The 111,097-nt window shown below is 62.4% G+C and carries 116 protein-coding genes and 2 tRNA genes (2 of these 118 running past the window's edge); 58 read left to right on the top strand and 60 right to left on the bottom strand.

The window, feature by feature from the left end; translation table 11 throughout:
* The 6 genes from argS to H147_RS21140 all read left to right on the top strand — a co-directional run.
* A protein-coding gene (gene argS / locus H147_RS0102630; RefSeq protein ID WP_019953786.1) for an arginine--tRNA ligase crosses the window boundary here: on the top strand, positions 1-170 show its end. 1,573 nt of this gene lie to the left of the window's left edge; 170 of the gene's 1,743 nt are visible here — the last part of the coding sequence; the start codon falls outside the window, past its left edge; its stop codon occupies positions 168-170.
* 69 nt (positions 171-239) lie between these two features.
* Positions 240-1,169, top strand: a complete 930-nt coding sequence (locus H147_RS0102625; RefSeq protein WP_026352188.1) for an SPOR domain-containing protein — start codon at positions 240-242, stop codon at positions 1,167-1,169.
* Complete coding sequence (locus H147_RS0102620; RefSeq protein ID WP_019953784.1) at positions 1,170-2,159, top strand: glycoside hydrolase family 3 N-terminal domain-containing protein; 990 nt, start codon at positions 1,170-1,172, stop codon at positions 2,157-2,159.
* 6 nt (positions 2,160-2,165) lie between these two features.
* Positions 2,166-2,960, top strand: coding sequence for a segregation and condensation protein A (locus H147_RS0102615; RefSeq protein WP_019953783.1), 795 nt, complete (start codon positions 2,166-2,168; stop codon positions 2,958-2,960).
* The gene (gene scpB / locus H147_RS0102610) at positions 2,953-3,594 is read left to right on the top strand and encodes an SMC-Scp complex subunit ScpB (protein WP_019953782.1); all 642 of its coding nucleotides are present in this window, start codon (positions 2,953-2,955) and stop codon (positions 3,592-3,594) included. Before H147_RS0102615 ends, scpB begins: the two co-directional genes overlap by 8 nt.
* A 46-nt stretch (positions 3,595-3,640) precedes the next feature.
* Complete coding sequence (locus tag H147_RS21140) at positions 3,641-3,817, top strand: hypothetical protein (protein WP_019953781.1); 177 nt, start codon at positions 3,641-3,643, stop codon at positions 3,815-3,817.
* Here H147_RS21140 and H147_RS0102600 read toward each other — a convergent pair.
* The 8 genes from H147_RS0102600 to H147_RS0102565 form a co-directional block, all read right to left on the bottom strand.
* Positions 3,807-4,889, bottom strand: a complete 1,083-nt coding sequence (locus H147_RS0102600; protein WP_026352187.1) for a 2'-deoxycytidine 5'-triphosphate deaminase — start codon at positions 4,887-4,889, stop codon at positions 3,807-3,809. The genes H147_RS21140 and H147_RS0102600 overlap by 11 nt on opposite strands.
* Positions 4,890-4,962: 73 nt before the next feature.
* Positions 4,963-5,039, bottom strand: a tRNA-Pro gene (locus tag H147_RS0102595).
* Between the two features lie 111 nt (positions 5,040-5,150).
* The gene (locus H147_RS0102590) at positions 5,151-5,732 is read right to left on the bottom strand and encodes a MerR family transcriptional regulator (RefSeq protein ID WP_019953779.1); all 582 of its coding nucleotides are present in this window, start codon (positions 5,730-5,732) and stop codon (positions 5,151-5,153) included.
* 3 nt (positions 5,733-5,735) lie between these two features.
* Complete coding sequence (ihfA, locus tag H147_RS0102585) at positions 5,736-6,038, bottom strand: integration host factor subunit alpha (RefSeq protein ID WP_019953778.1); 303 nt, start codon at positions 6,036-6,038, stop codon at positions 5,736-5,738.
* Between the two features lie 98 nt (positions 6,039-6,136).
* Positions 6,137-7,108: a beta-ketoacyl-ACP synthase III gene (locus tag H147_RS0102580; RefSeq protein WP_019953777.1), complete on the bottom strand. Its 972-nt coding sequence runs from the start codon at positions 7,106-7,108 to the stop codon at positions 6,137-6,139.
* Between the two features lie 2 nt (positions 7,109-7,110).
* Positions 7,111-8,223, bottom strand: a complete 1,113-nt coding sequence (gene plsX / locus H147_RS19250) for a phosphate acyltransferase PlsX (RefSeq protein ID WP_043699284.1) — start codon at positions 8,221-8,223, stop codon at positions 7,111-7,113.
* Between the two features lie 22 nt (positions 8,224-8,245).
* Complete coding sequence (gene rpmF, locus H147_RS19245; protein ID WP_019953775.1) at positions 8,246-8,452, bottom strand: 50S ribosomal protein L32; 207 nt, start codon at positions 8,450-8,452, stop codon at positions 8,246-8,248.
* A gap of 161 nt (positions 8,453-8,613) precedes the next feature.
* Positions 8,614-9,150, bottom strand: coding sequence for a YceD family protein (locus H147_RS0102565; protein ID WP_043699306.1), 537 nt, complete (start codon positions 9,148-9,150; stop codon positions 8,614-8,616).
* A 90-nt stretch (positions 9,151-9,240) separates the two neighbouring features.
* Here H147_RS0102565 and H147_RS0102560 point away from each other — a divergent pair, with 90 nt between their 5' ends.
* Positions 9,241-9,726: an outer membrane protein assembly factor BamE gene (locus H147_RS0102560; protein WP_019953773.1), complete on the top strand. Its 486-nt coding sequence runs from the start codon at positions 9,241-9,243 to the stop codon at positions 9,724-9,726.
* Here H147_RS0102560 and msrB read toward each other — a convergent pair.
* Entirely contained in the window at positions 9,723-10,115 is a 393-nt protein-coding gene (gene msrB / locus H147_RS0102555; protein WP_019953772.1) for a peptide-methionine (R)-S-oxide reductase MsrB, read from the bottom strand. The two genes, H147_RS0102560 and msrB, sit on opposite strands and share 4 nt — an antisense overlap.
* A gap of 66 nt (positions 10,116-10,181) precedes the next feature.
* On the opposite strand from msrB, the gene H147_RS0102550 reads away from it, so the two are divergent.
* Both H147_RS0102550 and H147_RS0102545 read left to right on the top strand, forming a co-directional pair.
* On the top strand, positions 10,182-10,898 hold the full coding sequence (locus tag H147_RS0102550) for a GNAT family N-acetyltransferase (RefSeq protein WP_019953771.1): 717 nt from the start codon (positions 10,182-10,184) through the stop codon (positions 10,896-10,898).
* A 41-nt stretch (positions 10,899-10,939) separates the two neighbouring features.
* Complete coding sequence (locus H147_RS0102545; RefSeq protein WP_019953770.1) at positions 10,940-12,748, top strand: ABC-F family ATP-binding cassette domain-containing protein; 1,809 nt, start codon at positions 10,940-10,942, stop codon at positions 12,746-12,748.
* Here H147_RS0102545 and H147_RS0102540 read toward each other — a convergent pair whose 3' ends face one another.
* The 3 genes from H147_RS0102540 to mazG form a co-directional block, all read right to left on the bottom strand.
* Positions 12,749-13,465: an SDR family NAD(P)-dependent oxidoreductase gene (locus H147_RS0102540; protein ID WP_019953769.1), complete on the bottom strand. Its 717-nt coding sequence runs from the start codon at positions 13,463-13,465 to the stop codon at positions 12,749-12,751. It lies immediately after the preceding gene.
* Positions 13,466-13,583: 118 nt separating this feature from the next.
* On the bottom strand, positions 13,584-14,588 hold the full coding sequence (locus H147_RS0102535; protein WP_051108176.1) for a Fe(3+) ABC transporter substrate-binding protein: 1,005 nt from the start codon (positions 14,586-14,588) through the stop codon (positions 13,584-13,586).
* A gap of 78 nt (positions 14,589-14,666) precedes the next feature.
* Entirely contained in the window at positions 14,667-15,488 is an 822-nt protein-coding gene (mazG, locus tag H147_RS0102530) for a nucleoside triphosphate pyrophosphohydrolase (protein ID WP_019953767.1), read from the bottom strand.
* A 62-nt stretch (positions 15,489-15,550) separates the two neighbouring features.
* On the opposite strand from mazG, the gene H147_RS0102525 reads away from it, so the two are divergent.
* The 7 genes from H147_RS0102525 to H147_RS19235 all read left to right on the top strand — a co-directional run bounded on the left by H147_RS0102525 (position 15,551) and on the right by H147_RS19235 (position 21,771).
* Positions 15,551-16,711, top strand: a complete 1,161-nt coding sequence (locus H147_RS0102525; RefSeq protein WP_019953766.1) for a M20 aminoacylase family protein — start codon at positions 15,551-15,553, stop codon at positions 16,709-16,711.
* Between the two features lie 49 nt (positions 16,712-16,760).
* Positions 16,761-17,729, top strand: a complete 969-nt coding sequence (gene speB / locus H147_RS0102520; RefSeq protein WP_019953765.1) for an agmatinase — start codon at positions 16,761-16,763, stop codon at positions 17,727-17,729.
* Positions 17,729-18,670, top strand: a complete 942-nt coding sequence (speB, locus tag H147_RS0102515; protein ID WP_026352186.1) for an agmatinase — start codon at positions 17,729-17,731, stop codon at positions 18,668-18,670. Before speB (H147_RS0102520) ends, speB (H147_RS0102515) begins: the two co-directional genes overlap by 1 nt.
* Positions 18,667-19,113 carry a DUF1499 domain-containing protein gene (locus H147_RS0102510; RefSeq protein ID WP_019953763.1) on the top strand — a complete coding sequence of 149 codons (447 nt, stop codon included), beginning with the start codon at positions 18,667-18,669 and terminating at the stop codon, positions 19,111-19,113. The genes speB (H147_RS0102515) and H147_RS0102510 overlap by 4 nt, the downstream gene beginning before the upstream one ends.
* Before the next feature lie 18 nt (positions 19,114-19,131).
* Positions 19,132-20,187, top strand: coding sequence for a peptide chain release factor 1 (gene prfA / locus H147_RS0102505; RefSeq protein WP_019953762.1), 1,056 nt, complete (start codon positions 19,132-19,134; stop codon positions 20,185-20,187).
* Complete coding sequence (prmC, locus tag H147_RS0102500; protein WP_019953761.1) at positions 20,184-21,017, top strand: peptide chain release factor N(5)-glutamine methyltransferase; 834 nt, start codon at positions 20,184-20,186, stop codon at positions 21,015-21,017. The genes prfA and prmC overlap by 4 nt, the downstream gene beginning before the upstream one ends.
* A gap of 211 nt (positions 21,018-21,228) precedes the next feature.
* Complete coding sequence (locus H147_RS19235) at positions 21,229-21,771, top strand: DUF4167 domain-containing protein (protein WP_081625812.1); 543 nt, start codon at positions 21,229-21,231, stop codon at positions 21,769-21,771.
* A gap of 3 nt (positions 21,772-21,774) precedes the next feature.
* Here H147_RS19235 and rsmA read toward each other — a convergent pair whose 3' ends face one another.
* The 6 genes from rsmA to lptF are packed head-to-tail and all read right to left on the bottom strand — an operon-like array spanning position 21,775 to position 29,143.
* Positions 21,775-22,620 (bottom strand): 16S rRNA (adenine(1518)-N(6)/adenine(1519)-N(6))-dimethyltransferase RsmA, encoded by an 846-nt coding sequence (rsmA, locus tag H147_RS0102490; protein WP_019953758.1) that lies wholly within the window; start codon positions 22,618-22,620, stop codon positions 21,775-21,777.
* The gene (gene pdxA / locus H147_RS19230) at positions 22,617-23,609 is read right to left on the bottom strand and encodes a 4-hydroxythreonine-4-phosphate dehydrogenase PdxA (RefSeq protein ID WP_019953757.1); all 993 of its coding nucleotides are present in this window, start codon (positions 23,607-23,609) and stop codon (positions 22,617-22,619) included. Before pdxA ends, rsmA begins: the two co-directional genes overlap by 4 nt.
* A complete protein-coding gene (locus H147_RS0102480; RefSeq protein ID WP_019953756.1) occupies positions 23,606-24,829 on the bottom strand; it encodes a peptidylprolyl isomerase in 1,224 nt (407 codons plus the stop codon). The genes pdxA and H147_RS0102480 overlap by 4 nt, the downstream gene beginning before the upstream one ends.
* A 17-nt stretch (positions 24,830-24,846) precedes the next feature.
* Positions 24,847-26,943, bottom strand: coding sequence for an LPS-assembly protein LptD (locus tag H147_RS0102475; protein WP_019953755.1), 2,097 nt, complete (start codon positions 26,941-26,943; stop codon positions 24,847-24,849).
* Positions 26,943-28,037: an LPS export ABC transporter permease LptG gene (gene lptG / locus H147_RS0102470; RefSeq protein ID WP_019953754.1), complete on the bottom strand. Its 1,095-nt coding sequence runs from the start codon at positions 28,035-28,037 to the stop codon at positions 26,943-26,945. Before lptG ends, H147_RS0102475 begins: the two co-directional genes overlap by 1 nt.
* Positions 28,034-29,143, bottom strand: a complete 1,110-nt coding sequence (gene lptF, locus H147_RS0102465; protein ID WP_019953753.1) for an LPS export ABC transporter permease LptF — start codon at positions 29,141-29,143, stop codon at positions 28,034-28,036. The genes lptG and lptF overlap by 4 nt, the downstream gene beginning before the upstream one ends.
* Positions 29,144-29,293: 150 nt before the next feature.
* On the opposite strand from lptF, the gene H147_RS0102460 reads away from it, so the two are divergent.
* Both H147_RS0102460 and H147_RS0102455 read left to right on the top strand, forming a co-directional pair.
* A complete protein-coding gene (locus H147_RS0102460; protein ID WP_019953752.1) occupies positions 29,294-30,763 on the top strand; it encodes a leucyl aminopeptidase in 1,470 nt (489 codons plus the stop codon).
* Positions 30,764-31,231 (top strand): DNA polymerase III subunit chi, encoded by a 468-nt coding sequence (locus H147_RS0102455; protein WP_019953751.1) that lies wholly within the window; start codon positions 30,764-30,766, stop codon positions 31,229-31,231.
* A gap of 120 nt (positions 31,232-31,351) precedes the next feature.
* Here H147_RS0102455 and H147_RS0102450 read toward each other — a convergent pair whose 3' ends face one another.
* From H147_RS0102450 to H147_RS0102435, 4 genes are read right to left on the bottom strand one after another with little or no spacing between them, the layout of a single operon-like run.
* Entirely contained in the window at positions 31,352-31,444 is a 93-nt protein-coding gene (locus tag H147_RS0102450; RefSeq protein WP_019953750.1) for a hypothetical protein, read from the bottom strand.
* Entirely contained in the window at positions 31,441-32,019 is a 579-nt protein-coding gene (locus tag H147_RS0102445; protein ID WP_019953749.1) for a retropepsin-like aspartic protease family protein, read from the bottom strand. Before H147_RS0102445 ends, H147_RS0102450 begins: the two co-directional genes overlap by 4 nt.
* Positions 32,020-32,036: 17 nt before the next feature.
* The gene (locus H147_RS0102440) at positions 32,037-32,666 is read right to left on the bottom strand and encodes a MarC family protein (RefSeq protein WP_019953748.1); all 630 of its coding nucleotides are present in this window, start codon (positions 32,664-32,666) and stop codon (positions 32,037-32,039) included.
* Entirely contained in the window at positions 32,663-34,516 is a 1,854-nt protein-coding gene (locus H147_RS0102435; protein WP_019953747.1) for an ABC-F family ATP-binding cassette domain-containing protein, read from the bottom strand. The genes H147_RS0102440 and H147_RS0102435 overlap by 4 nt, the downstream gene beginning before the upstream one ends.
* Positions 34,517-34,653: 137 nt before the next feature.
* Between H147_RS0102435 and ndk the strand changes: the two genes are divergently transcribed.
* Positions 34,654-35,076: a nucleoside-diphosphate kinase gene (gene ndk / locus H147_RS0102430; RefSeq protein WP_019953746.1), complete on the top strand. Its 423-nt coding sequence runs from the start codon at positions 34,654-34,656 to the stop codon at positions 35,074-35,076.
* Between the two features lie 40 nt (positions 35,077-35,116).
* Here ndk and H147_RS0102425 read toward each other — a convergent pair whose 3' ends face one another.
* The 5 genes from H147_RS0102425 to H147_RS0102405 all read right to left on the bottom strand — a co-directional run bounded on the left by H147_RS0102425 (position 35,117) and on the right by H147_RS0102405 (position 39,752).
* Positions 35,117-35,455 carry a TfoX/Sxy family protein gene (locus H147_RS0102425; protein WP_019953745.1) on the bottom strand — a complete coding sequence of 113 codons (339 nt, stop codon included), beginning with the start codon at positions 35,453-35,455 and terminating at the stop codon, positions 35,117-35,119.
* 304 nt (positions 35,456-35,759) lie between these two features.
* Entirely contained in the window at positions 35,760-38,018 is a 2,259-nt protein-coding gene (locus H147_RS0102420) for a DEAD/DEAH box helicase (protein WP_026352182.1), read from the bottom strand.
* A gap of 134 nt (positions 38,019-38,152) precedes the next feature.
* Positions 38,153-38,746, bottom strand: coding sequence for an HD domain-containing protein (locus tag H147_RS0102415; RefSeq protein WP_019953743.1), 594 nt, complete (start codon positions 38,744-38,746; stop codon positions 38,153-38,155).
* A gap of 1 nt (position 38,747) precedes the next feature.
* The gene (locus tag H147_RS21525) at positions 38,748-39,095 is read right to left on the bottom strand and encodes a hypothetical protein (protein WP_019953742.1); all 348 of its coding nucleotides are present in this window, start codon (positions 39,093-39,095) and stop codon (positions 38,748-38,750) included.
* A gap of 3 nt (positions 39,096-39,098) precedes the next feature.
* Complete coding sequence (locus tag H147_RS0102405; protein WP_019953741.1) at positions 39,099-39,752, bottom strand: alpha/beta hydrolase; 654 nt, start codon at positions 39,750-39,752, stop codon at positions 39,099-39,101.
* A 168-nt stretch (positions 39,753-39,920) separates the two neighbouring features.
* Here H147_RS0102405 and iscR point away from each other — a divergent pair, with 168 nt between their 5' ends.
* From iscR to H147_RS0102355, 10 genes are all read left to right on the top strand, one after another.
* A complete protein-coding gene (gene iscR, locus H147_RS0102400) occupies positions 39,921-40,382 on the top strand; it encodes a Fe-S cluster assembly transcriptional regulator IscR (RefSeq protein WP_026352181.1) in 462 nt (153 codons plus the stop codon).
* Between the two features lie 75 nt (positions 40,383-40,457).
* A complete protein-coding gene (locus H147_RS0102395; RefSeq protein WP_019953739.1) occupies positions 40,458-41,489 on the top strand; it encodes a cysteine desulfurase family protein in 1,032 nt (343 codons plus the stop codon).
* Positions 41,490-41,499: 10 nt separating this feature from the next.
* Entirely contained in the window at positions 41,500-43,023 is a 1,524-nt protein-coding gene (gene sufB, locus H147_RS0102390; protein WP_019953738.1) for a Fe-S cluster assembly protein SufB, read from the top strand.
* A gap of 156 nt (positions 43,024-43,179) precedes the next feature.
* A complete protein-coding gene (locus tag H147_RS0102385) occupies positions 43,180-43,698 on the top strand; it encodes a hypothetical protein (protein WP_019953737.1) in 519 nt (172 codons plus the stop codon).
* A 111-nt stretch (positions 43,699-43,809) separates the two neighbouring features.
* Entirely contained in the window at positions 43,810-44,565 is a 756-nt protein-coding gene (sufC, locus tag H147_RS0102380; RefSeq protein WP_019953736.1) for a Fe-S cluster assembly ATPase SufC, read from the top strand.
* On the top strand, positions 44,565-45,851 hold the full coding sequence (locus tag H147_RS0102375; protein ID WP_019953735.1) for a SufB/SufD family protein: 1,287 nt from the start codon (positions 44,565-44,567) through the stop codon (positions 45,849-45,851). Before sufC ends, H147_RS0102375 begins: the two co-directional genes overlap by 1 nt.
* Complete coding sequence (locus tag H147_RS0102370; RefSeq protein ID WP_019953734.1) at positions 45,851-46,354, top strand: YIP1 family protein; 504 nt, start codon at positions 45,851-45,853, stop codon at positions 46,352-46,354. The genes H147_RS0102375 and H147_RS0102370 overlap by 1 nt, the downstream gene beginning before the upstream one ends.
* A complete protein-coding gene (locus H147_RS0102365; RefSeq protein WP_019953733.1) occupies positions 46,351-46,944 on the top strand; it encodes a YIP1 family protein in 594 nt (197 codons plus the stop codon). Before H147_RS0102370 ends, H147_RS0102365 begins: the two co-directional genes overlap by 4 nt.
* Positions 46,941-48,164 (top strand): cysteine desulfurase, encoded by a 1,224-nt coding sequence (locus tag H147_RS0102360; protein WP_019953732.1) that lies wholly within the window; start codon positions 46,941-46,943, stop codon positions 48,162-48,164. The genes H147_RS0102365 and H147_RS0102360 overlap by 4 nt, the downstream gene beginning before the upstream one ends.
* A 48-nt stretch (positions 48,165-48,212) precedes the next feature.
* Positions 48,213-48,289: transfer RNA gene (locus H147_RS0102355), tRNA-Arg, on the top strand.
* 24 nt (positions 48,290-48,313) lie between these two features.
* On the opposite strand, the gene H147_RS0102350 is transcribed toward H147_RS0102355, so the two are convergent.
* The 4 genes from H147_RS0102350 to guaA form a co-directional block, all read right to left on the bottom strand.
* Positions 48,314-49,831, bottom strand: coding sequence for an inorganic phosphate transporter (locus tag H147_RS0102350; protein WP_019953731.1), 1,518 nt, complete (start codon positions 49,829-49,831; stop codon positions 48,314-48,316).
* A gap of 55 nt (positions 49,832-49,886) precedes the next feature.
* On the bottom strand, positions 49,887-50,345 hold the full coding sequence (locus H147_RS0102345; RefSeq protein ID WP_026352179.1) for an NUDIX hydrolase: 459 nt from the start codon (positions 50,343-50,345) through the stop codon (positions 49,887-49,889).
* An 83-nt stretch (positions 50,346-50,428) separates the two neighbouring features.
* Positions 50,429-50,638, bottom strand: a complete 210-nt coding sequence (locus H147_RS0102340) for a hypothetical protein (RefSeq protein ID WP_019953729.1) — start codon at positions 50,636-50,638, stop codon at positions 50,429-50,431.
* Between the two features lie 260 nt (positions 50,639-50,898).
* The gene (gene guaA, locus H147_RS0102330) at positions 50,899-52,458 is read right to left on the bottom strand and encodes a glutamine-hydrolyzing GMP synthase (protein ID WP_019953727.1); all 1,560 of its coding nucleotides are present in this window, start codon (positions 52,456-52,458) and stop codon (positions 50,899-50,901) included.
* Between the two features lie 150 nt (positions 52,459-52,608).
* Here guaA and H147_RS0102325 point away from each other — a divergent pair, with 150 nt between their 5' ends.
* Entirely contained in the window at positions 52,609-54,159 is a 1,551-nt protein-coding gene (locus tag H147_RS0102325) for a trimethylamine methyltransferase family protein (protein WP_019953726.1), read from the top strand.
* Here H147_RS0102325 and H147_RS0102320 read toward each other — a convergent pair.
* Entirely contained in the window at positions 54,156-54,452 is a 297-nt protein-coding gene (locus H147_RS0102320; protein WP_019953725.1) for a DUF6477 family protein, read from the bottom strand. The two genes, H147_RS0102325 and H147_RS0102320, sit on opposite strands and share 4 nt — an antisense overlap.
* A gap of 247 nt (positions 54,453-54,699) precedes the next feature.
* On the opposite strand from H147_RS0102320, the gene H147_RS0102315 reads away from it, so the two are divergent.
* Complete coding sequence (locus tag H147_RS0102315; RefSeq protein ID WP_026352178.1) at positions 54,700-55,821, top strand: DUF6456 domain-containing protein; 1,122 nt, start codon at positions 54,700-54,702, stop codon at positions 55,819-55,821.
* A 102-nt stretch (positions 55,822-55,923) separates the two neighbouring features.
* A complete protein-coding gene (gene lipA, locus H147_RS0102310) occupies positions 55,924-56,883 on the top strand; it encodes a lipoyl synthase (protein ID WP_019953723.1) in 960 nt (319 codons plus the stop codon).
* A 58-nt stretch (positions 56,884-56,941) separates the two neighbouring features.
* Here lipA and H147_RS0102305 read toward each other — a convergent pair whose 3' ends face one another.
* From H147_RS0102305 to hpt, 4 genes are all read right to left on the bottom strand, one after another.
* Positions 56,942-57,808 (bottom strand): cytochrome c, encoded by an 867-nt coding sequence (locus H147_RS0102305; protein ID WP_019953722.1) that lies wholly within the window; start codon positions 57,806-57,808, stop codon positions 56,942-56,944.
* A complete protein-coding gene (locus H147_RS0102300) occupies positions 57,808-58,278 on the bottom strand; it encodes a c-type cytochrome (RefSeq protein ID WP_019953721.1) in 471 nt (156 codons plus the stop codon). The genes H147_RS0102305 and H147_RS0102300 overlap by 1 nt, the downstream gene beginning before the upstream one ends.
* A gap of 75 nt (positions 58,279-58,353) precedes the next feature.
* Positions 58,354-58,527: a hypothetical protein gene (locus H147_RS21135; RefSeq protein WP_019953720.1), complete on the bottom strand. Its 174-nt coding sequence runs from the start codon at positions 58,525-58,527 to the stop codon at positions 58,354-58,356.
* Positions 58,524-59,069: a hypoxanthine phosphoribosyltransferase gene (gene hpt / locus H147_RS0102290; protein ID WP_026352177.1), complete on the bottom strand. Its 546-nt coding sequence runs from the start codon at positions 59,067-59,069 to the stop codon at positions 58,524-58,526. The genes H147_RS21135 and hpt overlap by 4 nt, the downstream gene beginning before the upstream one ends.
* A gap of 135 nt (positions 59,070-59,204) precedes the next feature.
* On the opposite strand from hpt, the gene H147_RS0102285 reads away from it, so the two are divergent.
* Entirely contained in the window at positions 59,205-59,678 is a 474-nt protein-coding gene (locus H147_RS0102285; protein WP_026352176.1) for a type II toxin-antitoxin system RatA family toxin, read from the top strand.
* Here H147_RS0102285 and H147_RS0102280 read toward each other — a convergent pair.
* From H147_RS0102280 to H147_RS0102270, 3 genes are read right to left on the bottom strand one after another with little or no spacing between them, the layout of a single operon-like run.
* Positions 59,639-60,106 (bottom strand): CinA family protein, encoded by a 468-nt coding sequence (locus tag H147_RS0102280; protein WP_019953717.1) that lies wholly within the window; start codon positions 60,104-60,106, stop codon positions 59,639-59,641. The two genes, H147_RS0102285 and H147_RS0102280, sit on opposite strands and share 40 nt — an antisense overlap.
* Positions 60,103-60,591: a phosphatidylglycerophosphatase A family protein gene (locus tag H147_RS0102275; protein WP_019953716.1), complete on the bottom strand. Its 489-nt coding sequence runs from the start codon at positions 60,589-60,591 to the stop codon at positions 60,103-60,105. The genes H147_RS0102280 and H147_RS0102275 overlap by 4 nt, the downstream gene beginning before the upstream one ends.
* Complete coding sequence (locus H147_RS0102270; protein WP_019953715.1) at positions 60,588-61,721, bottom strand: bifunctional 2-C-methyl-D-erythritol 4-phosphate cytidylyltransferase/2-C-methyl-D-erythritol 2,4-cyclodiphosphate synthase; 1,134 nt, start codon at positions 61,719-61,721, stop codon at positions 60,588-60,590. Before H147_RS0102270 ends, H147_RS0102275 begins: the two co-directional genes overlap by 4 nt.
* 196 nt (positions 61,722-61,917) lie before the next feature.
* On the opposite strand from H147_RS0102270, the gene dusB reads away from it, so the two are divergent.
* From dusB to hflX, 9 genes are all read left to right on the top strand, one after another.
* On the top strand, positions 61,918-62,907 hold the full coding sequence (gene dusB / locus H147_RS0102265) for a tRNA dihydrouridine synthase DusB (RefSeq protein ID WP_019953714.1): 990 nt from the start codon (positions 61,918-61,920) through the stop codon (positions 62,905-62,907).
* Positions 62,904-63,980, top strand: a complete 1,077-nt coding sequence (locus H147_RS0102260) for a two-component system sensor histidine kinase NtrB (protein ID WP_019953713.1) — start codon at positions 62,904-62,906, stop codon at positions 63,978-63,980. The genes dusB and H147_RS0102260 overlap by 4 nt, the downstream gene beginning before the upstream one ends.
* Positions 63,980-65,353, top strand: a complete 1,374-nt coding sequence (locus tag H147_RS0102255; protein ID WP_019953712.1) for a response regulator — start codon at positions 63,980-63,982, stop codon at positions 65,351-65,353. Before H147_RS0102260 ends, H147_RS0102255 begins: the two co-directional genes overlap by 1 nt.
* 123 nt (positions 65,354-65,476) lie before the next feature.
* Positions 65,477-67,705: a sensor histidine kinase NtrY-like gene (locus H147_RS0102250; RefSeq protein WP_019953711.1), complete on the top strand. Its 2,229-nt coding sequence runs from the start codon at positions 65,477-65,479 to the stop codon at positions 67,703-67,705.
* A 7-nt stretch (positions 67,706-67,712) separates the two neighbouring features.
* On the top strand, positions 67,713-69,116 hold the full coding sequence (gene ntrX, locus H147_RS0102245) for a nitrogen assimilation response regulator NtrX (RefSeq protein WP_019953710.1): 1,404 nt from the start codon (positions 67,713-67,715) through the stop codon (positions 69,114-69,116).
* Positions 69,113-70,489 (top strand): Trk system potassium transporter TrkA, encoded by a 1,377-nt coding sequence (gene trkA, locus H147_RS0102240; RefSeq protein ID WP_019953709.1) that lies wholly within the window; start codon positions 69,113-69,115, stop codon positions 70,487-70,489. Before ntrX ends, trkA begins: the two co-directional genes overlap by 4 nt.
* Positions 70,489-72,009, top strand: coding sequence for a TrkH family potassium uptake protein (locus tag H147_RS0102235; RefSeq protein ID WP_019953708.1), 1,521 nt, complete (start codon positions 70,489-70,491; stop codon positions 72,007-72,009). Before trkA ends, H147_RS0102235 begins: the two co-directional genes overlap by 1 nt.
* A 109-nt stretch (positions 72,010-72,118) precedes the next feature.
* Positions 72,119-72,352, top strand: coding sequence for an RNA chaperone Hfq (gene hfq / locus H147_RS0102230; RefSeq protein WP_007204924.1), 234 nt, complete (start codon positions 72,119-72,121; stop codon positions 72,350-72,352).
* A gap of 2 nt (positions 72,353-72,354) precedes the next feature.
* Positions 72,355-73,629 (top strand): GTPase HflX, encoded by a 1,275-nt coding sequence (gene hflX, locus H147_RS0102225; protein WP_026352174.1) that lies wholly within the window; start codon positions 72,355-72,357, stop codon positions 73,627-73,629.
* A gap of 65 nt (positions 73,630-73,694) precedes the next feature.
* Here hflX and H147_RS0102220 read toward each other — a convergent pair whose 3' ends face one another.
* From H147_RS0102220 to H147_RS0102175, 10 genes are all read right to left on the bottom strand, one after another.
* Positions 73,695-76,166, bottom strand: coding sequence for a penicillin acylase family protein (locus H147_RS0102220; RefSeq protein WP_019953705.1), 2,472 nt, complete (start codon positions 76,164-76,166; stop codon positions 73,695-73,697).
* A 55-nt stretch (positions 76,167-76,221) separates the two neighbouring features.
* Positions 76,222-77,526 (bottom strand): branched-chain amino acid ABC transporter permease, encoded by a 1,305-nt coding sequence (locus H147_RS0102215; RefSeq protein ID WP_019953704.1) that lies wholly within the window; start codon positions 77,524-77,526, stop codon positions 76,222-76,224.
* Positions 77,523-78,533 (bottom strand): branched-chain amino acid ABC transporter permease, encoded by a 1,011-nt coding sequence (locus H147_RS0102210; RefSeq protein WP_019953703.1) that lies wholly within the window; start codon positions 78,531-78,533, stop codon positions 77,523-77,525. The genes H147_RS0102215 and H147_RS0102210 overlap by 4 nt, the downstream gene beginning before the upstream one ends.
* Positions 78,533-78,769 carry a hypothetical protein gene (locus H147_RS20900; protein WP_162561616.1) on the bottom strand — a complete coding sequence of 79 codons (237 nt, stop codon included), beginning with the start codon at positions 78,767-78,769 and terminating at the stop codon, positions 78,533-78,535. Before H147_RS20900 ends, H147_RS0102210 begins: the two co-directional genes overlap by 1 nt.
* Before the next feature lie 203 nt (positions 78,770-78,972).
* Complete coding sequence (locus H147_RS0102200; protein WP_019953701.1) at positions 78,973-79,686, bottom strand: ABC transporter ATP-binding protein; 714 nt, start codon at positions 79,684-79,686, stop codon at positions 78,973-78,975.
* A complete protein-coding gene (locus tag H147_RS21130) occupies positions 79,683-79,841 on the bottom strand; it encodes a hypothetical protein (protein WP_019953700.1) in 159 nt (52 codons plus the stop codon). Before H147_RS21130 ends, H147_RS0102200 begins: the two co-directional genes overlap by 4 nt.
* The gene (locus H147_RS0102190; protein ID WP_019953699.1) at positions 79,838-80,623 is read right to left on the bottom strand and encodes an ABC transporter ATP-binding protein; all 786 of its coding nucleotides are present in this window, start codon (positions 80,621-80,623) and stop codon (positions 79,838-79,840) included. Before H147_RS0102190 ends, H147_RS21130 begins: the two co-directional genes overlap by 4 nt.
* Before the next feature lie 94 nt (positions 80,624-80,717).
* The gene (locus H147_RS0102185; protein WP_019953698.1) at positions 80,718-81,902 is read right to left on the bottom strand and encodes an ABC transporter substrate-binding protein; all 1,185 of its coding nucleotides are present in this window, start codon (positions 81,900-81,902) and stop codon (positions 80,718-80,720) included.
* 151 nt (positions 81,903-82,053) lie between these two features.
* Entirely contained in the window at positions 82,054-83,631 is a 1,578-nt protein-coding gene (locus H147_RS0102180) for a DUF1963 domain-containing protein (RefSeq protein ID WP_019953697.1), read from the bottom strand.
* Between the two features lie 14 nt (positions 83,632-83,645).
* Positions 83,646-84,647, bottom strand: coding sequence for a GlxA family transcriptional regulator (locus H147_RS0102175; RefSeq protein WP_019953696.1), 1,002 nt, complete (start codon positions 84,645-84,647; stop codon positions 83,646-83,648).
* A gap of 161 nt (positions 84,648-84,808) precedes the next feature.
* Here H147_RS0102175 and H147_RS0102170 point away from each other — a divergent pair, with 161 nt between their 5' ends.
* The gene (locus tag H147_RS0102170; RefSeq protein ID WP_019953695.1) at positions 84,809-86,179 is read left to right on the top strand and encodes a class II 3-deoxy-7-phosphoheptulonate synthase; all 1,371 of its coding nucleotides are present in this window, start codon (positions 84,809-84,811) and stop codon (positions 86,177-86,179) included.
* Here H147_RS0102170 and H147_RS0102165 read toward each other — a convergent pair whose 3' ends face one another.
* The gene (locus H147_RS0102165) at positions 86,180-86,815 is read right to left on the bottom strand and encodes a PAS domain-containing protein (protein ID WP_043699297.1); all 636 of its coding nucleotides are present in this window, start codon (positions 86,813-86,815) and stop codon (positions 86,180-86,182) included.
* A gap of 198 nt (positions 86,816-87,013) precedes the next feature.
* Here H147_RS0102165 and H147_RS0102160 point away from each other — a divergent pair, with 198 nt between their 5' ends.
* Genes H147_RS0102160 through H147_RS0102150 form a run of 3 tightly spaced genes read left to right on the top strand, consistent with a single transcriptional unit; the run spans position 87,014 to position 89,052 of the window.
* On the top strand, positions 87,014-87,892 hold the full coding sequence (locus H147_RS0102160; protein WP_245541091.1) for a YicC/YloC family endoribonuclease: 879 nt from the start codon (positions 87,014-87,016) through the stop codon (positions 87,890-87,892).
* Between the two features lie 3 nt (positions 87,893-87,895).
* On the top strand, positions 87,896-88,534 hold the full coding sequence (gene gmk / locus H147_RS0102155) for a guanylate kinase (RefSeq protein ID WP_019953692.1): 639 nt from the start codon (positions 87,896-87,898) through the stop codon (positions 88,532-88,534).
* Positions 88,531-89,052, top strand: a complete 522-nt coding sequence (locus H147_RS0102150; RefSeq protein WP_019953691.1) for a gamma carbonic anhydrase family protein — start codon at positions 88,531-88,533, stop codon at positions 89,050-89,052. The genes gmk and H147_RS0102150 overlap by 4 nt, the downstream gene beginning before the upstream one ends.
* Here the strand turns inward: H147_RS0102150 and H147_RS0102145 are convergent.
* On the bottom strand, positions 89,049-89,438 hold the full coding sequence (locus tag H147_RS0102145) for a hypothetical protein (RefSeq protein WP_019953690.1): 390 nt from the start codon (positions 89,436-89,438) through the stop codon (positions 89,049-89,051). The genes H147_RS0102150 and H147_RS0102145 overlap by 4 nt on opposite strands.
* A gap of 133 nt (positions 89,439-89,571) precedes the next feature.
* Here H147_RS0102145 and H147_RS0102140 point away from each other — a divergent pair, with 133 nt between their 5' ends.
* Together H147_RS0102140 and phoU are read left to right on the top strand one after the other, a co-directional pair.
* Positions 89,572-90,621: a sensor histidine kinase gene (locus H147_RS0102140; protein WP_019953689.1), complete on the top strand. Its 1,050-nt coding sequence runs from the start codon at positions 89,572-89,574 to the stop codon at positions 90,619-90,621.
* A 74-nt stretch (positions 90,622-90,695) separates the two neighbouring features.
* Complete coding sequence (gene phoU, locus H147_RS0102135; RefSeq protein ID WP_019953688.1) at positions 90,696-91,403, top strand: phosphate signaling complex protein PhoU; 708 nt, start codon at positions 90,696-90,698, stop codon at positions 91,401-91,403.
* A gap of 93 nt (positions 91,404-91,496) precedes the next feature.
* Here phoU and H147_RS20230 read toward each other — a convergent pair whose 3' ends face one another.
* A complete protein-coding gene (locus H147_RS20230; RefSeq protein ID WP_019953687.1) occupies positions 91,497-93,356 on the bottom strand; it encodes a glycosyltransferase family 2 protein in 1,860 nt (619 codons plus the stop codon).
* Between the two features lie 57 nt (positions 93,357-93,413).
* Entirely contained in the window at positions 93,414-94,061 is a 648-nt protein-coding gene (locus tag H147_RS0102125; RefSeq protein WP_019953686.1) for a class I SAM-dependent methyltransferase, read from the bottom strand.
* Between the two features lie 160 nt (positions 94,062-94,221).
* Here H147_RS0102125 and H147_RS0102120 point away from each other — a divergent pair, with 160 nt between their 5' ends.
* Positions 94,222-95,109 (top strand): hypothetical protein, encoded by an 888-nt coding sequence (locus H147_RS0102120; RefSeq protein ID WP_019953685.1) that lies wholly within the window; start codon positions 94,222-94,224, stop codon positions 95,107-95,109.
* On the opposite strand, the gene H147_RS0102115 is transcribed toward H147_RS0102120, so the two are convergent.
* Positions 95,094-96,149 carry a glycosyltransferase family 2 protein gene (locus H147_RS0102115; RefSeq protein WP_110570894.1) on the bottom strand — a complete coding sequence of 352 codons (1,056 nt, stop codon included), beginning with the start codon at positions 96,147-96,149 and terminating at the stop codon, positions 95,094-95,096. The genes H147_RS0102120 and H147_RS0102115 overlap by 16 nt on opposite strands.
* A gap of 157 nt (positions 96,150-96,306) precedes the next feature.
* Between H147_RS0102115 and aroQ the strand changes: the two genes are divergently transcribed.
* Both aroQ and H147_RS0102105 read left to right on the top strand, forming a co-directional pair.
* The gene (gene aroQ / locus H147_RS0102110) at positions 96,307-96,753 is read left to right on the top strand and encodes a type II 3-dehydroquinate dehydratase (RefSeq protein ID WP_019953683.1); all 447 of its coding nucleotides are present in this window, start codon (positions 96,307-96,309) and stop codon (positions 96,751-96,753) included.
* The gene (locus H147_RS0102105) at positions 96,750-97,505 is read left to right on the top strand and encodes an autoinducer binding domain-containing protein (protein WP_019953682.1); all 756 of its coding nucleotides are present in this window, start codon (positions 96,750-96,752) and stop codon (positions 97,503-97,505) included. Before aroQ ends, H147_RS0102105 begins: the two co-directional genes overlap by 4 nt.
* A gap of 350 nt (positions 97,506-97,855) precedes the next feature.
* On the opposite strand, the gene tsf is transcribed toward H147_RS0102105, so the two are convergent.
* Both tsf and rpsB read right to left on the bottom strand, forming a co-directional pair.
* Complete coding sequence (gene tsf / locus H147_RS0102100; RefSeq protein ID WP_019953681.1) at positions 97,856-98,728, bottom strand: translation elongation factor Ts; 873 nt, start codon at positions 98,726-98,728, stop codon at positions 97,856-97,858.
* A gap of 70 nt (positions 98,729-98,798) precedes the next feature.
* Positions 98,799-99,584: a 30S ribosomal protein S2 gene (gene rpsB / locus H147_RS0102095; RefSeq protein WP_019953680.1), complete on the bottom strand. Its 786-nt coding sequence runs from the start codon at positions 99,582-99,584 to the stop codon at positions 98,799-98,801.
* Between the two features lie 195 nt (positions 99,585-99,779).
* On the opposite strand from rpsB, the gene H147_RS0102090 reads away from it, so the two are divergent.
* From H147_RS0102090 to H147_RS0102075, 4 genes are all read left to right on the top strand, one after another.
* The gene (locus H147_RS0102090) at positions 99,780-100,670 is read left to right on the top strand and encodes a PfkB family carbohydrate kinase (protein WP_026352172.1); all 891 of its coding nucleotides are present in this window, start codon (positions 99,780-99,782) and stop codon (positions 100,668-100,670) included.
* Positions 100,667-101,575, top strand: coding sequence for a pseudouridine-5'-phosphate glycosidase (locus H147_RS0102085; RefSeq protein WP_019953678.1), 909 nt, complete (start codon positions 100,667-100,669; stop codon positions 101,573-101,575). The genes H147_RS0102090 and H147_RS0102085 overlap by 4 nt, the downstream gene beginning before the upstream one ends.
* A gap of 81 nt (positions 101,576-101,656) precedes the next feature.
* Entirely contained in the window at positions 101,657-102,385 is a 729-nt protein-coding gene (locus H147_RS0102080) for a DUF502 domain-containing protein (protein ID WP_019953677.1), read from the top strand.
* Between the two features lie 4 nt (positions 102,386-102,389).
* Entirely contained in the window at positions 102,390-102,992 is a 603-nt protein-coding gene (locus H147_RS0102075) for a LysE/ArgO family amino acid transporter (protein WP_019953676.1), read from the top strand.
* Here H147_RS0102075 and H147_RS0102070 read toward each other — a convergent pair.
* Together H147_RS0102070 and H147_RS0102065 are read right to left on the bottom strand one after the other, a co-directional pair.
* Positions 102,985-104,016 carry a patatin-like phospholipase family protein gene (locus tag H147_RS0102070; protein ID WP_019953675.1) on the bottom strand — a complete coding sequence of 344 codons (1,032 nt, stop codon included), beginning with the start codon at positions 104,014-104,016 and terminating at the stop codon, positions 102,985-102,987. The two genes, H147_RS0102075 and H147_RS0102070, sit on opposite strands and share 8 nt — an antisense overlap.
* Positions 104,013-104,786: a 3-hydroxybutyrate dehydrogenase gene (locus tag H147_RS0102065; protein ID WP_019953674.1), complete on the bottom strand. Its 774-nt coding sequence runs from the start codon at positions 104,784-104,786 to the stop codon at positions 104,013-104,015. Before H147_RS0102065 ends, H147_RS0102070 begins: the two co-directional genes overlap by 4 nt.
* A 271-nt stretch (positions 104,787-105,057) precedes the next feature.
* Between H147_RS0102065 and H147_RS0102060 the strand changes: the two genes are divergently transcribed.
* Positions 105,058-106,872 carry an extracellular solute-binding protein gene (locus H147_RS0102060; RefSeq protein ID WP_019953673.1) on the top strand — a complete coding sequence of 605 codons (1,815 nt, stop codon included), beginning with the start codon at positions 105,058-105,060 and terminating at the stop codon, positions 106,870-106,872.
* 79 nt (positions 106,873-106,951) lie between these two features.
* Here H147_RS0102060 and H147_RS0102055 read toward each other — a convergent pair whose 3' ends face one another.
* A complete protein-coding gene (locus H147_RS0102055) occupies positions 106,952-107,575 on the bottom strand; it encodes a helix-turn-helix domain-containing protein (RefSeq protein ID WP_019953672.1) in 624 nt (207 codons plus the stop codon).
* A gap of 99 nt (positions 107,576-107,674) precedes the next feature.
* Here H147_RS0102055 and H147_RS0102050 point away from each other — a divergent pair, with 99 nt between their 5' ends.
* Both H147_RS0102050 and H147_RS0102045 read left to right on the top strand, forming a co-directional pair.
* Positions 107,675-108,319, top strand: coding sequence for a DsbA family oxidoreductase (locus H147_RS0102050; protein WP_019953671.1), 645 nt, complete (start codon positions 107,675-107,677; stop codon positions 108,317-108,319).
* Complete coding sequence (locus H147_RS0102045) at positions 108,316-109,524, top strand: multidrug effflux MFS transporter (protein ID WP_019953670.1); 1,209 nt, start codon at positions 108,316-108,318, stop codon at positions 109,522-109,524. The genes H147_RS0102050 and H147_RS0102045 overlap by 4 nt, the downstream gene beginning before the upstream one ends.
* A gap of 78 nt (positions 109,525-109,602) precedes the next feature.
* Here H147_RS0102045 and mfd read toward each other — a convergent pair whose 3' ends face one another.
* Positions 109,603-111,097 carry the end of a transcription-repair coupling factor gene (gene mfd, locus H147_RS0102040; protein WP_019953669.1) on the bottom strand. The gene runs 1,952 nt beyond the window's last position, so the window shows 1,495 of its 3,447 coding nt (coding positions 1,953-3,447); its start codon lies beyond the right edge, outside the window — the gene reads right to left on this strand; the stop codon is at positions 109,603-109,605.

Genomic DNA, 111,097 nt, shown 5'->3' with positions numbered 1-111,097 from the left:
ATTTCCACTCTTTGTGGAACCGTGGCAATGACGATCCCTCGCTGCGTTTCCTGCAGGAAGGTGATTCTGATACAACACAAGCGAAAATTGCGCTGATCCGGGCCGTTGCGATTGTCATTTCGCACGGTTTGGGTATTCTTGGCGTCACCCCGGCAGAAGAAATGCGATAACGCAGACCGCTGGACAAGGCAGAGCAGACGACCCGACAAGCCGCAAACGGCGCGGGCAGTGAGGCATTGATGGCGATATACGAGCAGGGGCAAGCCCCGAGATCGGGCAATGGGCGCGTGCAATCATGGATGAATGTCCTTGGTGCGCTGGTATCCTTGTCGCTGATGATCGGCATTGGCTATTGGGGCTATAAGCTGATCATGCGTGACGTGACGGGTATTCCCGTGGTGCGCGCCATGGAAGGCGACATGCGCGTGCTGCCTGACGATCCGGGTGGCGATATCGCCCGTCACGCAGGGCTGTCCGTCAACGAACTTGTCGCGATGGGCGAAGCTGCCGCCCCCGAAGACCGCTTGGTCCTGGCGCCGCGCGGGCCGGGTCTGGCGCGCGAAGACCTCGAAGCCTTCCCGATGACGGCTCTTGATGATGTGGGCGACGAAACGATGCTGCCCGTGGCCGTGCTGCCTGATGCCACCCAGATCTCGACCCCCGCGCAGAACATGGGTGCCACGGTCGAGGATGTGCTGGCCATGGTCGCCGAAATCACCGAAGCTGACGACGCCACAGAAGTTGCTGCGATGGACCGCGTGTCGGCGTCTGTGCCCGGCGTGTCCGTATCGCTGCGTCCGGTCCTGCGCCCGGCCTCGCTGCGCGCGGCAGCCGCGCCCGCCGCCACTGCAAATACATCCGCGCCGGCCGCCCCCGCGAATACCTCCGAAGTCGCGGTCACCACCGCCAGCTTTGCGACCGGCACCGACCTTGTGCAGTTGGGCGCGTTCTCGACCCCCGCCTTGGCGGCGGAAGAATGGGCACGGCTTGAATCCCGCTTTGGCGCGCTGATGAACGGGCGCGAACGTGTGGTACAGGTCAGCACCCAAAGCAGCGGCACATGGTACCGTCTCCGCGCCAGCGGCTTTTCCGATCGCGACGATGCCCGCCGGTTCTGCGCCGCCTTGCAGGCCGAAGGCGCGGAATGCATCGCGGTCGTGGTCAATTAAGTGACCCAGACAGCGGCGATCTTTGGCCCAGCCGCACTGGAGGTGACAGCATGGGAGCGCGGGTTTTTCCGTGATGCGGACCCTTGGGGTTTCATCCTGTTCGCCCGCAACATCGACACCCCCGACCAATTGCGCCGCCTGACCGGCGATTTGCGCGATGTCCTGGGCCGCGCCGCACCGATCCTGATCGACCAAGAGGGCGGGCGCGTGCAGCGGATGCGCAGCCCCCTTTGGCGCGACTATCTGCCCGCGCTCGACCAGATGGCCCGCGCGTCTGACCCCCTTCGCGCGCAATGGCTGCGCTACCGGCTGATCGCACGGGACCTGCTGTCCGTCGGCATCGACGTCAACTGCGCCCCCCTGGCCGATGTGGCCGAGGATGCGACCCATCCATTCCTGCAAAACCGGCTTTACGGGTGGGACGTGCCCACGGTCGTCGCCGCCGCGCGCGCCTGTGCTGATGGCCTGTTGGCAGGCGGCGTCCTGCCCGTGCTGAAACACATCCCCGGTCACGGGCGCGCGCAGGCCGACAGCCATCTGGCCCTGCCGCGTGTGAGCGCGAGCGTGGACGACCTGACCGCCCATGATTTCGCACCCTTCGCGGCCTTGCGTGACCTGCCCTTGGGCATGACCGCGCATATCGTCTTCGACGCGCTTGATCCTGACCGGCCCGCGACGACCTCGCCCGTGATGATGCAGGTGATCCGCGACCAGATCGGGTTCGACGGGCTGCTGATGACCGATGATCTGTCGATGCAGGCGCTGGCGGGCACCGTGACCGACCGCAGCCTTGCCGCCGTCGGCGCAGGCTGCGACCTGATCCTGCATTGCAACGGTGACGCGCAGGAAATGGCCGACGTGGCCAAGGCCGCCGGCGCCTTGTCGCCTCAGGCGATAATCCGCGCCGACCGCGCCTTGGCCCTGCGCAAGCCGCCTGAAAAGATTGACATCGCAGCGCTAGAGGCCGAATTTGAAGCGCTTATGGCGTGAGGTCCAATGCAGCCCGATGAATTTGAGGAAGATACCGACCGTATCAGCGCCCGCGTTGCCGCCGAGGCGCTGATCGTCGATGTCGGTGCCTTTGAAGGGCCGCTCGATCTGCTGCTGACACTGTCGCGCACCCAAAAGGTCGATCTGCGCCAGATTTCCATTCTGGCATTGGCACAGCAATATCTGGCCTTCGTCGAACAGGCCAAGGCGCTGCGGCTGGAACTGGCCGCCGATTACCTTGTGATGGCGGCCTGGCTCGCCTTCCTCAAATCACGGCTCCTGCTGCCGCCCGACCCGCGCGAGGCCGGACCATCGGGCGAGGAACTGGCCGCACATCTGGCCTTCCAGCTGGAACGGCTGGCCGCCATGCGCGAGGCGGCAGCGAAACTGATGGCGCGCGATCAACTGAGCCGCGATTTTTTCGCGCGCGGCATCACCGAAGACGTGCAGCGTGTCCGCCGGATCAGCTATACCGCGACCTTGCTTGATCTGATGCAGGGCTATGCGCGCATCCGCACGCGCGACGATTTCCGTCCCTTCGTGCTGGACCGGCAGCATGTGATGACGATGGAACAGGCGCTGGAACGGATGCGGCACCTCATTGGCTTTGCCGGTGACTGGACGGATATTTCCAGCTATCTGCCAGATGGCTGGGACGCCGATCCGCAACGCAGGCGGTCGACCACGGCGGCGACATTCGCCGCGTCGCTGGAACTGGCCAAGGAAGGCAAGATCGAAATCCGGCAAGGCGACACCTTTGCGCCGATCCAGATTCGCAAGAAAGAACCGCGCAATGGCTAAACCGCAAAACGACAGCCTGTTCGACGCACCCCCCATGGGCGAACAGGAACGCATGGTCGAGGCGATCCTGTTCGCCACCGCCGACCCCGTCACCGTGCAGGACCTGATCGGGCGGATGCCGCATGGCTGCGACCCTGCCGAGGCGCTGGCCTATTTGCGCAAACGCTACGAAGGGCGCGGCGTCAACGTGGTGCGCATCGGCGATGCCTGGGCGATCCGCACGGCGCCGGACCTTGGGTTCCTGATGCAAAAGGAAATCGTCGAAACCCGCAAATTGTCACGCGCGGCCATCGAAACGCTGGCCATCGTTGCCTATCACCAGCCGGTGACGCGCGCCGAGATCGAGGAAATCCGCGGCGTCAGCGTCAGTCGCGGCACCATCGACCAGCTGATCGAAATGGAATGGATCAGGTTCGGGCGGCGCAAGATGACACCGGGCCGGCCCGTGACCTTTGTAGTGACGCAAGGTTTCCTTGACCATTTCGGTCTGGAAAACGCCCGCGACCTGCCGGGGCTCAAGGAATTGCGCGGGGCAGGTCTGCTCGAAAACCGCCCGCCACCCGGCACCGTCCCCTTGGGCGAGACCGAGGATGACAGTGCCGATGCAGGCCAGTCCGAGCTCTTTGAAGATTGAGCGTGCTGCCCTATGTTGCGCGCATGGTGGGTGAAAGGATGGAACGATGAACATGAACCGCGTGATCAACATGGTCGTCCGGCAGGTGATGAACCGCGGGATCGGCAAAGGCATGCAGATGCTGTCCAAACGCGGCGGGCAGACGGGCAAACAGGCCCCGGGTGCCGGTCAGTCCAAGCAGTTGCAGCAGGGCATGCGCCTGCTGCGCCGCTTCATGCGCTAGGTTTGAAATGCTTGGACAGCTTCAATCCCTGTCCTTGATAGTTCGACTTGATCGCCTGCCCGTACAAAGCCTCGGGCAGGGCGGCCATATGCTCGTAAACCAGCCGCCCCACGACTTGCCCGTGTTCCAGCACAAATGGCGCCTCGTGGCAGCGCACCTCCAGCACCCCGCGTGATCCGGCCCCTCCTGCGGCGGCGTAGCCGAAACCGGGGTCGAAAAAGCCCGCGTAATGCACGCGGAATTCGCCCACCATGGCCAGATAGGGCGCCATTTCGGCAGCCTGCATCGGCGGGATGACAATCGCCTCGCGGCTGACAAGGATATAGAACGCGCCGGGATCAAGGATGATCCAGCCGGTATCGGTATGCACCGGTTCCCAGAATTCGGCGGGGTCGTAATGGTTGAGCTTGCCCAGATCGATCACGCCCGTATGCGGCTTGGCGCGGTAACCGACCAGATTGCCCGCCTCGGGGCGCAGATCGACGGAAAAGCCCAAACCGTCCGAAATCATCGGATCACCCGACACGATGGGTGTGGTGCCATGCAGCGCGCGCAGGTCGTCATCGGACATGATGGTCTTGCCCTGACGAAAGATGATCTGGTTCAGCATCTGCCCCGGCTGGGCCACGACCGAAAAAGACCGCGGGCAAATCTCGACATAAAGCGGGCCGTCATAGCCCGCGGGCACACGGTCGAATTCGACGCCGTGATCGGTGATGATCCGCGTCAGCAGGTCCAACCGCCCGATGGATGACTTCGCCGAAGCCGCCCCCGTCATCCCCTGCGGCAAGGACAGGCTTTCCATCAAGGGCACCACATAGACGCAGCCTTTTTCCAGCACGGCCCCGCCTGTCAGGTCGATGGCATGCATCTGGAAATCCGCGAGCCGTTCGGCCACCCTGCGCTGGCGACCCGCCAGAAACGACGCGCGCACACGGTAGGCGACAGCGCCCAAGCGCAGATCAAGCGAGGCAGGCTGGATCTGGCCTGCATCGATGGGCGCGTCCGCACGGATCGCGCCCGTGGCGATCATCGCGCGGATCTGATGGTCTGCCAGAACGCCGTTTTGCATGAAAATCATCCCCTTGGCACCTGCCAGACATCAAAACGCCCGCTGCGCGCAAACGCAAGCGGGCGGTTATGATTGGTCGGGCTAGCAGGACTCGAACCTGCGACCTTCCGTCCCCCAGACGGACGCGCTACCAGGCTGCGCTATAGCCCGACTAGGCGTGTTCATACTGGAATCTGGGGCGGGAACAAGCCCGAAAAGCATCATCTTCTGAGCCTAAATATCCCCGCCGGAGGCCAGAAAACGTCTTGGAGCAACCGCCGCTCAGGCGTGGCGCATCCGGTCACGCACCGCATCCAGACGGGCCAGCATCGGCGCGATGCGCGCCGCGTGCGCCTTCAAAGCCGCAGGGTGCACAGGCGCGCGGCCGATCAGGCGGGCAGGCACATCGGGCAGTTCGCGCGGCGGTTCGGCAAAGACCGGATCGCGGCGCGGTGGCACCGGCACGTCATCGAATGGCAAGGCCGTCTGCGCGGGACGCGGTACCACGGGCGCGGGCTCTGCCGCCTGCGGCGTGGCGGCGGGCGCGGCCACCGGCGTCGCGTCTTGGATATCCGCCGCGATCTCAGCTGTGACACTCGGCCCGAGTGAGGCCACGTATTTCACGCCCTTCTCGCGCAAGAGCTTCTGGGTGCCCTTGATCGTCACCCCGTCTTCATGCAGCAATTGCTTGATGCCGCCCAGCAGGTCCATGTCGCTGGGGCGGTAATACCGCCGCCCACCCGCGCCCTTGACGGGCCGGATCTGGCTGAACTTGGTTTCCCAGAATCGCAGCACATGGGTCGGGGTGTCGAGCCATTCCGCGACTTCGGAAATCGTGCGAAAGGCTTCGCGGGCTTTGGCCATGGCTCAGGTCTTGTTTCCGGCCGCGACGCGATCCTTCATCAGATGCGATGGCCTGAATGTCAGCACGCGGCGGGGATGGATCGGGACTTCTTCGCCGGTCTTGGGGTTGCGCCCCACGCGGGCGGCCTTTTCGCGGACCGAAAACGTCCCGAAGGACGAAATCTTGACGGTATCCCCCGCCACCAGCGAATCGGAAACATGCGTCAGCACGCTTTCCACCAGATCAGCGCTGTCATTGCGCGACAGCCCCACCTCACTATGGACAGCGTCCGCCAGGTCCATGCGTGTCAAAGTCTTGTCCGCCATACCTCATCCCCTCGCCAATTCGCGCTAACATTGGCGCGGAGCAATTTCAGAGTCAATAACAAGGACTTGGCAAAGCCGGTTCAGCGCGTGCTTTCACCCTACCAGCGCAGCACGACCGACCCCCAGGCCAGACCGCCGCCGATGGCCTCTGTCACGACCAGATCGCCGCGCTTGATCTGGCCGTTGGCCACACCCACCGACAGCGCCAGCGGGATCGAGGCGGCGGATGTATTGCCATGGTCCTGCACGGTGACGACCACGCGGTCCATGCCGACGCCGAGCTTTTTCGCGGTGGCCTGAATGATCCGGATATTGGCCTGATGCGGCACGACCCATGTCACGTCATCGGCGGTCAGCCCGACCTTGTGCAGCGCGGTATCGGCGGTCGCGGCCAGTTTTTCGACGGCGTGGCGGAAGACTTCCTTGCCTTCCATGCGCAACATGCCGGTGTTCTGCGTGGAGACGCCGCCATCGACATACAGCAGGTCACGGTAACGTCCGTCAGAGTTCAGATCCGTCGACAGAATGCCGCGATCCGCAGTGCTGCCGTCGCCATCTTCGGCCGACAGGATCAAAGCACCCGCGCCGTCTCCGAACAAAACGCATGTCGACCGGTCGGTCCAGTCCATGATCTTGCTGAAGGTTTCGGCCCCGATGACCATGACACTCTGCGCCTGACCGGATGTGATCAGCGCGTTGGCGGTGGACAGGGCATAGACGAAACCCGCGCAAACCGCTTGGATATCAAAGGCATAGCCAGTGGTGTTGCCAATCGCATGCTGCACCATCGTGGCCGCCGACGGAAATGTCAGGTCGGCGGTCGATGTGGCCAGAACGATGGCGTCGATCTCGCTTGCGGCCATGCCGGCCGACGCAAGGGCTGCTTTGGCGGCATGGGTGGCCAGATCGGATGTCGTCTCGCCAGAGGCTGCGAAATGGCGGCGTTCGATGCCGGACCGCGCCTTGATCCATTCGTCGGTCGTCTCCAGAGTCTTTTCGAATTCGCTATTGGGAACAATACGTTCGGGAAGATAATGCCCGATTCCCTTGACCACTGCGCGACGTGTCATTTCTACTTGCCTGTCTTGGTGTCGACCGTATCGGCAGCACCTTCTTGGCCCTGATCTTGGGCAAGTGCGGCGGCGGATGCAACCCGTGCCGCCAGTTTGTCCGAAAAGCCGGTCTGCGCCAGCCGATAGGCCAGATGCAGGGCTGCGGCGACACCCGTTTCGTCCGCCGATCCATGGCTTTTGATGACGGTCTGGTTCAGCCCCAGAAACACGCCGCCGTTCACACGGCGCGGGTCGATCCGTTTGCGCAACCGGCGCAGCGATCCCCCCGCCAGCAGCGCACCCATCATCGACAGCGGATTGCCCATCATCGCCCCGCGCAGCAATTCGCTGATCAATGTCGCGGTGCCTTCGCCGGTTTTCAGCGCGACATTGCCGGTGAACCCGTCGGTGACGATCACATCGACCTTGTTGGACGGCAAATCGCCGCCCTCGACGAAGCCTACATAGTCGAATTCGCCCTTTTCGGCCGCGCGCGCGATCAATTCATGCGCGACCTTCAGTTCGGCGCGGCCCTTGTGTTCTTCGGTGCCCACGTTCAGCAGCCCCACGCGCGGGCGGGCGATGTCCAGACCGTTGCGGGCATAGGACGCGCCCATCAACGCATAGGTCAAAAGGTCATCCTGATCGGCCCGGATATCGGCACCGGCATCCAGCATCACGTTGAACCCGGCGGGGTTGCGCGACGGCCACAGACAGGCGATGGCGGGGCGGTTGACACCTTCGGCCTTGCGCAGGCGGAGCATCGACAGGGCCATCAACCCGCCGGTATTGCCGCAACTGACGCAAACCGCGGCCTGCCCGTCGCGCACCGCGTCGATGGCGGACCACATGGACGTGCGCTTGCCATGCCGCAGCACATGGCTGGGCTTGTCCGACATCTTGACCACATCGCTTGCGTCATGGACGGTCACGCGGTCCGCGATCTTGTAAGCGGCGACCAGCGGGTCCAGTTCGGCCTTGGGGCCGTGCAGCAGCGCATGGGCGTTGGGTGTGGCGCTCAGAAACTTAGAAAGGCCCGCAACCACCGTTGCAGGCCCTTTGTCGCCACCCATGGCATCAACAGAAAGCACATTGGCCGATGTCGAGACTGGTCCCGTCTGGCGCTGTATCATGCTGTTGTGCCTGCGTTACAGCTTATGCTGCGTCTTCGTCCAGATCGACCTCGGTCGTGTTGGCGACGACTTCACGTGTCGCGTAATGGCCGCAGGACGGGCACACATGGTGCGGACGCTTCATTTCCCCGCAGTTGTCGCATTCGTTGGGGTTTGCAGCGACAAGAGAGTCGTGCGCGCGCCGGTTGTTGCGGCGGGATTTGGAAACTTTATTCTGCTGGACGGCCATGACGGAACCCTATGATAGACGGGCACGCGGCCCTGATTTGTGCATCTGTCGGGGGTCCTACGCCAATCTGGCAGCCCTGTCGAGACGCTGTATGAAAGAGGCCGCGAACATACTGCGATTCCCGCGCGGCGCAACCCCTTTTCGGGGTGGTGGAAAAGCGGTCAATCGTCCTTGTTTTTCAGGCTGTCGCGCAACGCGCCAAGGCCTGCAAAGGGGCGTGCCGCCTCGTCTGTCAAAGGCGCAACACCCTTGCGGGTATAGACGACCTGGCCCAGTTCGGCCCCGTCGGCGCGCGGATATAGCGGCAAGGCCAGCGCCAGAGCCTCGGTCAGCACGGCATAAAGGTCGATGCTGTCGGGCAGGGGTTCGAGCGTGTCATCCTCTGGCATCTCGACCTCTGTGCCGGTCGTTTCGGGCAGGTCGGCCAGATATTGACGCGTCACCGCCTCGTCGATCCGGGTCGTGACAGGGTCGAGCGTGACGACGCAATCCTGCACCACCGTCGCCCCCAGCTGCGCCGTCAGCACCCAGTCCTTGCGCCCTTGCGGGGTCAGGTTCCCTTCGAAACGCAGCTTCTTGATGCCCACGATCCCCAAAGTGTCCGCGATGGCGGTGCGGTCGTCGGCATCTGGCGTCAGCGCAAAGCTGGTGCCGCGTGACGCGGCAAGGTCTGCCAAACGCAAGAGTGATTGTGGCATCTGGGGCAAGGCTGCTTCCATTCTTGAACAGGGGCGGGCGGTGATGTAGTGGGGATAAAAGGCATCAGATGCCAAAGCAAGGGGCCTCACATGAACATGACCAAACTGCGCGACAGCCTGCGGGTATCGGGTTTTGTGCTGGCGGTCGTGGCGGTTTCGGCCTGCACACCGATGACCCGTTTCCACGGCTTCGCCCCCGATGCGCGCGAACTCGCGCAGGTGCAGGTCGGGCAATCCACCCGCAGCGATGTCGTGACCCTGTTCGGCCCGCCCACATCGGATGGCGGGTTGCGGAACGACACGATCTACTACGTCGCCAGCCAGTTCGACCGCATCGGCCCCTTCGCCCCGCAAGAGGTGGACCGCACCGTCATCGCCGTCAGCTTTGACGCCAGCGACCGCGTGCGCAACGTCATCCGCTACACGCTGGAGGACGGGCGCGTCGTGCAGCTTGACCGCCGCGTCACCGATGACGGGATCGAGGACGTGGGCGTGCTGGAACAGCTTCTTGGCTCGTTCGGCCGGGTCGACGCTGGTACGCTGCTAGGTGCGGACGACGGCGGCGGCGATCTTTAATCCGCAGGTTCAAACGTCAGCGCCACCCCGTTCATGCAATACCGCAGCCCCGTGGGCGCTGGCCCATCTGGGAACACATGCCCCAGATGCGCGTCGCAGCGGGCGCAATGCACCTCTGTCCGCGTCATAAAGAACCCGCGATCCACCGATTCCCCGACCTGCTCGGGCGAGAGCGGTTCATAGAACGACGGCCAGCCGGTGCCGCTTTCGAACTTGGCACCCTGATCGAACAACGGCGCGCCGCAGCAGACGCACATATACGTGCCGGGGTCCTTTGGGAAATTCTCATGGGTGCCTGCGCGTTCGGTGCCATGTTTGCGCGTGACCTTGAAGGCCAGATCGGACAATTGTTCGCGCCATTCGGCATCGGTCTTGATGATTTTATCCATGTCATATTCCTTTTTCCGGTCTTGTGCATAAGGTAGGGTGCAAGACCCCTATCGCCAAGGCAGGCCATGACAATCGCATTCGAAATCGGCCGGTATCGTGCCCGACTGGCGGCAACGCCCGACGATCTGGCGGCCTGCCAGCGCCTGCGGCACGCCTGCTTTTTCGGCCACGCCGGTCTGGACCGCGATGCCTTTGATGCGCGCTGCCGTCATCTGATGATCGAGGATGCGGCAGGCCGACTGGTCGCTGCTGCGCGCATCCTCTTGATCGGGCAGGGCGCGGATCTGGCGCAAAGCTATGCGGCGCAGTTCTACGACCTCTCGGGCCTGACCGCCCAGCCCGGCCCGTTGCTCGAACTGGGGCGGTTCTGCATCGCGGCCGACGTGCTGGATGCCGATGTGGTGCGTGTGGCCTGGGGTGCGCTGGCAGGTATTGTGGACGAGGCGGGCGTGCAGACCCTGTTCGGCTGCACCAGTTTCACGGGCACCGATCCCGCGCGCTATGGCGCGGCCTTTGCGCGGCTGGCGGCCCAGCATCAGGGGCCTGCGCCGCTGCGCCCCGGCATCAAGGCGCGCGAGGTTGTGGCGTTGAACGGGCAGGGAGACGGCACAGCCCCTTTGCCGTCGCTGTTGCGCTCCTACCTCGCGATGGGTGGCTGGGTCGGCGATCATGCGGTCGTGGACCGGCAGATGAACACGCTGCATGTGTTCACCTGCCTTGATATTGCGGCCGTCCCACCTGCACGCGCGCGCGCCTTGCGCGCCGTGATGGGTGCGCGCTGAAACCCCTTGCACTGGCGCAAGCCACGCAATAGCAGGCGGACATGGCACGCGCACCCCTTCTCCAGATTTCCGATATCGCCCTGACCTTTGGCGGCGATCCCGTTTTTGCCGACCTCTCGCTGGTGATCCAGCCGGGCGACCGTGTGGCCCTTGTCGGGCGCAACGGATCGGGCAAATCCACCCTGATGAAGGTGATGGCGGGCCTTGTGCTGCCCGACAGCGGCACGCGCGTGGCCTCGCCCGGCGTGCAGGTCGGTTATATGGAGCAGGACCCCGAGATGAAGGGGTTCGCCACCTTGGGCGATTACGCAGCCAGCGGTCTGCCGCCCGAGGAATCCTACAAGGTCGACATGGTCGCCGAAGGGCTGAAATTCGACCCCGCAGGTGCTGTCGCGACCGCATCTGGCGGGGAACGCCGCCGCGCGGCACTGGCCAAGCTGATGGCCGAAGCCCCCGAATTGATGCTGCTCGACGAGCCGACGAACCATCTGGATATCGAAGCCATCGCCTGGCTGGAAAACGAGCTTAAACAGACCCGCGCCGCTTTTGTGCTGATCAGCCACGACCGCGCTTTTTTGCGTGCGCTGACCCGCGCGACGCTCTGGATCGACCGGGGTGCGGTGCGCCGCGCCGAACAGGGATTCGATGCCTTCGAGGAATGGCGCGGCAAGATCTGGGAAGAAGAAGACCAGCAGCGCCACAAACTCAACCGCAAGATCAAGGCCGAGGCCCGCTGGGCCGTCGAAGGCATCTCTGCTCGCCGCACCCGCAACCAGGGGCGTCTGCGCGCGTTGCAGGACCTGCGCGCCGAAAAGGCAGGCCAGATCCGCCGCCAAGGCACGGCGGCGATGGCGTTTGATGGCGGGTCTACATCAGGCCGCAAGGTCGTGGAATGTTTCGGGCTGACCAAAGCCTTTGACGGCAAAAGCATCGTGCAGGGGCTGGACCTGACCGTGCAGCGCGGCGACAGGATCGCCTTTGTCGGGCCAAACGGTGTTGGAAAAACAACCCTTATCAAGATGTTGCTGGGGCAAGTTGAACCTGATGCGGGGCAGGTGAAACTCGGCACCAAGCTTGACATCGCGGTGTTCGATCAGACCCGCGCGGCGCTGAACCAGGACATGACCCTGTGGGAAAATCTGGCCAACGATCCCGAACTGGGGGTGTCCGGCAAATCCGACCAGATCATGGTGCGCGGCACGCCGAAACATGTCGTCGGATACCTCAAGGAATTCCTGTTCGACGAGGCGCAGGCGCGCGCGCCTGTCCGCTCGCTCTCGGGCGGTGAAAAGGCGCGGCTCTTGCTCGCACGGTTGATGGCGCGGGAAAGCAACCTTCTGGTGCTGGACGAACCGACCAACGATCTCGACATCGAAACGCTCGATCTGTTGCAGGACATTCTGGGCGATTACGACGGCACCGTGCTGCTGGTCAGCCACGACCGCGATTTCCTTGACCGCGTGGCGACAACAACCATCGCGATGGAAGGCAACGGGCAGGCCGTCGTCTATCCCGGCGGCTGGTCGGATTACCGCGACCAGCGCGGCGGCGATTTCACAGAATCAGCTACGGCCACCAAGCCATTGGCCAAAAAGGACAAACCCGCCGAGAAGAAATCCGGCGGCGGGCTGAGTTTCACCGAAAAGCACAGGCTCGACGCATTGCCAGCGCTGATCGCGACCCTGACGGCGGAAATCGGCAAGCTGGAAGAACTGCTCGCTGATCCCGCACTTTTCACCGACAATCCGGTCAAATTCGCCAAAGCCACCGACGCGCTGATCGCCCGCCAGATGCAGCTGTCCGATGCCGAGGATGAATGGCTGGTGCTGGAAGAAAAAGCCGCCGGCTGATCACGGCATCCGCAACGCGCCGTCCAGCCGGATCGTGGTGCCGTTGAGGTAGTCACATTCCACGATGAACCGCGCCAGGGCTGCAAATTCCGCCGGATCGCCAAGGCGCGCCGGGTGGATCACATCCCGGGCCAGCCCCGCCATCACCTCCTCGCCCAGTGATTCGAGCATCGGCGTGCGGAAAATCCCCGGTGCGATGGCCATCACACGGATGCCATTGCGCCCCAGATCACGTGCCATGGGCAAGGACAGGCCTGCAATACCCGCCTTGGACGCGGCATAGGCCGCCTGTCCCTTTTGCCCGTCGAAGGCCGCAACAGAGGCCGTGTTGATGATCACGCCACCTTGCGTCATGCGCGCTGCGGCCAACCGCGCCACGTTGAACGTCCCACACAGATTGATATCGATCGTGCGCGCAAAGCTGTCCTGCCGATGCGGCCCGTCGCGGCCCAGCGTCTTTTCCGCCGTGGCGATCCCTGCGCAATTCACCGCGACATTCAGGCCCGTGACCTGATCCAGACCCGCCGCAACGCTGGCCTCATCGGTCACATCGACCTGCGCGAACCCCGCGCCGATCTGTGCTGCAAAGTCCGCACCCGCCGGATCGCGGTCAAAGATCGTGACCTGCGCCCCGGCCGCCACAAAGGCCTGCGCCGTCGCCGCCCCCAGACCGGATGCGCCCCCCGTCACAATGGCCACTGCTTTTGATATATCCATCCATTCCTCCCGTTGCGGCAAAACCTGCCGAAACAATATCGAAATGGAAACCCCCATCTTCCAAGCCCAAATATCCTCGGGGGGTCTGGGGGGCCGACAGCCCCCCGCCTGTCTTGCCTCAGCCGTCGAAGTTCACTTCTTCCATGATCCGCACCGATGCGGGGCGGTTTGTGGCCAGTTCGTTCAAGTCCACGTCATCAGGTGTGAATTCGCCCCAGCTCACGACCAGATCTGACACGGCTGCACCTTCCAACACGGGATATTCGTGGTTGGTTTCGGCATAGATCGCCTGCGCCGTCGGCGAGACGAGGAATTCCATCAACTGCACCGCTTCGTCACGGTTCGGCGCGGATTGGGTCATGGCGATGCCCGACACGTTCACATGGGTGCCGCCATCCTCGAAGGTCGGAAAGATGATGCGCACGGCATTGGCCCATTCCTGCTGTTCTGGGTCCGCCAGCATCGCGCCCATGTAATAGGTGTTGGTCAGCGAGATGTCGCATTCGCCCGCCCAGATCGCACGGACCTGCGCGCGGTCGTTGCCTTCGGGCTTGCGCGCGAGGTTTTCGCGCAGACCGGCGGCCCATTCGCGCGCACCGTCTTCGCCCTTGTGCGCGATCACGGCGGACAGCAGCGCCAGACTGTAATTGTTCAGACCCGAGCGCGAACAGATCCGGCCTGCCCATTTTTCATCGGTCAGATCTTCGTAGGTTGTGACTTCGCCATCGGCGACGCGGTCGTTCGAGGCATAGATCACGCGCGCACGAGTGGTCAGACCGAACCACAGGTTTTCGTCGCTGCGCAGTTCGGCAGGGATCGCCGTGGTCAGCACGTCGCTTTCCACGGGCTGCACCACACCGGCGTCCACGATCTGTTTGAGGTTCGCGATATCGACGGTCATCACCAGATCGGCAGGCGAACGCGCACCTTCGGCCGTCAGCCGTTCGACCAGACCGTTGTCGATGAAGGACAGATTGACAGGGATGCCGGTTTCGGCGGTGAAAGCATCCACGACCGGCTGGATCAGCGCAGGTTCGCGGGTGGTATAGATGTTGACATCGGCAATGGCCGGTCCGGCAATGGCGGCGCAGGTGCTGGCCATGAGAATGTTACGCAGGTTCATGCGAAGGCTCCTTGGTTGAACTGGCGCCTTTAAGCCTGAGTCTTTTACTCGGGTCAATACCTGAATATTTTAGTCGGACTAATTTTGGCCTTTCTCCAGCGCCTTCTGCACGTCCCAGAGTGCGTCCATTTCCGCGAGATCACTGTCGGCGGGTGTCTTGCCCTGCACCGCGAGCGCCGCTTCGATCCCCTTGAACCGGCGTGTGAATTTGTCGTTGGTGCCGCGCAGCGCGGCTTCCGGATCAACGCCCAGATGCCGTGCCAGATTGGCGAGCACGAACAACAGATCGCCCATTTCATCGGCGATTTCTGCCTCGGATAGGCTGTCACGGGCGGCGACCAGCTCGCCCGCCTCTTCGACGATCTTGTCGAGCACATGGGATGTGTCGGGCCAGTCGAACCCCACCCGCGCTGCGCGTTTTTGCAGTTTGACCGCGCGCATCAGCGCGGGCAGGCCAAGGGCGACGCCATCCAGCACGCCGCCTTGGGCCTTGCCTGCGCGTTCGGCGGCCTTGATCTTTTCCCAATCGGCGACCTGCTGGTCGGCGGTTTTGTCGCGGTTCTCGTCGCCAAACACATGCGGATGCCGTGCGACCATCTTGTCGGCGATATTGCGCGCCACGGACTCGAAGGTGAAATGCCCGGCCTCGGCCCCCATCTGCGCGTGATAGACGGTTTGGAGCAGGAGATCGCCCAGTTCACCCTCCAGCTCGGGCCAGTCGGCGCGGGCGATGGCATCGGCGACCTCATAGGCTTCCTCGATCGTGTAGGGGGCGATCGTGGCGAAATCCTGCGCGATGTCCCAAGGGCAGCCCGTGGCGGGGTCGCGCAACCGGCGCATGATTTCCAAAAGACGCGGCATACCGCCGTCGGGGTCATGGATCAGGGCATCTTCCGCCATTGCAGCCACCTTCAACTTGGGATCAACTGAGCCTATTGCGAAGTTACCGAAAGCGCCATCCCATGCCCGTCATCAACCGTATCGCCGATTTCAGCCCCGAGATGACCGGATGGCGCCGTCATCTGCATGCGCATCCCGAATTGCGGTTCGATTGCCATAAAACAGCGGCTTTTGTGGCCGAAAAACTGCGCGACTTCGGGGTCGATGAAATCCACGAGGGAATCGCCACCAGCGGCATCGTCGCCATCATCAACGGGCAGGGTGCGGGGCGCACCATCGGGCTGCGCGCCGATATGGATGCGCTGCCGATGGAGGAGGTGACGGGGCTGGACTATGACTCGACCGTCAAGGGCGCGATGCATGCCTGCGGGCATGACGGGCATACGACCATGCTGCTGGGGGCGGCGAAATATCTGGCCGAGACGCGCAATTTTAGGGGCCGCGTCGCGCTGATTTTCCAGCCTGCCGAGGAATCGGGCGGCGGGGCCGAGGTGATGGTCAACGAAGGCATTCTGGATACGTTCGACGTGGCCGAGGTCTACGCGCTACACAATGCGCCCGGCACGGCCGTGGGTGCGTTCTACACCACCCCCGGCCCGATCATGGCGGCCGTGGATACGTTCCATATCCATGTCCAGGGGCGCGGCGGGCATGGGGCCATGCCGCATGAAACCGCCGATCCGGTCGTGGCCTGCGTGGGGATCGTCAGCGCAATCCAGACCATCGTCAGCCGCAACCATTTCACCTTTGACCAGCTCGTCGTGTCGGTCACGCAGATCCACACCGGCACGGTCGACAACGTGATCCCCGACACGGGCTATATCAACGGCACGGTGCGCACCTTCGATCCCGCGGTGCAGGCGATGGTGAAAACCCGTCTGGCCGAGATCGTGGCGGGGCAGGCCGCGTCTTACGGCGTGACGGCGACGCTTGATTACGAGATCGGCTATCCCGCGACGGTCAATGATGCGGACAAGGCCGCCTTTGCCGCCGCCGTCGCACGCGAAGTGTCGGCCGATGTGGTGGATGACGCCGCCCCCGAGATGGGGGCCGAGGATTTCGCCTATATGCTGAACCAGCGTCCGGGGGCCTATCTGTTTGTCGGCAATGGTGACACGGCAGGGCTGCACCATCCGGCCTATGATTTCGATGACGCGGTGGCCCCTGTGGGCGCGTCGTTCTTTGCCCGCATCGTCGAACGGGCCTTGCCGGTGGCGTCCTAACTCTCAAGCCTCCGGCGGGAGTATTTTTTGAAATAAGAAGGTGTGAAGAATGGCATTGGAAGACGCAAAAGGGCAGGTTGATCTGGCCTTTACACGGGACGACCGGCGCGGGCTAGCCTATGAGAATGCCTTTGGCGGGGCGGTATCGTTTTTGCGGCGCACCTATTCCAAGGACCTGACCAGCGTCGATCTGGCGGTGACGGGCATTCCGTTCGATCAGGCGGTGACCCACCGCCCTGGTGCGCGGTTCGGGCCGCGCGCGATCCGCGAGGCGTCGTGCCTGCAGCCCTATGATCCGCCTTACGGCTGGGACGGGTTCGACCCTTTGTCGGAATTCGCCATCGTGGATTACGGCGACATGCCGTTCGATTACGCATCGGTGGCGGGCGTGCCCGCGCTGGTCGAGGCGCATATCGCGGGCATTCTGGCGGCGGGGGCGGCGAGCGTCACGCTGGGGGGCGATCATTTCATCACCCTGCCGATCCTGCGCGCCTATGCGGCGAAATACGGTGCCCTGTCGGTGATCCAGTTCGATGCGCATTCCGACCTCTGGGCCGACGATGATATGGCACGGATCGATCACGGCACCTTCATGTACAAGGCGGTCAAGCTGGGGTTGGTGGACCCCGCACGCTCGGTCCAGATCGGCATCCGCACGGAATGTGATGATTATCTGGGGATGCGTTACATCGATGCGCGGTCCTGCTACGAACGCGGTGTCGCCGATGTGGTGGCGGAAGCGCGCGGGATCGTGGGCGATCATCCGACTTACGTGACCTTTGACATCGATGCGCTGGACCCGGCCTTTGCGCCCGGCACCGGCACGCCGGTCTGGGGCGGGCTGGCCAGCTGGCAGGCGGCTGCGATGCTGCGCGATCTCGCGGGGATCAATATGGTCGGCGGCGATATCGTCGAAGTCTCGCCCCCCTATGATACCACAGGGGCCACCGCCATCGCTGGGGCGCATGTGGCGATGGAATTGTGCTGTCTGGCGCTTTGGAACAAAAGGAAAAAATGATGCCAAATCAACCGATCAGCGGCAATGATCTGGCGCGGTTTTCGGGGCCGCAGACATTCATGCGCCTGCCGCAGGTAGAGAGTGCGGCAGGCCTTGATGTGGGGTTCATCGGCATTCCGATGGATATCGGCACAAGCTGGCGGTCGGGCACGCGGATGGGGCCGAAACAGCTGCGCGAACAATCCGCGATGATCCGGCCTTACAATATCCAGACCGGGGCGGCGCCATTCGATGCGCTGCAATGCGCCGATCTGGGGGATGTGCCGATCAACACTTTCAGCCTGTCTGACACGATTCGTATCATTACAGAGACTTACGCTGCACACCTTAAGCATGACTTCATCCCGATGACCTTGGGTGGCGATCACACGCTGACCTTGCCTGTGCTGCGGGCTGTCGCGGCCAAACACGGGCCCTTGGCACTGGTCCATGTCGATGCCCATGCCGATGTGAACGACGAGATGTTCGGCGAGCGTGAGACCCATGGGACGGTGTTCCGCCGCGCCTATGAGGAAGGGATCATCACCGCTGACAAGGTGTTCCAGATCGGGCTGCGCGGCACCGGCTATACGGCGGATGATTTCACCGAAGCGGCGGGCTGGGGGTTCAACCAATATCTCGCCCCGCAATTGTGGCACAAATCGCTGACGCCGCTCGCCGCCGAGATCAAGGCGCAGATCGGGGACCAACCCTGTTACATCACCTATGATATCGATTCTCTGGACCCTGCCTATGCGCCCGGCACCGGCACGCCAGAGATTGGAGGGCTGACCACGCCGCAGGCGATGGAACTGATCCGGGGGCTGCGCGGGCTGAACATCGTGGGCTGTGATCTGGTCGAAGTATCGCCGCCCTATGATCCGTCGGGCAATACCGCGCTTACCGGGGCGAACCTGATGTTCGAAATGCTGTCCATTCTACCGGGAGTACCCTACCGATGATGACTATTCTGCTGCGTCTCTTGATCGTGCTTGTTGTTCTTGTGCTCGGCGCGATGGCCTATGTCCGGCTGGCGCCGACCGATGTCGCGCGCTGGCATCAGCTTGGCCCGGTCGATGGGCCTGGCGATGTTGCGGCGCCGGGCGGGTATCGCGCTGTGCGCATGATCACTGCGGACGCGCCACAGGTTCTGGCCGCGATCGAAGCGATCGCGCGGGCCACGCCGCGCACGTCGCTGATTGCGGGCAGCGTTGCCGAGGGGATGATGACCTTTCAGACGCGGTCGCTGGTTTGGGGCTTTCCCGATCATACGACCGTGGCCGTTCAGGACGATCAGCTGGTGATCGACGGACGTTTGCGGTTCGGCGAATCCGATATGGGCGTCAACCGTACGCGCGTGCAGGACTGGCTTGATCAGCTTGGCCCCTTGATTGTTGCGCCCTGATCGGCCAATCGGGGCGCCATGATAGCCGCTGACAAAATCGAACAGATCATCGACCGTTTCCGGTTTCTGGAAGCAAAGATGTCGGACGCTGCCAATGGCGGCGATATTGCGGCCCTTGGCCGTGAATATGCCGAATTGCGCCCCGTTGTGGAAACCGTCACCGCCTACAAGGACCTTCTGGCCCAGATCAGCGACACGCAGGCGCTGTTGAAAGACCCTGAAATGCGCGCGTTGGCCGAAGAGGAACTGCCGGAGCTGAAAGCGGCGCTGGCGGCAAGCGAGCGCGACGTGCAACTGGCGCTGTTGCCCAAAGATGCCGCCGATGCGCGCCCCGCGCTTCTGGAAATCCGCCCCGGTACGGGGGGCGACGAGGCGTCGCTGTTTGCAGCCGATTTGTTGCGGATGTACCAGCGCTATGCCGAAACCCAAGGCTGGCGGTTCGAGATCCTCGAACAAAGCCAGACGGAACTGGGGGGGATCAAGGAGGTCGTGGCGCGGGTCGCAGGCGAAGGCGTGTTTGCGCGGCTGAAATACGAAAGCGGCGTGCATCGCGTCCAGCGCGTGCCCGAAACCGAAAGCGGCGGGCGCATCCATACATCCGCCGCCACCGTCGCCGTGCTGCCAGAGGCGCAGGATGTCGATATCCAGATCAACCCCAATGATCTGCGCATCGACACGATGCGCGCGAGCGGATCGGGCGGCCAGCACGTCAACACCACCGATTCGGCGGTGCGCATCCTGCATATTCCCACCGGCATGATCGTCGTCAGCGCTGAGAAATCCCAGCACCGCAACCGCGAGATCGCGATGCAGGTGCTGAAAACGCGGCTCTTTGATCTGGAACGCCAGCGGATCGACGGCGAACGATCCGCCGACCGCAAGGCGCAGGTGGGCTCTGGCGACCGGTCGGAACGGATCCGCACGTATAATTTCCCGCAAGGGCGGCTGACCGATCACCGGATCAACCTCACGCTTTATTCGCTGGGGCAGGTGATGGCGGGCGATCTGGATGCGATCATCGACGCGCTGCAATCCGAAGCGCAGGCGGCATTGCTGGCCGAGATGGGCGCGTGAGCGGCTTTTTCGCGGGCGGGCGGTTCTGGGACATGACGGCAGCACAAGAGGCGCTGCTCGCGCAGGCTGTCGTCAGACTGACCGCTGCCGGTATCGCCGATGCGCTGAAAGAGGCGCGGATGCTCTGGGTGCATGTCGCCGCGGACGAAGCGGCCTTTGCAGACCTGATCGCCCGTCGTGCCGCGCGTGCGCCGCTGTCGCATCTGCTGGGTTACCGCGATTTCTATGACCACCGCTTTATCGTGACGCCCGATGTGCTCGACCCGCGCCCCGATACCGAATCCATCGTGGCGGCGGCGCTCGAACAGCCTTTTGTCCGTGTCCTTGACCTTGGCACCGGATCGGGCTGCATCCTGCTGTCGCTGCTGGCGGCAGCTGCGCAGGCAGACGGGCTGGGTGTCGATGTTTCCGAGGCCGCATTGCGGGTTGCCGCGCAGAACCGCAGCGTGCTGGGGCTGGATGCGCGCGCCGAATTGCGCCAGTCCGACTGGTTCGGCGCTGTTTCCGGCAGCTTCGATCTGATCGTGTCCAACCCGCCCTATATCGCCGCTGCCGAGCTGGCGAACCTGCAACCAGAGGTGCGCGGGCACGAACCGCATCTGGCGTTGACCGATCAGGCTGACGGGCTGTCCTGTTACCGGATCATCGCGGCGGGCGCGCCTGCGCATCTGGTGCCGGGCGGGCGGCTGATCGTGGAAATCGGACCGACGCAGGCGGCGCAGGTCAAGGCGCTTTTCACGGCTGCGGGTTTCACCGGCCTGCGCGTGATCCCTGACCTTGACGGGCGCGACCGGGGCGTTGCGGGGCGGTGGCCGGGGCCTGCGGCCTGATCGCGGCGGTTCGTCGCAAATCTGGCGGAACATGGCAAATTTGACTTGTCTTGACCGTCCCGGCGTGTTTATTGCTGTGTATCGGATGGGCAAGAGAACACGATCTCTCTCCGGTCAGTCGCCAAAACATTGCAAGGCCACCACATCAAAGACGCGCCGCTGCGCGATACAGCGCCAGCGCAAGGTCAGCCAAAGGCTCGAAAGCATATCAATGAGATCATCCAAGTCACGGTCGCGGAACAAGAACCGCACGCCTCGTCCTTCGGGCGGAAACATCATCAACCGGGTTTTCGAAAGTTCGGGTCCTGATGGCAAGGTGCGCGGCACGCCGCAGCAGATCATTGAAAAATACAACCAGCTGCACCGCGATGCGCAATTGTCCGGCGACCGGGTGAATGCTGAAAACTTCGCCCAGCACGCCGAACATTACACCCGCCTTCTGGCCGAAGCCCAACGCGAGGTCGATCAGCGCCGCGAGGAACTCGAAGCGCAGAACCGCGAACGGCAGGCCGAACGTGACAAGGAACGGCAGGATCGCGTGCAAGCGCAGGAAACCGCCAGCAACACGCAACCGCCCGTCATGGACCGCCCCGATCCGCGCCCTAGCGATGACGAAGGCGATCAAGGCAACGACTCCGGTCTGGTCGAAACGCCCGAGGAAAAGCCGCAACAGCGCGCGCGCAAACCCCGCGCCCCGCGCAAACCGCGCCCCGACAACCGCGACAGCAATACGACACCCGAAGCGGCCGAGTAAGGCCTAGCGCGCGGCTTTCAGGCTGCGCGCCAAGGCACAGAACGCTTCCAGCCCGACCTGTTCGGCGCGTTCGGTCGGCTTGATGCCGACCTCTTGCAAATGATCCTCGATCGCGGGGCTGACGGATTTCAACGCCGAGCGCAGCATCTTGCGCCGCTGGTTGAACGCTGCGGCGACCACCATGTTCAGAACGGCAGGGTCGGCGGGAAACCGTGGCGCGGGCAGGGCGGTCAGATGCACAACCGCCGAATGTACCTTGGGCGGCGGGCTGAACACCTCGGGCGGCAGGTTCATCACGATCTTTGCATCCGCGCGCCATTGCGCCAGCAGCGCAAGCCGCCCGTAGGCCTTGCCACCCGGTTGCGCCACGATCCGTTCCGCGACCTCGCGCTGAAACATCAAGGTCAGGCTGTCCCAGAACGGTGGCCAGACCTGCGGCGTCAACCAGCGCACCAGCAGTTCGGTCCCGACATTATAGGGCAGGTTCGCTGCCACCTTGATCGGGGCTTGCAGATAATCCAGCGGATCAATCGCCAGCGCATCGCCTTCGATCACCTGCAACCGTCCCGGAAAGCGGGCTGCAATCTCGGCCAGGGCAGGCAGGCAGCGGGGGTCTTTCTCGATTGCCAGCACGCGGCGCGCACCTGATGCCAGCAAGCCGCGGGTCAACCCGCCCGGGCCGGGGCCGATCTCCAGCACATCCGCACCGGTCAGATCACCCGCCAGCCGCGCAATACGGGCCGTCAGGTTCAGATCCAGCAGGAAATTCTGCCCCAAAGACTTTTTCGCCGCCAGATCATGCCGCGCAATCACATCGCGCAGCGGTGGCAGGTCATCAATCCCGCTCATGCCATCTTCCGAGCCCAAATATCCCCGCCGGAGGCATCAAGGTTTTTCGCTATCCTCTCGGCCTGTCGCAAGGCCGCGATCATCGACGCAGGGTCCGCCACGCCAAGGCCCGCGATGTCGAAAGCCGTGCCATGATCGGGCGAGGTGCGGATGAACGGCAGGCCCAGCGTGATGTTCACGCCGCCTGCGAAATCAATCGTCTTGATCGGGATCAGGGCTTGGTCGTGATACATGCAGACCGCCACGTCGTATCGCGCGCGGGCGGCGGCATGAAACAGGGTATCGGCGGCATGCGGCCCCGAAATATCCAGCCCTTCGGCGCGCAGCGCGTCCAGTACAGGGCTGATCGTCGCGATCTCCTCGTCCCCCATCTTGCCATCCTCGCCCGCATGGGGGTTCAGCCCAGCCACGGCGATGCGGGGGGCCGAAATGCCGAACTGGCGGCGTAGAGCGGCATGGGTGATCAGGATCGTATCGGTCAGCAAAGATGCCGTCAGCGTTTCCGGCACATCCGCCACCGGGATATGGATCGTCGTGGGCACAACGCGCAGCCCGTCGCAGGCCAGCATCATCACCACGCGGTCCACCCCCGCCAAGGCTGCCAGAAATTCGGTATGCCCCGGATAGGCGAAACCCGCGCCTGCGATCAGCGCGGCCTTGTGGATGGGGGCGGTACACAGCGCGCTGGCCTGACCGCTCCGCACCAGATCGACCCCTGTGGCGATCGCATCGATCACACCTTGCGCATGGGCCGGATCGGGTTGGCCGGGGTGGGCCGGGCCGCCGAAATCGCGTGCCAGTACCGCCATCGCGTCGGGCGTGATCCCGCTCAGCTCGTCGACGATCCGCACGGGCGTGCCTGCGGGCAGATGCGCCGGATCACCGATCCAGACCATCGGCAGATCGTGGCGCAGTGCTGCCCATGCCTTGGCCGCGACTTCCGGCCCGATGCCCGCCGGTTCACCGCAGCTGATCGCGATGGGTTTCATCGCGCCACGATCACCGCCTGGGCGCGCAGATCCTCGACCAGCGCATCGGCAAGCGTTGCTAGGCGCTGCCCGCGGATCTGGTTGCGCACCGTCTCGGGGTTGGCATCCGCAGCACCTTGCGCATTGCGCTGGCACAGCATCAGGAACACAAGCGTCTGGCCGTTGTCGCGCGTCAGGTTGGTGGACACTTCATTGGGGTCAAGCCGGGCGAGTTCCAGCGCGATATCCTCTGGGATCTGGCCGGGGGGCAGGTCTTGACGGTCCAGCACGTCGGCGGGCTGGTTGCGCGCGATGCCATAAAGGTCGTCGCAGGTATCGACGTTGTTGGCCACGTCGCGGGCCGTCTGCAAGGCGGCGTCGCTGCGGCCGCCGGCGATATAATAAGCGGCATAATCAATGCTTGCGGGCGGTGGCGCAGGGCGGACAGCCTCGCGGCGGCCACGCATCTGGAACAGGGCGATCCCGTTGGGGATCATGATCGGTTCGGTGACTTCACCGTTTTTGAGATCAAGGATCACGCTTTGCAATTGTGGCGGATAATTCGAGATCGGCAACCAATCCAGCCGCCCGCCCTGTTCACGCGAGGGCAGCGCCGACACCTGCCGCGCGGCGGCCTCGAAATCGGCAAATGACCGCATCTGCGAAATCTGGGTCGCGGCCTGGCCCGCGCGCTGCGCCATCTCGGGCGGGGCGGCGATGATGATCTCGTTAAGCAATACTTCGATCTCGCTGCGCGCGCTGCCTTGCTGGCCAAGTGCGCGGGCCACATCGGCATCGGTCACGGTGACTTCACGGTTGAACCGCGCGCGCACATATTCGCGCCACGTGACACCGATGCTGACGAAATCGCGCAAGGTGACGGCATCGACCCCGTTCTGCGCAAGCATCTGGTTGAACTGCGCAAGATTCATGTCCGCCCGCCCGGCAAATTCCTCCAGCGCGGCCTCCAGCGCCTCGGGCGGCACGGTCAGTCCGACGCGGTCGATTTCCTGCTGCTTCAGCCGGTCTTCAATGAGCGCCTCGCGGGAGGCCTGCCGCAGATCACCGGGCGTGCCGAACACCTCGAGCAGACGGATACGCTGGTTCAATTCATATTGCGTGATCACGCGTTCGTTGACCGTGATGGCCGGGGCGAACTGGTTCTGTGCGGCGACGGTGCCTGCATGTCCCAGCGTCAAAGCCAACGTCAACAGGGCGGTTATGGTCGAAAATGCACGCATGCGGTCCTCTTATATTGTCACTGCCGGCATTGCGCGGCGGGGCGACCCGCGGATCTCCCGGCAGAAAACCCCGCCAGAGACCCGGTTAGCCCGAAAGTGGTCGTCGGATCAACACTACTGGAAGACGTATAGCGGCGCGAGGCGGAAACCGCGATCGTCACACATTCGTTTTGCCATTCAAAACCGATCCCCGCCTGTACCGGGCGGTCAGCCGCGATGTCATAGCGTGCATCCAGCGACATCTCCCAGGTCTGCGACAGGACAAAGCCCGCATTCAGCGTCCATTCCGAAATGGTGTCGGGCCGGTTTTCGGCCAGATCGCGCGTCTGCCAGATATAGGCGGCCCCCACGTCGATCCAGTCGTTGCGCCAGCGGATACGCCCGTCTGCGCGGGTGGTCTCGATCGTCTCGTCCAGCAAGCCGCGCAATTCAATCAGAAACCCGTCGGGTGTCGTATACTGGCCAGAGACAAGCCAATCCGAGCGCAGCCCGTCCAGCCCTGACGACGGCGTGAATTCGGGCTGCGCTTCGCTGCGATAGATCCGTCCGAAGGTCAGTGAGGATGCGTTGCCTGCCTGTCCCAGCCGGGTCCAGGTCAGCCCGGCGGCAAGCTGGGTGCCGGTCTCGACCGCGTCCTGGCCGGTGAAACGGGTGCGGTCGAACAGGTTCGCATGATCGAATTCGCTGCGTGTGCTGTCTTCGTTGGGCGGGGTGCCGCCATAGACATCCGCCCAGCTTAGCGTGACTGTCGGTTCCAGCAGATGGTTGGCACGCCCCGCCGCATGCCGGACCCAGGGCCACCGCAGCGTTGCCATGGCGCTGGGGACGATGCGCAGATCGGTCCCCGCAAAGGTGCTGTCGTTGCTGACGCTGTAGATGTCACCGCGCAAGCCGCCTTGGGCCGTGGCCACGATGCCGCCGGCAAGGATCCAGTCGCGCCGCCAATCCGCCCTTGCGCCCGCGCGGGTCACATCGCGCCCGGCGTCGCCATCGGTGCTGTCAGGGCGATACGCGGTATCGACGCTGGCCGCATAGCCAAGCGTGCCACCAAAGCGCGGTTGCAGCCGTACCTCATGGCGCGCCTCGCCGATGATCGGCGGCAAGGATGCGTTTGGTTCATCGTCCCGCAGGGTCTGGAAGTAGGAAAACCGTAGTTCGTTCAGGCTGTTGTCGGTCACGCGCACCAGGCTTAGCGTGCTTTCAAGCCTGTCTTTGTCGGCATAGCTGTAATCCAGCAGATAGGCCTTGTCCGACACGGTTTCGACGTTGAAGTTCAGCTGATAGGCATTCGCCAGCCTGAAATTGCCGTTGGCGAACAGATACGACCGGATATCGTCCTGCAAGCTGTCGTCGCTGACCGCGCCGTTGATCCGCACCGATCCGTTGGCAAATGCGCGCCGGAAAAGGATTTCCAGCGTGCGAGTCTGAGGCGAAACATAAGGTGTCAGCGTGACATCGGCATGATCGCCCAAAGTGATGAAATAGGGCAGCTTGATCCCGCTGCCCAGCTGGCTGGTATTGTTCTGGCGCGGGATCAGAAACCCCGTCGCGCGGGCCAGCGTCGGGTCCGGCAGGCGCATCGCGGGCAGCCAGAACACCGGGACACCGCGCACGCGGAAGGTTGCGTTTTCGAAATACAGCTGTTTTTCCAGCGTATCGTGAACGACCCTTTCGGCGCGGATTTCCCACAGGGGCGGACGGTTGCCGCAGACCTGACAGGATGACGCGGTCGTGCGATATAGCTGGAGATAGCGCCCATCCTCCCGGTTGATCTGGTTGGCCGCCAGTTGCAATTGCTGGTCTAGCACCAGCCGCGCGCCCAGCAGGATGCCGTTTTCAAGCCGCGGGTCCAGATCGGCGCTGTCGGCGATCAGAACGCCACCTTCGGCATCCTGCACGACAAGTGGCCCGGTCATGAGAAGCCGGTCACTGGCCCGGTCATAGACGATCTGGCTTGCGCTCAGGCGTGTGCCTTCGAAAAACACGACGACATTGCCGGTGGCGATCAACTGGTCCTCGGCGTTGAGTGTCACGTTGTCGGCGACCAGTGTCGCGGCGGTCTGCGCGCGCAAGACCTGCGGCAACAGCATCAGGATCACAAGCAGCCAGCGCATCAGCCGTCCTCGTTGTGCAGCAGGATGCCCAAGGACAGCGCGATCGCCGCCAGTGGCGGTGCCCAGGCGGCAAGGGCGGCGGGCAATTGCCCGTTCTCGCCCAGAACCTGCGCGAAGTTCCGGATGAAATAGATCACAAAGGCCAGAATGATGGCGGTCATCACCATCAGGCCTGTGCGCCCGCCGCGCTGATGTCGGATCGTGAAACTGGCACCGATCATCACCATGGCCATCAGGAAAAACGGCTGCGCGATCTCGCTGTGCAGCCAGACCAGATGGCGCTGCGCGGAAAACCCCGCCGCCTGCAGCCGCGCGATGAAAGCGGGCAATTCCCAGATCGGGATGGATGACGGTGTGCCGAAACTGTCGCGAATCTCGTCAGGTGTCAGGGTCGATGGAATCCGCAGGGCAGCAGTTTGGATCGCGCCCGCCTCTGGAATGACAGCCGTGCCGAAGGTCCAGGATTTGGCATCCGTCAGCACCCATGCGCCATCCGTCAACACCGCCGATGCGGCATTGACGCGGCGCGCCGGCTCACCGCCGGGTGCAAATGTCATGAAGGTCACATCCGTCAGGACCGTTCCGTCCAGATTGGCCCCCGCGGCGCGGATCACAGTCTGGCCTTCAAGCGATCCTTGCCGCAGCCACAGCCCCGACGACCCGATCGACAAGACCGACGCATTGCCGCGCAGCGCGCCGCCACGGGCCTCGTATTCCTTGGATGTCGCCGCCACGATCGGGTTCAGAATCGCTACAGCGAGGAGTCCGATCAGCAGGGCCACCGCCAGCGGCGCGGAAAGCGCACGCAGCGCCGACCGCCCCGCGGCGCGGGTGACGACAAGTTCGGAGGACCGCGCCAGCCCCAGAAACAGCGCGATGGCCGCAAGGATCATGATCAGCGGCAAAATCTCGTAGATGGCTTGCGGAATGTTCAGCAGGGTCAGCGCGAAAAGATCGCGGAACCGGGCCTCGGCTGTCGCATAGCGGCGCAATTGCTCGACCAGATCCAGAAATACCATGATCAGCAAAAAGATTGTCAGCACCCCCAGAAAGGTCATCAGGAAACGCCGGGCGAAATAGCGGTGCAGGATCATGCCGGTGCCTCGGCGCTGATGCGGCGTTTGAACAGATAGGGCCGACCGGCCCAGACCAGCAGGAACCACACGATGGCAAGCCCGCCGATCCCCGGCAGATAGGTCAGGAACCAGAGCCGTGCATCGGCCCGTGCCGCGTTGAGCCCTGCGGTCTCCAGCGCCTTGACGACGACGATCAGGGCAATTGCCACCACGATCTGCCGCCAGACGCCAAAGCGGCTGTAGCTGCCCACCATCAGCGTCGCAAAGCCGATCAGCGCGGCGACCGTTCCCAGCAAGGATTGGCTGAACCTGTCATGCCCGTCCGCGATCATGCGGGCGGCGGATGTGCCGGTTTCGGCGACCAGTTCCGGTGTCGGATGCAAGAGCGCCCAGGTTGACAGATGTGATGCGCGCCGCCCGCCGGGTCCGGTCGCAGGGATCAATTCCCCGATATTATACGAAAAATCGGCAAACTGCGTGGTGAACAGCCGCTGGTCGGACAGGCGCAACGTCTGCACCATGCCGTCGATCATCACAAGCTGGGTTTCGTCGCCGTCACGCACCAGAAACGCGCGCGACGCGGTATAGGTGACCTGATCCTCTGGGCTGCGGGTGTCCGACAGGAAGATGTCGTACAGCTCGCCCCCGGGTGTGACGTCGCGGATATAGAAGGTGACGCCGGAAATCGGCTCGATGAAGGTGCCGGGCGTCAACAGGCGGGCCGTGACGTTGCGCGCGATCTCTGACTGGCGCAGGGCCAGTTGCGCCGAGCTCATCGGCACCAGCACATGCATGAGCAAAGACATCAGCACCGCGACGATCAGCCCGAAATACAGCACCGGCCGCGCCAGCCGGAACAGCGAATACCCTGTCGCCTGCATCACGACCAGTTCGCTGTCTGTGGTCATCCGGTTGGTGACATAGACCGCCGCCGCAAAGGCCGCCAGCGGCAGCGCCAGCCGGATCACCGCAGGCAGGGTCAAGGCGGTGAATTCCAGAAACACGCCCGCCGACTGGCCATCCGCAATCAGCTGGTCGAACAGCACGACCGCGCGGTTGATCCAGTAGACCAGCACGAGCACCAGACTGAAAAAGCCGAACAGCGCCATGAGCTGCGACAGCATATATCTGTCAATTCGTGCCAAGTGGTTGGTCCTTTGCGCCGCCGTTGCGGCAAACTAGCCTAAGGCGGAACCGGATTGAACAGCTAACTGGTCATTGTCGGATGCGCGGGCTACGTATCGCCTAACATTCGATGACTGACAGGAGACGCCATGCCGACCCCCGCAGAAATACGCTTTATCGACACCGACCTCGACCAGATCGCCGTGACCACCGGCAAGATCGCCGTCTTCGTCGACATGGATGGGCGGATGGATGCCGCCGGGCGCAAGCTGAACAGCCTCAGCCGCAAGGCGGTGGAACGGCTGGTGGCCACCGATGCATTCGAAAGGATGTCCGTCGGCGATCTGATGACGATCGGCTATCCGGCCGGGCTGGCGGCCGACGCTGTCTGCGTGGTCAAACTGGGACGCCGTCCGTCAGTCGCCGAGGCGCGCAAGGCCGGCGCGCAATTGGCGAAGGCGCAAAATGGGCATGACTTGCTGGTGCTGGCGGGCACGTCGCCGCGCGCGGCGGATATCGCGCTCGGGCTGGCGCTGCGCGGCTATCATTTCGACACGCACAAGACCGGCGAAAAACCCGCCCCCGGCAAAGTCGGCTTCATGGTCGCCGATCCTGAAACCGTGGCCAAGGCTGCCGCCCCGATGGCCGCGGTCGCCGAAGGCGTGTTTTTCACCCGCGATCTGACCAACGAACCCGCCAACGTGTTGACGACCGATGATTTTGCCGCACGGCTGGCAGCGATGCAGGATCTTGGTCTCGATGTCGAGATTCTGGAGGAATCGGAACTCGCCAAACTGGGGATGCGCACGCTTCTTGCGGTGGGGCAGGGGTCGGACAGCCCGTCCAAGGTCGTCGTGATGTCGTGGAACGGGGGCAAGACGGGCGACGCGCCGTTTGCGCTGGTGGGCAAAGGCGTGGTGTTCGATACCGGCGGGATCAGCATCAAACCCGCCGCTGGAATGGAAAAGATGACGATGGACATGGGCGGCGCGGGTGTCGTTGCAGGCGTGATGCGTGCGCTGGCGCTGCGCAAGGCCAAGGCCAATGTCGTCGGCGTCGTGGGATTGGTGGAAAACATGCCGTCCGGCTCCGCCTCGCGCCCGGGTGATGTGCTGCGGTCGATGAAGGGCGACACCGTCGAGATCATCAGCACCGATGCCGAAGGGCGGATGGTGCTGGCCGATGTGCTCTGGTACACGCAGGAACGGTTCAAACCCTGCGGCATGATCGATCTGGCGACGCTGACCGGGGCGATCCTGATCGCCTTGGGCCACGAGAATGCGGGGCTGTTCTCGAACGATGACGCGCTGTGCGGCCAGTTTCTCAAGGCGGCGCAAGCCGAAGGCGAAGGCGCGTGGCGGATGCCGCTTGGCAAACCCTATGACGCGCTGATCAAGTCGAAGATCGCCGACATCAAGAACACGGGGGGCCGGACCGCGGGGTCGATCACGGCTGCGCAATTCCTGCAACGTTTCGTCAAGGACGACGTGCCGTGGTGTCATCTCGACATCGCGGGTGTGGCGCATGTCGACGGCGAAACCGGCCTGGCCCCGGCGGGTGCGACCGGCTGGGGCGTCATGGCTCTGAACCGACTGATCGCCGACAATTACGAGGGGTAGATGGGCGCGGTTTTCTTTTACGAATTGCAGGGCGCCCCGCTCGAGACGACCTTGCCCATGCTCTTGGACAAGGCGCGTGGACAGGGTTGGCGGGTGCTGGTGCGCGGCTCCGATCCGGCCTTGTTGGCGCGGCTGGATGACGCGCTTTGGCACGGACCCGTCGATGCTTTCCTGCCGCACGGGATGGCGGGCGGCCCGCATGATGCCGACCAGCCGATCCTGCTGGGCGATGTGCCTGCGGACGGTTTCGCCTGCGTGATGGCCGTGGGGGGGGCTGCGGTGACTGCCGAGGAGGCATCGCTTCTTGCCCGCGCCTGCATCCTGTTCGACAGCGCCGACAGCGCCAAGGCGCAGGCGCGCGTACAGTGGAAAAGCCTGACGGACGCAGGCATCGCCGCGCAATATTGGGCGCAGGAGGACGGGCGCTGGGTCAAGAAGGCGGAACGTGACGCGCGCGGCGGAGCCTGAACAGGGGCGCTGCCCCTCGCCCCTGACCGGGGCTCACCCCGGAGTGCTTCTGGAAATAAGAAGACGGGGTCTTTTCCCATCTTCCGAGCGCAAATATCCCCGCCGGAGGCCTGAAAGTCTTTAAAACGGAAAGCTCGAATCGAAATCGGTGGGCAGCTGTGGCGCGGGAGTACAGGCGGCCAGCAGCAGGATCAGGATCAGCGCGCGGATCATCGTGTCAGCACCATCGTGTCATTCGCAATCTCGATCCGCGTGTAAAGGCCAAGATAGGACATGCCAAGCAGACTTTCCTCCATCTCGCCGCCGTTGACGACAGCTTGCACGGGGCCGTCGGTGATCCCGCCCAGCGTCATGCGGTCCAGCGTGACGGGGGCCGTGCGCACCATGCCGTTGGCGGTGGCCGCAAGGCCGGAATAGGTCAGGCTTTCAAGGTCGATACCGACACGCTGCGCGTCACGCTCGGACAGGACGACATGGCTGGCACCGGTATCCACCACGAAGCGGACAGGCGTATCGTTTACGGCGATGTCCACAAAGTAATGCCCGCCCTGTCCCCGCGGCATCGCGATGCTGCCATCGGCCATCGCCGTCTGGCGCGGATTGACGGTCTGGCTGATATCCCCCCACAGCCCGTAGGCCCCGATCACACCGACAAAGATCAGTGCCCAGATGGCGGCCTGTTGCGCCATCTTGCCCAGATTGTTGCGCCCCGCGACGATAGCCGATCCGCCGATGGCGGCCCCGAGCAGCACGAGATAGGTCAGTTGCATGATCTGGTCAGTGGTCATACCGCTTTATATAGCGCTTATCCGCCGATTCCAAAGCCCCGGAGGCCATCCAGGACGAATTGCACCGCCAAGGCGGCGAGCAGCATGCCCAGTACGCGTGTCACGATGTTCAGCCCGGTCTTGCCCAGGGCGCGTTCGATCGTGGGGGCCACCAGAAAGGCCAGAAAGGTGATCAGCAGCACCGCCATCAGCACACCCGCAATCGCGCCGAAATCGGCGGCGGATGTGGCGTTGCCTGCCAGCAGGATGATCGTCGTGATCGCCCCCGGCCCCACGATCAGCGGCAGCGCCAGCGGAAAGACAGACGGGTCGTCCTGATGTTCGGCCTGACCTTCGGCGGCATTATCCGCACGCCGGGCCTGTCGCCGCTGGAACAGCATGTCGAGGGCGGTCAGGAACAACAGGATCCCGCCCGCGATGCGGAATGCATCCATCGAAATGCCGATAAAGCCCAGCACCGCCTCGCCCACGAACAAAAACAGGATCATCAGCACGCCCGCGACGATGCAGGCGCGCACCGCGATGGAACGTCGATGTTCCGCTGTCATGCCTTGCGTCAAGGCAATGAACACCGGCACCAGACCGGGCGGGTCCAGAATGATGAACATCGTCGTGAAGGCGGCGATGATGGCGGGCAGTTCGGTCATGCTTTTTCCGCCTTTTCAAGCTTTTCAAGCGAGGCCATCCACATCGCCTCGGCGCGGTTCAGCCCGTCCATGACTTCGGCATATTTCTTGTTCCAGGTCGCAAGCTCTCCGGCCTTGGTATCCTCATAAAGGGCGGGGTCGGCCAGTTTCTTGGCCAGCTTGTCGCGCATATCGTTGATCTTGGTCACGCGCTCTTCGTTTTTGCGCACATCGGCCCGTAGGGCGAGGATTTCGTCGCGCGTGGGTTTGGGTGCGGTTTTGGCCTTGGGCTTGTCTTTCTCGGACGGCTTGTCCGGCGTCAGCAGCAGGCGGCGATAGGCCTCCAGATCGTCGTCATAAGAGGTGACATGGCCGTCCTTGACCAGCCACAGCCGGTCCGCGACCATCGACAAAAGATGCATGTCGTGGCTGACAAGGATCACAGCGCCCGAATAGGCGGTCAGTGCCTCGACCAGCGCTTCACGGCTTTCGATATCAAGGTGGTTGGTCGGCTCATCCAAGATCAGCAGATGCGGGGCGGGCAGGGTGGCCAGCAGCAGCGACAATCGCGCCTTTTGTCCACCCGACAGGCGCCCCACCTCGGTTTCGGCTTGGTCAGCACCCAGCCCGAACCCTGCCAGACGGGCACGCAGGCGGGCCTGCCCTTCGCTGGCGCGTTCGCGCATCAGGTGCTGCAGGGGCGTTTCATCAACGTAGAGCTCGTCGACCTGATGCTGGGCAAAGAACCCGATGCGCAGCTTGTTCGACGTCACCATCTTGCCGCGCGCAACGTCCAAGCGGCCTGACAGCATCTTGGACAGGGTCGATTTGCCTTCGCCGTTGCGGCCAAGCAAGGCGATGCGGTCGTCCTGATCGATGCGCAGGTTCAGGTCGTGCAAAACGATATGGTTGCCATAGCCCACGGCGGCGGCTTCGGTCGCGATGATCGGGGGCGACAGTTCTTCGGGCTCGGGAAAGGTGAAGACGGTGCGCGCGGCGTCTTCGGGCGCGCGGATCGTTTCCATCTTTTCGAGCATCTTGACGCGGGATTGTGCCTGTTTGGCCTTCGATGCCTTGGCCTTGAACCGGTCGACAAAGGCTTGCAGATGCGCGCGCTTGGCGTCCTGTTTCTTGGCGGCCGAGGCCATCAGCGCGCGTTTCTCGGCGCGCTGTTTGGCGAACATGTCATAGGTGCCGGTGTAATAGATCAGCCCCTTGTCTTCCAGATGCAGGATGCCGCCGACGGACCGGTTCAAAAGCTCGCGGTCGTGGCTGACGATCAGCACGGTATGGGGGTATTTGACGAGATAGGCTTCAAGCCAGAGCGCGCCTTCAAGGTCGAGATAGTTGGTCGGTTCGTCCAACAACAGCAGATCGGGTTCGCTGAACAGCACGGCCGCCAAGGCGACCCGCATCCGCCAGCCGCCAGAGAAGGCCGAACAGGGCATCTGCTGTTCTTCGTGCGTGAACCCCAGACCTTTCAGGATCGTCGCGGCGCGGGCTTCGGCGGACCAAGCGTCGATATCGGCGAGCCGCGTCTGCACCTCGGCGATGCGGGCGGGGTCGGTGGCGGTTTCAGCCTCGGCCAAAAGCGCCTCGCGTTCCTGATCGGCCCGCAGCACGGTGTCGATCAGCGACACCTCGTTGCCGGGGACCTCTTGGGACACGCCGCCGATCTTCCAGCCTTTGGGAATGCTGACGCTGCCGGTGTCGAGCACCATTTCGCCGCGGATGATGCGGAACAGGGTCGTCTTGCCAGACCCGTTGCGGCCCACAAGGCCGACCTTGTGGCCGGTGGGAATTGTCACGGTCGCGTTTTCGACCAGCGTGCGGCCTTCGACGGAATAGGTCAGATCGGAGATTTTCAACATGAGGCTGCCTTGCCCGATCCCAAGGGCCGGGTCAATCGGGGGAAATGATCTATCGCTGCGGATGCAGCCCTTTTCATGCCAATGCGTGCATGCTAGGGGGCACGCAGTTCAACCCAAACCATGAAAGACCCTGAAAAATGGCGATCCAGCGCACATTCTCGATTATCAAACCCGATGCGACCAAGCGCAACCTGACCGGCGCGATTGTCGCCAAATTCGAAGAGGCCGGCCTGCGCGTCGTCGCGTCCAAGCGCATTCACCTGACGCTGGCACAGGCGCAGCAATTCTATGGCGTCCACAAGGACCGTCCGTTCTTTGGCGAGCTGTGCGAATTCATGATTTCCGAACCCATTGTCGTGCAGGTGCTGGAAGGCGAAGACGCCATCGCGAAAAACCGCGAAGTGATGGGTGCCACCAACCCCGCAGACGCAGCCCCCGGCACGATCCGCAAGGAATTCGCGCTGTCGATCGGTGAAAACTCGGTCCACGGGTCGGATGCGCCTGAAACGGCTGCCGAAGAAATCGCCTTCTTCTTCTCGGGTCTCGAACTCGTCGGCTAAGACAGCGTCGGGGTGAACCCCGACCGACGGGCCGTCCGCATCACGCGGGCGGCCTTTTCCGTGGAATGACGCCGATCTGGTCGAGGATGCGTTCCATCTCGCTGTGGCCGGTGTCATGATAGCGGGCTTTCAGCGCGTCGAACTGGGCGCGCAGCGCGTCTTTTTCAGCGCCTTTGCAATCGTTCCACGGTCTGCCTTGCAGCGCCATGTGCAGCACGTAATAGCCAATGAAATGCGGGCGTTCGCCGGTGGCGAGCAGGCGTGCATAGGCGGCATCGGCACCCAGCGCATAAAGCGTTTCGGCATCCATGATGCCAGCCGCACGCAAGGACCCCGCCACAGCGGGACCGATATTGCGGATTGTTTCAAGCGCGGTCATGGGGGTGACATTACCGCGCTTTGATCCAAAATCCAGCCGGATAGTCCGGTCTCAGATACTGGCGAAATCCGTGAACACAGGCTTTTGCGGAGAGGCTGGCATTTGAGCCGTCATCTGCGCGGGGGACTGGGTTGCGGGTGTCTGCGACGTTTGCCCCATCTGCGTGGGTTATGGCGTCTGACCGGGTTGGGGTGTGGACATGGGATGGCCCTGATTGCTGCTCGTTTCTGCTTTTACAGGCGGATTGATGATTTGCACCAGCCCGCCTGACCCAGCGTCACCAAGACGTGACAATTTTGTAACGTCAGGGCTTGCCGCGTTTGGGCGCGCCTGCGCCGCCTTTGCCTGCAGGTTTGCGCGGCTTGGCGGCGCCACCGGGGGGCGTGAACCGCTTGGACGTGTCTGTCGCGGATGGGCGGGGTTTGTCACCGGGCTTGGCAAAGGACGGCTTGCCGGGCCGGGCGAAACCGCCTGGCTTTTTGTCGTCCGACTTGCCTTTCCACGCGGGTTTGCCGTCAGGCTTGGAGTCGGATTTGCCTTTCCAAGCAGGTTTGTCGTCCGATTTCCCCTTGTAAGCGGGTTTGCCGTCCGCCTTTCCCTTATAGGCGGGTTTGTCGTCCGACTTGCCTTTGTAAGGGGGCTTGCTGTCGGATTTGCCTTTCCACGCGGGCTTGTCGTCGGATTTGCCCTTGTAGGGCGGTTTATCGGACTTGCCTTTGTAGGCGGGTTTTGCCCCGTAAGGCACCAGCGCATCGCCGTGATCGCGGCGTTCGGGTTTCTGGCCGGGCTTGTGGCGCGGTTTGCGGGCCTGATCGTCGTCCGCCGCACCGGGGATCGGCTGGATCGGGGCGACATCGGCCTGCGCGGACGGCGGCGGCGCATCCTGATCGCGGGGCGCGTGGCGTTTCGGTTTGGGGCTGTCGTAATCGCGTTTGGTCGCGCGCGGGCCGCGTTCGCCGATCTGCGGCGCGCTGTCCAACGCCGACAGTTTCGCCTGATTTTCCAGCACCATATCGGGGCCGATGGCGGCAAGGAAACCGGCGACGGCGGGTTCTGAGATTTCGACGAAAGTTTCATTCGGCTGGATACGGATCGCGCCGATTTCGGTCTTTGTGATGCCACCGGCCTTGCAGATCATCGGCAAAAGCCAGCGCGCTTCGGCCTTGCCTTCGCGGCCCACATCGACGCGGAACCAGCGCGACGGGCCAAAGGATTTATGGTCGCGCATGGGCCGGTCTTTTTCGCGGTCAGGCGCTGCGGGGCCGTCCTTGTAATCGGACAGTTCCTCTGGTGCGGACTGCTTGCCTGCGTAAAGGCGCAGATAGGCTGCGGCGATCTTTTCCGGCGCGTGCTGGGCCAGCAGGCGGGTTGCAAAGTCCTGTTCGCTGTCGGTAAAGCTTTCCGACCAGACCTGATCATTCAGCAGCCGTTCTTCGTCTTTTGCGGTGACTTCATCGGCGGTGGGCGGCAGCGCCCATGTCGCCTGCAGCTTGCCCCATGTCAGCAGGTTCTGTGCGCGCCGTTTCATTTTCGCAGGCACGATCATCGCCGAAATGCCCTTGCGGCCCGCACGACCCGTGCGGCCCGAGCGGTGCAGCAGGGTTTCGGCATTGGTCGGCAATTCGGCGTGGATCACCAGTTCAAGGTTCGGCAGGTCGATGCCGCGCGCGGCAACGTCCGTGGCGACACAAACCCGCGCACGCCCGTCGCGCATGGCTTGCAGGGCGTGCGTGCGTTCGGTCTGGCTGAGTTCACCCGACAAGGCGACGGTAGCAAAGCCGCGATTGGCCAGACGTGTGGTCAGGCGGGTGACCATGGCGCGGGTATTGGCGAAAACGATCGCATTGGGCGCATCGTAGAACCGCAGCACGTTGATGATGGCCGCGTCGATATCGTGGTTGGCGACCGTCAGCGCGCGGTATTCGATATCGCTGTGCTGGCTTTCCTTGGAGGTCGAAGCCACGCGCACCGCGTCTTTTTGATAGGATTGCGCGAGTTTGGCGATGGCCGCAGGCACGGTGGCCGAGAACATCAACGTGCGGCGCGAGGGTGGCGCCTGATCGAGGATGAATTCGAGGTCTTCGCGGAAACCGAGGTCGAGCATCTCGTCGGCCTCGTCGAGGATCACGGCCTTGATGTCGGACAAATCGATCGTGCTGCGCATGATATGGTCGCGCAGGCGGCCCGGCGTTGCGACCACGATCTGCGCGCCGCGTTCCAGGCTGCGCCGTTCGTCGCGGAAGTCCATGCCGCCGACGCAGGAGGCCAGCGTCGCGCCGGTGCCTGCATAAAGCCACTGCAATTCGCGTTTGACCTGCAACGCGAGTTCGCGCGTCGGCGCGATGACGAGCGCGAGGGGCCGACCGGCGGGGCCGAACATCCCGTCCTCGGGCAGGATCGTCGGGCCGATGGCGAGGCCAAAGCCCACCGTCTTGCCCGATCCGGTCTGCGCCGAGACCAGCAGATCCTGATCGGCAAGTGCCGCATCCGTCACGGCCACCTGCACGGGTGTGAGGTCGGTATAGCCTTGGGCGGACAGTGCGGCAGCAAGGGTCGGGATCATCGTCGTCATCAATCGGGTGCTTTCTCGGGCTTCTCTAAACCCCGCGCCCTACGCCTGCTGGCCCTGTTTGTATAGAGGCAATGGCGATTTGTTGCAGGATCGCGCCGGGGCCAGCCCCGGACCCCGGGATATTTCTACTCGGAAGATGAGGCCCGTGCCGCGAACCAGGCATCGATCCGATGCCTGAGTGCGGACCAGAGAGCGGGCGCGCCCCGCGCGACCTTGGCGCCGACGCGGGTTTCAAGCTGGGCAGCGGTGACGCCGTAGGCGGGCCAGGTGCCGCCGCCGGTTTCGAGATTGGCGATGACCGGCTGTACGCGGTCGATGGATTTGGCAAAGATCGCGTCGGGGGTTTCTGCCGCTTCGAATTCGTCCCAGAGCGCGCGGAAGCTCTGCGCCTGATCGGGCGGCAGCAGGCCAAAAATGCGGGTGGCGGCGGCCTGTTCAATGGCGGCTTGGGCTGCGGCATCCTGCGCGCCGTGGATGGGAGCATCGCCTGCGTCTATCTCGACCAGATCATGGATCAGCAGCATCCGGATCACGCGGTCGATGTTGACGCCCTCTTGCGCCTGTTCGCCCAGCACCAGCGCGTAAAGCGCGATGTGCCAGCTGTGTTCGCCACTGTTTTCACAGCGTGATCCGTCGCAAAGCGTCGTCGCGCGCAGGATTGATTTCAGCTTGCAGGCCTCTGTCAGAAAGGCGAGCTGTGCTGCAATCCGGTCGGACATTTCAGCGTTTCACGCGGCGGGGCGCGTTGCTGGGTGCCGTGTCTGCCGGCGGTGCCGGTTCTGCGACGGGTTCCTCCATCACGGGATCGGCGGCGGTGATCTCATCCTCTGACGGGGCGGCGGGTCTGGCCATTCCGCGCGCTGCGCGGTCTGCGAGCAGGGTGCGCGCCCGCGCCTCGGCGCGGCGGACACGCACGGCGGTCAGATAGGTTTCCTGCAAGATCTGCGAGGAGGCCCCCAGAAGCTCTCCGATCTGGTCCACGATCGCGATATCGCCTGTGCGGGCCTGATCGGCGAGTGCCAGATCGGCCAGTTCGTTGGCGACCTTGTCGACATAGGCGTCGGCCATATCCTACCTCGTGTTTTCGGTCAGGCGGCGCCGGACATAGGTTTTCACCGTGTCGATCATCGGCTCCATATGCGGATCTTCGAAGAAATGGCCTGCACCGGGGACTTCGTCATGGGTGATGGTGATGCCCTTTTGTTCGTGCAGCTTGTTGACCAGATTGACCGTATCCTGCGGCGGTGCCACGCGGTCGCTGCTGCCGTTGATCACAAGGCCAGAGGCCGGGCAGGGCGCCAGAAAGCTGAAATCATACATATTGGCGGGCGGGCTGACCGAGATGAAGCCGGTGATTTCCGGCCGCCGCATCAGCAATTGCATCCCGATCCACGCGCCAAATGAGAAACCGGCGACCCAGCAATGCTTGGCGTTGCTGTTCATCGATTGCAGGTAATCCAGCGCCGAGGCCGCATCGGAAAGCTCGCCCACGCCTTGGTCGTATTCGCCCTGGCTGCGCCCGACACCGCGGAAATTGAACCGCAGGACGGTGAACCCGAGGTTGTAGAAGGCGTAATGCAGGTTATAGACCACGCGGTTGTTCATCGTCCCGCCGAATTGCGGATGCGGATGCAGGACGATGGCGATCGGCGCGTCACGGTCCTTTTGCGGATGATAGCGCCCTTCGAGGCGCCCTTCGGGTCCGGGGAAAATGACTTCGGGCATGGCGGTGTTCCGTCGCTGGTTGGGTGACGACAGTAATCTTGACGAAAACTATCGGGCACCTTAGAAGGATTCTAAACTATGGGAATTCCCCAAGTCTGGCTCACGGTGAAGTAATGACGCAGCCGTGCGCCGTCAATGTATTTGCTGGATCGGACGGGGCGCGCAGGCATGAAGTTAAGCACGAAAGGCCGTTATGCGATGGTGGCGCTGGCTGATCTTGCCTTGCAGCCCGCCGATGCGCTGGTCAACCTGACCGAGATTTCGCGGCGGCAGGATATCTCCTTGCCCTATCTGGAGCAGTTGTTCGTCAAGCTGCGCCGGGCGGGTCTGGTCGATTCCGTGCGGGGGCCTGGGGGCGGGTACAGGCTCGCGCGGCCTGCCTCCGAAATCCGCGTGGCGGAAATCCTCGGTGCGGTGGATGAGACCGTGTCGGCCATGCACAAGGGCGCCGGTGCCTCGGGCGGGGCGTCGGGCAGCCGCGCGCAATCGCTGACCAATCGGCTTTGGGAAGGGTTGAGCGCGCATGTCTATGTGTTCCTGCATCAGGCGCGCCTGTCGGATGTGGTGAGCAATTCGCTTGCCCCTTGCCCTGCTGTGCCTGCCTTGTTCGAGATCGTCGATGAGGATTGAGCGCTGCAGGGAGGCCAGCCCCCGCCCCGGATATGATCCGGCTCTCCCCCGGGATAACTGGGCTCGAACGATGGTATGAGAGTTTATCTGGATCATAACGCCACGACGCCCCTGCGGGCCGAGGCGCGCGCCGCGATGCTGGCCGCGATGGATGCCGTGGGCAATCCGTCGAGCGTGCATGCCGAAGGCCGCGCCGCCAAGGCCGTGGTGGAGCGTGCGCGCGCCCAGATCGCCGGGGCCGTGGGGGCAGGTGAGGCGGATATCGTCTTTACCTCCGGGGCGACAGAGGCTGCCGCCTTGGCGCTGGCGGGGCGCGGCTTGCAGGCGGGCATGATCGAACATGACGCGGTCCATGCCTGGATTGATCCGGTGCTGCCGGTGGTGGCGGGCCGCGTGCAGCTGGATGATCCGGCGCGCAGCACGGTCCAGCTGGCCAATTCGGAGACGGGGATCGTGCAGGATTTGCCCGCAGGGCTGGCCGTGTCCGACATCACCCAAGGGTTTGGTCGCGTGCCTTTTTCCTATGCCTGGTCGGGTGTGGAGATGGTGTTCCTGTCGGCGCATAAATTCGGTGGCCCCAAGGGCGTTGGCGCCTTGATCATCCCGCGTGGCCATGACCTGACCGCCCAGATCAGAGGCGGCGGGCAAGAGATGGGCCGCCGGTCGGGGACCGAGAACGTGATCGGCATCGCAGGCATGGGTGCGGCTGCCGCCGCCGCGCAGGCCGATCTGGCGGCGGGACGTTGGGAACAAATCGCCCAGTTTAGAAATATTCTAGAAATGGGCATTGAGGCTGCGGATAAGAACACTATTTTTGTCGGGAAAGACTTGCCACGTCTTCCCAACACCAGCTGTTTCGTGACATCGGGCTGGAAAGGCGAAACGCAGGTCATGGCGATGGATTTGGCAGGGTTCGCCGTTTCGGCGGGATCGGCCTGTTCATCGGGCAAGGTGAAACAAAGCCGCGTGTTACGCGCGCTGGGTCTGGATGACGATGCCGCCGCCTCTGCGCTGCGGGTGTCACTGGGCCTTGAGACAACAGAAGACCAGGTTTTGCGTTTCGTGCAGGCCTGGACAGAAAAACGGGCGCGTCTGCGCGCGGCATGAGGGGAAGAACATGACAGCTCTGGACAAGATCGAAGTGAAAGAAGGCGTCGATCAGGAAACGGTCGATGCGGTCACAGCCCTGTCGGGAAACTACAAATACGGCTGGGAAACCGAGATCGAGATGGATTACGCCCCCAAAGGCGTGAACCCCGATATCGTGCGTCTGATTTCCGCCAAGAACGAAGAACCCGCATGGATGACCGAATGGCGCCTTCAGGCGTTCACGCGCTGGGAAAAGATGACGGAACCCACATGGGCGATGGTCAGCTATCCCAAGATCGATTTTCAGGACATCTATTACTATGCCCGCCCCAAAAGCATGGCGGTCAAGCCCAAGTCGCTGGACGATGTCGATCCCAAGCTGCTGGCGACTTACGCCAAGCTGGGTATCCCGCTCAAGGAACAGGCGATCCTTGCCGGTGTCGAGGGGGCCGAGAATATGCCCGCCGAAGGCCGCAAGGTCGCGGTGGATGCTGTGTTCGACTCTGTGTCTGTCGGCACGACCTTTCAGGCAGAGCTGAAAAAGGCTGGCGTGATCTTTTGCTCGATTTCCGAGGCGATCCGCGATCATCCGGAACTGGTCAAGAAATACCTCGGCTCGGTCGTGCCGCAGTCGGACAATTATTATGCCACGCTGAATTCGGCCGTGTTTTCGGACGGGTCGTTCGTCTATATCCCGCCGGGCGTGCGCTGCCCGATGGAATTGTCGACCTATTTCCGCATCAATGCCGAAAACACCGGCCAGTTCGAACGGACGCTGATCATCGCCGACAAAGGGTCCTATGTGTCCTATCTTGAAGGCTGCACAGCACCCAAACGCGATGTGGCACAGCTGCACGCCGCTGTCGTCGAGATCATCGTCGAGGAAGATGCAGAGGTGAAATATTCCACCGTGCAGAACTGGTATCCCGGTGACGAGAACGGCAAGGGCGGGATCTATAACTTTGTCACCAAGCGCGCCGATTGCCGTGGTGACCGTGCCAAGGTGATGTGGACGCAGGTCGAAACCGGCTCTGCTGTGACGTGGAAATACCCGTCTTGCATTCTGCGCGGCGACGACAGTCAGGGCGAGTTCTATTCCATCGCCATCGCCAACAACATGCAGCAGGCCGATACCGGCACCAAGATGGTCCATCTGGGCAAGAATACCAAGTCGCGGATCGTATCCAAGGGGATCAGCGCGGGGCGTGCGCAGAACACCTATCGCGGGCTGGTGTCCATGCATCCCAAGGCCAAGAACAGCCGCAACTATACGCAATGCGACAGCCTGCTGATCGGCGACAAATGCGGGGCGCATACGGTGCCTTACATCGAGGTGAAGAACAATTCGTCCCGTGTCGAACACGAGGCAACGACATCCAAGGTGGATGACGACCAGCTGTTCTATTGCCGGAGCCGTGGCATGGACGAAGAAGAGGCCGTGGCCCTCGTCGTCAACGGGTTCTGCAAGGAAGTGTTGCAGGCGCTGCCGATGGAATTCGCGATGGAAGCGCAGGCCCTGGTCGCGATCTCGCTGGAAGGGTCGGTCGGGTGACATTCTGTGCCGGACAACACAGCGACAGCGCCGCGGCATGCGGGCGGGGCAACCTGCCTGCCCGCAATTGTCGCGTAAGCGTCATTGCGTTGCCCCTGTTTTGCCGCAGTTGGCCTGCATTGATGGTCGAAAGTTCGGTGGATAGGGCCATTTCCGATGGGCACGGCGAAATACGACGTCAACGATTTCAATGCGCGGATCAAGCGGATCAGGAATCCGCGGAACAATTCCTATTTCGATCCCGAATTGCGGATGCATATCCCCAAGCACGTGTCACGCGACAAGATCCGCAAGATCTCCAAGCAAGAGGAGCCGTCGATTCTGTCCGCCGTGTTGGTGTCGATGATCATCGGCGCCATCGCGCTGGCGTTGGGGCAGTGGGTGCGCGTGACCTATTTCGGACTGGTCGAGATCAATGCCACGACCTTGACGCTGGATCTTGTCGCGGGATTCTGGATGGTGCTGGTGCTGTCGGTGTTGATGGGGCATCGCGGGTTTATGGCGCGGATGGCACAGGTCGCCGGTCTTTACGTCATGCTGATCGCAGGGCACAATTTCGTCTGGCGCTGGCCCGACCAGATGGCGCGGATCTATTCGCCCGCCTATGTCGAACAGGTCAAGGCGACGACATTGCCGCAATCGGTCACCATCAACGGAACGCTTTTCGCGCTCTGACCTCCGTTTCTACGCAAGGACCCCGCACCCTTCTCAGGGGTGCTTTTTGCGTTTCTTCCCCCATATCCGACGGGCCAAGCGCCCGTTCTGCCGTCATTAAAGGAGAATAAGATGTTGGAAATCAAAGGCCTGCAAGTAAAACTTGAAGAAGAGGACAAGCAGATCCTCAAGGGCGTTGACTTGTCCATCGCTCCGGGGACTGTGCATGCGATCATGGGGCCGAACGGGTCGGGCAAATCGACCCTGTCCTATGTACTGTCCGGCAAGGACGGCTATACCGTCACGGGCGGGTCGGCCATGCTCGAAGGGGCGGACCTGCTCGAAATGGAACCCGAAGAGCGCGCCGCAGCCGGCCTGTTTCTGGCGTTCCAGTATCCTGTCGAAATCCCAGGTGTCGGCAACATGACCTTTCTGCGCACCGCCGTGAACGCACAGCGCAAAGCGCGCGGCGAAGAGGAACTGAGCGCGGGTGATTTCCTGAAAGTCGTGCGCGCCAAGGCCAAGGATTTGCAGATCGACGCCGAGATGCTGAAGCGTCCGGTCAATGTCGGCTTTTCCGGCGGCGAGAAAAAGCGCAACGAAATCCTGCAGATGGCGATGCTCGAACCCAAGATGTGCATTCTGGACGAAACCGATTCCGGTCTGGATGTCGATGCGATGAAACTGGTCGCGGATGGCGTGAACGCGCTGCGGTCCGAGGGGCGGTCGTTTCTTGTCATCACGCATTACCAGCGCCTGCTCGACCATATCAAACCCGATATCGTGCACATCATGGCTGATGGTCGGATCATCCAGTCGGGAGGGCCCGAACTGGCGCTCGAGGTGGAAAACAACGGTTATGCCGATATTCTGGCAGGGGTGGCCTGATGGCATTGGCAAAACTCAAAGAGGATGCAACGCTTGCGCGGCTGGCGGGGATCACCTTGCCGGAGGGCGCGACATGGGCCACAGCGGCCCGCAGCGATGCGCTGGCGCGGCTGTCTGCCATGGGCCTGCCGACGCGGCGCGACGAATACTGGCGCTATACCGATCCCGCGTCCCTGATTGTGGCGGATGCACCGCCTGCGGCCTTGTTCGACAACGGTGAAGGCCCGCTTTTTGCAGGCGTGGACCGGATCGCGCTGGTATTCGTGGATGGCGTGTTCGACGCCGCTGCCTCCAGCGATCTGGCGGGTGAGGGGCTTGAAATCCATCGTCTGGCCGATGTCACGCAGCGTGATATCCATTGGGCCAAGGACCTTTACGGCACGCTGGAACACCGTGGGCAACATCCGGTGGAGCGCCCTCTGGCTGCGCTGAACACGGCGTTTGCCAGCGACGGAATCGTGATCCGCGCGACAGCGCAGGTTAGCAAACCCGTGCATCTGGTCTATCTGCACCAGTCCACGACATCTGATGCGACGCTGCACAACCTTGTCCGTGTCGAGGCGGGTGCCAGCCTGACGCTCTTGGAAACCGGCCCCGGTGCGGCGCGTCTGTCCACCTGTCTGGAGGTTGATATCGCCGAGCGCGGGCAGTTCCACCACATCCGCGCCCAAGGCAACGACCACGAACGCCGTGCGGTAACGCATTGTTTCGCGCAACTGGCGGCGGAATCCGTGTTCAAATCCTTCACGCTGACCTTCAACGGGGTGCTGACGCGTAATGAATGCGTCATCGATATCCGTGGCGATGATGCGGTGGCGCATGTCGCGGGGGCCTGTGTGGGCGATGGTGCCGATTTCCACCACGACGATACCGTCTTTGTGACCCATGACGCCTTGCGCGGCGAAAGCCGTCAGGTGTTCAAGAAAGTGCTGCGCAACGGCGCTGTCGGCGTGTTCCAAGGCAAGATCCTTGTCAAGCAAGGCGCGCAAAAGACCGATGGCTACCAGATCAGCCAGTCCTTGCTGCTGGACGACGACAGCCAGTTTCTGGCCAAGCCGGAACTGGAAATCTATGCCGACGACGTGGCCTGTTCGCATGGCTCCACCACCGGGGCGATCGACGAGACGGCATTGTTCTACCTGCGCTCGCGCGGGGTGCCGATGGAGGTGGCGCGCAACCTGCTGACGCTGTCCTTCCTTGCCGAAGCCTTGGCCGAGATCGAAGATCAGGCGCTGGCGGATGAATTGCAAAGCCGGCTGGAAGGCTGGCTGGCACGGCGGACCTGATGCCAGTCACGAGCGACATCGTGCGGACATGGCGCGCGCCGCGTGCGGTGATGCGCAGCATTCTGGACCAGGGACGGCGCGAGGATCGGGCGATCGCCTATCTGATGATCGCCTGTTTCCTGATCTTTGTTGCGCAATGGCCGCGCCTGTCGCGCACCGCGGCAGGGTTCGATCTGCCACCGGGTGTCGAGGCACCCGAACTCGACCGTCTGATGGCCTATGAATTTCTGGCTTGGCTGATGGTCTGGCCGTTGTTCCTGTATTTTCTGGCGGGCGCGCTCCACCTGCTTGCGCGGCTGGTGGGGGGCAAGGGCACGATGTATGGTGCGAGGATCGCGTTGTTCTGGACGATGCTTGCGACCTCGCCCGCGATATTGCTGCACGGCATGACGCGCGGTTTTATCGGACCGGGGGTGGAAAGCAACCTGGTCGGCGCCATCTGGTTGATCGCGTTCACAATCATCTGGGTGCAATCCATGCGCGAAGCAGAAAGCAGACCATGAATATCACGATGCAATCTGCCGGTCGCGCCCTTTGGGCCGCGATCACCGACCCCGCGACAGCCGCGCGGCAGGCGCTGGACTGGCGGCTTGGCCTGGGCAACCTGTGGACCGCGCTGGCGCTGGTGGCGGTGCTGAACGTGCTGATGCTGGCGCTGTTGCAGGCGGTATCCCCGATGCCAGTGGTGATCCAGGAAGGCATGACACTGACGCCGTTCAGCTATGCCGTGATCATCACAGTTTTCCTGTTTTTGCTGGTCTACACGATCTATCACGTCGGCCGCATGATGGGTGGTCAGGGCACCGTCGAGGATAGCCTGACCGTGATCGTCCTGTTCCAGTCCGTCAGTGTCGCCCTGGAGGCCGTGCAGGTGCTGCTGGTCGTGATCAGCCCGCAGATCGCCTCGATCTTCGGGCTCGTGTCGCTGGCGATCCTGATCCGCTGCATCTTGAACTTCGTCAACGTGATGCACCGCTTTCAAAGCCTCGGCAAAGCCTTTGGCACGCTTCTCTTCGCCGTCATCGGCACCGCGCTGATCGCGGGCATCGTTCTAACTGTCCTGGGCGTCGCCCCAACCGGAGGTCAAGCATGACCCTTGATATCGCCAAAATCCGCGCCGATTTCCCGATCCTGTCACGGCAGGTCAACGGCAAGCCGCTGGTCTATCTCGACAATGGTGCATCCGCGCAGAAACCGCAGGTCGTGATCGACGCGGTCACACAAGCCTACAGCCACGAATATGCCAATGTGCATCGCGGGCTGCATTACCTGTCCAACCTCGCGACTGACAAATACGAGGCCGTGCGCGGCACCATCGCGCGTTTTCTCAATGCCGCCTCCGAGGATGAGATCATCATGAATTCGGGGACGACCGAGGGGATCAACATGGTCGCCTATGGCTGGGCCATGCCCCGCATGGAAGCGGGCGACGAAATCGTCCTGTCGATCATGGAACACCACGCCAATATCGTGCCCTGGCATTTCCTGCGCGAACGGCAGGGCGTCGTGATCCGCTGGGTCGATGTCGATGCGCGCGGCGATCTGGACCCGCAAAAGGTGATCGACGCGATCGGCCCGAAAACGAAACTGGTCGCGATCACCCATATGTCCAACGTGCTGGGCACCGTCGTGGACATCGCCAAGATTACCGCAGGCGCCCATGCCAAAGGCGTGCCTGTGCTCGTCGACGGATCACAGGCCGCCGTGCATATGCCTGTCGATGTGCAGGCGCTGGGATGTGATTTCTATGCGATCACGGGGCACAAGCTTTATGGGCCGTCCGGGTCCGGTGCCATATATGTGCACCGCGAACGGATGGCCGAAATGCGCCCCTTCATGGGCGGCGGCGACATGATCCGCGAGGTTGGGCGCGATACCGTCACATGGAACGATCCCCCGATGATGTTCGAGGCGGGCACACCCGGCATCGTGCAGATGATCGGGCTGGGTGTCGCGCTTGATTACATGACGGATATCGGCATGGCCAATATCGCCGAACACGAACGGCACCTGCGCAATTACGCGCGCGACCGCTTGGCCGGGCTGAATTGGGTGCAAGTGCAAGGCACGTCCGACACCAAAGGTGCGATCTTTTCCTTCACATTGGACGGCGCGGCGCATGCGCATGACATTTCGACGGTGCTGGACAAAAAGGGTGTCGCCGTGCGCGCAGGCACCCATTGCGCGATGCCGTTGATGGAGCATATGGGCGTCGGGGCCACCTGCCGCGCGTCATGCGGCGTCTATAACACGGTCGAGGAAGTCGATGTGCTGATCGACGCGCTGGAACTCTGCCACGAATTGTTCAGCTGAAGTTTTTGCATTGCGACCCTTTGCGCGCGCCGCTATAGACACCGCAACGCACCCGTAGCTCAGCTGGATAGAGCGCTGCCCTCCGAAGGCAGAGGCCACAAGTTCGAATCTTGTCGGGTGCACCACCCCCCACAAACCCGCTGGCCGGTTCAGACCGGCAGGCTGTTCAGGAACAAGAACACCAGCGCCGATAGCAAGGCTGCGGCGGGAACCGTCACAACCCAGGCCGCGATGATCGTCATGAAATGCGACCGGCGCACCAGTTTGCGCCGCCTGCGTTCCTCTGGCGCGATGCGCAGTTCGGGTTCGCGTGTCAGTTTGCTGTTGCGCAGCCGGCGTTCGGCGTCCCATTCGCGGAAAAAGCCGACACCGAACACGCCACCCACCGCGATATGGGTTGATGACACCGGCAGGCCCAGCCAGCTTGCCACGATGACGGTGAACGCCGCCGACAGCGCCACGCAATAGGCGCGCATCGGGTTGAGCTTGGTGATCTGCGATCCCACCATGCGGATCAGTTTGGGGCCGAACAGGAACAGGCCAAAAGAAATGCCGAACGCCCCCACGATCATCACCCAAAGCGGGATTGCGACCTGCGCGGTGACTGTGCCCGCCTCGGAGGCATGCACGATAGCGGCCAGCGGGCCGACGGCATTGGCCACGTCATTGGCCCCATGCGCAAAGCTGAGCAGGGCCGCCGAAATCACCAAAGGTGCGCCGAACAGCACCTTGAGCGATTTGTTGCGGTTCTCCAGCCCTTCGGACTGCCGCCGGATCAGCGGGATCGCGATGCCCCAAGCCATGATGCCCAGCACGACCCCAAGGCTGACTGCCGTGCCAAGATTGATCTTGATGACCTTGCTCAGACCTTTCATCGCCAGATAGGTGGCGAAAGCGCCGACCATGATCCCCACAAGGATCGGGACCCAGCGGCGGGCGGCGGCGATCTTGTCATCGCGGTAGATGATCCGCGACTTGATCAGCGCCAGAAACCCTGCCGCGATTACGCCGCCCAGAACGGGGGAAATCACCCATGACGCGGCGATCGCGCTCATGGTGGGCCAGTTGACCGCCGACAATCCGGCTGCGGCGATCCCCGCGCCCATTACGCCGCCGACGACCGAATGCGTGGTCGAGACAGGTGCGCCGACCCATGTGGCAAGGTTGATCCACAAGGCGGCCGAGATCAGCGCCGCCATCATCGCCCAGATAAAGACCTGCGTATCGGCCACGGTGGCAGGGTCGATGATGCCGCTCGAAATCGTCGAGACCACATCGCCGCCCGCCAGCAGCGCGCCCAAGGTCTCGAACACGGCGGCGATGGCGATGGCCCCGCCCAATGTCAGCGCATTGGCCCCGACGGCCGGCCCCATATTGTTGGCGACATCATTGGCCCCGATGTTCAGCGCCATATAGGCGCCGAACACCGTCGCTGCGATGACCACGAAATTGACCGGAAACCCGCCAAAGGACACCGCCGCGATCAGCCCCGTGACCATGATGAACGCCAGCGCGATGCCGGGGGCCACCATCGGGCGGGCCACATATTGGGTTGCGGTTTCCAGATGCGAAAAGCGCTGCAAGTCCCGGTCGAGGGTTTCAAGATGGCTTGCGGTGTTGTCGGAATTGTTCACGGTCTCTGACCCCCGGTTGTTGGGTCGCGACATACGAAACAGTGCCCCGGGGGACAACCTGTTCCGTTACAAAAGTGCTACAAAAGTGTTACATATCCCGCAGGATCTGCCGCAGTTCCGGCTCTGCCACCATATTGGCGGCCATGGCCGGGCTGACCCATTTGCGGCGGCGTTCGTGGACTTCGGGGTAGTCCTTTTCAAGCGTGCCGACCTCGACCGCAAAAACCAGCGTTTCCACCGCGATGGGCAGACCGCTGGACAGTTCCTTTTCATAACAATAGATGCCGACAGCCTCGCCCGTCACGCGGCCGGTTCTGACGCCTGCCTCTTCCCACGCCTCTTGCAGGGCGGCACCGGGCGCGTCCTTGCCGTCGATCGGCCAGCCTTTGGGGATGATCCAGCGACCGGTCCCGCGCGAGGTGATCAAAAGCACCTCTTTTTCGCCGTTGCTTTGCCGGTAGCACAGCGCCGCGACCTGCAATCGCCGTGGGCGTCGAAAAAACGGAAGGACCAGTTCGGCCCATGTCCTGCGCATGCCTGTCGTCATCATCTTGCCCGATCTTTGCGGTGTCTTTTTGGTTATTCAGGCAGTTATACAGACAACTTCAGGTAATTGCAAAGTTTTGCGAATCAGAGACTGCGCAACCCGGCCTTGTCGAGACAGGCGATCAGGTCGGCCTTTTGGCCCGCATCGTCAAAGGCCGTGACCGGCACCAGCAGACAAAGAACATTGGTCAGGTACAGCAGGATCAGCGCGTCCGCCACGCGGTAGCCGTAAAGATCGGTAAAAGGCCCGAGGGGTTTGCGCCCGGCGATGAAGGGAAAGAACACCCAGCGCACGAAAACGAACAGCGCCCCGGCCAGAGCCAGTTTGATCGTACTGTTTTGAAGGAAGTAGCGTCAGATGCGAGCAGTGTCCCAGACACCGATGCGCGGGATCAGGGGCAGCAGGCTGACCGCAACCGCGCCGATCAGATACCACCGCTAGCGCCCCAGATGCAGCAAGGCCGCGCGCACCACCATCTTTTGCGAGATGGTGAATGGCCGCGGCGTCATGGTGATGGGGGCGGTCTGGTCCATCCTGTGTCAGCGGTCCTGTCTTATTCCCATTCGATCGTGCCGGGAGGTTTTGACGTGATGTCATAGGTCACGCGGTTGATCCCCGTCACCTCGTTGATGATCCGTGTGGCGGTTTCACCCAGAAAATCATGGCTGAACGGGTAATAATCCGCCGTCATCCCGTCCACGGATGTCACCGCGCGCAAGGCGCAGGCGAAATCATAGGTGCGCCCGTCGCCCATGACACCCACGGTGCGCACCGGCAGGATCGCGACGAACGCCTGCCAGATATCATCATAAAGCCCGTGTTTGCGGATCTGGTCGATGAACACCGCATCGGCCTTGCGCAGGATATCGAGCTTTTCGCGGGTGATCTCGCCGGGGCAGCGGATGGCCAGACCGGGACCGGGGAAGGGGTGACGCCCGATGAAACTCGGCGGCAGGCCAAGCTCGGCCCCCAAGGCGCGCACTTCGTCCTTGAACAATTCGCGCAGGGGTTCGACCAGTTTCAGGCCCATTTTCTCGGGCAGGCCGCCGACATTGTGGTGGCTTTTGATCGTGACCGACGGGCCGCCCGAAAACGACACCGATTCGATGACATCGGGGTACAGCGTGCCTTGGGCGAGGAATTCCGCGCCTTCGATGCCGTTCGCGTATTTCTGGAACACGTCGATGAACAGCCCGCCGATGATCTTGCGCTTGGTTTCGGGGTCGCTCACACCTTCCAGCTTGCCAAGGAACAATTCCTTTTCGTCGGCATGGATCAGCGGCATGTTGTAATGGTCGCGGAACATGGTCACGACCTCTTCGGCCTCGCCCTGCCGCAGCAAGCCGTGATCGACGAAAACGCAGATCAGCTGGTCGCCGATCGCCTCGTGGATCAGCACGGCGGCGACGGATGAATCGACGCCCCCCGACAGCCCGCAGATCACCTGCTTGTCGCCCACCTGTTCGCGGATCGCGGCGATGGCCTGTTCGCGGTAAGCGCTCATCGTCCAGTCGCCGGAAAAGCCCGCGATGCGGACAAAGTTTTCATAAAGCCGCGCGCCGTTCGGGGTGTGATGCACCTCGGGGTGGAACTGCACGGCATAGAAATGCCGGTTCACATCCGCCGTGATCGCAAAAGGCGCGTTTGGCGATGTGCCGTAGACCGCAAAACCGGGAGCGATGGCGGACACATGGTCGCCATGGCTCATCCAGACCTGTTCGCGGTCGGTCAAAAACCAGCCTTCCAGCAGATCGAGCTTTTCCACAGGGGTCACAAAGGCGCGGCCGAATTCGGCGGTGCCGTGGCCGCGTTCCACCTTACCGCCCAGCACATGCATCATCACCTGCTGGCCATAGCAGATGCCCAAAATCGGCACGCCCAGATCGAAGACCGATTTGGGCGGCATTGGCGCGCCGTCAGCGAACACCGACGCAGGCCCGCCCGAGAAAATCACGGCCTTGGGCGCGAAATCGGCCAGAAAGTCATCCGTCACCTTGTTGAACGGGTGAATCTCGCAATAGACGTTCAGCTCGCGCAGACGCCGCGCGATCAATTGTGTCACCTGGCTGCCGAAATCAATGATCAGCAAGCGTTCATATGTGCTGTTTTCCATGCCGCAGTCGGTAAAGCCAGTCGCGCCCTTGCGCAAGAGGCTGCCGTTCGTGCCCGATGTCGTTTTCGCGTCTGAAGGGGCGTAAACACGGCAAGGCCTGCGCGGCGGTAACGCTAGAAAGGCGCGAACTTTGCCCAAAGAGGAATCGCCATGTCGGATGCAGCAGTCATTTCACCACGTCGCGCACGCGGCGGCGGCGGGGCCGCACGGCGGGCCGAACGCACGGCGGTCAGCGTCGAAACCGCAAAATACATCGAACGCAACATCCCCAATTACGAGGTCCTGACCGAAGAGGCGCTGCAGGTGATCGAGGCGAATGCCGAAACCGTGCTGGCCGAGATCGGGGTGAATTTCGTCGACAATCCCGCTGCGCTGGCCCTGTGGAAATCCGCGGGCGCCGAGATCGAGGGCGAACGTGTCCGCATCCCGCGCGGTCTGGCACGCAAGCTTTGTTCCACGGCGCCGTCCGAATATGTCCAGCACGCGCGCAACCCCGACCGCAATGTCGTGGTCGGCGGCAAGAATCTGGTGCTGGCTCCTGTCTACGGCCCGCCCTTCGTGCGCGATGCCGAAGGTGGGCGGCGTTACGCCACCATGGCCGATTTCGAGAAATTCGTGAAACTGGGTTATATGTCCAAATGGCTGCACCATTCCGGCGGCACCGTCTGCGAACCCACCGATATTCCGGTGAACAAGCGGCATCTCGACATGTTGCTCGCGCATATGGTGCTGAGCGACAAGCCTTTCATGGGCTCCGTCACCGAACCCAGCCGCGCCCAGGACAGTATCGAGATGTGCGAGATCCTGTTCGGTGCCGATTTTGTGCGCGACAACACGGTGATGACATCGCTGATCAACATCAACTCTCCGCTCACCTTCGATTCCGTGATGATGGGCGCGCTCGAGGTGTTTGCCAAACACAATCAGGCCAGCATCATCAGCCCGTTCATCGTTGGCGGCGCGATGGCGCCCGTTTCCGTCGCGGGCACGCTGACGCAGGTGCTGGCCGAGGTGATGGCGGGTGTCGCCTATTCCCAACTGGTGCGCGCGGGCTCTCCGGTCGTGTTCGGCACTTTTGTTGCCTCTATCGACATGAATTCCGGCGCGCCCACCTTCGGCACGCCCGAGGCCAGCCAGATCACCTATGGCGCGGGGCAGCTCGCGCGGCGGATGGGCCTGCCGTACCGCTCGGCCGGGTCGTTCTGCGGCAGCAAACTGCCCGACGCGCAGGCGGCGTACGAGACCGCCAACAGCCTGAACATGGGCCTGTTGTCGGGTGTGAACTTCATGCTGCATGCCTGCGGCTGGCTCGAAGGCGGGCTGGTCGCCAGTTTTGAAAAGTTCGTGATGGACGCTGACCAATTGGGCACGCTGCACCATTTCGCGCGCGGCGTGGATATGTCCGAAAACGGGCAGGCCATGGATGCGCTGGCCGAGGTCGGCCCCGGCGGGCATTTTCTGGGCTGCGAACATACGCAATCCAACTTCAAGGCGGCGTTCTGGCGGTCTGATCTGTTCGATTACAAACCCTTCGAGACATGGGACGAAGAAGGCGCGCGCGATACGGTCGCGCTGGCCAGCGTCCGCGTCAAGAAACTGATCGACAGCTACCAGCAACCCGCCCTCGATCCCGAGATCGAGGCGCGGCTGCGGGCCTATGTGGCGGCCAAAAAGGCTGCGATGCCGGACGCTTTCGCCTAGACAGCGCGCGGCGCAGTCGCAGCAAGCATGCGCGCCTCGCCCGATATCGCGATCAGCAATTCGACATGGCGCGCGGGCGAATAATCGCCCGCCTTCGCGATCCGGCGGGCATCTGTTGCCGCCTCCAGTTCCAGCAAGGCCATGATTGCCGCCGCCGGACGCGGCAGCTTTTCCGTTTTCAGCAGCCGGGGCAGAACCGTCTCGCGGCGGTAATCGTCGGCGCCGAAACGCGCGGCCCGTGCAAGCAGGGCGGGGCGGCGCAGATTGCGGATCAATGTCATCACATCAAGCATGGGGCAGGCCTTTCGGGTTGGGTGTCCTGATCCGACCATCGCACAATCCCGGCGGGTGTTGCCGTTTCGGCAAAAGTTAAGAACGCTGCCCTCAGAAATCTTTATCCTTTGGTAACAATAGTTGACGGACACAAAGCTTCGTTAACAATTAGGTAACCATACATTTTTAGGTTGAGTCTCTGACGGATGACACGACAGCGGACTTTGCCTGCGCCGGGAAATGGGTACAGGAAAAGGAACAAGGAAAATGACGGTACGACCGGGACCACAACGGTCTGACACTTACCCCACATGGGTCCCTGACGCGGTTCGCAATTATCTGGTGCATACAGAGGCCGGCATGTCGATCCGGGCCTTGGCCCGCGCGCAGGATTGCCATCCGTCGACGGTCTTGCGGCAGGTCCGCAAGCTGGAAATCCGCCGCGACGATCTGCTGATCGACGGGGCCCTCAGATCACTGTCGGCGCAAGCCAGCGCCGAAACTGCCGACAAGCCAAAGGGAACAGGACCAATGACATTGGACAGCCGCCTGACAGAGAACGACCAGGGATCGCCCCTGACCCAGCACCGCATCGACCAGGAAGCCCGACGCATCCTCCGCCGCCTTTGTGAACCGGGCGCCGTGCTGGCCGCAGCGCGCGACATGACCACCGCCGTGGTGGTCCGGCAAAGCCAAACCGGCGACCAGCTGCGCACGACCAGCGTCGACCGCGAGATTGCACAGGCGATGGCGCTGAAGGACTGGATCGCCTGCACTGATCCCGATGCGCGGATCGCGCGCTATTTCATCACCAACACGGGCCGTGCTGCGCTGCGCCGCTTGACAGCGCAGGACGAAAACCGCGCCGGTGGCTTTGCCGACAAGCGCGGTGCGGCAGATGCCGATGCGGGCTGGGACATGATGACGCTGGATGACGATCCTCGCGGTCAGATGCGCTATCACGTCACCGAAAGTCCGCTTGTTGGGCTTGCCCGGCGGCGTGACCGCGACGGTGCGCTCTTTCTGTCACGCGACCTGGTCGCCACCGGTGAACGGCTGCGCGAGGATTTCGAACTTGCGCAGCTCGCCACAGGTGGCCTTGCGGGCTGGGATCAGGCGGCACTGGGGCAAGTGCCCTCTGCGCGAAAGGATGCGGCACCGGCCGCCCTTGCGGCGCATGACCGCGTGCGTGCAGCACTTGCCGATCTCGGCCCCGGACTGGGCGATGTGGTACTGCGCTGCTGCTGCCTGCTCGAAGGGCTGGAACAGACCGAAAAGTCCATGGGCTGGTCCGCGCGGTCAGGCAAGATCGTGCTGCGCATCGCGCTTGAACGGCTGGCGCGGCATTACGCGCATACCCAAGGGCGCTATGGGCCGATGATCGGCTGACCTTATGCACGGCGCGCAGGTCCGTCATGCGGGCCTTGCTTGCCATTGGACAAATCGCGCGCGCGACGCTAGCTGTAGGACATGACTTATCGGAGCGAACCCATGTCCCCACGCGATCTGAAAATTCCGGCCCAGCGTCACCCGGAAAAACAGCGCCGCGAGGATGCGCCCCAACCGAAGAAACCCGATTGGATCAGGGTCAAGGCCCCGACCTCCGAAGGCTACAAGGCCACCCGCGACATCATGCGCGAACATAAACTGGTCACCGTCTGCGAAGAGGCGGGCTGCCCCAATGTCGGCGAATGCTGGTCGCAGGGTCACGCCACGATGATGATCATGGGCGAGGTCTGCACCCGCGCCTGTACCTTCTGCAATATCGCGACCGGCAAACCGCCAGAGGCGCTTGACGTGTTCGAACCCGGCCGCGTGGCCGATGCAGTCAAGAAACTGGGGCTGAACCATGTCGTCGTCACCTCCGTTGACCGTGACGATATCGAAGACGGCGGGGCGGAGCATTTCGCCCAGACGATCCGCGCCATCCGCCGCCAGTCGCCCGGCACGACGATCGAGATTCTGACCCCCGACTTTATCCGTTGCGATGCATCCGTGCTGGAAACTGTCGTCGCCGCGCGCCCCGACGTGTTCAACCACAACCTCGAAACCGTGCCAGGCCTCTACCCCGAGGTGCGGCCGGGTGCGCGCTATTTCCACAGCTTGCGGCTGTTGCAACGGGTCAAGGAACTGGACCCGTCGATGTTCACCAAATCGGGCATCATGGTTGGCTTGGGCGAGGATAAACAGGCGGTCATGCAGGTGATGGACGACATGCGCGCTGCCGACATCGACTTTCTGACCATTGGTCAATATCTGCAACCGACCCCGAAACACCACCGCGTCGACCGCTTTGTCACCCCCGAGGAATTCGCAGCCTATGAAAAAGCGGCTTATGGCAAAGGCTTCCTGATGGTCTCTGCCACGCCGCTGACGCGGTCGTCCTATCACGCAGGCGACGATTTCGCCCGCCTGCGGGACGCGCGCAACAAAAAGCTCGGCCGCGCCTGAGGCCCGCATCTTCTTTTTTCCAGAAATACTCCGGGGTGCGGGGCCGCGCCCCGCGATCTCAAGGCAGCGCCTTGAGATAGGCCGCAATCGCCAGACGATCCTCATCGCTTAACAGGGCCGTGCCGTGGATGACATCGGCCATGCTGCCGCCCGCGCTGTCGAACTCCGGCGTGAACCCGCTTTCCAGATAGGCCGCGATATCCTGCACCGACCAATCCAGTGCGGCGGGGGTGATGGCGGGGATACGCCCGTCGCCGCTGGGGTTCGGCGCGCCCTGCATCCATGCACTGCGGTCCAGCCCGCCCAAGGCGTCGCGCGGCGTGTGACATTCGGCGCAATGGCCCAAAGCCTCGACCAAGGTGCGCCCGCGCTCCAATTCGGGCGTGGGCGCATCGGCCACCCAATCATCGCGCAGATAAAGCGCCTTCCAGACACCGAGGCCCGCGCGGATGTTATAGGGAAAGCGCAGATCATGCGGCAGGCTGGGGATGTCCGAGGCGGGCAGGGTGCGCAGATGCGCTATCAGATCGGCCACGTCCTGCACATCCGCCTTGACATAGCTGGTATAGGGAAAGGCCGGATAATAATGCGCGCCATCCGGTGACACGCCGCGCAGGATGGCGCTGGCAAGCTCCAGATCCGACCAGCCACCAACCCCCTGCACCGGGTCGGACGAGATGTTGGGCGCATGGAACGTGCCGTAATCCGTGACAAAGGCCCGCCCGCCCGCCAGCACCTCGCGGGGTCCGTCAGCAGCACTGTGACAACTGGCGCAGCCCGCGGCGGCAAAGGTCACGGCACCGCGCGCGGCGTCTGGGGTGATCCCGTCAAGTGCCGTCGCAGGCAGCGGTGCCGGTCGTGTGACGAACCAGCCCGCGCCGATTGCCAGCACAGCCAGCCCCGCGATCCACGGCCAGCGGGCCATCAGTTCGCAGGGGCGCGGTAAGTCTGGTGGCAGGCGCCACAGGATTGCCCGACCGGACCGAACGCACCTTTCAGTGCATCGATCCCGTCACCCGCAACAAGCGCCAATGCCGCTGTGGCCTCAACCATGCCTTGCTGGACCTGCGCATATCCAGCCGCATCGGTCCAGATTTCTGCCCTTGCGCGGCTGCCTTCGACACTGCTGTCGGTGCCATCGACCCAGAACGCCGCCTGATCGATCGCCGCCATCGCAGCCAGATTGTTTGCCGCCGCACTGGCGATTGCGGCATCATAGGGGATGCGGTCCTGCGCCATCTGGCCCAGTGGCGTCAGGTAGAAACCATAAAGGCCCATATGCGCCTGTCGGGCGTTCAACGCGCGCTGCTGCTCCTCGCTCAGGCTGTCCTGCGCAAGGGCGGTGGTGACGCTTAGCCCAAGGGCTGCAACGGCGATGATGGTCCTGATCTTCATGGCCGCTCTCTCCGATTGGGTAATTGTTGACGCAACGCTAACGCGATGTTTCGGCAAAACATAAACACGAAATCGTCAGCGCATCCCGCGCAGATCATTGGGCGTCAGCGCCGCGGGCCAACCGAAGATCCGTTCCAGCACAAAGACCAGCAGGCAGACCCCGATGATCGCCGCGACCAGCTTGATCCGCGCGGGCGAGGGCGGGTTCTGCACCCAGCGTTTCATCCGGATCAGCCAGAGCGGGTTCATCCCGTGAACCGTACCTTGCCGATGAAGGGCAGGTTGCGGTTGCGCTGGCCATAGTCGATCCCGTAGCCCACGACGAATTCGTCGGGAATTTCGAACCCGATCCAGTCGGCCTTGAAATCAACCTCGCGCCGCGCGGGCTTGTCCAGCAAGGCAATCGTGCGCAGTTTCGCAGGCTTGCGCGACTGCAGGAACTTGGTCACATGCGCCAGCGTGTGGCCGGTATCGACGATATCCTCGACCACCAGCACGTCGCGCCCTTCGATCTGGCCGCGCAGGTCTTTCAGGATACGGACCTCGCGGCTGCTTTCCATGCCGTCGCCATAGGATGACGCCTCGAGGAAATCGACCTCGACGGGCAGGTCCAGTTCGCGCACCAGATCGGCGATGAACACGAAGGACCCGCGCAACAGGCCCACGACGACCAGCTTGTCGGTGCCTGCGAATTCGGTCCCGATTTCACGCGCAAGGCTTTCGATCCGCGCCGCGATGGATTTGGCGCTGATCATCTGGTCGATGACATAGGGGGGGTGGTCGGCGGGCATCTGGGTCTCCGGTCTCTGACCTCGCAGTTCTGCCGCAAAACGCAGGCTGCGACAATCCATGCTGCGGCTTTCTGGACCACAGACCTTGAAACCGGCGGCGTTTTGGCCGACATCGCGTTCAGAAGGGTCAAAACCATGCCACAACATTCCGAAACGCGCGTTCTGCCGTTTTCCGCAGACCAGATGTATGCCCTTGTGGGCGATGTCGCGCATTATCCGAAATTCCTGCCTTGGACGGCGGCGGCGCGGATCCGCAAGACGACCGATCACGGCGATCATATCGTGATGCTGGCCGATCTCGTGATCTCGTTCAAAGTGTTCCGCGAAACCTTCGGCTCCAAGGTCACGCTCTGGCCCGACATCAAGCGGATCGACACCGCCTATCTGGACGGCCCGTTCAAGCATATGGAAAGCCAGTGGAATTTCCGCGATGTGGAAGGCGGCTGCGAAGTGTCGTTCTTTGTGGATTTCGAATTCCGCAACCGGCTGTTGCAGGGGGCGGCGGGCATGTTCTTCAACGAGGCGATGCAGCGTATCGTGCGCGCCTTTGAACGCCGCGCGCACGAGCTTTACGGATCAAGAGCGGCGAGCAACAGCCCCAGCGCGTGATCCTTGGCGGCTTGGCGCACCTGTGCGCGGCCCAAGGCCCCGAAGTCGACCGTCTGCGTCGTGCAGCGATCCGGCGTGGCAAGGCCGAAACAGACGCGGCCTTCGGGTTTATGTTCCGACCCGCCGGGGCCTGCGATGCCGGTGATCGCGACGGCGAGCGTCGCGCCGGAATGTTGCAACGCTCCTTGCGCCATTTCCGCCGCGACTTCTTCGGACACGGCCCCGTGTGCGTCGAGCGTGCTTTGTCGGACGCCCAGCATCTGCACCTTGGCGGTATTGGTATAGGTCACGAACCCCCGCTCGAACACCGCCGAACTGCCCGCCACATCGGTCAGCGCCGCGCTGACCAAGCCGCCTGTGCAGCTTTCGGCAGTGGCGATCAGGATGCCACGCGCTTTCGCGGCGGTCAGGATCGCCGCTGCCGTCACAGCAGCACCAGATGGAACAAAGCGGCCAAGGCCACGACACCGATGGACGCGAAAACGCCAGCGATCACGTCGTCCAGCATCACGCCTGTCGGCCCGTGCATCCGGTCGGCCCAGCCGATGGGACCCCATTTGGTGATGTCAAAGAGCCGGAACAGAAGGAAGGCCGCGACCCAGCCGGGCCAGAGCGCGAGCAAATCCGCATCCCGCATCGCGGCACCAAAGACCACGGGCAGCAGCGCCACCCACTGGCCCGCGACCTCGTCGATCACGATCTCGGACGGATCGTGGTCGGCCTTGCCTGCGGTTTCCACGCCTATTGCCCAAAGACCAAGCCCGTAGGCCAGCACGATCCCCGCGACCAGCGCCCAAGGGCCTGCGAGTGTCACCAGCGCCCAAGCGGCGGGCAGGGCAGCCAGCGACCCCCATGTGCCGGGGGCAGGGCGCAGGTGGCCCACGTAGAAGAATGTTGCGATCAGATGGGTCATGGCTTCACCAATGTCACGGTCGCAAGCGACGCGATCCCTTCTTCGCGGCCTGTGAACCCGAGCTTTTCGGATGTCGTGGCCTTGACGCTGATCCGGTCTGCGTCCAGCCCCATGATCGCGGCCAATGCGGCTTTCATCGCCCCCTGATGCGGGCCGATCTTGGGATATTCGCAGACCAAGGTGCAATCGACATTGCTGATCCTGTAGCCCGCGTCATGGGCCAGCCCGACAGCGTGCCGCAGGAAAATATGGCTTTCGGCCCCTTTCCATTGCGGGTCTGACGGCGGGAAATGCTGGCCGATATCGCCCATGCCCAGCGCGCCATAGATGGCGTCGGTCACGGCATGCATGCCCACATCGGCGTCCGAATGCCCTTGCAAGGACCGCCCGTGCGGCACCTTGACCCCGCAAAGCCAGACATGATCGCCCGGCCCGAAACGGTGCACGTCATAGCCGTTGCCACATCTGATATCCATGTCCTGTCCCATCAGTTTTGCCGCGCGCGCGAAATCGCCGGGCGTCGTGATCTTGATATTGTTCTCATCGCCTTGGACGATTGTCACGTCCAGCCCTGCCGCGCGGGCAACGCCCACATCGTCGGTGGCGTCATCGCCCTGCGCCCTATGCGCGGCCAGCAGCGGCGCAAGGTGGAACCCCTGCGGCGTCTGCGCGCGGTAAAGTCCGTCGCGCGGTTGCACCCCCGCCACCAGATCGCCCGCCCCATACCAGAGCGTGTCGGTCACAGCCACCGCAGGGGCCGCACCCTGATGCACGTCAAGGGCCGCCAGCACGCGGTCGATGATCTGCGCCGACACAAGCGGGCGCGCCGCGTCGTGGATCAGCACGCGGGTCGTCCCCTCCGGCACGGCCGCAAGCCCTGCCATGACGCTGGCCTTGCGTGTCGCCCCGCCCGTCACGACCTGTGCTGCAGGGGTATCGCGCCACAGATCGCCCGCCACATCGCCCGGATGCAGCACCAGCACCAGATGCGCCACGCCGGGATGATCCGCAAAAGGCTGCATCGCATGGGCGGCAATGCTGCGCGCGCCAAGCCGTTGCCATTGCTTGGGCAAATCGCCCCCCGCGCGGGTGCCGCGGCCTGCGGCGACAATGATGGCGGTGATGGTCATGGTGGTCCTGCGCTTGTTTGCCTTGGTGTAGGACGCTGCGCGCTGCGGTGCAATTCGTCTCTTTGTCAGGCGGTTTGCTTATTTATTAGGCATATGCTATTTATCAGGGACAAGCGGGCACTTCCGGCGTTGTGGTGTCGCGGCATCCGGCTTATTTCAACGGCAACGCACACCCTTTAGGCGAATGTAGCATCCTTTGACCGATACCACGGCGATCATCCTTGACCAAGTGAGGTTGCAGCCTCCCGTGGCGCTTGCGCCGCTGGCGGGGATTACGGACCTGCCGTTCCGCCAGCTTGTCGCGTCTTTCGGCGCGGGCTGGGTCGTCAGCGAAATGGTCGCCAGTCAGGAAATGGTGCAGGCGAAACCCGGCGTACGTGAACGCGCGGAGCTCGGCTATGATCAGCAAGGCACCGCCGTGCAGATCGCAGGGCGCGAGGCGCATTGGATGGCCGAAGCCGCCCGCATGATCGAGACGAATGGTGCCGCGATGATCGACATCAACATGGGCTGCCCCGCAAAAAAGGTCACGAACGGTTATTCCGGGTCCGCCCTGCTGCGCGACCCTGACCACGCCCTGCGGCTGATCGAGGCGGTGGTGAATGCCGTGCAACTTCCCGTGACGCTGAAAACGCGGCTTGGCTGGGACCATGATTGCCTGAATGCCGCCAATGTGGCGCAGCGGGCGCAGGATGCCGGGATCAGGTTGGTCACGATCCACGGGCGCACGCGCTGCCAGTTCTACAAAGGCAGTGCCGATTGGGCCGCGATCCGCGAGATCAAGGAGGCGGTCAGCATCCCGGTCATCGCCAATGGCGATATCACAGGGCCGGAGGCTGCGAAAAAGGCGCTGGCGCTGTCGGGGGCCGATGGCGTGATGATCGGGCGCGGCGCACAGGGGCGGCCTTGGGTGCTGGCCCAGGTTGCGGCGCGGTTGCATGGCACCAAGATGCCCGTGATCCCGCAAGGGGCGGAGTTTATCGAGATGGTGGCCCAGCATTACAGCGCGATGCTGTCGTTCTACGGGCTGGATCTGGGGCGGCGTGTCGCGCGCAAACATCTGGGCTGGTATATGGATGACGCGGGCACGCCTGCCGGTATGCGCAAGGCGATCCTGACGGAAACCGATCCCGACGCCGTGCTGCGCGATCTGGCCGATGCTTTGGTCCTGCGGGTGGCGGCATGATTCAGGATACCGCGCTCTGGTCGTCTTTGCCGGTGCCTGCGCTGCTGCTGGACGCCGATGATGTGATCATTCTCAGCAATGCGGCGGCGGAAAGTTTCCTGAACTTGTCCACACGGTCGCTGGTCGGCCAGCGGATCTGGGAAAAGGTGATGATCGACGCGCCGTTGGAGGCACCTTTCGCCCGCGCACGGCAAAACCGGACGTCGCTCTTCGTGAACGACGTCGATGTCGGCAGCGGGGAAAACCCGCCGATGATGTGCAACCTGCAATTTGCGCCGCTGCAAGGCTCTGATGACGTGATGATCGTGATGATCAGCCCGCGCGAGATTGCAAGCCGTGTCACGCAGAACCATTCCTCTGCCAAGGCCGCGAAATCCGCGATCGGCATGGCCGAAATGCTGGCGCATGAAATCAAGAACCCGCTGGCGGGGATCACGGGGGCGGCGCAGCTTTTGTCGATGGGGATTAGCGTCGAGGATCGCGAACTCACCGACCTGATCGTCGAGGAAAGCCGCCGGATCGTCAAACTTCTCGAACAGGTCGAACAATTCGGCAATCTGCGCCCGCCGCTGCTCAAACCCGTGAACATCCACGATGTTCTGGACCGCGCGCGGCAATCGGCATCCGTCGGGTTCGGCGCGCATATGCTCTATATCGAGGATTACGACCCGTCGCTGCCCCGCACGATGGCGGATGCCGACCAATTGCTGCAGGTGTTCCTGAACCTGTTGAAAAATGCAGCCGAAGCCAACAAGGAAGGCGGCGCGATCCGGCTGCACACTTTTTATGACACTTCCCTGCGGGTCAGGCGGGCGGATGGCACGCAATCGCGGCTGCCCTTGCAAATCGAGATCATCGACGATGGTCCCGGCCTGCCGGCGGGTATCGCGGCGGATGTGTTCGAACCTTTCGTATCGGGCAAGGAAAACGGCACGGGCCTTGGCCTTGCGCTGGTGTCGAAACTGATCGGCGACGGTGGCGGCTGGATCACGGTGGATTCGGTGCCGGGGCGCACCTGTTTCCGCATTTCGTTGCCGCTTGCGCCAAAAGAGACTGAAACAGGAGAAGACTGATGGACGGGACAATTCTGGTTGCCGATGACGACCGCACGATCCGCACCGTTTTGACCCAGGCCCTGACGCGGGCGGGCTGCAAGGTTCATGCGACGTCATCGCTGGTCACGCTGATGCGTTGGGTGGATGAAGGCAAGGGCGATCTGGTGATATCCGACGTCATCATGCCCGACGGCAACGGCTTGGAACAATTGCCCAAAATCGCGGCGCTCCGGCCCGGCCTGCCGGTGATCGTCATTTCGGCGCAAAACACGATCATGACCGCCATTCAGGCCGCCGAAGCCGATGCCTATGACTATCTGCCCAAGCCGTTCGATCTGCCCGATCTGATGAAACGCGCCGCGCGTGCGCTGGAAACCAAGCGTCGCGCGGGGATTTCGCGCGCGCCCGATCTGAACGCGACCGAACAGGGCGGTGATCTGCCGCTGGTGGGGCGCACCGGCGTGATGCAGGCGCTGTACCGGCTGGTCGCGCGGGTGATGAACACCCAGCTGCCCGTGCTGATCACCGGCGAAAGCGGCACCGGCAAATCGTTGATCGCGCGCGCCGTCCATGATTTTTCCGACCGGCGCAGCCTGCCTTTCGTCGTCGTCGCCCCTGCCGATCTGGAAGGGATGGATGGCCCATCCACCATCCTGTCGCGCGCACGGGGTGGCACGATCCTGTTTGATGAAGTCAGCGATCTGTCGGACGTCGATCAGGCGCGGATCGTGCGGATGCTCGATACATTGGGCGAAAACGCGCCCCGCATCATGGCCACATCGCAAAACGACCTGATGGCACGGATGGAAGACGGCAAATTCCGTGAAGACCTGTTCTATCGGCTGGGCGGTGTCACGGTCGCCGTGCCGTCCCTGCGCGAAAGGGTCGATGACATTCCGCTGCTGGCCGAACATTTCCTTGCACGCGCCGAACGCGAGGGCGCGCCCGCGCGGCGGTTCGGGCCTGCCGCATTGGACATGGTGCGCGCCTACAGCTGGCCGGGCAACGTGCGCCAGCTGGAAAACGCGGTGCGCCGTCTGGTCTTTACCGCCGCCGAGGATGACATTTCTCGCGCCGAGGTGGAAATGGTGCTGGGCAACCAGCCCGCGATCGAACCGCTGCGGTCGGGCGGCGAGGGCGAAAAACTGTCGGCCAGTGTGGGCAAGCACCTGCGCCGTTATTTCGACCTGCATGGCGGCGTGTTGCCGCCGCCCGGTCTCTATAACCGCATCCTGAAAGAGGTCGAAGGGCCGCTGATCGAAATCGCGTTGGATGCAACGGGTGGCAATCAGGCCAAATGCGCCGATCTGCTTGGCATCAACCGCAATACTTTGCGCAAGAAGATCACCGATCTGGATATCCGCGTGACACGCCGCCGCAAATTGATGTAAAACCGCAACAGAACCGTGGCCCGCTTGCTTCAGCATTGCGGGAAAGCCACGGCAAAAGCGGTCATGCGGGGGCAGCCCCGCCTCAATCACAAGGCGGCACGCGTGCAGCGTACCCTTCTGAGAATGGATTTCACGCGACTGGTGCGCTGGTTCCGGCAGCGTCATGTGCAGAATGCGCTGACGGTGTCTTTGGTCATTTGCGCGCCCGTGCTGGCCGCGTTGACCTATTGGGTCGTCGGGCCACTGGGGCAGGGTACGTCATCGCGCGCGCTGCAGATGATGCTGTTGATCGACCTTGTCTATATTCTGATCGTCATGGCGCTGGTGATGCGGCTTGTCGCGCGGATGATCGCGGCACGGCGCGCCAAATCCGCTGGATCGCGGTTGCATCTGCGGCTCACCAGCGTGTTTGCGATCTTTGCGCTGATCCCCACGGTGTTGGTGGCGGTGTTTTCGGTGCTTTTGCTGTCGGTGGCGCTCGACGGGTTGTTTTCCGAACCCGTGGGCAATGTGCTGCGCACCTCGCTGACCACCGCGCAGGCCTATGAGGAAGAGCATATCCAGGACCTGACGCGCGATGCGCAGGGGCTGGCCGCCTATCTTAACCGCGAACGCCAGCGCGATCTGTTCATGGATGACGGCGATCTGCGTCTGGCCCTGGGCGAGGTGCAGGGCCAGATCGACCGCGGCCTGAGCGAGGCTTTTGTCATCGACAGCGCGGGGGTGATCGCGGCGCGCGCTGTCGGGTCCTATGATTTCTATTACGAACGGCCCAGCGCGGATGACTTCGCCCGCGCGCGCGCAGAACGGCTGGTGATCTTCGAGGACCCCGAGAATAACGAATTCCGCGCGTTGATCCCGCTGGAAACCTTTCCCGACCGCTTTTTGTATGTCACCCGTGATGTGGATGGTAACGTCTTGGCATTGCTGGATGAAACGACAGAGACGGTGCAGCAATACGAACAATTGGCCAATGACCGGGGGCGCATGCTGTTCCAGTTCGGTCTGCTTTATCTTGGGTTTGCCCTGATCTTGATCCTTGGCGCGATCTGGGGCGGTTTGTGGTTCGCTGAACGCTTGTCGCGCCCTGTCGGCCGTTTGGTGTCCGCGTCCCAACGGGTGGGCGCCGGCGATCTTGATGTGCGCGTGATCGAGGATGAGGGCGATGACGAGATTTCGCAATTGGGTCATTATTTCAACCAGATGACCGGCGAATTGAAAGGTCAGCGCGAGGCGCTTCTGGATAGCAACCGCACGTCGGAACGGCGGCGTCGCCTGTTTGATTCCGTGCTGAGTTCTGTGACCTCGGGTGTCGTCGGGCTTGATGCCGATGGCCGCGTGACTTTTGTGAACCCGTCAGCCCGACGGCTTTTGTCGGTCAGCGACGCCAGCGCCGACAATTCGCTGTCTGTCGCCGTGCCGGAATTCGCCATGTTGTTCGAACAGGTGCGCCAGTCCGGGCACGAGTCCGTGCAGGACCAGATCAACCTGATCCGCAAAGGCCAGCAGGAAAGCCTGCTGGTGCGCATGTCGCCGCGCCGCACCGATGGTGGCGCGCTGGAAGGCTATGTTGTGGCCTTTGACGATGTGACCGATCTGGTCAGCGCGCAGCGGATGGCCGCATGGGGCGATGTCGCGCGGCGCATCGCCCATGAGATCAAGAACCCGCTGACGCCGATCCAGTTGTCCGCCGAACGGATCAAGCGCAAGTTCCGCGCGCAGGTCGGTGACGATGCCGAAGCGCTGGACCAGATGACCGATGTGATTGTACGCCAAACCAATGACTTGCGGCGCATTGTTGACGAGTTTTCCAAATTCGCGCGGATGCCAGAACCCGTGCTGGTGCTGAACGATCTGACGAAGGTGGTGGCCGATGCCATCACCCTGCAACGTGCGGGCCAGCCAGCGGTCAAGATCACCGGCGATCTGCCTGATGTCGCGGTGCTTGCCGATATGGATGCGACGATGATTTCGCAGGCCCTGCTGAACCTAATCAAGAACGCGGGCGAAGCCACGGAAACCTATGTCGAAAAACACGGGTCAAAAGATTACGGGCCACAGATCAAGGTGGCGATGCGGCACGATGGCAGCCGCGTTTGCATTACCATCTCGGACAATGGTATCGGTCTTCCCGAAGACCGTGCGCGCCTGTTCGAACCCTATGTGACGACGCGCGACAAAGGCACCGGGCTGGGCCTGTCCATCGTCAAGAAGATCATCGAGGAACATGGCGGCACGCTGACCTTGACCGACGCCGAGATCTTTGCCGGCAACGATCATGCCGGCGCGCAAGCCGTAATCCTGCTGCCTGCAGTGCAGGCGCAGCACGAAAAAGCAAAAATACCAGCATGAGGACGATATGGGCGATATCCTGATCACAGACGACGAACGCGATATCCGGGAATTGATCTCTGATATCCTGCGCGACGAGGGCTTTACCACGCGGCTGGCGGGCACATCCGACGAATGTATGGCGCAGATCGCATCCGAGGTCCCCGCGCTGATGATCCTCGATATCTGGCTGAAAGACAGCAACATGGACGGGATCGATATCCTGAAAGCCGTGAAGCGCGACTATCCCGAAGTGCCGATCGTCATCATTTCCGGTCATGGCAATATCGAAATCGCGGTCGCGGCGATCAAACAGGGCGCCTATGACTTCATCGAAAAGCCGTTCAACATCGACCAGTTGATGGTTGTGATCCGGCGCGCGATGGAAACTTCGCGGCTGCGGCGTGAAAACAGCGAACTCAAGCGCGGCGAAAGCGCCAGCGCCGAGATGATCGGCGAAAGTGCGGCGTTCCGGATGCTGAAATCGCAGCTCGACAAGGTCACGAAATCGAACGGGCGTGTCATGCTGACCGGACCCGCCGGATCGGGCAAGGAAATCGCCGCGCGCTATATCCATGCCAATTCCGCGCGCGCCAATGCGCCTTTTGTGACTGTCAGTTCCGCCACCATCGCGCCCGACCGCATGGAGGAGGTGCTGTTCGGCCGCGAGGATGCGGGCCGCGGGGTGGAACCCGGCCTGCTGGAAGAGGCGAATGGCGGTGTGATCTATTTCGACGAAGTGGCCGATATGCCCTTGGGAACGCAGTCTAAAATTCTGCGAGTGCTGGTAGACCAGCGATTCCAGCGCGTGGGCGGGACCGACAAGGTGCAAGTCGATCTGCGCGTCATTTCCAGCACCAACCGCGACCTGTCGGCGGCCATTGCTGCGGGCGTGTTCCGGCAGGAGCTTTATCATCGCCTGAACGTCGTGCCGATCGCCGTGCCGTCGCTGGAAGAACGGCGCGAGGATATTCCCGTGCTGGCCGATCATTTCATTGCGCAGTTCAATACCGCCCAAGGGCTGCCCTTGCGCAAGCTGGCCGATGATGCGCGCGCACTGTTGCAGACGATGCATTGGCCGGGCAATGTGCGACAGTTGAAGAACGTGATGGAACGCGTTCTGATCCTTGGCGAAAGTCGCGGTGACATATCCGCCCGCGAACTGCCCTCGACCGAGGAAAACACCGACGACACCGGCCGGATCGTGCTGGCGGGCGGGCTGGCCACGCTGCCTTTGCGCGAGGCGCGCGAATTGTTCGAACGCGAATACCTGCTGACGCAGATCAACCGTTTCGGCGGCAATATCAGCCGTACGGCGTCTTTTGTCGGGATGGAACGGTCGGCGCTGCACCGCAAACTGAAATCGCTGGGGGTGGTCACGACGACGAAATCGGGCGGCCGCGTCGCCTATGTCGACGGCGGGCTGGCATGAAGGTCATCATTTGCGGCGCGGGTCAGGTCGGCTGGCAGATCGCGCGCCATCTGTCGGGCGAAAAGAACGACGTCACCGTCGTGGACAACAACCCCGAACTGGTGCGCCGCGCGACCGACACGCTGGATGTGCAGGGTGTAACGGGCTTTGCCAGCCACCCTGACGTGCTGGAACGGGCAGGGGCGCGGGATGCGGACATGATCATCGCCGCGACCTATTCGGACGAAGTAAACATGGTCACCTGTCAGGTCGCCCATTCGGTATTCGCCGTGCAGCGCAAGATCGCCCGCCTGCGCGCGCAGACCTATCTGGAACCCGCCTACGGTGATCTGTATCGCAAGGATCATCTGCCGATCGACGTCGTGATCTCGCCCGAGCGCGAGGTGGCCGAGGCCGCGTTGCAGCGCCTCGCCGCGCCAGCGGCATTTGACACCGAAAGTTTCCTTGACGGGCGTGCCCAGCTTCTGGGGATCACGATCGATGATGATTGCCCTGTCATCAACACGCCGCTGCGGCAATTGACCGACCTGTTTTCAACGCTGCGCGCCATCGTCGTGGGTATCCGCCGCGACGGGACATTGTTCGTCCCATCGGCAGAGGACCAGATTTTCGCGGGCGATGAATGTTATTTGTTCACCCATACCGAGGATTTGAACCGCACGCTGGAAATCTTTGGCAAGACGCAGTCGAAACAGGAACGGATCGTCATCATCGGTGGCGGCAATGTCGGCCTTGGTGTCGCGCTGGCGCTGGAGGCGCGCTCCGAACGGGTCCGCGTCAAGGTCATCGAAAAGGACCGCGTCGCCGCCGAACGCGCGGCTGACACGCTGGACCGGACCATCGTGCTGCATGGTGACGGGCTGGACACGGCGCTTTTGGACGAGGCGGGAATATTGAATGCCGATGCGGTGCTTGTGGTGACCGATGACGACAAGACGAACCTGCTTGCCTCGGTCCGCGCCAAGGAAATGGGCTGCGCCATGGCGATCTGTCTGGTCAATGACCCGACGCTCGTGCCGCTGATGGGCCCGCTTGATATCGACGCCTATATCAACCCGCGCGCCACCACGGTCAGTTCGATCCTGCGCCATATCCGGCATGGCCGCGTGCGCAACGTCTATTCCATCGGCGACGCCGAGGCCGAGGTGATCGAGGCGCAGGTCCTGAGCACATCGCCCATCGCAGGCCAGAAGATCAAGGATATCGATTTCCCCGAAGGCACGCTGATCGGTGGCATGATGAAGGAACGCAAAGTGATCCGCCCCACCGCCGACACAAGGATCGAGGAAGGCGATGTCATCGCCATTTTCGCCATGGCTGCCGATGTTCCAGAGGTGGAACGGCTCTTGCAGGTCTCGATCGACTTTTTCTGATGCAGTGGATCATCCGCCTTCCGTTTTTCGTGGTATTGATGGGGCTGGGCGCCATCGCAATGCTGCTGCCCGCCGCCCATGCCGCCGTGGTCGAGGATTTCACCACCATGCGGGTGTTTTTCTACGGTTTCATCCTGTTCTCGGTCCTGACGCTGCTGATCGGGCTGACGATGTCGGGCTATGCGCCGGGGAACGTGGCACGCAGCCAGTTGATCGGGCTACTTGCAGCGTTTTCCGTGCTGCCGCTCATGTTTGCGGTCCCGTTCTACGAGGCGGTCGGCGACACGACCTTTCTGGATGCCTGGTTCGAAATGGTGTCGAGCTTTACCACCACGGGCGCCACCGTCTACGAAGGCGGCGACGACGTGACCGCGTCGCAGCATCTGTGGCGGTCGACGGTTGGCTGGTTGGGCGGGCTGCTGGTCTGGATCACGGCAGTGTCGATTTTCGCCCCGATGAACCTTGGCGGCTTCGAGGTGCGGGCCACCGCCGCGGTCGGGCGCGGCACGACGGGCACCTTCACCCAGATTGGCGCTGTCGCAGACCCGTCCGAGCGGCTGCTGCGGTACACGCTGGCGCTGACCCCGGTCTATATGGGGCTGACACTCGTGTTGTGGATCGGGCTGATGATGCTTGGCGAACGATCGTATATCGCGCTTGCGCATGCGATGGCGGTCCTGTCGACCTCGGGAATCACGCCCATCGGCGGGCTTTATTTCGCGGCCTCCGGGTTTCTGGGCGAAGTGCTGATCTTCACCTTTTTCGTCTTTGCATTGTCGCGGCTGACCTTCTCTCAGGGGCTGGCCGAAGAACGCAACCAAAGGCTGTGGCGCGACCCCGAGTTCATGACCGCTGTTGTGTTGATCGGCTTGGCGACATCGGCGCTGTTCCTGCGCCATTTTTTCGCGAATACTGACATTAATGCATCATTCGGCGTCCCGGATATGCTGATCGCGTTCTGGGGAACGCTGTTCACCGTGACGTCCTTCCTGACGACGACCGGCTTTGAATCGCAATTCTGGGGCGAGGCGACGGATTGGTCGCGCTTGTCCACGCCGGGGCTGTTCCTGATCGGGCTGGCGCTGATCGGCGGCGGGGTCGCCACGACCGCAGGCGGGGTCAAGCTCTTGCGGATCTACGCCCTGTTCCGGCACCTGGAACGCGAACAGGAACGGCTGCTGTCGCCTTCGTCCGTGGGTGGCGGTGGGCGCGATGCACGCCGTATCCGCAGGCAAGGTGCCTATATTTCATGGGTTTTCTTCATGCTGTTCGCGCTCAGCATCGCGGCCGTCATGCTGCTTTTGTCGCTGACCGGCGTGCCGTTCGAGACCGGCATGGTGCTGACTGTCGCGTCCTTGTCGACGACCGGGCCCTTGGCCGTTGTCGCCGCCGAAAGCCCGATCTCTTATGCCGCCCTGCCAGAGGCTGCCAAGATCATTCTGGCCGGTGCGATGGTGCTTGGGCGGCTCGAGACGCTGGCGATCATTGCGCTCTTCAACCCCGAGATCTGGCAACGCTAGGTGGCAAGCGGTTGTTTTTTGGGGCTGGAAACTCTTTGGGCGGCACGACATACTGCGCGTGATACGGGGGGCCGGTCTGCGGCCGCAAGAACAAAAAAAGGGTGTCGTCATGGCCGCCGATAAAGCAAATCTGCAGGATGCGTTTCTGAACCATGTCCGCAAGACCAAGGTTCCTGTCACGATCTTTCTGGTCAACGGTGTCAAATTGCAGGGGGTGATCACCTGGTTTGACAGCTTCTGCGTGCTGCTGCGCCGCGATGGTCAATCTCAGCTTGTCTACAAAAGCGCGATTTCCACCATCATGCCGGCGCAGCCTATCAGTCTATATGAAGGCGAAGAATAGCTTTGCTAGAACACGACAAGCCCGTCACGCGGGCCTGGGTGCTGCACCCGGAACTGAAATCCGACCACAGCCGCCGTGCCCCCGTGCCCGCGCTGGCCGAAGCGGTGGCGCTGGCCGCTGCTTTGCCCGACCTTGACGTGGTCGGTGCCGATATCGTACGCCTGCCCAAACTGCACGCGGGCAAGCTCTTTGGCAAAGGCAAGATCGAGGAATTGCGCCTGGCCTTTGCCGAGGCCAAGGTCGAACTGGTGTTGGTCGATGGCCCCGTCACACCCGTGCAGCAGCGCAACCTTGAAAAGGCCTGGGGGGTCAAACTGCTGGACCGGACCGGCCTGATCCTCGAGATTTTCAGCGACCGTGCCCGCACCTCCGAAGGCGTGTTGCAGGTCGAAATGGCGGCCTTGTCCTATCAGCGCACGCGGCTGGTGCGGGCCTGGACCCACCTTGAACGCCAGCGTGGCGGGCTTGGTTTTGTCGGCGGTCCGGGTGAAACCCAGATCGAGGCCGACCGCCGCGCCATCGACGACCAGTTGGTGCGCCTGCGCCGCCAGCTGGAAAAGGTGGGCAAGACCCGCGCGCTGCATCGCGCGTCCCGCGCCAAGGTGCCGTTCCCGATCGTCGCGCTTGTGGGCTATACCAACGCTGGCAAATCCACGCTGTTCAACATGTTGACCGGTGCGGATGTGTTGGCCAAGGACATGCTGTTCGCGACACTCGACCCCACGATGCGCAAGATCACCCTGCCCACGGGCGACGAGGTGATCATGTCCGACACGGTGGGTTTCATTTCCGACCTGCCGACCGAACTGGTCGCGGCCTTCCGCGCGACGTTAGAGGAAGTGCTGGACGCCGACCTGATCCTGCATATCCGCGATATCAGCCACGACCAGACCGAAGAACAGGCGCGCGATGTCATGGCGATCCTGCAAAAACTCGGTGTCGCCGAAAACGCGCCGCTGATCGAGGTCTGGAACAAGGTCGATCTGCTGCAAGGCGAGGCCTATGAAGGCCGCGTCAATCAGGCCGCGCGCACCGATGATCTTTTCGCTGTCTCCGCGCTGACGGGCGAAGGGATGCCCGCGCTTCTGGCCGCGATCCCTGAAAAGCTGAAAGACCCGCGCTCAGAGGTTGTCCTGACCCTGACCTTTGCAGAAGGGCGCAAACGCGCCTGGCTGTTCGAGGCCGGCATCGTCACCGACGACCAGCAGACCGAAGACGGTTACCGCATGACGGTGCTGTGGACAGCATTGCAGCAGGAACGGTTCAACCGCCTCTGATCATCTTCCGAGCGCGGTGAATTGTTTCACAATTCACCGTAATCCCCGCCGGAGGCCAGAAAGTCCTATTCCGAACTCTCCACCGGCACCAGCGTCGTGACACCCACCGCCGCCGCACGGGCCAGATCCGGGTCCAGTGACATCGGGATATATTCGCCGCGCCGCCACAATTCACCCAGGTTGTCGTAATAGCGCGACAGCGGGTGCCCCGATTGCCCGGTTGGTGAAATGAATACCGAACTGTCGGGATCGGCAAAATCATAGACGCCGCGATAGCCCGCTGCATGCACGTTCTGGAACGGGGCAGGGCCGGTGCCGCGGGTCCGCCCGCGCATCAGCGTATTGTCACCCCCGCTGGTGGATTGGCGGATATTGACGATCCAGCTGAGAATCGGGGTCGTGCCCAGCACCGGATGGTCATGCGTCGCCTCATGCGCATCGCCCCAGCGGACGGCTTCGACAGCAGGCCCGTGGTTTTCGCTGATCCAGATCAGCGCCTCGTCCAGCGCCTGACGGGCGATATCGGAACAGGTCTCGACCGGGGCGGACTGGATCACGTCGCACCAGACAGAAGCGCCGTCGATGTCGCGAAAAATCCGTTCCAGAAAGACAGGGTCAAGATGGGTGAATTCGGCGGCCAGCGGCCCCAGTTCATCGCGGATCACCCGCGCCTGAAATGCCCGCGCCCAGGCAGCATAGATCAGCGGTTCGGGCAGATGTTCGTTCATCTCGCCGTTCCACGCGGCCAGCAGTTCGAGCGCGATCTGGCGGCGTCGTTCGGGCGTGCCGTCAGGTGCTGCATCGCCGGTGAACCACAGATCGGCCCCCATGAAGGTCAGCAGGGTGCGCGCGGTGAAACTGACGGTATCAAGCTGCGCTTCGATGAAACTGTCGCGGGTATGCACCTCGCGCGCCTGCATCAACCGCCGCCAGCGGATCACGCGCTGCGTGTCGCCCCAGTCGAAGGACACGTGGCGCGGAAAGGGGCGGTCGATCATCTTGTTGTTTGTATTGCCGACGATCCCGCCGTCGGGGTTCACGAAACGCGGGTTTTCCGTATAGGGAAACATGCCCTGCCAGCGGTTTTCCGGCAGGTATCCGAAACTGGGATAGCGCCCCTGGCTTTGATGACCCGCATCGCGCATCGGCATGGCACCAATCGTCTGCATCGCCACGCGGTTACGGTCGGCCAGCGTGATGTTCTGCGCGGGGGCCACGTGCAATGCGCCGGCTTCGATCGCCTGATCCACATTGCGCGCGCGCATCAGCGCCATGGCCGCCGACATCGACGTGTCCGCCTGCGACAGCGCAGTCCAGCCGATGGCAGTGACATGGCCGGGGGGCGTGATCGTGCCCAGATCGAACTGGTCGCGTAGCATCACCGGGCCGTTGTCTGTCCACCGCAGGCGGATCGTGACGGCGGGCGCGTCCTTGACGGTGATGATACTGTCGCGGCTGCGGAACCTTTGCCAGCCGTCAAGGCCACGGTATTCCTCGGGGTTGGCGGGGTTCACCTCTTCCAGAAACACGTCCTGATCGTCGACATTGGCCGTGGTCAGCCCCCAGCCCAGATTGGCGCTGCGGCCTGTCAGGATCACGGGCAGACCGGGAATGGTCCCACCGATCACGCCGCCGTCTGCCAGTTCGAGCCGCGCCAGAAACCAGATGCTGGGCGCCGTTAGCCCCAGATGGGGGTCATTGGCCAGCAGGGTCGATCCTGTCGCCGACCGTGTGGCATTGGCGGCCCAGGCGTTCGATGCACCCGCAAAGGCGCGCGGCGGCACCGGCATCAACGGGTCATAGGCGATGCGCGTATTGGGCTGGTTCGGCGCGACGCCGGGCACAAGTTCTGCGAAGGACGGCAGGGCCGCGACACCGCTGCCCGGATCATCGGGCAGGATATCGCGCAGCCGGTCGGGGCTGACGACCAGCGACACACGCGCGCGCAGCACCTCGTTTTCCAGCGATGAGGTCAGTTGCAGCGCCATCAGCTTCAGGATCGCGATGGAATCAGCGGGTTGCCATGGGGCGATCGGATGGTTGAACAGCCACATCTCGGGGGCGCCCCGGCCCAATGCGCCTTTGTTCACCTCTTCCAGCCATGTGTTCACCCCATCGGCATAGGCCGTCAGCGCGGCCAACGTCCGGTCGTCCTGTGCCGCGACAGACATGGAGGCGGCGCTATAAAGATCATAGCGGCGCAGCACCTCGTCGATGCCAAGGGTGCGGGTGCCATAAAGCTCTGACAACCGCCCCTGCACGGTGCGGCGCAGCATCGTCATCTGCCACAGCCGGTCCTGCGCATGGGCATAGCCAAGGCCAAAGAACACATCCGCGTCCGTCGCCCCGAAGATATGCGGCACATTGGCGTTGTCGCGCACGATTTCCACAGGGGCGGTGATGCCCGCGACCTCTGCCGTAGCATTGTAATCGGGCAGGGACCGTGTGGCGAAATACCAGGCCAGAACACCGGCCGCGACCACCAGCACGATCAGCGCAGTGGTCAGTCGGACAGCCCAGCGAAACAGCGTGATCATGCATTACCCCATTCAATTCCCCCGCCTTTCTATCAAGGCGGGGGCCAAGAACAAGTCAGCGTTCGGGGATCAGCCCGCGCGGGCTGAACCGCAGCACGATCAGCATCAAAAGGCCCATGGTCAGCAGGCGCATATGGGCAGCGGCGTCGATCATCCGTGTCTGCAAGGCGCTGCCGTCTTCCAGCCCGCTTGACAACAGGTTCATCAGCGCAAGGCCCATCGGTTCCACCTGCACCCATAGCCACCAGATCAGGATACCGCCCAGCACCGCGCCGAAATTGTTGCCCGACCCGCCGACGATCACCATGACCCAGACAAGGAAGGTAAAGCGCAACGGCTGATAGCTGCCGGGCGTCAACTGCCCATCCAGCGTGGTCATCATCGCGCCCGCGATCCCGCAGATGGCCGAGCCAAGGATGAAGATCTGCAAATGCCGTGCGGTCACATCCTTGCCCATCGCGCGGGCGGCGGTTTCATTGTCGCGGATCGCGCGCATCATGCGGCCCCACGGGCTTTTCAGCGCCATCTGCGCCATCCAGAGCAAGATCAGCAGAACGACCACGAACAGTGCCGAATAGGCCAGTTTGGTATAGATGCCCGAGGCCGTCACCGGATCAAGCCCAAGGCCCACTGCACGTTGGACGAAGGTGGGGTCCTGCTGCAACTCGATCTCGAACGGGACGGGCCGGTCAAGGCCGATCACGTTTTTGACGCCACGCGACAGCCAGTCCTCGTTTTTCAGCACCGCGATGATGATTTCTGCGATGCCCAGCGTCGCGATGGCCAGATAGTCGGACCGCAGGCCAAGTGCTGTCTTGCCGATGATCCAGGCGGCACCCGCCGCCAGCAGGCCACCCACAGGCCAAGACAGCAGCACGGGCAGGTTCAGACCGCCGATATTGCCGCTGACAGAGGGGTTGATCGCTTCGATGGCATCGACACCCGGATCGAAAACAGCGCGGTAGACGAAGAAACCTGCGACCAGAATGCCCAGCGTCGTCAGTGTGCGCAGGCGCCCTGCAGCCATCCGGCTTTGCGCAAGGATGGCACCGACCACGGTTGCCGCCCCAAGCAGAAGCCCGATCACGATATTCCAGCCACCGGCGGCCCATGCGCCCTCGGTCGGCGGGGTCGAGATCAGCACAGCGGCCAGGCCCCCAAGTGCCACAAAACCCATAACGCCGATGTTGAACAATCCCGCAAAACCCCATTGCAGGTTGACGCCCAGCGCCATGATCGCGGATATCAGCCCCATGTTCAGGATCAAGAGCGCCGAGTTCCAGCCCTGCACGATCCCCGTGCCGATCATCAGGACAGCGACGAAACCGAACAGCATCGGGGTGCGGATAGCGGGGTTCATACGGATTTCCCTTTGAACAGGCCGGTCGGCTTGAACAGCAAGACCACGATCAGGATCGCAAAGCTGACGGCGAATTTATAGTCGGTCGACATAAGCTGGAGGAGACCCTCTGGCGCCATATCCTCGGGGACAAGGTAAGCCACGACGCGCCGCCATGCATAGGTCACGGTGACCTCGCTGAAGGCGATGACGAACCCGCCTGCGATGGCGCCCAAGGGGCTGCCCAACCCGCCCACGATGGCCGCGGCAAAGATCGGCAACAGCAGCTGGAAATAGGTAAAGGCCTTGAAGGATTTATCGAGGCCATAAAGCACGCCCGCCGTCGTGGCCAATGCCGCAACGATCATCCACGTCACCTTGACTACCCAATCGGGATTGATGCCCGACAGCAGCGCCAGATCCTCGTTATCGGAAAAGGCGCGCATGGATTTGCCGGTGCGGGTCTTGTTGAGGAACCAGAACAGCAACGCCATGGCGATCAGGGCCACGACGACGGTGATGACCTGCGTGGTGCGGATCGCGAGCCCTTCGGCCAGACCCGTCGCCTCGCGGAACCCGCGTGCGGTGATGACGAACCGTTCGCCATCGGCGAAATTGATGTCACCCACGCCGATGATGAACCGCACGACGCCGTTCATGATGAACATCACGCCCATCGACACGATCACAAGGATGACGGGGGCGGCTTTCTTGGTGCGGTAGAATTTATAGACCGCCCAGTCGGTGCCAAGCAGAAGCAGACAAGTGACCGCGATCCCGAGAGGCAGGGCGATCAGCGCGGTGGGCAGCGGGCCAAAGGTGATGCCTGCCGCGATCAGGGCATTGGTGCCGATGATCGTGATCGCGGTGCCAAAAGCCATGGTATCGCCATGGGCAAAGTTGGAAAACCGCAAGATCCCGTAGATCAGCGTGACACCAAGCGCGCCCAAGGCAAGCTGCGCGCCATAGGCAAGCCCCGGCACAATGACGAAATTGGCAAGCACCACAAAGGCGTTGATAGCATCCATTAGAACAGTCCCTCGCAATGACCGGCAAAGACCTGTCTATTTTTCATTGCTTCGTCGTAGTCAACGTAGCGCTTCGGGATCTCAAGCAGGTTTACCGTGACGTCGCCCTGCGTTTCAGCAGGGGTTATCAGTATGGTCTGCTGGTCTCTCAAGACGGTTACCATCGGCCCGGACATCCTTACTTGAAAATTTGCCGTGCTGGTCCGTATCTCTCCCATCGCGGTAGGATCGCTCATCAAGTTGGTAGCGTATGCAACCCCATCAATTGTAACACCGTCCGCAACATCACCGGACCATTCCAACCGCATTTCGTTGGGACCACAGGTTGTATCGGTGTCGCAAATCAAGGCAAGTGTACAATTGTCGGCCCACGCGGATGCTCCGAACGACACAGTCAAAACGAGCAGAGAGCCTTTTACCATCCATAACATTTGAACGCTCATCCCCCCAAAAAGCTGCGGCGGACTTCGGGATCGGCCAGCAATTCCTTGCCCGTGCCGGTATGGGCATTGCGCCCCTGCACCAGCACATAGGCTTTGTCCGCGATTTCAAGCGCTTGGCGCGCGTTCTGTTCGACCATCAGGATCGGGATTCCGGTGCGGGCCACTTCGATGATGCGGTCGAAAAGCTCGTCCATCACGATCGGGCTGACGCCTGCGGTCGGTTCGTCCAGCATCAGGACCTTGGGTTTCGTCATCAGCGCGCGCCCCACGGCGACCTGCTGGCGCTGTCCACCCGACAGTTCGCCCGCGGCCTGATGGCGCTTTTCCTTGAGGATCGGAAACAAATCATAGACCTGCGCCATCGTGTCCCGAAAATCGTCCCGGCGGATGAAAGCGCCCATTTCGAGATTTTCCTCGACCGTCATCGAGGTAAAGATGTTGGACGTCTGCGGCACGAAACCCATGCCCTTGACCACGCGCTGTTGCGGGGTGAGGTGGGTGATATCTTCGCCATCCAGCCGCACGGCACCGCTGTTCACGTTCAGCATGCCAAACACGGCCTTCATCGCGGTGGATTTGCCTGCACCATTCGGGCCGACGATCACGGCGATTTCGCCCTTTTCGACAGCGATCGTACAGCCGTGCAGAATATCAGGACCTTTACCATAACCGCCGGTCATGGTGTCGCCAATCAGGAAAGGTTCGCTCACGGGTTCACATACTCCGCCAGAAACGGCAGGTAGCCAGTCAGCGTGTCGCGCATCAACGCCTGTTCGGTGACATCGGCGTGGTTCAGGTAAATGTAATAGAAGGTCCCGGCAGAGCCGATCACGGCCCCCAGCAGGATGGTCAGCAGGAATTTCATGACGCAGCTACCTTGTCCTTGTTTTTCAACCCGGTGCCGAGATAGGCCTCGATCACCTGCTCATTGGCCTTGATTTCCGCCAGCGTGCCTTCGGCCAGCACATGCCCTTCGGCCATGCAGATGACCGGATCGCACAGGCGTTCGATGAAATCCATGTCGTGTTCGATCACGACGAACGTATAGTTCCGTTCCTTGTTCAGACGGATGATCGCATCGCCGATGGTGTTCAGCAGGGTGCGGTTCACACCGGCACCGACCTCGTCCAGAAAGACGATCCTGGCGTCGACCATCATCGTGCGGCCCAGTTCGAGAAGTTTTTTCTGCCCGCCCGACAGGTTGCCCGCGCGTTCGTCTTTCAGATGTTCGATGGTCAGGAATTCGATGACCTCGTCGGCCTTGGCGCGCAGCGCGCGCTCCTCGTCCGCGATCCGCTTGCGGCCGAACCATGCGTTCCAGAGCGTCTCGCCCGACTGGCCGGCCGGGACCATCATCAGGTTTTCGCGCACTGTCATCGACGAAAACTCATGCGCGATCTGAAACGTGCGCAGCAAGCCTTTGTGGAATAACTCGTGGGGCGGCAGACCTGTGATATCTTCGCCCATCATCGTCACGCGGCCCGACGTCGGTTGAAGAACGCCCGCGATCACATTGAACAGGGTTGTTTTTCCGGCACCATTGGGCCCGATCAGGCCAGTAATCGTGCCCTGTTCGATGCGCAAGGTTGCGCCATCGACAGCGCGAAAACCACCGAAGGTTTTCACCAGATTTTCAACGACGATCATTTTCGCTCCCCGCGCGCGGGCGTTATCGCCCGTCTTGCTTTGAAAAACGGCGCGGGGGCTGGCCCCGCGCCGTCTAGGTCATGATCCGGTCAGATCAACGGAACCCGATGGTGGAATAGACGCCATCGGCGAATTCGATTTCCTGATAATTGCCAGCGGATTCACCGGGTCCGATCAGTTCCACCGCAGAGGCACCTTCATAGTTGATGTCGGTGCCTGCGGCGATCAGTTCCAGCGCCTTGGCCAATTCACCGGGATAGATCACTTCGCCCGGTTCGTTGGCGACGTCGAAGACATGATCGTTGAAGTCAGCAGAGCTTGCCGAGCCAGCCTTGGCCATCGCGAGCATGATCAGCGCTGCCGCATCATAGGATTCAGGCGCAAAGGCGCTGGTGCCGTCAAAACCGGCCGCCTCGGCCATGTCGACGAACAGGGCCGCACCCGGGCTGTCGGTGCCGGGGTAGGCGCCGAAGGACCCGTTCAGTTCAGCACCGAAACGGTCGTTCAGGACCGATCCGACCATGCCATCGGGCAGGTAGAACGTGTCGAACGCCCCGGTGTCGAGCGCTGCACGGATCACACCGGACCCGCCCTGATCGACGTAACCGGCAACCACCAGCACCTCACCACCGGCAGCGGCCAATGCGCCGACTTCGGCGGAATAATCGGCCTTGCCGTCTTCATGCGCCGCAGAGATCGTCACGGTGCCGCCGGCAGCCTCGAATTCAGCCTGAAACGCGTCGGCCAGACCCTTGCCATAGTCGTTGTTGGTATAGGTCACGGCCACGGTGTTGAACCCGCGGTCTTGCAGGATGTTGGTGATGATCACGCCCTGACGTGCGTCGGATGGCGCTGTACGGAAGAACAGATCGTCATCTTCTGCCGTGGACAGGCCGGGCGATGTCGCGGATGGCGAAATCATCACGACGCCGTTGGGGCGCGCGACGTTCTGCAGGATCGCGCCGGTCACGCCGGAACAATCGGCACCCATGATCGCGGTCACACCGTCAGAGGTTACGACACGTTCGGCTGCGGCTGTCGCGGCGCTTGCGTCGATGCAGGTGCTGTCCGCGCGGACAGAGGTGACGGTCGCGCCATCCAGCAACAGGCCGGATTCCGTGACTTCGGCCATGGCGAGTTCGGCACCGGCAGCCATTGCGGGCGTGATCGATTCCAGCGGGCCGGTGAAGCCCAGAACAACACCAATCTTGACGTCCTGCGCGAATGCGCCGCCAGCGATCAACGTCATGGCGGTTGTCGCCATCATCAGTTTTTTCATTGTCGTCTCCCTTAATCGGACTTTTTATCCTGCAGCGCAGATTAGCAGGCTGTTTCCAAAAGGAAAGCGGGAACGAAAAGGCGATTGGCCTTTAGACGGGGATCATCGGGGGAATTTGGCCCGCGTGCAATCGGAACGTGAAACGCCTGCGTCAGTGGCTTTCGACGGTCAGCATGACCCTGTCCCACTGCCGTGCGGCTAGATCATCGGTGCTGATCCAGAACTGGATCACGCCCATGTCGCCCCACATCCACTGCATCAGCGGGTCGGACTGCACTTGGAGCAAAAGGTGATCATAGGCGTGATCACTGACGGCGCTCTGTACCTCGGTGCCGAGGCCGAACATCTGGTGCCACCGGCCCGGCGACGGCATGCGGCGGCATGTATCAAGATCGGCCTTCACCACCTCGGGCAGCAGGTCGTAGACCGCCGGTTCACCCCGTGCCAGCGTCATCAGCGTGGCGTTGCGCGCATCGCGCAGCCGGTTCATGTGCCCGCGCGAATAGCGGTAGAACAATGCGAAACTCGGCAGGCGGTTCTGCGGCGTCTTGATCTGGGCGAAGAGCGTTTCCAAAAGGGCGATGTCATCGGGGGCCATCGGTGTGAACGGATCCCGTCCCGCCACCCACTGCCGCGCGGCCTGCACATAGCGGCGGAAGGCGGCCTCGTTTTCGATCATGAAGGCAAGTTCGGCGGCATATCTTTCGCCGAAATCCGCAACGCGCTTGCGCCCGTCCGCGATCGTCTTGGGTATTTCCTCTTCGGCCAGAACCAGCGAATTGACCACCCGCTGCGCTGTATCCCACAGCCATGCGCGCGCGAGCGCGGGGGCCGCCTTTGCATAGCTGTCGGCATCCAGAAACCCGCCTTTGCTGTCAGGAAAGGCCTGCGCCATGGCGGCTGCGCCGTCATCGTGGTTCAGGGGCAGCGGGTGGCAGGACACAGGCCAACGCGGAAAGGCGCGCGGCGCATCTTCGATCGTGTGGCCGGTGATGTGGTATCCCCAGTCGGGACCCTCGAAAAGGGCTGACATATCGCGCGGCAGAGGCGTCGGGCTGTGAATACCCTGCGGGACATACAGCACCTTGTGGCGATCCGCGTTGGCCTTTGCGGTTCCGAGGAAAAAGCAAAGACTGCCTGCGCGCGGGGCTTCGGGGGGCAGATGATCGGCAGGCAGCGCGCCAAGGTCGATCTGCGCCAGATGATGCAGCGGCACACCGTTCGGCGCACGCGGCCAGTCCTGCGCGCCCAGCGCGGGCAGGCCGCCCAGCCAACTGGTGCCGTCGCGCGTGATATCGACACCGCGCCGCGCCTGCCGGACCAGTGCCACGGGTGGCGCCATGCGAAAGCTGTCCTGCTTGCGCTTGCGCGCGTCGATGATCGCGGCCAGCCGCGCCAGATCTGTCGGGCCAAGCAGTGGCAGCTTGGCCTTTGGCGCGATGGCGTTGATCCGCGTGGCAAAAGCCTCGCCCGTGTCTAGATCGTTCAGCGCGGCATGGGCCAGATACACCTCGTCAGGGGCAGGGGGCAGGACGGGTTCGCGCACGGGCTGGGGCGCGGGCAGAGGGCGTTTGCGCCCTGCCAGATATTTGATCGCAAGCAGCGGCGCCATCAGCGCCAGCGCGCCCAGCATGATCGGAACGCTGTCGGTGATCTTGCCATAGAACGCGGCACCGATCCCCGCGATGGCGGCAAGGCCAAAGGCGATCTTTGCCGGTTTGATCCCCATCCGAAGCGATCCGGTCAGACCGACAGGCGTGCGGCATGGCTGCCGCGTTCGCGATAAGGCGTGGTGTCGTAATGCGACCGGTAGCATTTGGAAAAATGCGACGGTGACGCGAAACCGCAGGCAAGTGCGACGTTGATCACCGTCATATCGGTCTGCATCAGCAGGTTGCGCGCCTTTTGCAGGCGCAGTTCCATGTAGTACCGTTTCGGGCTGCGCGACAAATAGCGGCGGAACAAGCGTTCCAGCTGCCGCGTGGACATGCCGACATCGCGGGCGAGCACGGCAGGGCTGATCGGCTCTTCGATATTGTTTTCCATCAGTTGGATCACGCGACTTAGCTTGGGATGCCGCACGCCGATGCGCGTCGGGATCGACAGGCGCTGCGTGTCCTGATCGGTTCGGATCGAGGAATAGATCAGGATATCGGCGACCGCATTGGCCAGTTCCTCGCCATGGTGATCGGCGATCAGTTTCAGCATCAGGTCGATGGAGGCCGTCCCACCCGCCGTGGTGATCCGGTTGCCGTCCACCACGAACACCGATTTGGTCAGCGTGACCTCTTCGAATTCCTCGATGAAACTGTCCTGATTTTCCCAGTGGATCGTCGCGCGCTTGCCGTCCAGCAGGCCCGCCTTGGCCATCGCATAGCCTGCCGTGCACAGGCCTGCGACGGTCACACCGCGCCGGGCCTCGCGGCGCAGCCAGTTCAGCACGCGCTTGGTCGTGGCCTTTTGCACGTCGATCCCGCCGCACAGCATGATCGTGTCGTCACGGTCCAGTTCGATAAGGTCCGATTCCAGCTTGAACGCGCAGCCGTTGGAGCAGGTCGCCACCTCGCCGCCATCGCCGATGATGGTCCAGTCATACAGCGTCTTGCCCGCCGTCCGGTTCGCGATGCGCAGGCTTTCGACCGCACAGGCAAAGCAAAGCATGGTAAACTGGTCCATCAACACGAACACGAACCGGCGGGGTTTGCCGACTGGTCCGACGTCGATGATCTGGGGGGCTTGGCTCATAAAGTCTTACTCTGGGTCATGTATCGCAGAACCTCACCAGTTTTCGCCACCCCCGACAAGGGGCAAACGTCAATTCGGCAAGGACCGCACAGTTTCGGATTGGCCTTGCCTGCGGTGCAGGGTATACCGCCCAGCGTTACCGCAAAGGATGGAGCAAGACCATGACCGACTGGCAGAAAACGGACTGGCGCAAAAAGCCACGCATCCAGATGCCCGACTATACCGACGCCGCCGCGCTGTCGGCTGTCGAGGCGCGTCTGGCGAGCTATCCGCCGCTGGTTTTTGCAGGCGAGGCCCGCAAGCTGAAAAAGCAACTGGCCGCCGTCAGCCGCGGCGAGGCGTTTTTGCTGCAGGGCGGCGATTGCGCCGAAAGCTTTGCCGAATTTTCCGCCAACGGCATCCGCGACACGTTCAAGGTGCTGTTGCAGATGGCGATGGTGCTGACCTATGGCGCCAAGGTGCCGGTGGTCAAGGTCGGCCGCATGGCGGGCCAGATGGCGAAACCGCGATCCGCCCCGACCGAGACGTTCGACGGCGTGGAACTGCCCAGCTACCGCGGCGATATCATCAACGGGTTCGATTTCACGCCAGAGGCGCGCAACCCCGACCCCGACCGTATGTTGCAGGCGTACCTTCAGGCGGCGGCAACGTTGAACCTGCTGCGCGCTTTCTCCACAGGTGGTTTCGCCAATGTCCACGAGGTCCACAAATGGACGCTTGGCTTCACCGATGCCAACGAGGTCAAGAAATACTCCGACATGGCCAGCCGGATCAGCGACACGCTGGATTTCATGCAGGCGGCGGGGCTGTCGACGGAAACCAACCACGAATTGCAGACGGTGGATTTCTACACCAGCCACGAAGCCTTGCTGCTGGAATATGAAGAGGCTTTGTGCCGTCTCGATTCCACATCCGGCAAATGGCTGGCGGGATCGGGCCACATGATCTGGATCGGCGACCGCACCCGCCAGCCCGACGGCGCGCATGTGGAATTCTGCAAGGGCGTGCTGAACCCGATCGGGTTGAAATGCGGCCCGTCGATGACATCGGGGCATCTCAAGGCGCTGATGGCCTCGCTCAATCCCGACAACGAACCGGGCCGTCTGACGCTGATCGCGCGCTTTGGCGCAGGGCAGGTGGGCGAACATCTGCCACGGCTGATCCGCGCGGTGCAGGAAGAAGGCGCGAACGTCGTCTGGACCTGTGACGCGATGCACGGCAACACGATCAAGTCGTCTTCGGGCTACAAAACCCGCCCGTTCGAAAGCGTGCTGCGCGAGGTGAAAGAATTCTTCGCTATCCACAATGCCGAAGGAACGATCCCCGGCGGTGTGCATTTCGAGATGACGGGCGCGGACGTGACCGAATGCACCGGCGGCGTGCGCGCGGTCACGGACGAGGATCTGTCCGACCGCTATCACACCGCCTGCGATCCGCGCCTGAACGCGTCGCAATCGCTGGAACTGGCGTTTCTGGTGGCCGAGGAATTGTCGGCACGGCGCAACAAGCTGTCACAGGCCAAGGCCAGCTGATCAGCCGTTATCGACGACCAAGCGCAAGGCCGGGCGTTCTGCGTCCGGCCTTTGCATTTGCGCGGGGGCGGGTTGGCTGCTGGCCAGATTGATGGCAAGGCTGTCGATCCGCACCAGCCTGCCGGGTGCCAGATCGAAACGGCGTGGCCGGTTGCCGGTCATGCCTTCGCAGACCAGCGCGCCAAGAACGCGGCTTGTTGCGCCCTTTTCGTCGCGCAGGGGCAGCATCAGGATTGTGGCGGGCAGCGCTGGGCGGAACATCTGGCCTGCGGAAAGCAGGCTCGCCGCGACGATTGCCGGTTGGGTAAAGGCTGTTTCCACAAGGTCACGCAGGCTGTCGCGGCTGTCAGGCCCGAACAGGACGCTGATCGGCATGCCGCGCGCATCCATGCGCAACAGGTCGTGGATCTTTTGCCCCGCGACCCGCATCCGCGCAACACCCGGCGCGACCCGTTGCAAAATGAAGGCATGCGGCAGGGCGGCATCGATCATATGCGGTGCGACATCATTGCGCGCGGGGATGTGCCGGGCATGACGCAGCGAATGCCAGTAGTTTTCAAGACTGTGCAAAATGGGACAATCGGCACCGGGCAGGCCGTGTCGGCGCGCATCGGGACTGTCGTGATAGATGGACATGGAAACCTCGACCTTGTTGACATCGCCCCATTGGTGGGCGGACACTTGTTACACAGGTTCCACCCTACCGCGATTTACCCATGGATTCACTTAACAAAGTGTTAACGGGTTAATGGTGCGCGATCGCAGGGTTGCCCCAAGCCAAGGTTTTCCCGTAAGGGAACGGGACCAGCAAGAGGTGCCGCAATGATCCGTTCCATGACCGCTTTTGCCAGCCGCACAGGTGATCTGGGGGTGGTATCGTGGGTTTGGGACATGCGCGGGGTCAACGGGCGTGGGCTGGACTTGCGGTTGCGCCTGCCCGATGGTCTTGAAGGGTTGGAACAGGCGGTCAGGGCGCAGGCTATGGCGGGTCTGGCGCGTGGCAATGTCAGTGTCAATCTGCGGCTGACCCGCGACGAGGCGGGCAGCGGCGTGCAGGTGAACGCGGCGCAATTGACCGCCGTCCTGCAAGCGCTGGAAACCGTACAGGACCGCGCTTTTGCGATGGGGGTGACGCTGGCGCAACCGACGGCGGCGGATGTGCTGGCACAGCGCGGCGTCTTGGTTGGTGCGACGGCGGATGACGACAGCACCGCGTTGGTTGCCGCACTGACGCAGGATTTCAGCGCCCTTCTGGCCGATTTTCAACAGATGCGCGACGCCGAAGGTGCGGCGCTGCACCCTGTCATGACCGCACAACTGGCGCGGATCGCGGAACTGACCGATCTGGCCGCAGCGGCTGCGGCAGACCGCGCGCCACAGCAGCGCGCGGCGCTGGCGGCCGCCTTGGCCAAGGTGACAGACAGCGCCCCCGACGCCGACCCCGCCCGTATCGTACAGGAATTGGCGCTGATCGCCGTCAAATCCGACATCACCGAAGAAATTGACCGCCTCCGCGCCCATGTTGCTGCCGCGCAGACGCTTTTGGCGCAGGACGCGCCGGCGGGCCGCAAGCTCGATTTTCTGGCGCAGGAATTCAACCGCGAAGCCAACACCCTGTGTTCCAAGGCACAGTCCAGCGCGCTAACGGCGATCGGCCTTGATCTCAAGGCGGTGATCGAACAGATGCGCGAACAGATTCAGAATGTGGAGTAAGCCATGCAAAGGCGGGGCCTTTTGATCATCCTGTCCTCGCCTTCGGGTGCGGGGAAATCCACTTTGGCAGGCCGTTTGCGCAAATGGGACGAGACGTTGCGGTTTTCCGTTTCCGCCACCACACGCGCCCCGCGCGCAGGCGAGGTCGACGGACGCGAATACTACTTTGTCACCAAGGACGATTTTCAAGGCCAGGTCGCGGCGGGTGACATGCTGGAACATGCGCTGGTGTTCGGCAATTACTACGGATCGCCCAAAACCCCCGTGCAAGCCGCCATCGAGGACGGCCGCGATGTGCTGTTCGATATCGACTGGCAAGGCGCGCAGCAGATCAGCAATTCCAGCCTCAGCCCGCATGTGCTGTCGATCTTCATCCTGCCGCCGTCGATCCCCGAACTGCACCGCCGCTTGGTCACACGCGGGCAGGACGCGCCAGACGTGATCGAAAAGCGGATGCAGAAAAGCTGGGATGAAATCAGCCATTGGGACGGATATGATTACGTCCTGGTAAACGACGACATCGACGCGACAGAGGCCGCGCTGAAAACCATCATCAGCGCCGAACGCCTGCGCCGCAGTCAGCAGCCACAACTGGTGGATCATGTGCGCAGCCTGCAAGCCCAATTCGGAGAACTGACATGAGCCTTTACGCGCTTGGCGATCTGGAACCCGTGGTCGCGGATGATGCCTGGGTCGCACCCGGCTGTTTCGTGATCGGGCGGGTGGAACTGGCCGCGAAATCCTCGGTCTGGTTCGGCAGTACGCTGCGCGGCGATACCGAAATGATCCGGGTCGGCGAAGGGACCAATATTCAGGAAAATTCTGTGCTGCATACCGACATGGGCTATCCGTTGGTGATCGGTGCAGGCTGCACCATTGGTCACAAGGCGATGCTGCATGGCTGCACCATCGGGGCCAACAGCCTGATCGGCATGGGCGCGACCATTCTGAACGGGGCGGTCATTGGCGAAAATTGCCTGATCGGGGCAGGGGCGCTGGTGACCGAAGGCAAGGTGATCCCCGATGGATCGCTGGTCATGGGGACACCCGGCAAGGTTGTGCGCCAGCTTGACGCGGCGGCCATCGCTGCGCTGCAAGCCTCGGCGCTGCATTATCAGAAAAACGCGCTGCGGTTCCGCCAGAGCCTGCGTGCGATCTAAGGTGCTGCAATCCGCGGCAGCACCAGCAGGTCGAAATCAAGATTGGGTGCTGCGGCACGGATATCACGGCGGATGATCTCGGCATCGGGCAGGTCGTTGGCGACGACGCGGTACATCCCCCGAAATTGGACGGCCCCCAGTTTTTCGGCCACATCGAACGCGTCAAATCCGTCCGACACAAGCGGCGACAGCACCAGATCGGGGTCATATTGCAGGATCTTGATCGGATCGAGTTGGGCGATATCGACATAGACACATCCCGCAGGCACCCCGCGCAATTGTCCGCAGGCCTGCCACCGGGTCACGTCACCGACGACCAGCATTCTGACGTTGTTCACCTGCGCGAGGTCAGGGTCACTCTTCACCGTATCGCAGGTCGCGTTCATGTCATTCTACCCCGTAACCACACAACCGTGTATAGATGTAACATATTCAGCCAGAACGTGTAGTACAGACTGAGCCTGCGACATTTAGTCTTGCCTGCACCGGGCCAAGACCCCACTACACGGGACAAACCGCATGAAAGGTCTTGCCTTGTCCGACACCGTCCTGTCCCTGATCGCCGCTATTCCTTTGCCGGTGCTCGTCATTGGCTCGGACGACCGGATTCGCGCGATCAATCCTCCGCTCGAGGCGGTTCTGGGCCGTGATCTGATCGGCAAGCACCACATCACCGCCCTGCGGCAGCCCGTGGTCATCGACGCCATCGCACGGGCGCGGGCGCAGGGGGCGGCGGCCAGCGTCCGGTTCGTGTCGCGGGATCGTGACAAGGACACGCCGTATCTGGTGCATATCGCGCTGGCCGGACAAGACATTGTCCTGTCCTTCGAGGACCAGAGCGCCGCCGAAGACGTCGGCAAGATGCGGCGCGATTTTGTGGCCAATGTCAGCCATGAATTGCGCACGCCGCTGACGGCCTTGCTGGGTTTCATCGAAACGCTGGGCGGGGCGGCGCGTGACGACGCGAAAGCACGCGAAAGGTTTCTGGGGATCATGGCGCATGAAGCGGAGCGGATGACGCGGCTTGTCGATGATCTTTTGTCGTTGAGCCGCGTCGAAGAGGACGAGCGCGTGCGCCCGCGCGAACAGGTCGAATTATGCGGGCTTTTGGGATCGGTCATCAAGGGGCTGGAACCGCAGGCCGCCGCCGCCGATGTGACGGTCCGGCTTGTGCGTGACAGCGATACCTTGCAGGTCCCCGGCGATGCCGGGCAGTTGACGCAGGTCTTTGCCAACCTGATCGAGAACGCCATAAAATACGGGGCGTCCGGCAAGGAAATCGTTGTGACGCTGGAGGCGCCGGTCAATCACCTGCGTCTGCGCGGACAGGGTGTCCAGATCAGTGTCGCCGACAAGGGCGACGGGATCGCGTCGCATCATATCGCGCGGCTGACCGAACGATTTTACCGCGTGGATACGCACCGCTCGCGCGAGGTCGGCGGCACGGGGCTTGGCCTTGCCATCGTCAAGCATATCGTCAACCGCCACCGCGGCCGTCTGCTGATCGAAAGCGAACTGGGGCAGGGCACCAAAGTGTCGGTGTTTTTGCCGGTGGAGTCTTTGTCATAAAACATTTACCTGTCTGACACATAGGCAGGGCGTGGCCGTGCTAGGCCGCTGATCTGACCTGACAGGAGACCGCGATGAACGACCATATCTCTTCGGCATATGACCGTGATCTGGAGACGATCACGACATTGATCGTGAAGATGGGCGGGCTTGTCGAAGATGCAATCATGAAAGCCGCGCGGTCGCTGGCCGACCGCGATGTCGAACTCGCAGAAGAAGTCCGCAAGGGCGACAAGGCGATCGACGCGCTGGAAGAACAGATCAACGACGAAGCCGCACGCACCATTGCGTTGCGCGCGCCGGTGTCCAAGGACCTGCGCGCCATCCTGACCGTGCTGCGGTTGGCCGCGTCGCTGGAACGGATCGGCGATTATGCCAAGAACATCGCCAAGCGCACCAGCGTCCTTGTCGAAATGCCGCCGGTCAGCGGGTCCGACGCCGCCTTGCGCCGCATGGCCCGCGAGGTGGAGGCGATGCTGAAAGACACGCTCGACGCTTATGTGCGCGGCGACGCCGAACTGGCCGAGGATGTGCGCCAGCGCGATCAGGAGGTGGACCAGATGTACAACGCGCTGTTCCGCGAATTCCTCACCTTCATGATGGAAGACCCGCGCAACATCACGGCCTGCATGCATCTGCATTTCATGGCCAAGAACATCGAACGGATGGGCGATCTGACAACCAACATGGCCGAACAGGTGATCTATCTGGTTACCGGTGTCATGCCCGAAGAGGCGCGCCCGAAAGGCGACCGGACGTCCTATGTGTCCGATGCCAGGTAGGGTGTGACGCTGGCGCGTTCCACTTGGGATGCAAATGGCGCATAATCAGTATTATGTTAACTAGGAGCGATTGCGCTATTGGCGTCTTATCGCTTAATCATCTGTTTTTTCAAGCAGTTCCATTGCGATATGGCCATCCTCGACTGCCATGATCCGCCATGTCGCCGACGCCGCACCGACAAAGTTGTGTATCGCCTCGATGGTCCCGCGCCCGCGCGTATCCGCTGCGCGGTAGCTGTTCACCACGATCAGACCGGCGGGCTTCAGCTTGGGCGCAAGCTGGTCCAGCAATACCTGCGTCGCGCGGGGCTTGCGGGCACCGTTCACGAAACATACGTCCAACGTCGCATCATCCAGCAACCTGACGATCCATTGCGGCAAGGACCGGAATATCCGCAGTCGTCCGGTCTTTATCGCGACCTGGTGGCGCAGAACCGTCGCAAGATATACTGTGTCGAGCGCTTTGCGGCTGTCGTCGGTTTCAGGCGTGTCGACGACCATTTCCGTCGGGCGGATCCCCCACGGCTCGATCACGAAAAGCGTTTCGATTTCAAGACGTTGCAGCAGGTCATCAAGCACATCCCCGTCAGACGCGCCGACCAGCAGCCATGTTGTGCGGTTCTTGCCGGATATGCCATTCAGAAACCGCTGGCGCGCTTTGGATGACCGGATCGCCCGCGGCGTTCGATCGGGCTGTGGCGCGTCGACCGCAGCGATCACATCATCCGGCAAGGGCGGCAGAGCCGCAAAGGACGGTTTTTCGCTATGATAGGCCGCGACGATCTGCGTTGCGATCTCGCGGTCGCGCACCGTTTCAAGCGCATCCATATTGGCAAACCACGGCAGCCGCCCTGCCCCAAGCCGGACACGCATATCGTCCAGCCGCGCAAGCTGGCAGGCTTGTAGAAATGTCGCCGGATCAAAGTGTTGCCGGTTGATCGTCATCCGCGGATCGCTCAGCGCCTCATCGGCGAGCAGTGTTACCTTGGATGTCGAATAATTTGTATATTGTCTTGTAAAGTCAATGGCTTGTTGCGTCTTGTTCAATACCGTGATCCGCGCGCGGTGGATGGCGACGGCGCCGTCGTGCAATTGCGCCAATGTCGGATCGGCCCGTAGCCTGTCATATTGCGCCTGCCGACGGTCGCGGGTCCCAAGGATGGACAGGTCTTCGGCGACGTTCCAGCAATGCAATTGCCAGTACCTTTGCCCGGTCTCTTCCATCTTGCCGTGAAAGGATGTCGTGTTCACGTCCCCGCGCATCCGTTTGACAAGATAGGATTCGATGCTGCGCACCGCGTAATGGTTCATACGCGCGTTCGCTGTGCCAAAGCCGATGCCAGCATGGTTGAACATCCAGCCCTGAAAATCGAATCCCGGCATCGGCTGGCCGTCGCCATCGGTCCAGCGCACGCGCCCGGCGAACCGTGGCCGCAAGCGTTTGGGACGGTGGGTCGAGATTTCACGGTATTTGCGGTTCATGCGCACCAGCGACTTGATTGCGCGCACCTGCGGCGGCCAGATCTGGCGTTCGGCGGCGGCCATGGTCATCTGATCGGTAATAAAGCGATCTTCGAACCGGACGATCCCGTTGTGACCGAAAAGACGCCAGACGAGCGCGAAGACGTCGGTTCTGGGTGCCGTCGCGATCAGCGCGTCCACTGTCCGGTCGCCGACCTTGATATCGAGAAACTCATCCGCATCGCAGACCAGCACCCATTCGGCCTCGGCGAATTTGGGATGCGCCATCGCGTTCTGATAGGCGCTCGCCTGCGGGCCAAAAGCCCAGGGCCCCGGATTGTCGATATGGGTCACGATCCCAAGCTCTTGCAGGCGCTGCAGGATGAGGTCGGTGCCGTCGGAACAATCGTTGCTGTTGATGATGAAATGGTCGAAGCCAAGCGCAAGATAATGCGCGATCCATTCAAGGATGAACGGACCTTCGTCCTTCATTGTGGATACGATCAGACGCAAAAGACACCTATCACCGGCGGTTTCATGGTGTCAGGATCACGCGGTTTCTTCTGACGGATCAAGTACTTCAATCGCGATCTGTGCGCCGACGACAGCCCGGATGCGCAGATCGCGCGGATGCGCGCCCAGAAATTCGTTGATCGCGCGGATCACGCCGTCACCCCACCAGCCGCGCCGGTGGTAATCGTCAAACGCCATGATGCCACCGCGTTTCATCTTGGGGAAAAGTGCTGCCAGATCGGCGCTAACACCTTCGTAGGAATGGTCGCCATCGACATAGGCAAAGGAAATCGTCTGGTCTGCGAATTGCACCAGCGCGGGCACCGAAAAGTCGCGGATCATCGCCACCTGCCCCGAGGCGATCTGGCCCTCGAATTGCGCGACCACGCCGTCAAAGATCTTGTCCATCTTGGTCTTGCCGGTGCGGCCCACGAAGGCCTCGGAATGACTGTCATCCCCGATATGCGCCCAAGGGTCGATCAGGACCAGTTTTTCCGGGGCGATCAATTCGATGATAGTGGACGAAAATTCGCCTTGCCAGACGCCGATCTCGACCGCGATGCCGCCCTTGGGCAGTTTTTGCAGGAACTTGCGACGGACCGCATCTTTGGACATGCGGCGTGCCTTTTTCGGCGCTGCTTCGGAGGTGCCGCCGGGCAAAACGCCGATCACTTTGTTGGTCATCAAGCTCTCCGATATCGTCCACGTTCCTGTTGTCTTGCAGCCATATCATTTGTTGGTTGTTGAAGGAAAGCCCAGCTGCCATCAGGCTGTATTGTTCTGCGTTTACACGCAGACTGGCCTGTGGCATCGCACCTTCAGTCAGGTTTAATGCGAGCAGGTCATGGTACAACAGGAATATGCAATCGGTGCGTTGTGGATCGAGGGGCCGCTCAGCTATCTTGAACAACTGTGTCTCAAGTCATTTGTGGACAATGGCCACGCCGTCCGGCTGTATCACTACGGCCCGGTCGATAACGTACCCGATGGTGTCGAGCTTGCCGATGCCAACGCAATACTATCAGGAGAGCAATATCTGACCCACGGACCGACCGGGAGCTTTGCGCTGCATTCAGACCTGTTTCGCTACAAGATGCTTGAAAAAACCGACAAAATGATCTGGGCGGACACGGACGCCTATTGCGTCAAGCCTTTCGTGCCGGTCGACGGGCACCTTTATGGCTTCCAGTCGGAACGGAGCATCAATGGAGGTGTGCTGAGCTTTCCAAAGAGCAGCGAGGCGTTTCAGAAGATCCTGGATTTCACGGCGGATGAATATGCCGTTCCGACCTGGTACAAACCGAAATATGTTGACTGGCTTCGGGCCGAAAAAGCGGCTGGCCGACCGGTTCATGCAAGCCAGCAGCCTTGGGGCGTGTGGGGACCTGCGATTGTAACGCATTTCCTTAATGAGACGGGTGAGGCGAAGTATGCGCAACCACAAGAGGTCCTCTATCCGTTCGGGTTTGGCGATCGCCGTCTTATGGTCCGCAGACGATTGCCGAACGTCGGTGATTACATCACTGACAAGACTGTCTCGATCCATTTCTTTGGTCGCCGGATGCGGTCGCTTCTTGCTGCACGGTATGATGGCACGCCGCTGCGGACCAGCGTGATAGGCAGGTTGCTGACGCAGCACGGGATTGACCCATACAAAGCGCCGCTGCCGCGGATCCTTGCGCAGCAGCAGACTGAACGCGACGCGTCCGAGGATGATCAATCCGACGACTGAGGCACATTTGTTACCGGTGATTCTTGTTGGTCCCGCGATTCGCGAATGCGGCGGTCTTTCTTGACGACCGTCACGGGTTCCGACGCAGAAATCTTGCGGTACAGGTCGACATAGGCCTCGTCCTGCATCAGCTCCGCCAGTTTCGCCTTGTGCCAGCGGAACCCCTTGCGGTGCATCCGCGACAGCACGGGGTCGGCCCTGAACACGTCCAGCAGGCCCTGGGTCAAGGCCGCATAGCGGTGAATGGAGGTATCCTCGCAGCCGCCCCGGTTCCAGCGGTCCCAATAGCCTGTATCGAGGACGTGGCTTTGATGGTTCGCGCGCCCCCGATACCGTTTCAGCAGATAGGCCTGCGCGGACCGCACCGCATAATGATTGATCTGCGCGACATCCTGGCCAAAGGGCGGCTGCGCATGATTGCCGGCCTGCAGGTTGGAGTGTTGCAGCCCGCCCGGCAGCGCCCAGTTCAGCGCGGTGGCTTGGTCTTCGCGGACATGCGGATTGTGCATGCCGATCCGGTGATAGACATCCTTGTTGCGAAACAGCGATTTCACGAAACGCCGCCCCGCCCCGCCTTCCTCGAACGGGGGTTCGGCATCGGTGAATTGCTGTGTCACAAGGCTGTCGCGCAGGATCACGCGTTTGTTGAACGAAAAGATCCGCCAGGGCACCATGATCACGTCGACCGCATCGCCGCCGCTGGCCGCGATCAGCGCATCGACGGAATGGTCGCCGCAATGGATGTTGAGGAATTCATCGGCATCGGTGACATAAAGCCAATCCGCATTCTGCACGACGTCCAGCCGCTGGGCGCGCCGGATCGCGCTGCGATGCACACCGCCTGCGCCTTGCTTGTTGGGCCGGAAGGTCAGGTAGCCCAGTTCATCCAGCCGGGTCAGGATCGGGTTGGTGGTATCGGTGCAATCATTGGTCAGCACGACGATATGGTCGAATCCGATGACCAGATGATGCGCCACCCACTCAAGGATATAGGGCGCCTCGTTTTTCATTGTAGTGATGATGACTTTGGAATGCGTCACGATCTGTCGGTCTTTCCTGTCGGGCAGCGGCTGGCCAGCGCGGTCTAGCGCATTGCGGCGCGCCTATCCAGCGCCGCGTCATGTCCGACACGTATGGGTTGCGCGCGGGTCATCATTTCCATTTTGACCAATGCTGCAATGGTGTTACAGAGCCGTCATGAAACACGCCCTCCTGATCCTGAACGGCCCCAACCTGAACCTGCTCGGCACGCGCCAGCCAGAGGTTTACGGCCCCGTGACCTTGCAAGATATTGAAAACATGTGTGCCGCCAAAGCGGAAACGCTGGGTGTCACGATGGATTTCGTCCAGTCGAACCATGAAGGCGTGCTGATCGACAAATTGCATGCCGCGCGCGGGGTGCATGATGGAATCATCCTGAACGCGGGGGCCTATACCCATACATCGGTGGCGCTGATGGATGCGGTATCGTCGATCATGGTGCCGGTCGTGGAACTGCACCTGTCGAACATCCACGCCCGAGAGGCGTTTCGCCACACGTCCTATATCGCGCCGGTGGCGATCGGGCAGATCTGCGGTTTCGGCGCGGCGGGCTATCCCCTCGCGATGGAGGCGCTCGTCGGCTATCTCGGGACGCGTGAATGAAAGAGATACTGGCGCAACTGGACCGGCTGACGAACGCCGGCTCGGTCGAAGAATTGTGGGACATGCATGTCCGGCAAATGGCGACTTACGGTTTCGACCGGCTCATGTATGGCTTTACCCGCTACCGGACGACGCATTCGCTGGGCGATCCGCAGGATTGGGTGCTTTTGTCCACGCAGACGCCTGAATACATGAAGGTCTTTTTCGACGAAGGGCTGTATTATCACGCGCCGATGATCAAATGGGCGATGGCCAATGACGGGGCCTGCAGCTGGCGCTGGATGATGGAGATGCAGCGCATCGACAACCTGACGGCCAGTGAACGGCGGGTGATGGAATTCAACCGCGCCATGCAGGTGACTGCAGGCTATACGATCAGTTTCCGGTCGATCTCGGAGCGGACCAAGGGTGCCATTGCACTGACTGCGGCACCCGGCATGACACAGGACCAGGTCGAACAGGTCTGGGCGCAGCATGGCGACGCCATCATCGTGATGAACAACGTCATGCACCTGAAACTGCTGACGCTGCCGCATTCCGGCGAACGCCAGCTGACACGGCGGCAGCGCGAGGTACTGCAATGGGTCGGTGACGGCAAGACGACGCAGGATATCGCAGTTCTGCTCGGTCTGACGCCCGCCACGGTCGAAAAGCACCTGCGCCTTGCGCGGGAAGCGCTGGACGCCGCCACGACGGCGCAAGCCGTGCTGAAAGCCTCCTTCTATAACCAGATGTTTCTTGTCGAGGTCTGAAGCCGACGGCGTGAAGATCTGAAAAGGTCAGGTATACCTGACTTCACTGATGTGCATTTCACAGCTAGGCGTAATATTGCCCCAAGGGAAACGCAACCTTTGGGCTTGTGACAGGGTCCTGCATTTTCAGGGCGATGCTGTCCGGCCGGGTCACCCGGCCATCCCTGGTGTGGCGGATTTGGCCGCCACTACCGGAATAACGGTCAGAACTGGTTTCTTGTCCCGAGAATTGGACCGGTTCGGATCGTAGCGGCATCGCCTTGTCTTCCTGAGGCGGTGCCGTGCCTTTTACTGTCACAAACGCGAACGGCCCGCACTGAGGCGGGCCGTTGCCGTTCAATGTCAGCCGCTTAGCCTTTGAGCTTGGCGACTTCTGCGGCGAAATCCTCTTTCTCGACTTCGATGCCTTCGCCGACTTCGAGGCGGACATAGCCGGTGATCTCGACGCCAGCCTCGGTGGCGGCGGCAGCGACGGTCAGGTCGGGGTTCACCACGAACTGCTGGTTCAGCAAGGTGACTTCGGCCATGTATTTCTGCATACGGCCGACGATCATCTTTTCGATCACCGCATCAGGCTTGCCGGATTCGCGGGCGATGTCGATCTGGACCTGCTTTTCCTTCTCGACCATTGCCGGGTCAAGATCGGCCTCGGACAGGGCCGACGGGTTGGCGGCGGCGATATGCATCGCGACCTGACGGCCGAACGCCTCGTTGTCGCCGGTCATCGCGACCAGAACACCGATATTGCCCATGCCTGGGGCGGCAGCGTTGTGGACATAGGTCACGACCTGACCGCCCGTCAGCGTCGCCATGCGGCGCACAGACATGTTTTCACCGATCACGGCGACGGCGTCGGTCACGGCCTGTTCGACGGTCTTGCCGCCCATATCGGCGGCTTTCAAGGCGTCCACGTCACTGACGGTCAGCGCAACGGCGGCGATGCCGGAAACCATCTTCTGGAAATCGCTGTTCTTGGCGACGAAATCGGTTTCAGAATTCACTTCGACGGCGATGCCCTTGCCACCGGACACGGCCACGGCGACCAGACCTTCGGCGGCGGTGCGACCGGCCTTCTTGGCGGCTTTCGCAAGGCCCTTGGTGCGCAGCCAGTCAACGGCGGCTTCCATGTTGCCATCGGTTTCGGTCAGCGCCTTCTTGGCGTCCATCATGCCTGCGCCAGTGCTGTCGCGCAGGTCTTTCACCATTGCAGCGGTGATTGCCATGTAACTTCTCCTTGAAAGGGAATGGGTCGGGAGGGGCATAGTGCCCCTGCCCTAAACTTTTGTGACGCGATCAGGCGCTGGTGGATTCCGAAGCGGTCGCGGCTTCCTGGGCCAGCGTTTCTTCGGCGTAATCGTCCATCGCACCCATATCGACGCCAGCGGCACCCAGCTGCGCCGTCATGCCGTCAAGCGCCGCGCGGGCGGCCAGATCGGTGTAAAGTGCTATGGCGCGCGCCGCGTCATCGTTGCCGGGGATGACATAGTCGATGCCGGCGGGCGAACAATTGGTGTCGACCACGGCCACGACGGGAATGCCCAGCTTGTTGGCTTCGGCGATGGCGAGGTCTTCCTTGTTGACGTCGATGACGAACAACAGGTCAGGCACGCCGCCCATTTCGCGGATACCGCCAAGCGATGCCTGCAATTTGCCCTGCTCGCGTTCCATGCCAAGACGTTCTTTCTTCGTCAGGCCTGCAAAGCCGTTGGCCGATGCTTCGTCAATGGCCTTGAGACGGCTGATCGACTGCGACACGGTCTGCCAGTTGGTCAGCGTGCCACCGAGCCAGCGGTGGTTCATGTAGAACTGTGCGGATTTTTCCGCCGCTTCCATGATCGGGGTCTGCGCCTGACGCTTGGTGCCGACGAACAGCACGCGGCCGCCCTTGGCGACGGTGTCACGGATGACCTGCAGCGCGCGGTCCAGCAGAGGAACGGTCTGCGTCAGGTCCATGATGTGGATGCCGTTGCGCGATCCGTAGATGTATTGACCCATCTTGGGGTTCCAGCGCGCGGTCTGGTGGCCAAAGTGAACGCCAGCTTCCAAAAGCTGACGCATGTTGAACTCTGGAAGAGCCATGGTCGTTTCCTTTTCCGGTTTAGCCTCAGCGGGGGATCAGGCGTTCGCCCAACCGGTGGATGGCTTGGGATTTCTCCCCAAGACACCCGCCCCCGCTTGCGGGATGAAGTGCACGTCCCTTACCCGCCCTTTTCGGCCTGTGCAAGCGCATTCAGCGCCCTTGCGCAGCGCGGGACTTCGCGGCAGAACCGCGCCATGACGCAGCAACCTGACATTCTTTGTATCGGATCGGTCCTGTGGGACGTGATCGGGCGTGCGCCCAGCCATATGCGCGTGGGGTCTGACGTGCCGGGCCGGATCACCCGCCTGCCCGGCGGTGTCGCCATGAATATCGCGATGACCTTGCGCCGCTTCGGGATGGTGCCTGCCCTGCTGACCAATGTGGGCCGCGATGCCGAAGGTGACGCGCTGATTGCTGCGGCGACCGGCATGGGGCTGGTCTGTGACCATGTCTACCGGTCCGAGGACCTGCCCACCGATGTCTATATGGCCATCGAAGGCGCCAATGGATTGATCGCCGCCATCGCCGATGCCCATTCGCTGGAGGCTGCGGGCGAGAAGATCCTGCGCCCGTTGGCCAGCGGCGATCTGGGGTCGGTGGATGCACCGTGGTCGGGGCCTGTGGCGCTGGACGGGAACCTGACGGTGGAATTGTTGCGCGAGATCGCCACCTCGCCCTTGTTCCGCAACGCCGATCTGCGCGTGGCCCCCGCCTCGCCGGGCAAGGCGGAACGGCTGCTGGCGCTGCTGGGCCATCCGTCCGCCACGCTTTACGTCAACCTCGAAGAGGCTGGACTGTTGTGCCAGACCGAATTCGCGTCGTCGGCGGATGCGGCGGCGGGGCTGATCGCGCGCGGCGCGCGGCGCGTGCTGGTCACGGATGGCGGCAAATCCGCGTCCGAGGCGACAGGCTCCGACATCATCACCCGCGTGCCGCCCGCCGTCATGGTCACGCGCGTGACCGGCGCGGGCGATACGTTCATGGCCGCGCATATCGCATCCGAAACGCAGGGCATGGCGCGCGAGGACGCCCTTGCCCGCGCCTGTCAGGCCGCCGCCACCTATGTTTCAGGAGAGATTCCATGACCATCCCCCTTACCTATTCCGCCAAGGTGGCCGAGGCGCTGGCCAAGGGCCATGCCGTGGTCGCGCTGGAAAGTACGATCATCACGCATGGGATGCCCTTTCCGCAGAACGTGGAAACCGCGCGGCTGGTCGAACAGGATGTGCGTAACGCAGGTGCCGTGCCTGCAACCATCGCCGTGATGGGTGGGCGGCTTCATATCGGGCTGGAGGCCGCCGCACTCGACGCGCTTGGTCAGGCGCAGAATGTCGCCAAACTGTCGCGCGCCGATCTGGCCGCCTGTATCGCCACGGGCGGCACGGGGGCCACGACGGTCGCTGCAACCATGATCGCAGCACATCTGGCGGGCATCCATGTTTTCGCCACGGGCGGCATCGGCGGCGTGCATCGCGGCGCGGAAACCAGTTTCGACATTTCCGCCGATCTGCAGGAACTGGCGCTGACGCCGGTGACGGTGGTAGCAGCAGGTGCAAAGGCGATCCTCGATCTGCCCAAGACGTTCGAAGTCCTTGAAACGCTCGGCGTGCCGGTCATTGTCTACGGGCAAGACAGCATCCCCGCGTTCTGGTCGGCCACATCGGACATGGTCGCCCCTTTGCGGATGAACGATCCCGCCAGCATCGCCGCAAGCCACAAGATGCGCGGTGCGATGGGGCTTGCGGGTGGCCAACTGGTCACGAACCCGATCCCTTTGGGCGACGAAATTCCCGCCACCACCCTTGCCCCGATCATTGCCAAGGCGCTGGCTGAGGCCGAGGCGCACAAGATCAGCGCCAAGGCGGTCACACCCTTTCTGCTCGACCGGATTTTCGCGCTGACCGACGGCCGGTCGCTGACCGCCAATATCGCGTTGGTGCGCAACAATGCGCGGCTGGCAGCCGAAATCGCGCGGGCGATGCTGAAATAAACTCTGGGCGGGCGGTACAGTGGCTTGCCGCTGCGCGTCGCTGTCCTTAGGTATGGGGCGTAGTTTTCCCCGGATGCCCCGATGCCTGACCCGCTGTCCATCGACCCCAAACGCCGTAGTTCTCGCGGGATCATCGCGCGTCTGCGCGGTAACTTCCTCGCCGGTCTGGTCATCATTGCGCCGATCGGTCTGACGCTCTGGCTGATCTGGACCGTCGTGGGCTGGGTCGATAGCTGGGTCTGGCCCTTCGTGCCGAATTATTACCACCCCGAGCCACTGATCAATCGCCTGCTGGGGCGCACGCCGGGCAATGAAATCACGGTCAATGTGCGTGGCGTCGGCGTCGTGATCTTCCTGATCTTTACCATTATCGTCGGCTGGCTGGGCAAGGGGCTGATCGGGCGGTCGTTCCTTGGGATCAGCGAAAGGTTCGTCGACCGGATGCCGGTCGTGCGGTCTGTCTACAATGCCGCCAAACAAATCGCAGAAACGGTGTTTTCCCAGCGCGAGACGTCGTTCGACAAGGCGTGTCTGGTGGAATATCCGCGCAACGGCATCTGGGCCATTGCCTTTGTGTCGACCGATGCGAAGGGCGAAATCAACGCCAAGCTGGTCGATGGCGAGGTGATCGTTACCGTCTTCCTGCCGACCACGCCGAACCCGACATCGGGCTTTCTTTTGTTCCTGCCGCGGCGCGACATCATCGAGCTTGACATGAGCGTCGAAGACGCCGCGAAACTCGTGATTTCGGCAGGGCTTGTCTATCCCAACAACAAAGCCGTGGCCGAACTGCCCGAAGCTGCGGAATGACGCGTTGCTGACCGCGGGTGTCACCGGCTTTGCAACAGGCTTTGCGTTGATCCTTGCGATCGGGGCACAGAATGCCTTTGTGCTGCGTCAAGGGCTGGCGCGGCAGCATGTGTTCTGGCTTTGCCTGCTGTGTGCGACGTCGGATGCGGTGCTGATCACGGCCGGCGTGCTGGGGTTCAGCTATCTTGTCACGCTTTATCCTGCCTTTCCGCAGATCATGGCCCTGGGCGGCGCGGCCTTTCTGTTCATCTACGGCGCCCTGCGGTTTCTGGCCGCCTACAAGGGCGATTACGCGATGCAGATCGCGGGCACTTCGGGCAGCCTGTGGCGCGTGCTGGCGACGGGGGCGGCGTTCACCTGGCTGAACCCGCATGTCTATCTGGACACGCTGGGGCTGGTCGGCGCGGTCTCGACCCAGTTTACCGACGGCGCGTTGAAGACGGCCTTTGGCGTTGGGGCTGTGTTGGCGTCTTATACATTCTTTTTCAGCCTGGGCTATGGCGCGCGGCTGCTGGCGCCCGTCATGCAATCGGCGCGGGCGTGGCGACGGCTTGACGTGTTGATCGGGCTGGTGATGTGGGCGCTGGCGATCAAACTGGTCAGTTGAACATCGTTTCCAGATCGACTGTGCTCTTGACGTTCAGATCGGATTTGTGGGCCTTGAGGAATGCATCCGCCGCCGCCTGCCCCGCCTCTTTCAGCCGCGCAATGACGATGGCCTGGGGGATCGTCTTGGTCGCGACGTTCAATTCGTTCATCAACACATCATCGGCGATCATGTGAACGATCACGTTCTTCATCGTCCCTTCGGGCATCGTGCCGCCCGCGATCAGCCGTTTGACAAAGGCGATGGCGCGCAATTCGCGCAGCAAGGACGAATTGAAGCTGATCTCGTTGATCCGGTTCTGAATCGCCTGCACATCTGTCGGCAATTCCTCGCGGCGCAGCGGGTTGATGTTCACAACCAGAATATCGTCCGGCAAGTCTTTGGCGAACAAAGGATAAAGTGCTGGGTTCCCGCTATAGCGACCATCCCAATAGGCCTCTGACTTGCCGGTGCGGGGGTCGGTGAATTCCACCGCCTGAAACAATGTCGGCAGGCAGGCCGACGCCATGATCGCATTGGACGAAATCTCGTCGCCGGTGAACACGCGGATCTTGCCGCTGCGCACATTGGTCGCGCAGATATGCAGCGCCGGCCCCCCGCTGGCGCAGACCGCGTCATATTCGAACTGCGCGACGATATCTTCCAGCGGGTTGCGGAACATCGGCCCATAGACATAAGGCGACATCATCCGCGTCGTCATGTCCATCATCGCATAGCCGGGTGAATATTTCATTGCCTTGGCCAGGACTCCCGCCGATGGGGTCAGCGACGACACCCAATCCGACAGCCAGTCATGGGTCACGCCCGCGACCTGCCCCCAGAGCCAGTCAAGGTTTTCGCGCGCCCCTGTGCGCCCGTCGCGCACCCAGCCCGATTTCAGCGCCGCCGCATTCAGCGCCCCCGCCGAAGTGGCCGAAATCGCGGCGATTTCGATATCCTCGTCCTGCAACAGGCGGTCTAGAACACCCCAGGTGAACGCGCCATGCGCGCCGCCACCCTGCAAAGCAAGGTTGATCCGCTTCATTGCGCGGTCCAGCCGCCATCGACGCTGATCGTCGTGCCGGTGATCTGCGCGGCCGCATCCGAACACAGGAACACGGCCGTGCCGCCCAATTCCTCGACCGTGGCGAACGCCTTTGACGGCTGGCGGGCGAGCATGACCTTCTCGATCACTTCTTCGCGCGACATGCCGTATTCCTTCATCGTGTCGGGAATCTGCGCCTCGACTAGCGGGGTCAGCACATAGCCCGGACAGATCGCGTTGCAGGTGATCGGATCGCGCGCGGTTTCCAGCCCTACGGTCTTGGTCAGCCCGACGATCCCGTGCTTGGCGGCAACATAGGCGGATTTATAGGGCGAGGCTGTCAGACCATGCGCCGAGGCCACGTTGATGATCCGCCCCCAGCCGCGTTCGCGCATGCCCGTGACAGCGGCGGCCGTGGTGTGGAACGCCGAGGACAGGTTGATCGCGAGGATCGCATCCCATTTCTTGGGGTCGAAATCCTGGATCGGGGACACATGCTGGATGCCCGCATTGTTCACCAGGATATCACAGCCGCCCGCGGCCACGATCAGGCGGCGGCACTCTTCGCCCTTGGACATGTCGGCCTGGATATACCGCGCCTCGACCCCTGTCACAGCCGCGATTTCGGCGGCGCGGGCGTGGTCATCCTCGGTGTCGCTGAAGGAATTGAGAACGACATTCGCCCCCGCCTTGGCGAGTTCGCGCGCGATGCCAAGCCCGATCCCCGATGTGGACCCCGTGATGACGGCGGTTTTTCCTTGCAGGCTCATGTGGTGGTCTCCGGAAGTTGCGGTTGCGACTCACCTTACATGCTGCACCTGCAAAGGTCACCAGCGGTGCTGCGAAGCCAATAAAAAAACGCCCGCACAAGGCGGGCGTGAAGTTATTGAGGCAGGTTTCATACAGGCAAGAAACCTATCGAGCAGTGACGCCGTTATAAGCAATTCCCTGCCCGGCTCCAAGCTAAAAGTTTGAAAATGCTCAAAACCATCTTTACGGTGAGGGCAGGCAAATCACTGACGCATAGGGAACATCACGAAAATGGCATTTCATTTCGGCCGCCTCATCGTGGCATGTCGCACGGCCATCGCGATCATCGCGATCGGCAGCATGGCTTTTGCCGAACCCCAGCATGGCATAGCTATGTATGGCGACCCCGCTCTTCCACCCGATTTTGTGTCCCTGCCCTACGCAAACCCCGATGCGCCCAAAGGCGGCCGGATCGTCACATCAGAGGTCGGCGGCTTTGACAGTCTCAATCCGTTCATCCGCAAAGGCACAGTGTCATGGCAGCTGCGCTATTTCGTCGGCGAAAGCCTGATGGCGCGGTCGCTGGACGAACCTTTCACCCTTTACGGGTTGCTGGCCGAATCGGTCGAAACCGGACCAGACCGCGAATGGGTCGAATTCACCCTGCGGCCCGAGGCGCGCTTTTCCGACGGCAGCCCCGTCACGGTCGCGGATGTGATCTGGTCGTTCGAGACTTTGGGCACCATCGGCCACCCCCGCTATCTGGGGTTCTGGACCCGCGTGGCCAGCATCGAACAGACCGGCGAGCGGTCGGTCCGCCTGACCTTCAACGTGGCCGACCGTGAACTGGCGCTGTTGGCGGGCTTGCGCCCGATCCTGAAAAAGGCGCAATGGGAAGGTGTGGATTTCGCCGAAAGCACGCTTGACGTCGTGCCCATCACGTCCGCGCCTTATGTGATCGACGATTTCGAGGCCGGGCGCTTTATCTCACTGCGGCGCAACCCCGACTATTGGGGCGTCAATGTGCCGTTCCAGCGCGGCCAGCACAATTTCGACGAGGTGCGGATCGAATTTTTCGGTGACGAAACCGCCGCTTTCGAGGCCTTCAAGACGCTCGAAGTGACAACCAACCGCGAATTCAATGTGGCGCGCTGGGAAGGACAGTATGATTTCCCCGCGGTTCGGAATGGCGATATCACCTTGTCGGTGCTGGGCCATGAACGCCCCTCCGGCATGACCGGTTTCGTGATGAACACGCGGCGCGCGCAATTCGCGGACTGGCGGGTGCGGGATGCGCTGATCCATGCGTTCAATTTCGAATTCATCAACGACGCGATGACCGGCGGCGCGCAGCCGCGGATCACTTCCTATTGGTCGAACTCGCCGCTGGGGATGGACCACGGCCCTGCGACGGCGCGTGTTGCGGAATTTCTGGAACCCTTCGCCGCGGACCTGATCCCCGGCACGATCGAAGGCTACAGCCTGCCCGTCGGTGACGGCACCGAACGCAACCGTGCCGGCACCGCTGCCGCCCTTGATCTGATGTCCGAGGCCGGCTGGAATGTGCAGGACGGCGTGTTGCGCAATGACGCCGGCGAGGCCTTCACCTTCGAGATCCTGCTTGAACAGGGAAGTTCCGAAAATCAGGCGATCATCGACATCTATGCGCAGGCGCTCGGCCGGATCGGGATCACACCCAGCGTGGCACTGGCCGATGGGGCGCAATACAAGGAACGCACCGACGCCTATGATTTCGATATGACCTATTACCGGGTCGGCCTGTCGTTGTCGCCCGGTAACGAGCAGTTCAACTATTTCGGCGCAGCCTCTGCCGACCAGCCCGGCGGGCGCAATGTGATGGGTGTGCAATCGCCTGCCGTGGACGCGATGATCGACAGGCTGCTGACATCCGAAAGCCAGCAAGATTTCATCGCCGCCGTGCAGGCGCTCGACCGGATTCTGACGGCGGGGCGCTATGTGATCCCGATCTACCAATGGAACATCAGCCGCATCGCCCATGCCAGTGATCTGCGCTTCCCCGAACAATTGCCGATCTTCGGCGATTGGCCCGGCTGGCAGCCTGACGTCTGGTGGTACGAGGAATAACGCAGAAAGGCCCGGATCACCCCGGGCCTTTTCAACTTCTTATTTCTCCAAATACTCCCCGCGCGGAGCGCTTGAAAGTTCAGGAAAGCGACGTCACCCACAGGATCGTCGCATCCTCCGGGCTGATCGACACGACATTGTGGCCCATCGCGGCGTCGTAATAGGCGCTGTCCCCACGTTTGAGCGCGATGGGTTCGTAAAACTCGGTGTAAAGCCGCACCTGCCCCGTCAGCACATACAGAAATTCCTCGCCGTCATGGCGCACCCAGCCGTCGAATTCCTCCATGCTGCGGGCCCGGACGCGGGCGCGGTAGGGCAGCATCTTTTTTGAAGTCAGCGAGTCGGCCAGCAGCGCGTGTTCATATGTCGTCGTGATCTGTACGGCCTCGTCCCCGCCGCGCGTCACGGCCATACGGCCGTTGACCTGCCCTTTGGATGGCGGCGTGAACAGTTGCGGCACCGAGATGTCCAACCCCACGGCCAGCTTTTTCAGCGCGTCATAGGTGGGTGACATCTGCCCGTTCTCGATCTTGGACAGGGTGGACCGCGCCAGCCCCGCCTGCCGCGCCGCCTGTTCCAGCGTCCAGTCACGGGCCTTGCGCAATTCGCGCACCCGCGCGCCGAGATCCAGCGGCTGCGCCACGCTGGCGGAGCCGTTTTCATGCGCGATGCGGATCAGGTTTTTCGGGTCGATATCGGACATGGCATTTCTTTAAGCAGGCCCGCGTGATCTTGCAACTGACAGAGGGTGCCGATACCCCTGTGGCATCTTCTCATCCGACAGCCATCACGGGGGGCCAGCATGGTCAAACTCGACATCATTTCCGATCCGATCTGCCCGTGGTGCTATATCGGCAAGGCCAATCTGGACAAGGCGCTGGCGCAGTTTCCCGACCATCCGTTCACGATGGAATGGCATCCGTTCCAGTTGAATCCAGACATGCCCGCAGGCGGGATGGACCGCAAAGCCTATCTGGAAACGAAATTCGGCGGCAAGACAGGGGCGGCCAAAGCCTATGCTCCCGTGGTCGAAAACGCCAAAAAGGCGGGATTGACCATCAATTTCGAGGCGATGCAGGTCACACCCAGCACCATCGACGCGCACCGCCTGATCCATTGGGCGGGGATCGAGGCGCGGCAGACGCTTGTCGTCGACCTTCTGTTCAAGGCCTATTTCGTCGAAGGCCGCGACATCGGCAGCCACGAGGTGCTGGCCGATATCGCCGATACGGCGGAAATGGATGCGGCCCTCGTGACACGGCTGCTGGCCTCTGACGCCGATACCGCGGACATCCGCGCCCGCGACCAGCACAGCCGCGAAATGGGGATATCGGCGGTGCCGACCTTCATCGTGGCCAATCAGCACGCGGTGCCGGGTGCGCAGCCGACCGATCTCTGGGTCAAGGTCATCACCGACATCATGGCCCAGATCGGAGATGAAGTATGATCGCTCCCACGAAGAAACTGGGCCAGACCGAATTCATCGCCTTGATGGCGATGCTGGTCGCCACGGTCGCCTTTTCCATCGACGCGATGCTGCCCGCCCTGCCCGAGATCGGGGCGAGCCTCAGCCCCGCGAACCTGAACCATGCGCAGTTGATCATCACGAGCTTCGTGCTGGGTATGGGTGTCGGCACGCTGTTCACCGGCCCGCTGTCGGATGCCTACGGGCGCAAGCCCGTGATGCTGGGCGGTGCCATCGTCTATGTGATCGCCTGCGGTCTTGCCTGGTCGGCACAATCGCTGGAAATGATGCTGATCGCCCGCGTCCTGATGGGGCTGGGGGCCGCCGGTCCGCGTGTCGTGGCGATGGCTTTGGTGCGCGACCTTTATGCCGGGCGCGACATGGCGCGGATCATGTCCTTCGTCATGGCCGTCTTCGCGCTGGTGCCCGCGCTTGCGCCAACGATGGGGCATTTCATCATCGCAGGTTTCGGCTGGCGCGCGATCTTCGCCGCCTTCATGCTCTTTTCGACGGTGACCGTGATCTGGCTGTTCCTGCGCCAGCCCGAAACGCTGATGCCGGAAAGGCGTCGTCCGCTCAGCCTGCGTGCGCTTTACGATGCGACGGGACAGATGTTCGCGCATCGCACCGCGCGGCTGTCGATCGTGATCCAGACGCTGACCTTCGGGATGCTGTTCGTCGTGCTGTCCTCGACCCAGCAGGTGTTCGATGTGACCTTCGGGCAAGGGGAATATTTCCACTTTTGGTTCGGCGGGATCGCCATCATCGCCGCCAGCGCCAGCCTGCTGAACGCCCGGCTGGTGATGCGGCTCGGGATGCGGGCGATCATCAAGACGGTACTGACGATCCAGATCGGCGTTACCCTCGCGATGATCGGGATCACAGCGGCGAACGGCCCCTATTGGCTGGCCTTCGGCACTTATGTGGTCTGGGTCACGGGCAATTTCTTTCAGGCCGGGCTGACCATCGGCAATCTCAATGCCCTCGCGATGGAGGAAATGGGCCATATCGCGGGTCTTGCCGCCTCGATCATCGCCGCGGTGTCCACTGTGGGGGCCGTGATCATTGCGGCCCCGATTGCATTGATGTTCGACGGCACGCCGATGCCGATGGCGATTGGTGCGCTGGTCGCGGCCAGCATCGCGCTCTGGCTGACGACCAAGATCAAGCGGCCGGGCGAGGCTTAACAGCATCTTCCGAGCACGTCATTTCGCGCATCGCGCAATTTGACGCGATCCCCGTCGGAGACCGCAAAAAGCAGGGTTCTACCCTGCTTTTTTCGTCTCTTCTGCCAGTTTCCCCGCCAGATCCCGGGCGATGTTGAAGGCACCCTGGATCTTGTCGCGTTCCTTGTCCCAGTCCCGCAGCACGACGATCTTGTTGTCCTTGACCTTCGCTTGCCCGCGCTGGTCGTTGATGAAATCCACCAGCCCCGCAGGGGACGCGAATTTGTCGTTGTGGAACCGGATCGTGGCCCCTTTTGGCCCTGCGTCCAGCTGGCTGATGCCCGCCTTCTTGCACATCGCCTTGATCCGCACGACCAGCAGCAGCGTGTTCACCTCGCGCGGCAGCGGACCAAAACGGTCGATCATTTCGGCGGCGAAACCTTCCAGCTCCACCTTGGTCGTCAGGTTCGACAGGCGGCGGTAAAGGCCCAGACGCACGTCCAGATCGGGAACGTACTCCTCGGGGATCAGCACCGGCACGCCCAGATTGATCTGCGGCGCCCATTGGCCGTCGTCGATGATGCCTTCGGCCGCCCCCGACCGGATCGCGGTGATCTGGTCCTCCAGCATCTGCTGGTACAGCTCATAGCCCACTTCGCGCATCTGGCCGGATTGCTCTTCGCCCAGCAAATTGCCCGCTCCACGGATGTCGAGGTCCTGAGATGCCAGCGTGAACCCCGCCCCAAGCGAATCGATCGACCCCAGTACGCGCAGACGTTTCTGCGCGGTATCGGTCAGCTTCTGGCGCGGTTTGGTGGTCAGATAAGCATAGGCGCGGGTCTTGGACCGGCCCACCCTGCCCCGGATCTGATAGAGTTGCGACAGCCCGAACATATCCGCGCGCCAAACGATCATCGTGTTGGCTGTCGGAATATCGAGGCCCGATTCCACGATGGTCGTCGCCAGCAGCACGTCGTATTTGCCGTCGTAAAAGGCGTTCATCCGGTCGTCGAGTTCACCCGCCGCCATCTGGCCCGTGGCGCTGATGAACGTCACTTCCGGCACTTCATGGCGCAGGAAGGCTTCCATTTCATCCATGTCGGTGATGCGCGGGACCACGATGAAGCTCTGCCCGCCGCGATAATGTTCGCGCAGCAATGCCTCGCGCACGGTGATCGTGTCGAATTCGCTGACATAGGTGCGGATCGCCAGACGGTCGATTGGTGGCGTGCCGATGACGGACAGGTCACGCACGCCCGACAGCGACAGTTGCAGCGTGCGCGGGATCGGCGTGGCGGTCAGGGTCAGCACATGCACATCGGTGCGCAATTGCTTGAGCCGTTCTTTGTGCTGGACGCCGAATTTCTGTTCCTCGTCGATGATCAACAGGCCAAGGTTCTTGAAATTCACGCCCTTGGCCAGCAACGCATGGGTGCCGACGACGATGTCAACGCTGCCCTTGTTGATGCCGTCACGGGTCAGTGCTGCGTCCTTGGTCGACACGAACCGCGACAAAGGCCGCACATTGACGGGAAAGCCACGGAACCGTTCGGCAAAGCTTTGATAATGCTGCCGTGCGAGCAAGGTTGTCGGC

The sequence above is a fragment of the Yoonia vestfoldensis DSM 16212 genome, from assembly GCF_000382265.1.
Taxonomy (GTDB): domain Bacteria; phylum Pseudomonadota; class Alphaproteobacteria; order Rhodobacterales; family Rhodobacteraceae; genus Yoonia; species Yoonia vestfoldensis.
Note: the sequence above shows the minus strand (reverse complement) of the source record. Positions and strands in the feature narration are given on the sequence as shown.

What these genes read in the sequence shown, in the direction of transcription:
- H147_RS0102270 (WP_019953715.1), bottom strand. Translation starts at nt 61,721, where the DNA reads ATGACCATCACCGCCATCATTGTCGCCGCAGGCCGCGGCACCCGCGCG.
- H147_RS0102305 (WP_019953722.1), bottom strand. Translation starts at nt 57,808, where the DNA reads ATGGCCCGCTGGCCGTGGATCGCGGGGCTGGCTGTGCTGGCAATCGGC.
- H147_RS21140 (WP_019953781.1), top strand. Translation starts at nt 3,641, where the DNA reads ATGAACATGAACCGCGTGATCAACATGGTCGTCCGGCAGGTGATGAAC.
- H147_RS0102480 (WP_019953756.1), bottom strand. Translation starts at nt 24,829, where the DNA reads ATGCGTGCATTTTCGACCATAACCGCCCTGTTGACGTTGGCTTTGACG.
- H147_RS0102420 (WP_026352182.1), bottom strand. Translation starts at nt 38,018, where the DNA reads ATGATCCCGACCCTTGCTGCCGCACTGTCCGCCCAAGGCTATACCGAC.
- sufC (WP_019953736.1), top strand. Translation starts at nt 43,810, where the DNA reads ATGTTGGAAATCAAAGGCCTGCAAGTAAAACTTGAAGAAGAGGACAAG.
- H147_RS0102580 (WP_019953777.1), bottom strand. Translation starts at nt 7,108, where the DNA reads ATGACACGTCGCGCAGTGGTCAAGGGAATCGGGCATTATCTTCCCGAA.
- scpB (WP_019953782.1), top strand. Translation starts at nt 2,953, where the DNA reads ATGGCTAAACCGCAAAACGACAGCCTGTTCGACGCACCCCCCATGGGC.
- H147_RS0102215 (WP_019953704.1), bottom strand. Translation starts at nt 77,526, where the DNA reads ATGAACCCCGCTATCCGCACCCCGATGCTGTTCGGTTTCGTCGCTGTC.
- H147_RS0102455 (WP_019953751.1), top strand. Translation starts at nt 30,764, where the DNA reads ATGGGCGCGGTTTTCTTTTACGAATTGCAGGGCGCCCCGCTCGAGACG.
- H147_RS0102050 (WP_019953671.1), top strand. Translation starts at nt 107,675, where the DNA reads ATGGTCAAACTCGACATCATTTCCGATCCGATCTGCCCGTGGTGCTAT.
- H147_RS21135 (WP_019953720.1), bottom strand. Translation starts at nt 58,527, where the DNA reads ATGAACCCGCTCTGGCTGATCCGGATGAAACGCTGGGTGCAGAACCCG.
- H147_RS0102560 (WP_019953773.1), top strand. Translation starts at nt 9,241, where the DNA reads ATGAACATGACCAAACTGCGCGACAGCCTGCGGGTATCGGGTTTTGTG.
- H147_RS0102325 (WP_019953726.1), top strand. Translation starts at nt 52,609, where the DNA reads ATGTCGGATGCAGCAGTCATTTCACCACGTCGCGCACGCGGCGGCGGC.
- H147_RS0102395 (WP_019953739.1), top strand. Translation starts at nt 40,458, where the DNA reads ATGAGAGTTTATCTGGATCATAACGCCACGACGCCCCTGCGGGCCGAG.
- lptG (WP_019953754.1), bottom strand. Translation starts at nt 28,037, where the DNA reads ATGATCCTGCACCGCTATTTCGCCCGGCGTTTCCTGATGACCTTTCTG.
- ntrX (WP_019953710.1), top strand. Translation starts at nt 67,713, where the DNA reads ATGGGCGATATCCTGATCACAGACGACGAACGCGATATCCGGGAATTG.
- msrB (WP_019953772.1), bottom strand. Translation starts at nt 10,115, where the DNA reads ATGGATAAAATCATCAAGACCGATGCCGAATGGCGCGAACAATTGTCC.
- H147_RS0102065 (WP_019953674.1), bottom strand. Translation starts at nt 104,786, where the DNA reads ATGAGCCTGCAAGGAAAAACCGCCGTCATCACGGGGTCCACATCGGGG.
- H147_RS0102165 (WP_043699297.1), bottom strand. Translation starts at nt 86,815, where the DNA reads ATGTCCATCTATCACGACAGTCCCGATGCGCGCCGACACGGCCTGCCC.
- H147_RS0102045 (WP_019953670.1), top strand. Translation starts at nt 108,316, where the DNA reads ATGATCGCTCCCACGAAGAAACTGGGCCAGACCGAATTCATCGCCTTG.
- prfA (WP_019953762.1), top strand. Translation starts at nt 19,132, where the DNA reads ATGATAGCCGCTGACAAAATCGAACAGATCATCGACCGTTTCCGGTTT.
- H147_RS0102300 (WP_019953721.1), bottom strand. Translation starts at nt 58,278, where the DNA reads ATGAAGATCAGGACCATCATCGCCGTTGCAGCCCTTGGGCTAAGCGTC.
- rpmF (WP_019953775.1), bottom strand. Translation starts at nt 8,452, where the DNA reads ATGGCCGTCCAGCAGAATAAAGTTTCCAAATCCCGCCGCAACAACCGG.
- H147_RS0102105 (WP_019953682.1), top strand. Translation starts at nt 96,750, where the DNA reads ATGAAAGAGATACTGGCGCAACTGGACCGGCTGACGAACGCCGGCTCG.
- H147_RS0102220 (WP_019953705.1), bottom strand. Translation starts at nt 76,166, where the DNA reads ATGATCACGCTGTTTCGCTGGGCTGTCCGACTGACCACTGCGCTGATC.
- H147_RS0102625 (WP_026352188.1), top strand. Translation starts at nt 240, where the DNA reads ATGGCGATATACGAGCAGGGGCAAGCCCCGAGATCGGGCAATGGGCGC.
- H147_RS0102260 (WP_019953713.1), top strand. Translation starts at nt 62,904, where the DNA reads ATGATTCAGGATACCGCGCTCTGGTCGTCTTTGCCGGTGCCTGCGCTG.
- ndk (WP_019953746.1), top strand. Translation starts at nt 34,654, where the DNA reads ATGGCGATCCAGCGCACATTCTCGATTATCAAACCCGATGCGACCAAG.
- H147_RS0102360 (WP_019953732.1), top strand. Translation starts at nt 46,941, where the DNA reads ATGACCCTTGATATCGCCAAAATCCGCGCCGATTTCCCGATCCTGTCA.
- H147_RS0102535 (WP_051108176.1), bottom strand. Translation starts at nt 14,588, where the DNA reads ATGAACCTGCGTAACATTCTCATGGCCAGCACCTGCGCCGCCATTGCC.
- H147_RS0102055 (WP_019953672.1), bottom strand. Translation starts at nt 107,575, where the DNA reads ATGTCCGATATCGACCCGAAAAACCTGATCCGCATCGCGCATGAAAAC.
- H147_RS0102160 (WP_245541091.1), top strand. Translation starts at nt 87,014, where the DNA reads ATGACCGCTTTTGCCAGCCGCACAGGTGATCTGGGGGTGGTATCGTGG.
- aroQ (WP_019953683.1), top strand. Translation starts at nt 96,307, where the DNA reads ATGAAACACGCCCTCCTGATCCTGAACGGCCCCAACCTGAACCTGCTC.
- H147_RS0102320 (WP_019953725.1), bottom strand. Translation starts at nt 54,452, where the DNA reads ATGCTTGATGTGATGACATTGATCCGCAATCTGCGCCGCCCCGCCCTG.
- H147_RS0102525 (WP_019953766.1), top strand. Translation starts at nt 15,551, where the DNA reads ATGCCCGTCATCAACCGTATCGCCGATTTCAGCCCCGAGATGACCGGA.
- H147_RS0102070 (WP_019953675.1), bottom strand. Translation starts at nt 104,016, where the DNA reads ATGAAGCGGATCAACCTTGCTTTGCAGGGTGGCGGCGCGCATGGCGCG.
- H147_RS0102460 (WP_019953752.1), top strand. Translation starts at nt 29,294, where the DNA reads ATGCCGACCCCCGCAGAAATACGCTTTATCGACACCGACCTCGACCAG.
- plsX (WP_043699284.1), bottom strand. Translation starts at nt 8,223, where the DNA reads ATGATACAGCGCCAGACGGGACCAGTCTCGACATCGGCCAATGTGCTT.
- H147_RS0102385 (WP_019953737.1), top strand. Translation starts at nt 43,180, where the DNA reads ATGGGCACGGCGAAATACGACGTCAACGATTTCAATGCGCGGATCAAG.
- H147_RS0102510 (WP_019953763.1), top strand. Translation starts at nt 18,667, where the DNA reads ATGATGACTATTCTGCTGCGTCTCTTGATCGTGCTTGTTGTTCTTGTG.
- rpsB (WP_019953680.1), bottom strand. Translation starts at nt 99,584, where the DNA reads ATGGCTCTTCCAGAGTTCAACATGCGTCAGCTTTTGGAAGCTGGCGTT.
- H147_RS0102175 (WP_019953696.1), bottom strand. Translation starts at nt 84,647, where the DNA reads ATGAGCCAAGCCCCCCAGATCATCGACGTCGGACCAGTCGGCAAACCC.
- H147_RS0102285 (WP_026352176.1), top strand. Translation starts at nt 59,205, where the DNA reads ATGCCACAACATTCCGAAACGCGCGTTCTGCCGTTTTCCGCAGACCAG.
- H147_RS0102180 (WP_019953697.1), bottom strand. Translation starts at nt 83,631, where the DNA reads ATGGGGATCAAACCGGCAAAGATCGCCTTTGGCCTTGCCGCCATCGCG.
- H147_RS0102120 (WP_019953685.1), top strand. Translation starts at nt 94,222, where the DNA reads ATGGTACAACAGGAATATGCAATCGGTGCGTTGTGGATCGAGGGGCCG.
- speB (WP_019953765.1), top strand. Translation starts at nt 16,761, where the DNA reads ATGGCATTGGAAGACGCAAAAGGGCAGGTTGATCTGGCCTTTACACGG.
- hfq (WP_007204924.1), top strand. Translation starts at nt 72,119, where the DNA reads ATGGCCGCCGATAAAGCAAATCTGCAGGATGCGTTTCTGAACCATGTC.
- H147_RS0102425 (WP_019953745.1), bottom strand. Translation starts at nt 35,455, where the DNA reads ATGACCGCGCTTGAAACAATCCGCAATATCGGTCCCGCTGTGGCGGGG.
- H147_RS0102590 (WP_019953779.1), bottom strand. Translation starts at nt 5,732, where the DNA reads ATGGCCAAAGCCCGCGAAGCCTTTCGCACGATTTCCGAAGTCGCGGAA.
- iscR (WP_026352181.1), top strand. Translation starts at nt 39,921, where the DNA reads ATGAAGTTAAGCACGAAAGGCCGTTATGCGATGGTGGCGCTGGCTGAT.
- H147_RS0102565 (WP_043699306.1), bottom strand. Translation starts at nt 9,150, where the DNA reads ATGCCACAATCACTCTTGCGTTTGGCAGACCTTGCCGCGTCACGCGGC.
- rsmA (WP_019953758.1), bottom strand. Translation starts at nt 22,620, where the DNA reads ATGAGCGGGATTGATGACCTGCCACCGCTGCGCGATGTGATTGCGCGG.
- H147_RS0102550 (WP_019953771.1), top strand. Translation starts at nt 10,182, where the DNA reads ATGACAATCGCATTCGAAATCGGCCGGTATCGTGCCCGACTGGCGGCA.
- tsf (WP_019953681.1), bottom strand. Translation starts at nt 98,728, where the DNA reads ATGGCAATCACCGCTGCAATGGTGAAAGACCTGCGCGACAGCACTGGC.
- mazG (WP_019953767.1), bottom strand. Translation starts at nt 15,488, where the DNA reads ATGGCGGAAGATGCCCTGATCCATGACCCCGACGGCGGTATGCCGCGT.
- H147_RS0102085 (WP_019953678.1), top strand. Translation starts at nt 100,667, where the DNA reads ATGACCATCCCCCTTACCTATTCCGCCAAGGTGGCCGAGGCGCTGGCC.
- phoU (WP_019953688.1), top strand. Translation starts at nt 90,696, where the DNA reads ATGAACGACCATATCTCTTCGGCATATGACCGTGATCTGGAGACGATC.
- H147_RS0102370 (WP_019953734.1), top strand. Translation starts at nt 45,851, where the DNA reads ATGCCAGTCACGAGCGACATCGTGCGGACATGGCGCGCGCCGCGTGCG.
- H147_RS19235 (WP_081625812.1), top strand. Translation starts at nt 21,229, where the DNA reads ATGAGATCATCCAAGTCACGGTCGCGGAACAAGAACCGCACGCCTCGT.
- H147_RS0102445 (WP_019953749.1), bottom strand. Translation starts at nt 32,019, where the DNA reads ATGACCACTGACCAGATCATGCAACTGACCTATCTCGTGCTGCTCGGG.
- H147_RS0102190 (WP_019953699.1), bottom strand. Translation starts at nt 80,623, where the DNA reads ATGATCGTCGTTGAAAATCTGGTGAAAACCTTCGGTGGTTTTCGCGCT.
- H147_RS0102315 (WP_026352178.1), top strand. Translation starts at nt 54,700, where the DNA reads ATGACGGTACGACCGGGACCACAACGGTCTGACACTTACCCCACATGG.
- H147_RS0102540 (WP_019953769.1), bottom strand. Translation starts at nt 13,465, where the DNA reads ATGGATATATCAAAAGCAGTGGCCATTGTGACGGGGGGCGCATCCGGT.
- H147_RS0102275 (WP_019953716.1), bottom strand. Translation starts at nt 60,591, where the DNA reads ATGACCCATCTGATCGCAACATTCTTCTACGTGGGCCACCTGCGCCCT.
- H147_RS0102090 (WP_026352172.1), top strand. Translation starts at nt 99,780, where the DNA reads ATGACGCAGCAACCTGACATTCTTTGTATCGGATCGGTCCTGTGGGAC.
- H147_RS20900 (WP_162561616.1), bottom strand. Translation starts at nt 78,769, where the DNA reads ATGAGCGATCCTACCGCGATGGGAGAGATACGGACCAGCACGGCAAAT.
- H147_RS0102185 (WP_019953698.1), bottom strand. Translation starts at nt 81,902, where the DNA reads ATGAAAAAACTGATGATGGCGACAACCGCCATGACGTTGATCGCTGGC.
- H147_RS0102450 (WP_019953750.1), bottom strand. Translation starts at nt 31,444, where the DNA reads ATGATCCGCGCGCTGATCCTGATCCTGCTGCTGGCCGCCTGTACTCCC.
- H147_RS0102210 (WP_019953703.1), bottom strand. Translation starts at nt 78,533, where the DNA reads ATGGATGCTATCAACGCCTTTGTGGTGCTTGCCAATTTCGTCATTGTG.
- H147_RS20230 (WP_019953687.1), bottom strand. Translation starts at nt 93,356, where the DNA reads ATGAAGGACGAAGGTCCGTTCATCCTTGAATGGATCGCGCATTATCTT.
- H147_RS0102545 (WP_019953770.1), top strand. Translation starts at nt 10,940, where the DNA reads ATGGCACGCGCACCCCTTCTCCAGATTTCCGATATCGCCCTGACCTTT.
- H147_RS0102345 (WP_026352179.1), bottom strand. Translation starts at nt 50,345, where the DNA reads ATGACGACAGGCATGCGCAGGACATGGGCCGAACTGGTCCTTCCGTTT.
- H147_RS0102405 (WP_019953741.1), bottom strand. Translation starts at nt 39,752, where the DNA reads ATGCCCGAAGTCATTTTCCCCGGACCCGAAGGGCGCCTCGAAGGGCGC.
- H147_RS0102235 (WP_019953708.1), top strand. Translation starts at nt 70,489, where the DNA reads ATGCAGTGGATCATCCGCCTTCCGTTTTTCGTGGTATTGATGGGGCTG.
- H147_RS0102145 (WP_019953690.1), bottom strand. Translation starts at nt 89,438, where the DNA reads ATGAACGCGACCTGCGATACGGTGAAGAGTGACCCTGACCTCGCGCAG.
- H147_RS21130 (WP_019953700.1), bottom strand. Translation starts at nt 79,841, where the DNA reads ATGAAATTCCTGCTGACCATCCTGCTGGGGGCCGTGATCGGCTCTGCC.
- hpt (WP_026352177.1), bottom strand. Translation starts at nt 59,069, where the DNA reads ATGCCCGCCGACCACCCCCCCTATGTCATCGACCAGATGATCAGCGCC.
- H147_RS0102415 (WP_019953743.1), bottom strand. Translation starts at nt 38,746, where the DNA reads ATGTCCGACCGGATTGCAGCACAGCTCGCCTTTCTGACAGAGGCCTGC.
- H147_RS0102125 (WP_019953686.1), bottom strand. Translation starts at nt 94,061, where the DNA reads ATGACCAACAAAGTGATCGGCGTTTTGCCCGGCGGCACCTCCGAAGCA.
- H147_RS0102060 (WP_019953673.1), top strand. Translation starts at nt 105,058, where the DNA reads ATGGCATTTCATTTCGGCCGCCTCATCGTGGCATGTCGCACGGCCATC.
- H147_RS0102170 (WP_019953695.1), top strand. Translation starts at nt 84,809, where the DNA reads ATGACCGACTGGCAGAAAACGGACTGGCGCAAAAAGCCACGCATCCAG.
- lipA (WP_019953723.1), top strand. Translation starts at nt 55,924, where the DNA reads ATGTCCCCACGCGATCTGAAAATTCCGGCCCAGCGTCACCCGGAAAAA.
- sufB (WP_019953738.1), top strand. Translation starts at nt 41,500, where the DNA reads ATGACAGCTCTGGACAAGATCGAAGTGAAAGAAGGCGTCGATCAGGAA.
- H147_RS0102255 (WP_019953712.1), top strand. Translation starts at nt 63,980, where the DNA reads ATGGACGGGACAATTCTGGTTGCCGATGACGACCGCACGATCCGCACC.
- guaA (WP_019953727.1), bottom strand. Translation starts at nt 52,458, where the DNA reads ATGGAAAACAGCACATATGAACGCTTGCTGATCATTGATTTCGGCAGC.
- H147_RS0102365 (WP_019953733.1), top strand. Translation starts at nt 46,351, where the DNA reads ATGAATATCACGATGCAATCTGCCGGTCGCGCCCTTTGGGCCGCGATC.
- H147_RS0102250 (WP_019953711.1), top strand. Translation starts at nt 65,477, where the DNA reads ATGGATTTCACGCGACTGGTGCGCTGGTTCCGGCAGCGTCATGTGCAG.
- H147_RS0102440 (WP_019953748.1), bottom strand. Translation starts at nt 32,666, where the DNA reads ATGACCGAACTGCCCGCCATCATCGCCGCCTTCACGACGATGTTCATC.
- lptF (WP_019953753.1), bottom strand. Translation starts at nt 29,143, where the DNA reads ATGCTGTCGCAGCTCATGGCGCTGTTCGGCTTTTTCAGTCTGGTGCTC.
- H147_RS0102080 (WP_019953677.1), top strand. Translation starts at nt 101,657, where the DNA reads ATGCCTGACCCGCTGTCCATCGACCCCAAACGCCGTAGTTCTCGCGGG.
- H147_RS0102475 (WP_019953755.1), bottom strand. Translation starts at nt 26,943, where the DNA reads ATGCGCTGGCTGCTTGTGATCCTGATGCTGTTGCCGCAGGTCTTGCGC.
- pdxA (WP_019953757.1), bottom strand. Translation starts at nt 23,609, where the DNA reads ATGAAACCCATCGCGATCAGCTGCGGTGAACCGGCGGGCATCGGGCCG.
- H147_RS21525 (WP_019953742.1), bottom strand. Translation starts at nt 39,095, where the DNA reads ATGGCCGACGCCTATGTCGACAAGGTCGCCAACGAACTGGCCGATCTG.
- H147_RS0102600 (WP_026352187.1), bottom strand. Translation starts at nt 4,889, where the DNA reads ATGCAAAACGGCGTTCTGGCAGACCATCAGATCCGCGCGATGATCGCC.
- H147_RS0102375 (WP_019953735.1), top strand. Translation starts at nt 44,565, where the DNA reads ATGGCATTGGCAAAACTCAAAGAGGATGCAACGCTTGCGCGGCTGGCG.
- trkA (WP_019953709.1), top strand. Translation starts at nt 69,113, where the DNA reads ATGAAGGTCATCATTTGCGGCGCGGGTCAGGTCGGCTGGCAGATCGCG.
- H147_RS0102435 (WP_019953747.1), bottom strand. Translation starts at nt 34,516, where the DNA reads ATGTTGAAAATCTCCGATCTGACCTATTCCGTCGAAGGCCGCACGCTG.
- H147_RS0102150 (WP_019953691.1), top strand. Translation starts at nt 88,531, where the DNA reads ATGAGCCTTTACGCGCTTGGCGATCTGGAACCCGTGGTCGCGGATGAT.
- ihfA (WP_019953778.1), bottom strand. Translation starts at nt 6,038, where the DNA reads ATGGCGGACAAGACTTTGACACGCATGGACCTGGCGGACGCTGTCCAT.
- speB (WP_026352186.1), top strand. Translation starts at nt 17,729, where the DNA reads ATGCCAAATCAACCGATCAGCGGCAATGATCTGGCGCGGTTTTCGGGG.
- H147_RS0102350 (WP_019953731.1), bottom strand. Translation starts at nt 49,831, where the DNA reads ATGTCGCGACCCAACAACCGGGGGTCAGAGACCGTGAACAATTCCGAC.
- H147_RS0102140 (WP_019953689.1), top strand. Translation starts at nt 89,572, where the DNA reads ATGAAAGGTCTTGCCTTGTCCGACACCGTCCTGTCCCTGATCGCCGCT.
- H147_RS0102615 (WP_019953783.1), top strand. Translation starts at nt 2,166, where the DNA reads ATGCAGCCCGATGAATTTGAGGAAGATACCGACCGTATCAGCGCCCGC.
- gmk (WP_019953692.1), top strand. Translation starts at nt 87,896, where the DNA reads ATGCAAAGGCGGGGCCTTTTGATCATCCTGTCCTCGCCTTCGGGTGCG.